We start from the raw sequence: 88,856 nt of genomic DNA on the forward strand, positions 1-88,856 counted from the left end.
ACAAGTGTTGCTTGAACAGCGAAAAGAGGCCCGCTACGGCTTGGTTCGACTGGCCTCTGCGGAAACCATTTTCCGGCTCAAAACTCTTCTGCTTCCCCGCCGTCGAACATGGAGAGATCTTTTCGACCTGTGGTGGCTTGTTCGAAGCGAAAAATATCCGAAGCTAACCTACCAAGAAATAATTCGAACTCTCCGGTCTTATTACTCCGATGCGACGGTGGATTCGGTTCTGTTGCGCCTCAGAAATTTGCGTCTTGAGCACCTAGGCGACCAAGGGTTTTGTTTGGTCGATGGCACCGCGCCAGACTGGGCGCGGCTATTCGAAACCGTAAAGCAAGATCTGCTGACGGGGTTGACTCAAGTATGGCTTGAAGAAGCTAAACGAATAAAACCACTCCCAATGTCCCCTTCCGGCACAACACCGGAAATTTGACACGCCTCGCTGTCGCCATGGCCGGGGCTGAGGCCCTGACGAGGCTGTTTTTCGGTTGACTGCCGCAGGAGAAGCGCCGTGAGCGCTAAAAAGAACAGGCTTGATATCGAGGAACTTCTCACTACCCTTGACTTCGAAGATCGCAAGCGTCTCATGAAGGCCATGCGGGACCTCAACCGTGACCGGACGCTTCTCGCCGCAGGCGACACTACCCCGGTGGGAGACGACGGGCTTTTCCTCTGGTTTGTCCTTGACCGGAGACGGGCAAGGTTCATCCTGATGCGGATCGAACGAACCGAGACCGGAGGTCGTTGCGTTCCCTTGAGGGAAACCTCCGTCTCTCTTAAGAAACTCGGTGCAATTATGGGCTCATAGTGTGTCTGTAAGCCCAGAGCCTTTATGCCTTCTCAAACCGAATTCTCGCATGTACCGGAAGTAAATCCATACATGGAAAACCCGACAAAAATCTGTACGGGAAGATTCTTCAAGAACTTCGGGCTAATTTCTTTTTAAAGCGAAATGATCAAAAAAGCTTGGGAAAACAGAAAAAGGAGAGATGATCGCAAGCAAGCTGAATTCTTAATAAGGGGGCACAAAAATGAAAATTTGTGTTTGCGGCAGTCGTTCCATCACCGATCGGGATGAGGTTTTTTCCCGGCTTGATCGCCTTGTTGCGGACTTAGACCTCGCACAAGTAACCATTATCGCTGGCGGAGCGAAGGGTGTGGATCATCTGGCAAAGGAATGGGCGAAAAGCCGAAGAATTTCGTTTAAGGAGTTTCCCGCGGATTGGGATCGGGATTGGGATCGGTATAGCAAGCGAGCGGACAAGGTTCGCAACCGCAGAATGGCGGAAGTCGCTGATCTCGTAATCGCTCTCTGGGACGGGGTGTCCACGGGCACGGCCCACATGGTGGTCACCGCGCACGAGCTCGGCAAGCCGGTTCGGGTGGAGTTCATTCCGGCGGATCACTTTTCCATCTGGTTCATGCTGGGCGAGTTTGACGCCATTTGCGTGACCACCAACGGCTTTGTGGTTCGGGACAGGAAGACCGGCAAACCCCGTGGAGTCATGGGGCGGGGTGTCGCTTACCAGACGAAGGTGTGGCTCCCCGATGTGGAGTATCGACTCGGAGATCATTTGCTCAAACACGGGAATGTGCCGGGCGTGCTCGGCGAGGTAAGAGGAACGGCCATTGTGTCGTTCCCTGTGAAGGAAACGAAGGGGAAGTATCCGTGCGAAGTGGTGTCGCATGCTAAGGGTTGTTTCAAGCGTTAAGGTGACCGGGCCAAAAATTATAAACCCAGCCCCTTGAAGATGAGGGGCAAAGCCTTCCCCGCAGGAATCTTCCCGCGGGGAGTTTCAACATAATAGTCGACCGCCCCTTCTTGGATCTCTATCCGAGAGGGGCGGTTTTGAATGGCTCCGAACTTTTCTCGGAGCCATTTCTTCGCCTCCGGGAGGGTCATCCAATCTTCTTCCTCCCTCCCGGAATAGCGCCGGAGAATATACTTCCCTTGGCGCTTAAGACAAATTGAACCATAAAACTTATTTCCCTCATAATCAATTGTTACCATCTCCCCTCCTGCCCCGCAAATTTTCCCAGCCCGGACCGCGGGGTCACCTGCCCGAGCCATTTTTTTACTCCTATTCTCCTATTCTATCACCCCTTTTTGTGTTTATAAAAAAGGTCTTGATCCGGACCTTTCGAAGACGATTTTTGTGTTCAAGTTAACATACCTAGTTCCAAAACAGGCAAATGTTTTCTTTTGCAACTGGCAATCGGTTCCGCGGATAGCTTTATATTTGACACTAATATTAATTACAGAAGCATCGACCCTTCACAAACCTAGAACTCGGCCGGTCCGCTGGCGTTAATTTTGTTTGTGAAAACAGGAATCGATCCGAGCGAAGGGAGGGCTGTATGGTGAAAGGGAAGCATAAAGGACTTTTAGGACTTTTCCAAGCGGTAAATCTCACTCCGCATCCTATTACAGTACTCCGCGAAGATGGGACGCAAATAGAACTTCCTTCCCTAGGCGGACTGAGGCTGAAAGAAGAGACGGAAACTGTTCCCTGGAGCGAAAGCCTTGCGGTGCCCGTGGTGGACAAAAGGTTCACAGAATTGGAAGTACAGGTAAAAGGCGCGGAGGAACTGGAAACACTACAGCGAATTTTGACGGATCCCACCCGGCATGTAGCGCTCATAGTCAGCTTGCCGGTAATACAGGTCCTGAGTTCTCTGGACAATCAAAAGCTGGCGGAGGTTTTGCGGGAAGCACTCGGGAAAGCAATCGGCCGGGAGGTACTGGCCGGCCTTTTACCGCTGGCTCCAGACACCGGACCGGCATCTGCGGTGAGAGATCGGGACGGCCGCATCATAGGCGTCAGGCGGTTCGTGAGAAGTGTGAAATATGCTATGGCCCCTGTCTCCACTTCCTCTCCTGTTAGAAGGCGAAAGGTGGACTTTTCGCCGTAACCATCCACGAACCATCCACAATCGCCACCGCAATCATCACCGCAGACCAAATCCCCAAATCCGTCGCCCGCCCCGGTCTGAGGAGCGGAGCCCGCAAGTGGACCCGAGCGGTCCTTTATGTTTATGTTGGGTCGAGGCGGACAACATCGCACCTCTCTTGGCGGTTCCCCCTTTGTTTTTCGAGGGCCGGCATGGTCGCCTCAATGATTCTCGAAAGTCCGAGTCCTATGGCGGAAAAAATGTGGATGCGTTTGCTGGGAGAATAGCCCGCCGCTTCTGGAAAGAGCATGAGCAAATTTTCCTCGATTTTTTTCGCAAGTCGCCTTTCATCGTCTGGGAAGGAACAGAGGTCCGCGGGCAATTCCTTCAAGGCTTTGGCCAGAATGCTCTTCCACCGGACGGGATGCACCACGGTGGTGGGAATTAGGTGCGCATTAAAAAACCCGTGCAAATATCCGATAAACTCCTTCATACGGCTTACTACAAGGATACTCCCTTTGCCGGTTTTACCGCCTTTTTTTCGTCCCTTCGTTTTTTTTTCAATTTCCGATTCTTCCTTTTCCGTCCAGAAAAAGAAGTCTTCAATCAGCACCTCGGTCACGCCGTGCGCGCGAGCCGTGCGGAGAAAAAAGGAGGCAAGCACATACCGAGGGAGCTTCCCGGAGTCCTCCACGCCACAGGCAAGGAGTTTGGTCTTCCGAGCCCAGAGAACGGGAGGGTCGCCCTGAAAAACATTGGAAGGGTAGGAGAGCACCGCCCAGCCACAGCTCTTCCGCAATCCAGGGTCTATGGCAAGAATGACCATTTCATTCGCCTGCCGTTTCGCCGGCTCAAACCCGTATGAGATGCCATCCCATGTCGTCGTGCTTCGCCCGATACATGGCTTGATCCGCCCGCTCAAGCACCGACTCCATGGAGTCGCTTCCTATCACATTGGTAGCGCCTATCGCGAAGGACACCACAATGGTGTTTTCCTCACCGGGCACGCGTATTTCAAAAGAGGGGTGCTTGCCGAACCATGCAATCAGCCGACCGCGGGTCTCGCCCACCGTCAGGTCCGGCACCACGGCGACGAACTCGTCCCCGTACACTCGAGCTATGAAGCTCGTAAGAGGCAATGCTTCGACAAGCCTTTTCGCGAAGGCCTGAAGACACCGATCGCCTGTAAGGTGCCCGTAATGGTCATTGATTTTCTTAAATCCGTTGAGGTCGAAAAAGAACACCATGTAGTCCTTGGTGAAAATGTTCGGGAAGACCACCTCATTGAAGTAAAGACGCAGGCCCCTCCGGTTCCAGAGACCGGTAAGGTCATCTCGGAGAAAACACATCCGAAGAAACTCGAGCTTGCGCTCCATGCATTGCAGTCGCTCGGCGAACTCAGCGGCGCGATGTCTGGCCCTGATAAGCTTCTCAAGGCAAGCGGAGAGGCTCTGGGGTACATTGCCGTCCTGCGAGAACTTCTGGAAGTACTTCCTGAGCTCGCCGAGCAGGACGAGCAGGTCAGCTCCCTTTTCCCTGTCAGGCAGGTGTGCGATGCGAGCATACCGCTCGCGGTAAACTTCCGGGGTGGGCACGCGCCCTTCCTGCAGAAGGGAGAGGAATGCCACCCAAGCCGTAAGGAGCTCTCTCTGCCTTTCCTGGAGTTTCGCGGCGAAATCAAACGGTCCGCCCTTACACAACGGTTGTTGTTGCGGTGTTTGCACCTGCGACATGAGAGAACCTTCTCCCGCATGGTTTCTCGAGTTCGCGTCTCATCGGACCTTAATATAACCCCACATAAGGTAGTGTTTGTTCCTGCCGTCGTTCGTATTCCGCTCTCAGGAAGACGCACCAATACTTGGCGCATGCGACGCTAGGACGCCTTTTTTCAAGAATTGCCTAGCGGTCCTGTCGCTTCGGGTGACCTTCACGCCTTCGGGCAGAGACCCCAAGAATTCCTTCCCGTACCAAGAGGTGAGCACGCGCGGATCCAGAATGGTAACGATCCCGGTGTCGGTCTCGGTACGGATGAGACGCCCCACTCCCTGACGGAAGAGGAGCAGGGCCCGAGCGAGAGAGAGGTCCTTGAAGGCCTTGCGATCGGCGATTCGTACGGCGCGGTGGGCATCGAGATCGGTCTTGCGCAGGAGGTAGTTCAAAATGCGGTTGCGCTCATTTTCGTAGAGACTGCGCAAAACAGGATCGTTGGGCTCATCAAAGGGCAGACGCACGAGTATGAGGTGGTTAAGGAGCTCGCCCGGCGCATCCAGCCCCTGCCAGAAAGATTGTAGTCCGAAAAGTACCATGCGGTTTTTTCGGGCCTCCTCGCCGGTAAAAAGTCGCCGGATGTCCCGTATGGGATGCACAGTCTGGGCAAGGAGGCGGAGACCCTTTTTTTCAAAGTCTTCCTGCAGAGCATCATAGGCGTCGCGCAAAAGTTTGCGCGAGGTGAAAAGCACCAGGATGCCACCGCGGTCGGAGTAGGGTAGGGCGCGGAGTCTCTCGATTACTGCGGATTGCCATTCTTCCGGGCTTTCTACGGGATCGGGCATTTCAGGCACATGGATGAGCATTTGTTGCTCGAACCGAAAGGGAGACTGCGCCACAAAAGTGACCGTTTCCCGACGGTCGAGCCCCGTAGAACGGACGAAGTAATCGAAGTTCCGGTCGCGTCCCACCGCGATGGTGGCCGAAGTGAAAATCTTGGGAAGTTTCCTCCAGAGGGCAAACCGTTGCAAAATTTCGCGCATTCCTACGGGGTGAACGACAAGGTCGGTACCGTCTATCGCGGTCCCAAAGGTGAAGTCTATGCGAATGCGAGCATCTTCTTCCGCTTCAAGACGCCGATTGCGGTTGGAATAAGCCACATCGTAAGCGCGACGGAACACCTTGGCGAGTTCTTCCAAGGAGCGCAAGCGTCCCCTAGGGGCCTGGCGGGCAAGGGCGAGTACGCCCGGCGTGAAGGCGCCACCCTGCTGGAACTCGATGAGTACCGTTTGACAGGCCTCGCGGAACCCATTCGCAATCCCTTCGCTCATGGTGAGGAGCCACTCCACGGCCTTGATCCGGTCGTAAACGGCCTCATCATAAACGGTGCCGTAAAGAGAGGAGTTGCGTTCGAGCAGGGCGGTGAAGTCGTCCGCTTTTCCCATCTCGATTAGTTTTTCGAGAGTCGTCCTCACCCAGCGCTCGGTGAGTTCCTCAATTGCGGTCCGGCTTAGGGATAACACGGCCTTATCATCATCGTCATCGTCTCCGACAGACAGGTATTCAGGCAAAAAGGGGTTGTCCTTGAGCCCCTTTTTTCGCGGGAGGGCGAGCAAGCCCTGCATGAGGGCTTCCCTCACATCCTCACGCAGACGCTCATTTTCGCGGAGAAGTCGTCCCAGGTGCCAACCGAGGATCAGAGCGGCTTCCTCGAAAGTGGGGGAGGCATCGCGCTTTTTGAGCTCCTCAAGGAGAGTGGAAAGTCCTTTTTCCACAAAGGAAGCCGCTTCTTTTGCACAGATACCTAAGGTGAAGATGTTCGTCGCATCGCTTCCGACGAGGAAGCCTTGCTTGTCAAGGCGTTCCATGCGGTTGACAAAGTGTCGAAGGTTGCGGGTCGTTTCGAGGAGGTCAATGGATCGAGTGAATGCTGAGCTTACGAACTTTTCGAAGTTGTGCGCTTCATCGAAGATGAGGAAAATTCGGGGACGCTCTTCGCGCACATCCCAGAAAACACCGATTAGCTTGCTCAGGCCCTGAAGTTTCTGGAAGTCCTCCTGAGAGAGGTCCTCGCCGCGCTCGATTTTTTTCTGTACTTCTTCATAAGCGCGCAGGGCTCGCATCAGGGGAGCGAGCACATTGTGGGCAAAGGCATGGTAGTTGGCCACAATGATGCGGGCCTCTTGGAGGTGGCGAGTGTTTTCCCGAAAGCGGCAGGGCTCCTCGCACTGCGAGCACAGATCGGGCAGGGTGCGCCAGCTTCCGTTCCGATCCTGCGGAGGAGAGATGGACACTTCAAATTCCTCAAGCAGGGTCTCAAGGTATTCGACCTCCCTTTTAGGGAAAAGCCGCTTAATTTCGTCGTGCTCCATCACCTCGGCATCGTAAATGCGCTCGAGCATCCGCAGAAGACTTTCGGCATCTTCATCGGGCGCGCTTGCTTTAGCATCGTCTTTTTTTGCGTGTTTGGCGTCGGCTTCGAGCAGGGTTCGAAGGGACTCTATGGCGCGGTGCACCCGCAGACGACAGATATAGTGCGTGCGTCCCACAAGGAGGCCGTAGGAGAGGGTTTCCGGCGTGAGAGACGGCAAAACCTTTGAAGCGGCTTGAGCCAAAAAGGGAAGGTCCTTTTTCAAAAGCTGGTCCTGAAGGAGCTTGCTTGCGGTTACGATCATCACCCGCTGGATGTCCGCGCGGGGTGTCGCCAAGGAAACCGCTTCGGTGGGAGCATCTCCGTTCTTCACGAAGTAGTCCTCCAGAGCTTTGTCGAGATCGGTTGCACCGGCCGCATAGGAGCCCTCCGTGACCACGAACTTGGGTACCGAAGGCAACAGGCCGGCGAGGTAAAGCACAAAAGGCGTAAGGTAAGCATAGGTCTTGCCAAGCCCGGTCTGCCCTTCGCCGACAACCGTATTTCGTTCGCCGTAAAGGGGCAGGGTGAATACGGAAGCGGCTTTAACCTGCCCCTCGCGCTCGGTGAGTCCGTATCGCCGAGCGAGCTCTTTGAAAAACCACTCCACGGCCTGCCTGGGGGTTTCAAAATGCGGCACGGCGGTGTGTTCCATTCCGCACACCTCCATTTCGGTTTTGAACACCCTTGGAAAAGTAGCGAGCGGCAGGTCCCTGAGAGCGTGTTTGGCGAGCAACGCTCGCCAGATGTTCCTCCCGAAAGGGGAGAACCAATCGATAAGTTTTTGCCGAATTTTTATCGATAAGAGTTTTCTCAAAACTTATCGATTGAGGCGGGAAACGGGGGAGGAGGAAACGGTCAAATTGGAATGCACTCCGAAAGGTTGCGGGAAGGTTCCCGACGGGAGGTGAGAGAGCGGTGAAGGGCTGTATAGCGGAGCGTTTTCTCAAAATCGGTGTACTGGCCGGGGTGCTGGGAATGCTTTGCGCCTGTGCGGCGCCGATGGATCCGGCATTGCAAGCTCGGCTTGATCGCATAGCTTGGCGCCAAGCGGAGCTCGAACGGGTTTGTGTCAAGCGGGAGGATCTCCGTCGGATGGAAGGGGTGGTGGACAGGCAGGGCTGGCTCATACGCGAGCTGGACCGGAACCTCTTCGCCACTCAGCGCGTGGTGAGCGCCCTTGAGAAGAGGGTGGACGATCTCGAGGACGACCTGCGACGGATGAAACATTCGGAGTCCTCCGTTAACCCCAAAACCGCGAAGCGCACCGCGGACCTCCTCGCGGAAGTGGAGCTTCTGCGAGGGATGATCCGGGACCTCAAGAGCGAAGTCCAAGTTCTCAGGGAGAAAACCGCAACCGAACGCCGCACGAGGAAGAAGCCCGGTCCCTCTCCACAGGAAACACCCCCGAAAGCTTCCTCTGCATCGTTGAAAGACGATCTGGTGACGCAGTTAGCTGAACAGGTATCCTCGTACGGGGCGAAGGAATCCAGAGCATCCGAACGGAAGATGCTTTCCGCGGGAAAAGCGAAGGACGGCACGAGCGGGAAGGCGGACGACCTCTATGCGGTGCAACTCGCTTCCTTCAGGCGAAGTCTTCCCGCCCTTCGGTTCTGGGCCAAGCTGCCCGACGCCCTGAGGAAGAAAGCGTTCCTCTACAGAGCGGACGAATACCGCACGGTGCGGTGCGGCCCCTTCGAGACGAGGGATGAGGCGGAGCGTTTTCTCGCCCGGGTGCGGGCGGTGGGGTATGAAGCGACCGTGGTGCCCGTGGACAGGAGAAAGTATGAGGAGCGTCGGTGGCTTCAGGTCGGCATTTTCGGCAAGCGTCATTTGGCCACGAAGTGGACGGAGATCTGGCGCTTGAGGGGGTATGAAGCGAAGCTCATACCTCTCCAGACTTCGAGCGGTGACTACTGGCGGGTGCTGGTGCATGTGAGCAATGCGGAAGAAGCCGCTCGGATCGAGCGAATGGTCCCGGGGGCCGTTCCGATCGTGGGAATTTGAGGGAAACGGCCACCGGGCGGCCTCCCTTCAGAGTGTTTCCGTCACTTGGCCGAACGAACGCGGGCCCAAACCCTTGAGCAGGGCGAAAGCCCTGAAGCTAATTTGCCCTTCTGACCGGAGAAGAGGGAGCACATGATCATGTCGGCGATGAGTGAGACCAAAGATGTTAGGGAAGTACGCCGTCGCACCCATCAGCGCATCGCCTTCATCAGAAGAGGGCTCGCCGAGGCGCGTCGTTTGACGGGAGCACCTGAAGATGTACCGCCGCTCGTCCTTTTGAGGGAAGCCAGAAGAAAGGGAGGACGCGCGGCGACGGTGGCCAAGCGGGTGCTTTCGCTCGCCTGGCGAGTGGCGCTGGACAACCGGTCGCTCGCAGCGAGTTACATACGGAAGCGTCTCGAACGCAATTGGGTGGCGCATGATCTGGTGTGGGACGATCTCGAGCAGGTGGCGCTCCTCGCGCTGATGGAAGCGGCGCTTCATGCGGACCCCGGGAAGGGCACCTTCACCACTATCGCCTGGCACTACCTGCGCCAAAAGTTCGATCGAGAAGTGCTCCGCGCGGGGTTGCTCCTGAAGTTGCCTCCCCAAGCGCTTGAAAAGCGAAATGGTGCGAACGGATTCGTCCATTGGCTGAAACAAAGATCTCCCGATCTCATTCTCAGGGTGGAAAATGTGCTGACCGGCCGCGGCATTTTGCGCTTGAGCCAGCCTCTGTACGAAGACGACCAGGCACCTTTTGAGACGGTTTTCACGGGCAATGGCGTTTCCGGCGGGAACGGAGCAAGCGGTTTCGATTTCGGCAACAACGAAAGCGATGTTTCGGAATTACTTTCCGACCTGCGAAGCGATCCCGAAGAGGAAGCGGCCGCACGGGAAAAGCGCAGGATAGTGGCGCTTGCGTTGAGGGAATTGCCGCCTCGCTGGCGGGAGGTTATCCTGTTGCGCCTCGAAGGGTGCACCCTCGCCGAAATAGGACGGAAAATGGGCATCTCCCGGGAGCGGGTGCGTCAGATCGAAAAGCGCGCGGTGCAAAGGATTCGTGCCAAGCTCAGACGCACAGCGGTGCGATGTCTTGAACGCCCGAGCGCTTAAACGGAGAGCGTCATCGTCGGACCGCGCCGCATCATTGTTTGTTGCACTCCGCGCAGATCTGCGGGCGAAGGGGGATGCTTCGGGTCGCGAAGAACCTTCTCCACGAAAGCGCAGAAAGTGCGTTTCAGAAAGTCCTCCACCTGGCGCAGGTCGCTCCCGGCTATCCGCACATGGAATTTCGCCAGGCTTTCCGCGAGGATGGAACGGATGAGATCTCCGGCTGTTTCGTTTGTCTCCTCGGGGAAAAGGTAGGCTCCCACCGTGAGGGTGCGGTTCTCCTTAATTTCCCCGATAAGGGCCTCGCATTCTTTGGCTACGAACTGGCCATCCGTGACCACGAAGAGAATGAGCGGCCGGTTCTGTTCATAGCACTCCCGGTAGGCGGAAAACCCCTCATTGGCGAGGGTGCGAATGCGGGCCAGCCTTTCGAGCAACCGTTCCCGCCCTCCCTCCGCGAGGGGCAGAATTAGAGCTTTCTCACCGTGTCCTTCGAAAGTTGTTCCCGTTGCGTACAGGTTGAAGCGGACGGGTATGCGCTGTTTGGCCAATCCCTCGGCGAACCCCTGGAGGAACGCCATGAGCTCCGCACCCTTTTCGAGGGGATAACCGTCCATGGATCCGCTTGCGTCGAGCACCGCATCGACTGTGAAGGGAGGTGGGGCGCCTCCTCCGCGGGGTGTTTCCACCCTGAAGACTCTGGGATCACGCCGGGATGTCCCCGCGCTTACGGCGCGCACATACCGCCGCACATCGAACCGCCTGCCTCGCTCATCGAAGTCGTAATCCTCATTCAGGGAGAGCTCGCGTTCGGTTGTGAGAGCTACTCGCCGTCCGGCGACCACTCCGCGCCGGTAAGCTTCCTCTACGGCCTTGTGCCGTTCTTTGAGCTGATGTGGAGGCATCTTCCCTCGGAGAAAGTAATGTTCCTCCGCAAGCTTTCTCTCATAATGCCTATCTTTCGCCCTCCACCTGAGAAAAAGATGAGCCTCTCGCGAGGAAGATTGTCTTTCGTCTCGAGCGTCGCTTTCCGCGGCCTCATCGATGATACGCAACCGAGTTTCGTCGAGATCCTGCTCGAGCGCTTCGAGATCAGCAGATTCATCGGGTTCGGAGGGGAGGGTCTCATCATCGCTCACGAGTGTTCTCTGCGGCGGAGTAGCGCCGTGTGGCTTGAGGAACGACTCGTCGGATTGTGCGGCTTCGGGGGTGAGCATTCCCTCCGCCTCGAGAAACCGCCTTACCAGCTCATGAACCTCGCGCACATCGTCGCGTTCAACCGCTTCGCATACCACCTTGGCGAACCCGAGCGCAAACCTTTCCTCTCTGGAAGAGGGAGTCACTCCCGCGGCCCGGAGCACTTCCACAGGATCATCGGGCAACTCGCTCCCGATCCGATAGCGGTCTTTTACGGCAACAACGGACAGGGGATAGCCGAGCATTGCCAAGATGAGGCGGCGGCGGTCCCGCTCGGGAAATCCGTCCAGATCCTCCACCTTGATCCTTGGGCCAAAGCGCCTGTGAAAAAACTCGATGAGAGCGACGGAATTCTCGATTGCATGGCGCTTTAAGGGGGCGGCGCACACCACAAAGCGCTTTGCCATGCGCGTCTCGATGCGCCGGTCCTCTACCAGATTGAGAACTCCTCCCTCCGGGAGTGAAAGCAGTTTCTCTATCGCTTGCGCGGCCTTTTCGTGGGATTTGTCGAGGGCCCGCACGACAGGGAGATAGGTGTAAAGGTAGTGCGCGAGCTCATGGGCGGCCACGGCGAAAGCGCTGTGGCGTCCGGTGTGCATTTCGGGGGCGAGACGATTCAGGGAGATGAGCATAAACCGCGGCGAAAAAGCGCCCCCGGAAAGCGCGGGAACATCCTCATACCCGAAACGCACTTCGAGACCCGTTTTCCGCTCGAGGAGGAATCCCAGGGCGCGTACATAACCCTGCAGTTCGCCCGTGCTCACCAGCAATGCGAAGTGAGCCTTCAGGATGTTGTGTACCGCTTTCGAAGCGCTGGGAAGCTCCCCGCGCTTGTCTGCCGGCACTTCAAGCAATGCTTGAACAATGCTCTCCAGTTTGCGAAAAACACGCCAAAAACGCGGGGAACTCCTCTGGGTAGCGGCCTTTTGAGCGGAAGCGAAAAGAGCGCGCAAAACGGCATCGAAAAGCACAAAGGATTCGAAAGAGGAATAATCCACGAATTCGAAGAGTTTTTTGCGCACCATATCGGGGAAGGGTTTTAGCTCATCGGATACGGTTTCAAGGACGGCGAGTGGGTCAGGGGTAGTGAGGTTTGTGCTAACCATATTCGACATATTCGATTCCCTCCTTTAAGTTTTCGGGGCGCTCAAAATGCGTTTAAAATGTGAGATCCGGTCCGCGCCGGGCGCGTTTTCTGGCGGTTCTCCCGGGGGAGCGTTTTGCATCGCTGGCTCGCGTGACATCGGTTGTATCATGCTTGGACCGTTCATGGCTCGGTTTCCCGCGGGGAGCTTCCTTGGGTGTTTGGAGTTCGGCGAGCATGGTGAGCATCATCTGGCGCAGGGCCTCCGTTCGTTCGGACCACTCGGGGTTGCCCGCGGTGCCGCCCGCAAGATAGGGGAAGATGCCCTCAAGGAACTTGCAGATGGCGCTGATGCGCTTCGAGGGGGAAAAGCCCTCGCTTTTGCCGGAGCGCTTCGCTTCCTCTTCCCAGGTGGCCAGCCCCTGCGCCACGCGCACCAGCATACGGGTGGAGAGTGGAAAGTCGAGATCGCCTTTGGCATACAGTTCCCGGGTGGCCAGCGCGAAGTCCACTAGGAACTTGGCTTCGTGTTCCTCAAGGCCCCAATCGGCGAGAATTTTTCGTTCTTCCTCCGGGGCGGGGTAGGGGACATGCAGGTGGATGACGAATCGGTCGAGCAGGGCCTCAGGGAGATCGCTCGTTCCGATCTGGCCGATGTTCGCCGCGGCGACGAACTTGAGGTTGCCCTTAGGGGCCTGGAGGGTTTCGCCGGTGAGGTGATTGTAAAGCACGAAGTGCTCGTCGTCGTAGTCGTTGATGGCCTCGATGAGGATGTTGAGCTGTTTCGGAGGCATTCGGTTCACCTCATCGAGGAAGAGAATCACCTTTTCGCCTTCGGCCGCTCCCCGGAAGGCCTGTGCGAGAGGACCGTCCACCCAGCGGGTGGATCCCCCGTCGAGAAGAAGCACCCCGAGAAAGTCCTCATCGCGCATGGATTCCTTGCAGGTCACCATTCGGATACGCCATCCGTGCTGGCGGGCGAGGTGTCGCACAAGGAAGGTTTTCCCCGAACCCGGCGGTCCGAAGAGGAGCATCGTTGGTGCCCCGAGGAAGTAAAGCGAAGCATCCCTGAGGATGCTTTCGTTGCGGTACTGCTTGAGTTCGGCCATAACCCGCGACCTCCTCTCTGGGATGCATTTGTTTCTCAGAAGGTAACCCTTTGAAACGGGTGTTCAGGCGGTTTTGTGCTGACTTGCGTACCCTCATGTACCCTCATTCCGCTCCTTTCGAATCCTACGGTGTAGGGCATGGTGCATGGAAGTGGATTCCCGACTCGCGCTCTTCCTCAGGTTTTTGCTTCTGAGGCGTGAGAATGGGCGAAGGCTCCGGCTGGTCCTTTTCTTCGACCTCGAATTTTATCACTATGCCCGAAAGGTCCGCATAACCCTCGGGTACAGACTCATCCGCGGAAAACCCGGCATTCATCCATAGACCGCCCGGGAGCACATCGGGATGACATTTGCGGTCAAACTCGCTGAAAAGCTTGGTCAAGCGGTAGTGATCTTTAGGGTTCACCCGGGGCCAACCTATGATTGTTTTGGCCCGGTCGAAATCCACACCGAACACCTCGCGATAAAGGGTTTCAAGTGCTTCGCGCTGATGAAGTGCCTGTTCGAAAATGGGTTCAATGTGAGTTTCCCACCGCAGGGGCACCAGTCGCTTAATGAATTCCTTGCGCCCGGTCTCGGAGAGAATGGCCACATCCCGCCAGTAGAGAAGCGGCAAACGACACCGCGCGAAGTAGTCCGCCTCAAACTGATTGGGAAAAACCAAGTAGTTCCCCCAAGGGAAGTCTTCTTCCCACGGGTTGCGGTAGAGAGGAAACATGTATGGTCTGACTTTGTTCTCGCCCGGGCGCTCCTCATTCCACTTGCGGTGGGGTACAACTCGGCTTATGGCGTCCCCATTAATGAGCACCAAGTGGCGTTCCCTTTCGTTAAAAACGCGTCGAAAGCCCTCAAAAATGGCGGGCATTTGCTCCGTGAGGTACTCAATGGCTTCCTCCTGGTGATCGCGCTTTTCGAGGTCTAAGTGGCGCAGGTTCAGGTCTTCCTTTCCCCACCACTCGAACACGAAGTGGCGCAATTTGTCCAGCTTGCTTCCCGCCAGAAACACATCGCCGTCAGCCATGGTGTGTACCAAGAGAGTGGCGAGAACAGCACTCTTGCCTTTTTCGCGCAGGATTTTGGTGTAGAGAGGGGATTCGAACTTGGCGTATGCAATGGGGCGTACATTGCTTTCGGCGGTGGTGAGGTAAACCTTACCGTCCCTGATGGACACGGCACGGATAATGGTGTAAGACATCGCATCCCTCCCTCCCATCCAGTATTTTGATCCTCGCATGCAAACTCTGTTGAAAAGAATAGCGCTTCACCCGCAACCACACCGGTTTTTGTAATGCGAAAGGCATCCTTGTCTTATCGGCGAAAGATTGTTAACATAAGTATTAACAAACTTACGCCAATAAAGGGAGGAGTGATGGTGATGAGGCGAGGGCATGATTCGGAGGGCGTGCAGGTTCGGATTCAAAGGGTGATTTTGTGGGCGCTTGCGGCCAGGGGGTTTTTCTCGCGGTATGTCTTCCATGGTGGATCGTGCCTCTACTTCTTCTATGAGAATGTGCGCTGGTCGGAGGACCTCGATTTCGTAAAGCATCGGGGTAATCCCGATCATCCGACAAAAGATCTCGCCGCGATAGAGGAGGCGCTGAGGGAAGCGGTGCGACTAATCCCTGTTTTCATCGAGGAAGTGGAATCCGCTGAAGTCAAGTGCCAGAAAAGGACGGGAGATGTCCTGCGGTTCATCGTGAAGGTCTCGGTGAGGGGCGAACGACGCAAAACCCGCGTCAATGTCGAGATCGCAGATGTCGCCGCCTACCGCATCATGGTGAAGCCTTTCGAGCAGGCTCTCATTGCGGTGGAAGATCCCCTCGAGATCCTTGCCGACAAGATGGTGGCGCTTGCGGCCCGGGCACATTCCTGGGGGGAACCTAAAGTACGCGATGTACTCGATCTCTACTTCCTGGGAGAAGGCAGGGGACTCCTGCGCCCGGAAACCCTCTCTGAAACCCTTGACATTCTTGTCGAACTCATCGTCCGCAAACTCAGGGACTATCGCCTGAGCGCGAGCGAATTTCAAAAGGGGACGGAACACCTCAAGAGGTGGCTCGACCGTCCTGAGACCCTTGAGGACCTCCGGGTAACCTTCATGAGGTATGCGCTTCCGTCGCATCGCGCAGGCGAGCTCGCAATGTATGTCTATTGCGAGCAGACTCTCCGTTTCGCAAAGAAAGCGCTTTCGGGAGGAGGACTGTTCGAGATCCTGCTCGAGAGGATGCGCACCATGGAAGCTGAATCCAGTAAACACTCGCGGAAGGTATCGTTTTCGCCGGGTTCTGCGCCCGTTCCTGGGTCCTGAAAAGAACACCGAAAAAGCGGAGAAACGGAGGAAAGATGCGATACAGGGAATGGATGGAGTTCGAAAAGATCCTCGGCGGCCGCCGGGTGTTTTCTTTCCGGGATCTCACCACATATTTCGGTGTAACCGGGCGGGCGAACCCGCGATCCCTGCGGGTGATTGCACATCGAGCGGTAAAGGATGGAATCCTGTGGCGCCTTTGCAAGGGGTGGTACGCCTTCGCGGACGACCTGCCGGATCCAGAGGAAGCCGCAGTCACCATTGCCTGGCCGGCCTATGTGAGCATGGAGCGGGCACTCTCTCTTGAGGGTGTTCTTTCGCAGGGAATCCACACCGTCACCATTATGACTCCGCGGGCGTGGCGTTCAAAAAGGTCTTTCACGCTCGAGTATCCCGACGGGACGAGATACCCGGTGGAGGTGCGCTTCCTCGGCAAAGCGCCGGCCGATCTCTTCGGCAAGGTGGCCCCGCCCGAAACGGCTCTTGCGGACCTCCTTTGCGTGCGCGGAGGGATTGAGGGAAGGTGGAGCTACCTGAGACAGATTGCGGGCGATATTTACTGGGATGAGGTGGACCTCGAGGAGCTCTTCCGGCGTCTCCGCAGTCATCCTTCCGGACGCGGGGGAAGCGTCCTGCACTTTCTGAAAACGCTGAACATCCCCGCAAAGGCGACGGAGAAGCGAACTTTTCCGTCCGAACGGCACAATCGAACCGCCGGTACTTCGCCATCGTTTTGACGCATTTGACGCGCCGGGACCCCCGAAAGTTTCTCATGTGCCGTTTTCTCGCCGTTATTTTTGCGATGAAGAGGAGCGATGCGCCACTTGGACCTCTTTTCGGGCATAGGCGGGTTCGCTCTGGCCGCCCGGTGGGTGTGGGGCAAGGCCCACCGGGTGCTGGCTTTCGTGGAGATTGATCCCTTCTGCCAAGAGGTTCTGCGAAAACACTTCCCGGGGGTGCCCATCCATGACGACATCCGAACCTTTAAGGCAACCCACCTTGTGGGACGGGTTGACCTTCTCACGGGAGGCTGGCCCTGTCAGCCATTCAGTCACGCCGGGAAGCGAAGAGGCAAGGCGGATGACCGCTACCTCTGGCCGGAAATGCGCCGCATTATTGAAGAATGTCGGCCCCGCTGGGTTGTTGGTGAAAATGTTGCTGGAATCATCAACCTGGCGCTCGACGATGTGCTATCTGACTTGGAAGCCCTCGGTTACGAAGCATGGCCGATTGTTGTTCCGGCTTGTGCCGTCAATGCCCCGCACCGGCGAGATCGAGTGTGGATTGTCGCCTACAATGTGGCGGACTCCGCAGGCTTGGAATGCACACCAAGGGCCGAAGAGCAGGGAACTTTACGAGGAATGCCTCAAAACCGGGAAAAGCGCCATCACGCTTGTGGATCAGGCGAGGCACTTCTGGCCGACGCCGAGGGGTGGCGGGATGGTGAACGGTCCAAGCCTTGCGGATCTGAGGCGGGGCAAAGCAAAGGGTCGCCTAGAAGCGGAAGTCATGCTGAGAAGCAAAATGTGGCCGACGCCGACCTGGGCGGATGCGAACAACCGCAAGAGGCATGTGGGAGGCAATCTTTCTCTGGCCGGGGCGGCCTTTCTCTGGCCGACGCCGAGAGCGCAAGACAGTTACGATCGGTGCAACATGAAAACCATGGAACGGATTTACAATCAGGGGGGCGATCTTACGCTTTCCCGAAAAGTACGGGTGGAGGCCAAATGGGGCCTTTGGCCAACCCCGACCGGAAGGGACTGGAAGGACGGTTCGAACACGACCGTCCCGACGAACTCCCTTCTTGGGCGGGAGGCGGTCTCCCGATGCCATGGCCAGTCACGGAGTGGATTGAAGGCGAAGAAGGAGAGGATCGGGAGGTTGAGCGTGTCTTTCGTGGAGTGGCTGATGGGGTTCCCCTTGGGCTGGACGGATGTGGAGTAGAGTGCAGGCCGCACCGCAACCGCAGACCGAGGCTTCAGGCTCTGGGGAATGCCATCGTGCCACAGGTGGCGGCTGTGATATTCGAAGGGATCAAGAAAATCGAGACTGAAACAGCCAAAGGAGGCTTATCGTGAAAATTTTTCTTGTCGGCGGTTATGTGCGGGATCTGTTGCTTGGTCGCAAGCCATCCGATCGCGACTGGCTCGTGGTCGGGGCCACGGAAGAAGAGTTTCTGGCTAGGTTCCCCGGCGCTCAAAAAGTGGGGGGCCACTTTCCTGTTTTTCTAGTAAACGGCGAGGAATACGCATTCGCCCGCATGGAACGCAAGGTGGCTCTTGGGCACAGAGGCTTCGAGTTCGAGTTCGGTCCTCATGTCACCCTAGAAGATGACCTGCTACGCCGTGACCTCACCATCAACGCCGTAGCCATGGATCTGGAGACTGGGGTCATCTTCATGGCCCCCGGCGCTTATGAGGACTTTCGGCTTAAACGGCTTCGTCATGTATCTGAGCACTTCGCGGAGGATCCTCTGCGCGTGTATCGCGTAGCGAGGTTCGCGGCTCAGTTACCGGACTTTTCGATTGCATCCGAAACCATTGCGCTTATGCGCAAACTGAAGAGAGAACTTCACACTTTGTCCGCCGAAAGGGTCTTCATGGAGCTAAAGAAAGCCCTGGCCGCTCCAGCTCCGCGCCGGTTCTTTGAAGTGCTTCTCGAAGCTGATGTTCTTGATGTTCACTTCCCGGAAGTGCAAGCTCTCGTTGGAGTTCCCGCCGGGAAAAACAAACATAAGGACGAAAAAGACGCATTCGAGCACACCATGAATGTGCTTTCGTACCTGAAGGAACCATTGCTCAGGTTCGCCGCTCTTTGCCATGATCTCGGCAAAGCTCTTACCGACCCTGACCTCTGGCCGTCCCATCATGGTCATGACAAACTGGGCGAAGGACCTGCTCGGACTCTTTGCGACCGCTTGCGAACCCCTGCAAGGTGGAAGAAAACGGCGCTTATGGCTACCACACTTCACATGAAAGCTCATCGTCTTCCTGAGATGCGAGCCGGTAAAGCGGTAAAACTGATCGAGGTGCTTGCCCGTTTCCCGGGTGGGGGTGTGCGCGGTTTTTTAGATCTCTGCGTGGCTGATGGTATGGATGCTGATGTTGCTGAAAATCTGGTGCAACGGTCTCAAAAAGTTCTGGCCATTCGATTGCCAGAAAGATATCACGGTCTTGGGCCAAAGTGCGGTGAGATACTTCTCAATCTGCGAGCGCAGGCGTGGAAGCGTTTCGATTTGAAAGGAACTTTAGTAACGACATGGCGAGTTTCATTCACTTTTTAAACGAGCTTGAAAGAAAAGGGCAAGTCCGCATGGCTTATCAGAGCGATAATTGTATACTCTTGCACGGTGACTCGCTGGAGATACTACCGCTTTTGCCTTCCGAAGCATTTGACGCCATAGTAACCGACCCACCCTACGGAGTGAACTATGCGCCTTATGACGACGCCGAAGTGTTTTTCGAGCTCGAAGACGAGTTCCATCGCCTTCTGAAAAACTCGGGGTGGTTCGTTTTCTGGTGGTCCACCAAGAAAATGCCGGCGATAGGGCGCATAAAAAGGTTCGACTATGTTTGGATGCTCTCCGTGGTTTTCGCGCGCACCGTTTCGAGGTGTGTGCTCGGCTGGCGCACCTTCACGCCGGTGCTTGTTTTCTCAAAAGGCAAGCCCACCGTCTTCGCAAAGCGCCAAGACGCCATCCCCGCGGTGGAACTTCCGCAGTTTTTGGCGGATCCCATCAGGCAGGGAGACTTCAAGCCCACCTACGCTCAAGCCTGCCTGCTCGAGATGTTCGGCAAGAACGGAGTGGTCTTGGATCCTTTCGCGGGTTTCGGTTCGTTGTTGGTGGCCAATGAAGAGACCAGAATAGCCCGGTTGGTGGTGGGGATCGAAAAAGACGATAGCAGGGTCGAAAAGGCCCTTGAGATTCTCAAAAAGCGGGATCTCAGCGTTTTGGGTAAGGGTGAATCCGGTTCCGTCGACCAAGGACTTGAGTCTTTGCCGCTCTTCGGGGCGCTTCAGCTTCAGTAAAAGTCCGGTCGTTTGGGTCTGAGTGTTACTGTGTATAATGGGAACACGAGGTGTATAAAGACAACAGAAGATGATGTGGAAAGCATGGAAGAAAAACGCCGGCTTGAACAAAGCTGGATAGCATTTTTTTACGAGCCGCAGACACTTAAAGTTTTATTAGCGTGGGATTGTGACATATCCCCCGAGGAGCTTGTCAAAGCGGTTCGGCGAGGACAATCCCCTTACTTTGAAAGGGCATTACAGAAATTAGGATGGTTTTCTCTACTTGCCATCGTTGGTGACATTGCGGTTTTGCATGCCATGTTGAGGCAAAAGGAGAGATTCCTTCGCCGAGTTGCTGATCGCCGCTTACGGAGACATTTGAGTGACTATCTGGCGCTCGCTGAACATCTTTTGGGACAGAAAAGCGATGGGAGAGTTGGCAGAAGTAACCGCCATGGTAATGGATAGGCGTATACAGCAACACATCAAAGCTCTCGGGCAAATCCTCAAAAAAGCTCGAGAGGTGCAACAGCTTTATCCACGAACATTTTTCGTGCTAACTGGTGAAACATTGTTATCGTTTTTCTACTTACATCATCGCTTTTCTCAAGATCCTGATTTTGTAATTTCTGGCGCACCCGAGAGGGAAGAATACCAGATCATTCAAACTTTTTCGCGAGCTTTGCGCGAAATGGGACGATTAGAAGCAATCGACATAAACCCCGAGTTTGGGCATTACGAATGGGTGTTACATCATCCCACATCCGTCTCGAAAGTCGAAGTAACGCGCAAATTCAATCGTGAGGAGTTGCCCTGCAAGTGCGTAGAGGGCTTAAAGGTAGAAAGCTTAAAAGGGGCTCTGTTAGGCAAAGTAGAGGCTTTTATGTGGCGTTCCGATCCGAAGGACTTGGTAGATCTGCTTGTGGCGTATCAACATTACCCGCTTACTGTTATACAAACACTAGAGCATGCTCAAACATGGATTTCCGATTTTCGATATATTGATTTTCTGATTCGTTTGGAGAATGCTGAGCTTAATTTGCAAGGTTTGATATTGTGGAATGTTCGAGAAGAAGAGCTCTTGCATATACGCCATGCTCTTATTGCTCATTTCACAGATCCGCAAGCCCTAATGCGGTTTGCAAGGCAAATCAGTCGCAATATGATCGATCCTTCACCGCATCCTCTTGAGCTTATACAGCAAGAATTATCTTCTATTAATGGGGTCGTCAAACAGGCGACATTTTCAGCCTCTAAAACCTTGGAATCGTGAGGTCTGAGTGTCACTAAATCACGCCTAGGCATTCCTCCAATCATTGAGAACATCTGGAGAGCTGGGGGGTCCGCAGGTGCGAAGCTATCGGAAACTTAATTTTACATAAGATTTATTATCGGACATCGCGGTCGCATCCAGAGAAACGGAGAAATGTCGAACGCTTGGAGCTTGCTCTGGAATTGACGGAGGTGGCCCAAGAACTCAAGCGGGCACGGGAAATGGCCCCACAGAAGAAGACAAGACCCGTGCGTCTGGTGCGGACCTTCTTATTGCGCATGATCCGGCGAAGCGGTACCTGAGTCTGCCGAACCGCATGTCGATTTTCAACGACAAATGGTGCTAGGAAACCCACAACTTTTTAAAGGTTGACCGGATCGGCTTTTGCCTTTCGCCTGTTGTTCTGGTTGTCTAAAAGTTGTCTTCAAGAATATTCCGTGAAGTTCAGGATGGAGCACAAATTTTAGTCCCAGCTCTTTGCAAACCTCTCTGGCTTCTTTCTCATCAAAACCACACCAGTAATCAGGTTTTGCAACAACTACACATTGCTTCAAAGACTCAATAATTTTGTCTCTGTAGTTTTCAACGATATATTGAGCCAAGGGAGTTCCATAGCATCTTCGGTAATACTTTAGATGAACAATGGCCTGCCATCCGACCTTAGCAAGTGCTAAGACAGGAGGATCACCCTCACTCAAGTAATGTTCAATTTGCTTTTTAAAAGCATGTCTAAAAGATTCCTGAGCAAGTGCCGGTTCAACCCAGTAAACAACAGCATTACCCATTCCTCTCTCCACCACCTTTGGATTTTGATAGATGCGCAGGTAGTCCAAACCGCCCGGCAGATCAAACAGATTGTCATATTCCTTCACTTTCTTTCCAAACCTGACTGGAACGGTTGTGCAGAGATATACCAATCCCTGGGTCTCTCTTTCTAGGATTTTCTTAGCTCTCTCTTCCTTGGTCCTTCGTGCGATTTGTTTTCTTTCTATACTTCTTCTGCTTCTTTCCTTTTCTCTCCTTAACTCTTCCCTTGTTACGACCTCTACCTCTAGTCCCTCCTTTTTCAGGATTTCGGGAACATTCCCAAAAAATCGCCATCCCGGTGGAAGAAAAAACAAGTCTGCTTCTTCAAGGAACTCCTCATCCCAATAGGCGGTTTTTAGTTTCTTCAAGACTTCCTCTGGAATTTCTGCAGACTGCGGAGCAAGCCGGTATCTTGCCTCAAACGGAGGAGGACAATTCCATGGTGTCTCGGCTTCCTGCTCTGGAATGACTTCCTCAGGGCTTACTTCTTCTATGAGAATTATCTTTTTCATAGGAAGAACCTCCTCTTTCCGCCTCTGCCGGTAATTCTAACGATACTCCACCGACTACCCAAAGGCTACTCAAGCCACAAAAGGAAGAGCCCGGAAAAGTAATCTCTTCTTTGCCGTTTTCCTCTCCTTCTCTTCCAATGATTCTAACAACACACGACTTCCACTCCGAAACCCTTGAAGAACTCTTTGAAAGCTTCAAAACCGAACCTGGTCAATCTGTCCGGACAGGTGACGGCGATGGCTCTTGTTCCTTTTCGGCTTGCCGTCTTCCTCAATTACCGCAAAAATTTCGCTCTCATGTTCGGTCACCACATCATTTATTGCGACCCAAAGGTTGTCGGCCGTGCCCTCCGCAAGCCAGCTACCGTAGTCTTTCTCCGCAAGCTCAAGTGTTCTCTGAGCGAGTCGGCGGGCCTCTTCATCAGAGAAATTTTCACGATAGTAGTCCGCCACATGAGCCGCAGTCAACCAGTTCGGCACCAAGCTGACCAGTTTCCCATTCTTACGGATGACCACCGTCTCAAAACGGGTCCCGTCCGCAAGCTCAAGTTCAAGCGTGCCCGCATCCAGATCGAAATCGATAACGGCGACCGTCGCCTTCTCCGCCTTCGATGAGGGAAGAAAGCTTGCAACCCGATTCAAAGGGATCACCTTGCCGCGCTCAATTCTGTAGCCCCACTCTTCTCCATCCTCACCACGCTGGTAAAACTCGACGACTTCGCCGGGCTTGATGGTCCTTGCGACGAACTCCGCTAGGAGATCGTCCTCATAAAATTTGCCGTACGCTTCATCGGGCCGAAAGGCCACATGACCGTCCTCATAGCGCAACTCCTCAAGGTAGTATTGCGCCCACCTCGCCCGATCGGGATGCTCGCGACTCACCTCTTCTAAGAACTTGCGCTTTTCCTCCTCGAACTCTTCTTCGCTGAGGTCTGTGGGGTACTCAAAGAGCGTGATCTCGGAGTAATATCCCATGGCTCTGTCCTCCCTCCTTTTTTTCGCCTTGCTTTTCGAGCAACAATTTAGCGCACCTTCCCCCTGGAAAGCGAAAAAAAATGCCGCAACATCGGCGCTACTTTTCCTCCTGCCGTGACTTGGCGAGCGCACAAAACCATCACTTTCTCAATGATCTACCTCATCACGCACTCCTTCCCCGCCGCCTTTATTGCCGCGCTGGGAAGTGTTTTCCCCGACTTCGTCGAGTTCGTGTTCTGGGGCGGGTATGTTCCGCGTTACGCGCATCGCAAGGCGAGCCATTGGCCTTTGCCCTACCTTGTCCTCGCCGCTCTGACCTTTTACTACACGGCGAACCCATTCGCCTTCGCAATGTCGTGGTTCTCCGTAGGGTGCCTGCTTCACATTGCCGAAGACGCTCTAACCGGAAAGGTCCCCCTGCTCTCCCCCCGGCGCCGCTCCTTCGGTGTGCGTCTTTTTCGCACGGGGTCAATGCCGGAAATGATCCTTGCGGTCATCCTTGTCGCCCTCGCGATCAAAACCCTCTTCGCCACACATTATCGATTCACGACGATGCGCCTCGATGCGCTCCTGCATACGACGGGCTTGCCGTAGACAGGTCTCCTTCTTCCCTTGCAGGATGCGGGGCGGGCGAACTTGGTCGGCGAAGCAGGGTTCGCTATCCTTGGAAAACGGAAACACCGAGCAAAAATTTTCGCCAAAAGGAGGAAGAAATGAAAATGGCGAAGTTTGCGAGGACATCGGATCCGCTCGAAAAGGATGTGGATCCCCCTTTCGAAAGTGGCTACTACCTTCCCGGCGACATTCTCGAGCGAGTCGCTTCCGCCGGCGCAGGCGGCCTGGTGCGGGTACGGGGGTTCCTTGAGCGGTGCGAGCGGACGAACTACGACTGTTTGGCGTACGCGCATGGCGATGAGGAAGCGCGAGTCACTCTTACGGGGGAAGCCCTCCGAGAAGCGCCGGAGGGAGCCTATCTCGAGGTGGTGGGTTTCCTCAGAGTATACCCTTACGGGAAGGGCGGGGCCCTCTACCCCCGCATAGAGGTGCGCGACTTGCGGGTGCTTGACCCGCCTTCGAGCTCGGAGGAAACCCGGCGTCGGACGGAACTGTTCGAGCTCGCACGAAACCGGTCCTTCCGCCCTCTCCAGCACATGGTGCGGGAGAGCTTCGAACGACTAGGTGCGCTCACCGTGGGAATAATTCACGGCCGGGGCGCTCAAACTCACAGGGATTTCGAGAGCGGATTTTACGCCACGGCCAGAGGGGCGTTTGCGGAGCGTGTGGCCTTCCTTTACCGGGAGGTTGTGCTCGCCAGCGATGAGGAGCTGGCCCGAGCCATTCGGGAAATGGCCGACCGCGTGGAAGCAATTTTCATCGTGCGCGGGGGCGGCGGCACCGAGGATCTTGCCCGGGTCGGCGGATATGCTTCCGCAAAGGCGGCGCTTGAAGCTCGGTGCCCGGTTTATGTAGCTCTGGGGCACTCGCTCGATCGGGGAGTGTCCCTGCTCGAAAAGGTGTGCGACGGAACATTTCATACGCCGTCGCTTGCCGGCGCCGAGCTGGGACTTGCTGTAGCCAGCCACGAAGAGCGGACGGCGTTCAATGAACTTCAGGAGAAAACGCGCCTCCAGCACGGCGAAATAGAATCCCTTAAGGAGGCTCTGAGGCGACTCGAGGTCGACCTCAAGCGCTCTCGACGGCTCAACCGGGTGCTGGAGATCCTGCTCGCTCTGGGTGCCGTGGTAGCCATCGCGCTTTTCCATTCAGCGCGGATTTTCTGAAAGAACATCAGGAGCGCTATCGATAAAACTTTGCGTAAGTCTTATCGATAAGGTTTTTCTTAAAACTTATCGATAGAGGGGGTCGGAAATGATGGGGCTTGAAGTGCTCACGCGGTTCCAGGTATGGTTTCCGGCGCGGCTGGTAAGGCGCAGGGAGAAAGGGAAGAATGTGGACCGCCACATTGTGCAGGGCGTGGTGAATCGAAACTTCCTGCCCCCCGAAGTGTCGGCCTTCCTGCACTCGAGCGGAAACGGTAACGGGCGCACATACCGTCCTTTGGTGGTGAGCGACATCAGATTCCCGCGAGAGGGAGTGGGCACCCTCGTCTTCGGACTTTTTGCGGACGCTCCGGTCCAGCGGGACATCGAACTCTGGCTCAAGGCGCGGGAAGTGCCCTATCGGCGCTTCGATGTGAGCATGGAGCTTCTCGCGAAGCGCGATCGGTTCGCCCTGCTCTCTCCTGTCCTTTCGCGTACCGCCGACGGGCGCTATCCTCACCCCGCAAGGGAGAAGGAAGCCTTTGAAGAGGCGCTTACGGTCAACCTGCGGGGTAAGCTCGTTCGCTACGGCTTCGTCGAGGATGCCCCCCAAGATGTGTGCGTGGAGCTTCTCAAAGGACGCATTGCTCGGCGCGATTTCAACGGAAAAGCATACCGGGGGTTCCTGGGCTTTTTGCGCATAAAAGGCGCCTGCGGTTTAGCCGCCATCGCCGCTTATGCGCTGGGCGTGGGCGTGCGCAACGCACAGGGGTTCGGTATGCCGGCATTGCCTGAGGAACTGAGGAGGTTTCTGGAGCCGCTGGAAATGGCAAGGCGACATATATCAACTTCTTTTATTGCCCTCTAAGTATAAGGACTTAGCGCAACCAAGAGTGGTACTGCCTTTTCTCATGCTCACCACAAGGAGATCATTTCTGTATTTCTTTATATTTTACTGTCTGTAAACGCAGACTCGATCATAAATTGTCCGTTGCGCACAAGACCCTTCAGAAATATACAAAAGCTGGTCGCTACTTATTTCTATGTATCCATTACAATTGACATCAAAATGCACAATAAAACCGGGTAAGCTCCAACTAGAAAAAGCACAACTACCAGTTCTATTAGCAAAACATGTTTTGGGATTACGCCAGAGTACTGGAGCTTGCCAGACCGCTTTACATTTTCCTTGAATATCAACATTACTTCCTATATAAGAGGGCTGACTCGAAAGAGCATTTTTTGTGGCGAAGAAAATGCCTGCATCCAGAGTGGCATCAGTTTCCCCCAATGCCCAACAGGAAGGAAGGAAGGAAGGAAGGAAGGAAAATGCCCAAACTAAAAGAAAAAGTTTAAGCCACTTATCTAGTCTTCGTGTACGCATACCAACCTCCTTTATTGTTTTCTATTCGATGGACGATCTAGTTGCCATGAAAGCATACCCCTTTGCTCGTGACTCCCGTTCCAGATGCATGAGCCGACAGACAGATGGTTTTTGAAGCGCGCGATACTTGCAAATAAATATCATAGGGGCAGGGCCAGCCTCCACACGCTATATGAGCTATTCGCCCGTTATAATCTCGCCAAGTAGCAGGTTTGTCTAAGTTGTAAGTTGCTTCAAATTGTCCTGATCTTATTCGTACTACAACATCATTGCGGTTTTTCTCGAAAGCGAAAGAAGCCCCTGGTGTTCCATAGCAGCCACCCCAACTACAAGAATATGGAACATATAGTGTAATGAATTGACCAAACCTCTGCGGATTCGCCACCCCTGGATGGTATGCAGTACCAAGACGCAACCAAAGAATCTGTTCTCCATTAACCATCCAAAGAGAACTTTGGGAATCACTTCCCCAAGGCCAGAAAGGAGGAGAAAACCAAGAACCCGTATAAATTTTTAGAGCATTGTTGCCACCCGTAGCTAGGCCGCTTCCCTGCGCAAATTGTATGCTCGCCCCTCCGATTCTCGCGTCCGTTTCCCCTAATGCGTGGCAGAGGGGAGGGGAAAGATGAGCTAGAAGAAACACCATTAAAAGCACTTTTGAAACACATTTACGAACACCCATGACTGATCACCTCCCACGAAAGGTGTCGAGCGATTAAGGGAGGTCAGGTAGGGTTGACCGTCGGCGCCGAGGAGCATGACGCAGATGCGGTAATTGGTACCCACCACTTCAACGCGCACATCAATAGCGTTTACAGGGACGGCCCCTGCTCCTGAGGTGTTCACTATGGCGAACCGGTAGGGTTGCACATACACCTTCGGGGCACCGGCGCCGCAAGTGATGATCGGCACAACGGCGCATCGGTAGTAAAGACTATTGCTCCCCACAGTATAGCGCTGGACCGAGAAGGGCGAAGTGTTGTCGATCACAAAGGTCGAAGTGACCCGCACGCTAGTGCGAACATCATCGTAATCAGGAGGCACCAAAAGAACAGCCGCGCACGCCGACGAAAAACGAAACGCAATTACGAAAAGACTCAAAAGAGCGATCATCGTTAGGGCCAGAGGCATTACCAACTTGCCACGCCCCGGCCTACACATACCCACCTCGATTTTCTCTGGATTTTTCTGGAATTTCCTTCTTTGGAGCTAAAATAGCCTGCGCAAGACCGATGCTCCCGCAAAACCCCAAGAGGGCCAAAAGGTGTCCCCTACCCTACTCCGCTACTCCGCTCCGCCCCGCTCCGGTTCACCATCCTTCGGGGCTTTCCAAGCGCCGTCGAAGGTGATATGCTTCCAGCATGGAAGTCGTCGCAAAGCCATCGCACAGAGTCAGAGTGCCTGCACAGCAAAGCTGTCCTTTCTGCGGTGCGCGAGCCGTTTTAAGAACAATCAGGCGCCGGATCGGGCTTTACCCTCGCGTGATCGCCGAAGAAGAAAAGCGTCTCTACGAATGTCCCGCCTGCGCGCAACAGTTCTGGACCCTCACCCGGAAACTCGCACCCTCTCTCAAGGTGCGCTCCAAACGAATGCGTCGCAGGTGAGCCCTAAACCTCTTTATTGCGGACTCACCCCTAGCCCGGTCTGTTTGGATCTCCCAGACTCTGGATTGGGCGCCTTTCTGCAAGCGGAAAGCCTCTTGTATGCCAATTCCTCCACTTCGCCCGAATCTACATTCCGCAACATTTTGTCAAGCGAGAGCTCACTCCACGCTAAACGGTACTTCCCGGCTTTTAACGAAGCCCACGCCGCTTCCCAGATCCGCGCGGCGATACCGGGATCCGCCATGTCCTCTACAGTATAGCCGTTCTCTTCAAGAAGATTCTCCACCGCATCCGCAAGATCTCGAACAAGGTCCGGGCTAATCTTGACGACCTGAAAGTTTTCAAAGCCGTAAAACTCCCAGCTCGCCTGGTCTGGATCGTCCGGCTCCCCGTTCCAGGCAACCCAGAAGGTTCCCTCCACAACTGAACCGTGCGGAACACCCAGAGCCTCTGCGAACTCATTCATCACGACGGCCCGGGCTTCGGCCTCGTAGTAGTGCTCGCACCCCACGACCTCCTTTTTCCTCCACTCTCCATAGACCGTCACATCTCCTTGTTCGAGCAGGTCGTAAGTTTTCATCTTGGCCCTCCTTTTTCTAAATTCTCCTCCCAATTGTAGCACCGAGCCACCTCGAATCGGGCTACTTCACAAAAAATCCGCACGCCGCGAAATCCGCCGTCCTCCACGATCCGTTCCACGCGAAATCCGGCACAGAGCGAATTGCAGGGCAACTCCCCGTACGGACAGATGAGCGGCACGCAAAACTCCCCCGCGGGGCCCTCGCTCCTCTTCTCAAGCGCCCAGATCACTCCTCTTTCGTCTTTGCGAACCACCCGCTCGGGAACCTCCTCCACAGGGCGCCACCTGCGAGAAAGCATCCCCTCCTCGGGGGGCACCCTGCGCTCTCCACGCTTGGCGCACCGGTGACCACTCGGCCCCACAAATCGACCGCACTCTGGACACCGAGGATTCTTCTTCGCGAAAGGCCGGGGCTTCCGCGTAAAACCCGTCTCCCTCTTAACTTCCTCTGGAAGCCCTATTCCCTCACGAAGAGCCCTGCTGAAGGCCTGGAGCATCGCTTCCACATTCAGCTCTCCCCAGTCCACTCCGCTTCCCCCGCGGCCGAACAATGTCAACATTCGCGCCGTTTTACCCGCCAAGCGCCACCCCCTCAACGCCGACGAATATTCCGGGATCGCTCACCACATACTCACACTCGTTATGCCCCACGATGCGAAGATAGGGCCCCCACACCGAACGCGGCAAACGGTGCATCACATTGGTCACCTTGCAGGCCTCCGCGATGCTCACCGGCTCCCCGGGACGCACCATTCGGCCGAGAAGACCGCGACACACCCGCAATTGCATTCGCAAAAAAGGCATTTTCCCGGCAAACACCTCCCTCCACGGGAAACATCGCACGGCCTCCTCGAAGCGCGTCGCCGCGTTCTCCTGCACCACCACCGGCAGGTAAAACCCCTCCGGTCCCCTGAGGCTCTCCCCGGAAGCGCCACGGAAAGAAAACCCCACCTTCCCCATCCACACCAGCCCGTCGCTGAGCACCGCGAGCAGAAAGGGCGTCTTCCCTTGGTTGTCGTAGAAGGTGAACCGCACGAACAGCTCATTGCGCCGGCCTCGCACGGCCGGGTCCGCTCCAGCGAGCACAGCCTCGGGCAATCCCTCCGCGGGAAACTGCAAGGGGTTAACCGCCTTCTTCAAGGCGTGCGCTTGGAGGCAAGCCGGACACACCGCATAGTCCGCATCGGCGTGGGCTTTCGGGATCTCCCAGAAAGAGAGAAATGCATCCGAAAAGATCTTCTTGCCCGGGACGAAACACAATGCATCGGACCAGCATCCGCAGAGATCGCACACTCCGCTGGCGAGTTTGCTTCGGTGCGTCCACCTCTCAATGAGATGCTCCATGTCGCCTTGAAGTGTTTTTTCTCCAGAAGGTATGCGCGTCAGAATTGCCGCCCGCCCTTCATTCTCAACGCAAAGAAGATAGAGCCGAAACGCTCCCCCCGCGACCAGCCGCTCATAAGGACAAAGCGTTGCGGCGACAAAATCGGTTTTCGCCGTTTTCTCTCGCGCGGGAAAAGCACACTTCGGCGGCCTTCCGCTCTCTTTCGTCACGACACCGCACTCTTCCCGTACCGAGGAGGCATAATCCTTAAAGAGACTTAGCTGTTCCCCCCACGCTTCCATGGCCGTCCACCCCTTCATTTTTAGTTCCCTCTCGCTTTTCCCCTCACTCCTTTTTCCTAGTGTCGTCGGAACCCCTTTCAGTTTCCTCGGTTCGCTTTTTCAGATTCGCCACCACCGCTCGCGCGGCCTCGACCAGAGAACGGTGCGGTTCGGTGTTCACCCAGCGAATTGCCTTCTCGGGATCGCTCAGGCTCGCCCGACACCGTTCGTAAGCCTCCCGCAAGACCCGCGCTCCTCCACTTTCATCGGTCCACACAATTCCGAATCGCCCCTGCAACCCGTTCCACACGAAGTAACCCGCAGGTTCGAAAAACCCGTCGTCCTTTCGCACGGCCAGCTCGAACACCCCGGCGGTCAAACCGCCGACAAGCGCGTTGCCACCGCCGAATCGGGGATCCCGCCCGAAGGCCTCAAGGGTCATGAGAACAAGCCCCACCTGTTCGGGGAGAGCGCCCACCACGCGCAACATCCCGTAGAAAGGCATCCCGGGCGGGAGAAACCGACGACTGATGATGTTCGGGGAGAGCGCCCCGTACAGCACCTTGAGAGCGCCTTTGAGCGACGGATCCACCTCCTTCTCAACCTCGGAAAGCTTCCTGCCCCAGCCGCGCTCGATCAGCTCGCGCACCTCGGGCTCGATACCCTCCCAGAGTTGAGGCATTTGCCTCAACAGGTCGGTCACCACCCCGCGCAGAATGGCTCCGTTTTTCGTGACCGGGGACGCTCCACCCTCCTCGTCTCCAAAGGTGAGATCCTCAAAGTCCACAACCTGCTCGATGCTTCGCAGGGCGGGAGGAGCGCTGATGTACCCTTCCACGGCCCGAACCGTCGCCCTCATCCATCCGGCGGCACCATCACTCAGCAACACCCGCCGCACTCCCTCCCATGACTCTTGATCCGGTTCCAGCGCCAGCACCCGGGTCTCCTGAAGATACGGAAGCACCTGCGTCCGCACCCGGGAAGCCACCATGGCGTAGCGCTCCCGACCCGTTCCGCCTCCCCAGAGGTCAAGGAAGAGGTCCCGTCCCGCATCGAAGTCACCGACGCAAGTGTTCACAACAGCGGAATCCCTCCTGGAATTGCTTCCCCTTTTCCCGTCATTTTTTCTCGCATCGCCATCCTTGGCCTCAAGCGGCACCCCTCCCTGGAAAAGCACCTTCGCCACGAAAAAACCCCGCCGTTCCCGCGGAAGCGCATTCCACACCAGCTCCCCCGCCAGATCGCGAAACCGCCCGCGGAAGGTGCCCGGAGAAATGGTGGGCGCCAGAATCACCCTGCTCTCTCCCTCATGCCCTTCGTCCTGCACCACCACCGGCAGGTAGTAGATCAGAGTCTCCTTTTTCTCCCTCTCGGAAGCACCCTCCCGGGGAGGCCGGTAGTTCATGGCCGGCGTCTGGAGGAAGAAAAACCCGCTTATCTCGACATCCATCCTTTGCTCGGACATACGCCACCTCCTTCCCTTTTGTTTTTCCGACACCGGGCGCATTTCCCTAAAGGGACGAAAACTCCTCGGGAATGCGCCCGTCCTCGTCAAGGGAAAGCGGACGCCCGCCCAAAGTGAGGAAAAGCAGGGTCCGCCTGACGCCCTTGAGCGATGAGGAATGCACCCGATCGTCCAAAATGGACACCACGCCCCGATCCTCAGCCCTGCGGCGCAAACGCCCGATGCCCTGCCTCAGGGTGAAAAACATTCGCTCGCCCTGAAGCTGAAAGAGCGCGCCTCTCATCTTTTCGAAAGTCCTTTCAGGATCCATACGGTATGCTCCTGTGCGGGCAAGCCAGCTCTCCACCGCCAGGAAGAAGGGGTCGTACGGGAAGAGGTACGGCAACCGGGTCACCACCACGCCCTGAAGCGCGCGGCCGGGCACATCGAGCCCCTGCCATGCCCAGGATGTCGCGAGCAACAATCCGTTGCCCGCCTCCACGAAGCGGTCCTTCACCTGCCGGTGAGAAAGCCGCGGGCCGCAGAGATCGAGCTCCCCTTGATCGTTAAATGCGTAAAGCTTGCCGCCGCGGCCCACCGCGAGCACCGTGCGCTCGCCGTCGGGCGTACGCACACGCAACACTTCGTCGCCCGGTTCCACCGGGGGAAGCAGGCGCAGAAGCTCCCGCAAAACCTTTTCCAGAAAGGCGTAGGAGGTGAAGAGCACCAGCACGCCCCCGAGCGGCCTTCCGTCCACCCGCACGCGCAAAAGGCTCTCCACATGACCGGCCACCCGCCGCGCCATCTCCTCCTCACATTGCTCCTTTTCCTGGGGAGAAAGGCCGGGATCACTTACAAACGACCAGTCAAAGACGCCTTTCTCGGAAACGGGTGGCAGAAACACTCCGACCTTGCGATCGTACGCCCAGGGCGAGAGAACCGCGATCCCCTGAGCGACGAGGTCGTACTTGGCGCTTCGCAGGAGCCGGGGCAAAGCCATGGTCCGGCTGAGATACCGCGCTTTGTTCGCGGCCCCGTTGCCGTCGTAAACTACAATGTTCGCTCCCTCTTCGCCTCTCTTTCTGCGGCGAGAACGCCTGCGCCGCGCAAGAACACCCTGCTCATCGCTTTTTCCGGCCTCTTCGTATTTTTTCACGAATTCGCGGGACGGTTGCTCATAGAGGGTGGCGGAAATGAGCAAGAACTTGGGCTTGACTCCGTGCTGGACGGCCCGATCGAGGAAGCGTTGCAAGCGGTTGGCGTAGCGCGACCGACAGATGCTCGGCGCCGCATAAATAGGGGAGAAAGAGGCGTAAGGCGGCGTCTCGGTATCGCCAGCGAACGCCGACAACGCCAAAAAGTCCTGCGATCCTAAAAGCTTGGCCCGCTCATAAACCTGCCAGAGATTGACGAGCATGTTCCAGCGTTCCAGCATGTCGTGAAGCAGGTAAAACATCTCCTGCGCATCATCGTCGTCGCCCGGGGAGGTAACGGCCAGCATGCCGGCCACGGAAAGATCCCCTCTGGATGCGAACAGAAAGTGCAGGTGCGCCATGAGGAGCTTCCAGAGCTCAATGAGCTTCTCCCGGAGCACGCCTTCGAGGTTTCGCAAACGGGGCTCAGCGAAGGATCCCCGGGCGATGTCCCCTCCCTCGATGAGAACGAGTCTCGTGTCCGGCGTCATGTCGAGGTACTCGCGCCCGAGCCTTTGCACCTCGTCAAGCATCTGGCGCAACTGCTCAAAGCGGTCCGAATGAAGAACAGGCGCTATCCCGCGCGCCACCCAGACCGCCCCCTCGGGTTTGCCCTTGCGGAGCACCCGGTCCACGACCTTCCGCAACACGCCCAGCAACCGCACCGTCTCCGCTAGGGAAATGCTCCCCCCTTCAAGAGTGAAGAACACCTCCGGGAGGAGATGCGCCTCATCCAGGACGATGAACGGATGCGCCGAAGCCAAGAAGGGGTTGCGACTTCTCTCGGGCGCCTGCCCAAGGGAGAAAAGCGAATAATGATTGGTCACCACCACTCTGTAGAACTTGTCCCTGAGCTGTCCCCTGAGCGGAGAATCCTGCGCGGCCTCGCGTGCGCGCCGGTAGAACTCGAAGTGTCCGCCGCTTTTATCGCCCTTCACGGAGGCCGGCGCACACACGGCCGCGGCGGGAATCATACCCCGCACGCGGTCGCGTTCCTCCTCCGGAACGCCGTGCGCTTCGAGCACCGCTTCGAGAGTGAGATCGAACACCCCCCAGGTTTTGAACTTCACCCTGCGGTCATCGACGGTAACTTCCACCCCCTCCTCGCTGGCTTTGATCCACAGGTCGTAGGGCGGAAAGAGCTCCCGGGCTTCCTCGCTAAGGGCCTCATAGAACCGCACAAGGCGTATCGGCGAAATGTAGTTGGTCTGCCCGTAAAGGAGTACCGGATCGCCAAAGACGGCCGCGGCTTTTTTGCGGTCTTCCCCGGTAAGGTGTTCGTGCGGAAATCTGCGCATTTCCTCCACGATCTGAGCCTGAAGCACCCGGGTCGGTGCGGAAACGATGATGCGGTCCGCCTTCCCCATGCGATAAAGCTCCCATCCCACGGCAAGGTAGGCGCGGGTTTTGCCCGTGCCCGTGCCCGCTTCTACCATGGCGAAGTTCCAGTTGGGTTGACGGGTGAGTTCCTCAACAAGCCGCTTCTGCAACGGGTAAAGGTTGACAAACATCGCACCACCTCCTAATGCTCACTTGCGTTTCGGCGGAATGTCCTTGCCCCTTTCTTCAAGTTGAAGGCACTTCACCGCGGCGTACATGCGGAAGCGCTCGCCCAGCACGGCACCGTTCGGCAGGTAGCAAAGCTCGCTCCGCGCCCCGTACCAGTACGGGGGAAGCCAGCCCGCCGCATTAACCACGCTACGGGGCTGACCCCATTCCTTTCGCCAGAGACGCACCGGGTAAGGACGCAACACATAACCGTCTTCCCCCAGCGGCCACCTCGGGGGATGTTCCAGGGGCAGGGCAAGCACATCGAGGAATGCGCCGTAGCCGAGGCGAGTGAGCTTCCCCAGCGCGCCGACCTCATAGTAGAGAAGGTCCTCAAAGTCCGCGAGCAACTCCTCGTCCGAGCGCCCAAAGCGTCTCTTCAGGCCCACCACGAACTCGAGTCGCGACACGAACACTCGGTAAGGCACCACAAAGCAAAAATCGCGGTTGACCCCCGACTGCTTGTTCCAGAAGATGTCGGCCCTCACTCCCCGCGACACCTCTTTAAGAGCCTCCTCCCGCGCCGCGCGGGGCAACACTATGCCCTTCAAAATGACCTCGCTCAGGTTGGGAGAGGTCAGAACCGCTCCCACCAGCGCCCCGCCCGTCTCCTCCACAACCTCAAGCGCCCGTCCCCTGGAGAGCGCCGGGAGAAAGGCGCCGGTTCCCGTCCCCTCTTTCACCGCCGCGTCCGCAACGGACGCGGCCACCGGCGAGGAAGCCAGGGGGATGCCGTTGACATCCGTCGCGATGGGGCTCGCCTCAAGCAATTGCTCGAGGTCAAACGAACCGGTTTCTTCGTCGTGAAATCGCCGCGCTACCGCCCAGAGCACAGGGGCATCCAGAGTGATAAAAGGATAATTCAGCAGGGGCGGCACCTTGAACTCAAGCACCACTCGCGCCCAAAGCACCCCTCTTTTCATCGCGCCTCCTGAACGCCGTTCTTCCGCAAACCAGTATAGGACAAGGGACCCAAGCGCCCCAACCCCGGCAAACCCTTGTCCCCCAAAGGAAAGCGGGGATGTCTTGCACGATCCGGTGGCGGACCTTTTCCGAAAAACAAAAAGGGCCCCCGCCAAGCCTAGGGCGCTACTTTGGAAGACAAAATACTGAAAGGATAAAAACATGGGGGGACGCATCATGAAGCAAACGGCCAAATATCGGCGTTGGGCGGAGAAAGCAATGGGAAACTCCGTATTAACGGACCTAGTGGAACAGGAGCATTTCGCGAAGCTCAAAATGAGGAAGCAACACCGACGCACGGGCATCGGAGCGGCAGGCCCCAGGGTGGTGGTGGATCTTGAACCGGTTGACTTCCAACCCGTTCCCGAGGAAGAGGAACGGGAACGGAGAGAGGTGCTCGACCTGGTCGCTTTTCCTCTGGCGAGGGCGACTTTCGAAACCGGCCTCGACGAGCATCCCCTCCGCTTGCGGGGCGGGCGTTTCTATCGGGTGCGAGTTTACTTGGTAAATGAGAAGGGGGAGCGCCGACCTTTGGTCACCAAAACCATACACATTCCGGGCTCTCCGCAGGAGATCCTTGCGGGGTTCGTAGGGCTCCGCCTTAAGGACGGAAAGCCGGTACTCTACCTCGGGTTCGATAAGGGTTCTCCCCTGGCGCGGGCCGTCGCCGTGCAACTCTCTGACAAGGAGCGCGGAGCCATTCTTCGGATCCTACCCGACATTCCGCCGCTTGCTCCGAGCGAGGCACGCGCCCTTAAAAACGGCGAGGAGGCTCAGACGGAAACAGCGGAAGCGGGAGCGGAAGTGCGGGAAGCGCACCGCAATACTCTTGGCGTCTCTGGGGAAGCGATTCCCGGCACAATTGAAGAAACTGCTGCCGGGGAAGAAACGCTTAAAAGCGAGGGGACTGAACCGGAGTGGACGCCTAGATCGGACCCCGAAAAGGAAATGCGGACACAACAAAACAGCGCTCCAGAAGAAAATCGCCCCGCAACGCGCTACACGCTCTCTCTAGCGCTTTAATCCGCTTCAATCCTCCACCCAAGCGCGAGCCTCGAGCTCGTAATGACCCTCTCCGAAAAGGGTGGAGAGCACCCGTTCCATGAGCTCGCGCTCGATCTTCCGGCAGGAAGACACCTCAAGCCGGAGGAGTCCTCTTTCCGGCCAAGTGCTCGCATTGATGTGACTCTCCATCAGGATGAGCGAGGCCGAGGCCGCAAGGTATCCCTCCTTCACAGGGAAGGTAACCACGCGCAGGGTTTCGGGAAAAGGGGTAAGCCCCAGCGCCCTGGCTATACGCAAAAGCGCATTCCCCACCTGCCAAGGGTCCATCTCCGCCGGACGGTAACGCACATTGATGAGAAAGGTCACCCCGCGGTAGGGTACGCTTTCCATGGCGGAACGCTCGTGCAACTCTCTCTCTCCGAAAAGGTCGACCTCCTCGGCCACGCGCATGGCGACCTCCACGGGATTGCTCCCCGCGCCGGAAGTCTCCCCGCCGGCATTGTCCGCATAGGTATCCTCAAAGAGATCCTCAAACTCGCCACGACGACCCCTCGAGGCATTCCCCGGTTCTCGCCGGTCCCGACGAGCCGCCGTTTCTTTCGCCATCTCGCACCCTCCCGGTCAAAAAGGTTTGGGCCTTGTTAATCAAAGTAAAGCGCGGTTCCCCTTTCCCTCGAAAGAGAAATCGTGTCCAAGCGGAAGAGCCCCGAGTCGAGCACGCGTCTTACCACCCCCAGCGTGACGGCGTTCAACCCGAGACCGACAGCCTTTTCCCAAGCCTCCTCACCGGAAAGATGCACATCCACCTGCTCGCGCTCACCGCGCTCGCCACGAGCCCGCACGAACCGCTTCTCCTCCTTGCGGTACACCTTGCGCTCCACAAGCGTCCCGTTCCAAGAAAAGGTCCAGCCGCAAAGCACATAGGCGGACCAGTCCCGATCATCCTCCCGCCCGCTTCCGCCTTCCCCGCGAAGAAGCACATAAACCCTCTTTTCACCGGCCATCACATCCACACCAAGCCCAAGCCCCCTCACCGCGGCGATGAGAACCTCATCCTCCGCCCGGCGCTCCTTCCCGGAAGACGGGACACCGCCTGAGATCTGGCGCAAGGCCCGTATTGCGTCCGCGGCGAGCAGAGCCATCACTTCCTCCTCATCCATCCCCAGAAAAGCCTCAAGCATTTCTCCGAAAAACTCCACATCTTCGCGCGAACTTTTGGTGAAAAAGCCCGCATAGAAGCGTGAAGGGTCGGTGAAGCCCCCGGGCGTTTCGAGCACCGAGAAGGTGGCCTGCGAGAAGTTGCTTATCACCGAAAACGGCTCGTCCGAGCCGAACTCCCGCACCATGCGCGGCAGGCTGTAGTCCACCCATTCCTCAAGAACCCCGTCCACCATGACCGGGTATATCTCCGCATTCCAGAACCGTAACTGATCCACCAAGAACTCGTCTCCCCGAGCCACTCTCTCACCTCCCCGGTTTTAACTTCGTTCGCCGCCAACCGCGCTTTTCACTATCCATTACCGGCCGTCCCGGAGGCGAACGGCCGCTCCTGCAAAGCTACGGAGCACCCAACCCCGAACCTGCCGGGCTCGCTCACGGCCATTCTGCGCACCCTAAGGTCGTATCCCACGACGCCCCAGATGGGGATGCGCGCAAGCTCCTCATCAGGCAAAGTGGGAAGTTCGTCGGCGAGAAAGGCGGTAAGCGCCGCAAAACGCGCGCCCTCCCTTACGAAGGTCCCGGTCGGTTCGGCCGCAAAAACAAACCGTTCGCCGGTCTCCGATGCGTAAATGATTCCCACATCGCCCATGCTCGGCATGGGAAGCCTCAAGGGTAAAAGAAGGCCGAACCCCGCCTCCTGCAGGGTGAGCATGACCTTCCGGAAGACATTGGGTGAGTGCCAGACCGAAGTGGCCTGCACGCTCACTATGCCACCCGGCGCCAGACGCGCCCGCACCATCCGGTAGTGCTCGACGGTGAAGAGCCGGTTCACCTGATCGGAGGGTTCCAGGCTCGGGTCCGGGTAGTCGAGCACAATGAGATCGAATCTCTCTCCCTTGGAAGCGAGGTAAGCGTGGGCATCGCCCACCTCAACCCTCACTAGGGGATGTCGCAGGCTTTCTCCGTTCAGGGCACGCATAACCGGGTGCGTGCTTGCGAAAAAGAGCATATACTCGGATATGTCCACCAAGGTGATCCCCGCAAGCGAAATCATTCCCCTGCGCTCGAGCTCGAGCAGGGTTCGAACACCGAGGCCGTCTCCGCCCCCGCAAACGAGCACCTGAAGCGGACGGTCCTTCGGCTTTGCCCGAACGGGGCCCTCACCCTGAACCGGCTCCAGCAGAGCGGGTAAACCGAAAAGCGCTTCATGGTAGCGACGCTCATCCAGCGTGGAAAACTGCAACCCGCCGTTTATGGTCAGGTAGAGATTCCCGTCCGCTCCTCTAAAGAACACATACTCCCCAAGGGGGTCCCGCCAGTAAGCTAGCACCTCCTCAGGGGCATTCCCCCTGAAAGAAGCGACCGTTCCGCTGAGAATTTCTCTTACCTCGGGAATGAGGGGCATGCCTTTCTCCTCCGCGCTTACTCATAACTCACATCCCAATAGATAGCCCAGCGAGCATTCAGCGCATCGTACACCCCTATGCGGCTCTTCGGTAACACCAAGCCGGCCACGGGATAGTTTGGTTGCGGACGAGGTGGGGGGCACCCTACAGGATTTCCGTTCGCGTCAGCCAAGGGCACAAAGGTGATGGCGTTGCCGAACCCGTCCACCCGGTAGGCGGTTCCAAGTCCCAGGGCACTAAGCACCCTTTGCATCTCGATCGCTTGGTCGACCGTACAGTAGTTCGGGGAAACCTCCCAAGCGGCGAGGGAAGTGTGGTTCAGGCACCCGCACCCGGATGCAGTATCCTCAACGCCGGAACAGAGCCGGGTCGGATTGAGGGAGACCACCTTCCACACCCAGGGCACGACCGCATCATCCCACGACCCGAGCCCTCCGGGAGGGTCGTTTGCGGAAGTGGCCGCGGTGCCGCACACATTGGCGAGCTCCGCATTGCGCCGCAGGCGCACGAAGGACTGGAGAGCTCTTCCCCATTCGGTGAGCTTTGACCGCGAAAGCGCTAGGAAGTGACGCACCACATCGTCATAGGTGAAAATCACATGAAACCCACCCGAGGCCCACACCTCAAGGGTGGGTATCCGTCCGTAGTAGGGAGCGAGGTAGGGTGTGCCTCGCTGATGGCCGTTCGTGACCGCATAGGTCATCAGGCGTCCGAACCCGTCGTAACAGCGCACCTGGAAGTCAGGAGGGGAACCCCGCACCTCGCATCCCACGGCGGCAAGAGCATTTAAAGCGTCCGCATCGAAGGTGTGGAAGACCAGCACCGTACCCGAGGATCCGGTCACCTCTGGAGTAAGGGCGAGCACCGAACAGGTGGGGTCTCCCGCCTCGCCCCATCCGTAGCAATTGTCTTCGGCGTACTTCTGGTTCGCGAACATCACCGAGCGGACCGCCTCGCCGATGGCCTTGATGCGCTCCTGCGTAATTCGGAACCGGCGGTTCCGCTCCTGCGTGTCCACGGCGAGCTTGACGATCGGCACAAGCGCGGCAAGAAAAAACATTGCGAGCATGATCTCGTAGACCGAAAACCCCAGTCTGCGTTGCTTCTCGTCCTCCGCGCACCGTACCTTCATCACCTGGTCACCACCCCGTCGACCGCGCAGGGGTCGGCGCCAGTATTGCCGGGTCGCACATAACGCAATCCGGTCCAGTCCGCCTGCGCCACCTGCGTGCGGATCCAGTACCGTCCCACCAAAGGAAGCTGACTCACATTAGTGAGCGCAGACGGAGCAAGCGCCCCTCCCTGCGTGAACACCTCGGAAAGGGAACCGGAAGCGTTGGGCAGAAACGCCCAGTAAAGAGGACTCGAAAGCGAGAAACCCCGCGCCGAAGAACAAAAGGCATCAGTCGGGTACGGGCAGAAGGTGCGTCCGGTGGCATAGCATTCCTGACACTTGATCACCAACGCCCGTAACATCTCGCAGACCCTGATCAGAGTGCGTTCCGCCTCCTCCACTACGATGGGACGGCTCTCCGCGGGCATCGGAATCGGCGTTTCCCTGCGAAAGGCCTCCGCCGCAAGATGCGCCTTGAGCGGGTACCACCGCTGGGACACCGCGAACACGGTGAGGAGCATGGCGCCCACGAGGAGAAGCAAGACGGTTACAACGAACCCCTTCTCGCGGCGTCTGCGCATTTCGTGTTGCCACTCCCTCTCACCGCCCATAACCGCATGCGGTGTTTACCGGCAAGGACGGTCGTTTAACTGGCAAACAAGGCTCGTTCCGCTCTGGAAGACCGCGTCGCAGGGACGCTGAAACTCCGCGGCAAGCGCCGTGCGAGCCTTGGCGCTGGTGATGGGCGGTGTGGTAATCACCATGGTGTTCGCCGCACACTGGTATTGCCACCCTTTGTTGATCACATCCTGCGGCACATAAGCCTCATTCACATTCCATCCCCAACCGTTGCCCGCAGGGTACGCATAGTTGGACTGGTAGTAGTTCTCGAGACCCGCCATAATGGCGGAGAACTCCGAGCTGATGGTGCTTTTGATCTTCCACGCCTGCACCCGGGGCCACACCACATTGAAAATAATCGCCACAAACGAAGCCACGAGAAAGATCCACACCAGAATGTCGAACACGCTAAACCCGCAACAACGCTTTCGTCCACGCTTTCGTCCGTCCCTGCACTTTGCGGTCAGCATAGGTCACACCTCCCCGAGGAATCGTTTTTTTCTCCGGGAGTTGAAACTTAGCCTTCCTCGGGGATGGCTTTTCGAGAAGCCAAACAGTTCGGTCAGGACATCTCAGGCCGGCAAAGGTGTTGCGGAAACGGAAACCTTCCTGCGTTTAGATGCACGGGTGCGGCGATGTGCGGTTTTGCGCAGGCAGACATCCGCGACCACGCTGTCCGCAAAGCGTTCGGCGATAAGCGAAGTAATGCGCTCGGCTTCCTCGGGAGACGCGTCTCTGGCGGAGGCAATGGTCCGCAGGAGCCAGTCCCGGGAGATGTACTTGCTTAGAAAAGGTATCCGATCGCAGAGATCAGCAATGAGGTAGTCGCTCGCAAGACGCGAAAATTCGTCCGAAAAGTCAAGGCGGTCATTCGAAAGCCGCCCCCACTCCCAAAGATACACCACTTTTCGACCCTGCCCGTTGCGAAACCAGAGAATCTCCTCCACCATGGGGAGCAACGCCTCGCATAGACGCCGCTCATAAAGAGAACGGGTTTTCTCGGTAAGGGTGCCTTTCATCACCTTTTGCTGAAGCCCCCAGGCCGCGCTCCGGAAAGCCCCTTTCCCGGCGTCGAAAGTGCGATAAGCATCCCGTACCGCCTCGAGGTAAACGCGGAAAAAGAGCCTTTGCTCGGGTCTCGGGGGTCCCTCCGCATGAGCTCGACGCTCCTCCCAGGAAAGTTTTTCGACCTGTTCCTCCGAATACCGATCCGTGAGTCGATAAAGCCCGAGAATGCGACCGAAGAAACGAAGCAATTGTTCGGTGCGATTGGGACCGGACACCTGCAAAAGAACGGCGGGGTGCGCGCTGGTGTGCATAGACTCCCTCCCTTCGGTGGTATTTTTCGGGGAATAGAACCTCCCCGATGCTTCCCACGGCTATCTTTTTGCAGGGGTCGGATAAGGGAGGTCGCGTATGCCCGAACCCGAGGGTTACCTCGAGCTGGGTACGGTTTACGGGATTGCGGTCGCCGGAGAGGTGTGGGCCCTCATGCGCGGGGCGGCTTCCTTCGAAGCAATTACGCGCTCCATGGTCTGGAAGTACCTCATGCTCTTCCGAGAAATGATGCGCCACCACCCTTACCCCGTGTACCGAATAGTCATACGCACGGATGCTTCCCCCCGGCTCGAAGTGCGAGGTGACGGTCAAGCGGTGGTGTACCTGCCGGAAAAACCAAGCATGCATCACTCCGGCTCGACGGCGGGAACGATAGAGAGAGTGCGCCCCCTCTTTCACGAACTGGGGCACCTCACGCAATACATCCTCCTCGCCCCTCCTGACGAAAAGAGCGCTTGGCTTTTTGAGGAAAGTTCTCTCAGGGCCTCCTTCAAGGTCCTTGCCGGCATTCATCGGGAGCGTCACCCGTCGCATCGGTTGCAAACGCCTCCCACCGAACACCGGGCACACCCAAAACCGTCAGAACCGCATTCCGATGCGCACACCGACGGCTTCCTCACGACTCTTCGGTTGCCAGATCTCCACGGGCATGCCGCCGACGAAAACGGTTTCTCCGTCCGAAGCGCTCCACTCGCGCGCCCGCCAGAAAACCGACGCCTCGAAAAACCCCACCTTCCAGAAAAGCTCCGCACCCCAGCACCGGGGACCATCCGGTTCGAGGTCGGCGTTCCCTGAACCGGGCGCGACCTCTGAAAGCCTCGCTTCGAGGTCGGTATCCCCTTCCCCGTAAAAGACCTCGAAACCCAGCCGCCCGAGCGAAAAAGCACGCCCCACCACGCGGAAACCTGCGAGCAAGGTGCGCGTGATCCACACTTCCTCATATCCCCCCGGTTCGTCCGAAAGATCGCGGCGCCAACGCTCGAACTCCGCTCCGATGAAAGCCGCAAGTCGCATTGCTCCGAGATTCACGCCACGCTCGAGGGAAACTCGGATGCGCCAGCCGCTGTGATCTCCCGTGCCGGAAACAGGTTGTCCGCTCCAGTATTGTCCGTCGTAGTCGCTTTGTCCGGCATAAGCTTCCCCTCTGAGGTTCAGTCCCAACCCGAAAGGCAACCCTGTCACCAAATCGGCATAAACGCCTCCGCGCAGGCTCCGTTCGTCCACATCGCCACCTCCCTCCTCCCACCGGACATAGCTCCCGTAAACACCCACGCCGAACTCGGAAGCATACGCCGTCTGACTCCAAGCGAATGCGAGGGAGAGAAGAGCAAAAAGGATCGAGCAGGCGATCAAATGATGGAAACCCGAGACCGGCTTCTCGCTTCGCATATCCCCCTCCCCTCTCGCGTCCCGAAGGACGCATCGTTTTCTCCATACTAGAAGAAGGAAATCCTGTCAAGGCGTCCTTGAGGACGCCCTAGTGCCTCCTCGTGCATTCCTTTTCCGGCTAAAAGAGCTGAAAGAACCGCGTCATGAGGAATGCAAGCGGCGCGAGAGCTACAGCCAGACACACCGCCACCCCGATGTAAGCGAAGAGCGGAGCCACTTCGGCCATGGTGCGGCTCTTCATGAGAGATCGTTCGCGGTAAACCTCCTGGAGGTAGCGCCATCCCCGGGAGTCTTCCCCGCGGGAGAGGTAATCCCGCAGGATGAGAGCCTCAGAGACTCCGAGCAATTCGTAAAAGGAGGAAAGGGCCTGGCCAATGGCCTGGAACCGGGCCTCCTCGGCCACCGTCTCGAGGATCTCTCGCATACGCCCCTTCTCCTCCGCGGCGAGCAGAGTGAAGATTTCCTGATAAGAAGCGTTGCTTTCGGCGAGGGAAGCCACCAGCGAGGCAATCCGATACACCGCGAAGTCCAGAGCGCCGACCTTTCTGAAAAGTCCCCAGAGAGAAATCCCGAGCAAAGCGCCCGAAACGCCGAGCAACAGGAGGAAGAAGACCGGCGTGGAAGCGCTGAGCCTCAGGTAGAGGTCCACATACCAGGGCCGTCCGGTTTCGTAAAACCCCAGAATCACCTCGCGCACCTGACCGGCCATGAAAACCGCCGCCCCGGCCGCGAAAACCATCAGGGTGAAGGGCATGACCAGCGTCGGTATGAGACCGGACACAATGCGCTTTCTTTCCCGCAGATCGCTCAAAAACCGTTCCACCATTTCCGCGGTGAGAGCGTTACGCTCCTCAATCACCTTGAGGGGACGGTAGACCTTTTCCGAGAGAAACCCCGCATAATAAAAGGCGTCGCAAAGGGTGTGCCCTCCCCCAATCAAAACAGCCACCTGCGAAAGCATTTCCGCGAGACGCCGCTTGCCCCGACGGTAGGCCATTTCGGTGGCCTCCTCGAGCACGCGCGCCCCGCGTCGGGTCTTGAGCGCCGAGACCATCAGCTCGAGGGCTATTTCCTCATAGCGGGCGCGGTTCAGCATGACGGCGGCTTAAAGGAGGACCGCAAAGGCACTCCCGAGGTCTATCTCCCCGGCCTCAAGTTTTTTCAAGGCCACATCCACAAAAGAACGGGCGCAGGCCGCTCTGCGCAAAAGGTGTTCCTCGAACTTGAGGGCGCTTGTGGTCTCGAGCACCAGCTCGCGCTCCTCCTTCTGAAATTCGAGGTACTCATAGATCACCGTGCGCCCGGCGAACCCGGCGCTCATCACCCGCCCCGTTTCGGGATGAACAATTCGACACTCCGCGCACCCCTCCCGGTTGGGGAAAGCGAGGGCCCTGCCTTCGAGGTCGCGCAGGCGCTCCCTGTCCATGAAACGCAGGTGGTCTACAAAAACGAGGTCCTCCGCGGTCACCTTGCGCTCCACGGCGCAGTTCGGACAAACTCGCTTTAAAAGCCGCTGATTCAGAACAAGAATGATGCCGTTCGCTAGGTCCTCGGGAGCGAGCCGATACTGGCGGATGAGAAGGTTCGGAACCGTCACCACCCGAGAGGCATGAAGCGTGGTGAGCACAAGGTGTCCGGTCTCAACCGCGTAAAGCATGGCTTCGGTGAGCTCGGGATGCTTTCGCCACTCACCGACGAAGATCACATCCGGATCCTGCCGCATGAACTCCCGCACATAGTCGAGGAAGTCCACCCGAACGAACTCGTTTTCCTTGCGGAACTCGAACACCTGGTGCTGAACGGCGTTCTCCACCTGGTACTCCACCGGGTCCTCCACGGTGAGCACCTTGCGCGTGGAGGGAACAAGAGCGAGCAAAGTGTTCAATGTGCGACTTTTACCAGAACCCGTGGCCCCGGATACGATCACGAATCCCTCGCGCCGTCCGATCGCCCTGAGGAGCACCTCCACATCTTCCGGCATGAAGCCCAAAGCCTCGATCGACTCGGGCCCTTTCACGCGCGAGGTCTCCCGGTAGAGGATGCGGATGACCAGGTTCTGGTATCCGTCCACCAGAGATGGAGTGAAGGCAAGGCGCAGGTCGAGCCCGAGATCGGAAAGCACAATGCGAGCGTCCTGCGTGAGACGCCACTCCTCCACATTCAGGTTGGGAGTGTCCTTTTGAGCCATGTTCTTTACGACTTGTTGCAGGACACGCCCCTCGGCAAGGCTCAGGGTTTCCGCCTTGACCATATCGCCGAGAATCCGGTAGCGAAGCTCCACTCCGTAATCGCGCACTTCGAAGTGGATATCCGTGGCCCCCATGGCGAGGGCCGCCTTCACAATGCGAATGAAACGACCGACATACCCTTCCTTCTCTTCGCCGCCTCCCGCGAAAAAGTAGTACGGCACAATGTAGATCTCCGCTCCCGGGAAAACGCGTCTGGCGTCATCGGCCATTTCCGGGTCGAAGATCCCCACCGCTCCGTCCGAAAACCGCACATACCAGTACGACCGTTCGGCCACGATACCGCTTTTGCGCAAAGGAATCCCGCTTCGCCGACTGATGTACTCGGCCACCTCGGCGTAATCCGTCACCTTCTCCACCCGCACCAGCACCTCGAGCGGGGGCGCACCGATGCGAGCGGCTTCCTCCACCACGCGGTCGTAGTCGAGCCCTTTTTCCTCGGAAAACTCCCTCAGGAGCATCGCAAGGCTCATGCGCACCCTCCTTTGTCCTTTGCTCCCGACGCCCCGTCTTCCTTCGTCACTCCTGAACGACGGACCCCGCACCCGCAACCGCGGCTGTCGCGGCCACGGTATTTTCCCTGGGAGCCGCTTCAGGCAACGCCAGCACGGCTTTGATCCGCTCCTCTTTGCCGTTCGGAAACCGCACCGTAAACCCACCGCGGTCGACCGCAACGACGCGTCCTTCGCCGTAAGGCGCCCCTTCAAAGATGAACGATCCGTCGTCGAGCACCAATGTCACCTGACCGGCGTCTTCCAGAATGCCCCGTATCACCACCGCCGAAGGCACGCGGTAATGGTGGTTCTCCTCCTTGGTCTTCTTCTGTTTTTTCCCCTTCTCTTTGTCGCCCACATTGACACCAATGTGGACACGCCCCTCCGCCTCAGAAGAGACCCTTCCCCGCACTTCCTCACGCAACCTGCGCCGCTCCTCGGCAAGCTTCTCCGCCACTATGCGGTCCACAGCCCGCTCAAGCACCCTGCGCAAGTCCTCGGAGAGAAAGGGATTGGCCCGAAGCAACCTTTCGGCCTCGCTGACTTCCGGTTGTCTTGCCGATGCGAATGCCGATGCGGATGCGGAAGCGCTAGAGGAAGAAGCACGCCTTCCCCCTTTTTCCCGAAAGGCAACCCCCGCATGCGAAAGCGGAACCTCTCCTCCCCTTCCCCGCGGAACGATCCCCGAGGAAGCTGATGGACGAAGGGATGTCTTAGTCCCGTTCCCCGTCGTCGCGGAAACGCTTTGCGCGGACCGATGCGTTATAAGAGACGATGTTTTGGTTTCGGAAGGGAAGCGGACTTTTGCGGAAGAACCAGAAGGCGCCGGAAGAGGCGTATGCTCCCGGGCAAATTGAGAAGTCGCAGGAGCATGCGTCAGGGTGCGCATTGCCTGCGGGACATTGCTCTTTTCGGAGCCACCCGCTAAAAAGGCGTAAAACGCCCCCCCAACAACGGAAAGCCCCATGATCCCGGCGAAAAGACCGAGCACCAGCTTTTTTCCACCCGGGAAGGCATCGAGCACTCCAAGAAGGCCCCCGAAACCGGCTTTCTTCGCGGGAGCGGAATGAGTCTCTTCGACTTCGCCTTCTTCATCGTAAAGTCCCTCATCGGCCTCTTCCGTCTCCTCTTCCTCCTCCGCAACCTCTCTGAGGAGCTGTTCCTGTTCCACATCCATGAGTTTTTTTTCGCTCATGTCCCCTACCCTCCTCTTGAGAATTCGCAATGCACCTCCTTCCTTCTGGCAAACTAGCCCGTCCACAGGAGACATTTTTCCGCGTGATGCGCTTCCGAAACGACTTAAGCGTCAATCCTTTGTATCGCAAGGCGTTTGCGGTCTTGGTGCGCGGGTGACCGTTCCGCTACAATAAGCACGGACGAACACGAAAAACAAAAAGACGGAGGTGATGGCCATGAGAAAAGCGAGCATGTGGAGAGTATGGGGAATGGCCCTGGTTGTGATGCTTGCGGCCGCCGGGTGCGTGTCCGTCGGCGTCGGGCGCACCGGTACCAAGGGAGAGATTACGACCGCCAGCCGCGGTTTGCCGGGTGCGCCCGCGCCGGATTGGCTCCCTGGGGTGCTGAATGTGGCCTTTAGCGTGAGAGGCCCCGGGGAGTACTGGATTGAGGGGCGTTTGCGGACCGATTGCCACCCGCTTTGCCGGATCATGGTGGGACCCTTCAACAGAGACCTGCAAACATTTGTAGAGCGCTACCGCAGGGCGGGGGTTGCGATAAAAGCCGGACCTTACAAACGCACCGGCAATCCCCGCTTCATCGAGGCGACCTTTCAATGGAAGGTGCCCCCCGATCTGATCAAGCGCAAGGACGGCGTACTCCATGTGGAGCTGTTTCAGGTGTGCCCCTTCGACATCTGCGCCGTAAAAGTGCCCGGGGAAGTGGTGGAGTCCTCCACTAGGGGCTATGTGCCGGCCGGAGACCCCTCGGTGGTGATTTTTCGTAAAAAGACCCCCATGGGCTTCGATTTCAAACCCAAAGGGACACACCCCGACGGCATCGTGAACTGGAAGCTCATCGAGGAGCTTTAGTCCTATCGATAAGTTTTAGGGCAAAACTTATCGATAAGAGTTTGCTTAAAACTTATCGATAAGACACGCAGAGGGCAAAGGCCGGGCTGATCGGCCCGGCCTTTGCCTGTTTCCCGCTTCCGCAAACGAGTGAAGCAGAATCAGTACGAAGGAGAGGAACCGGTCCGGACGATAACATGTTCGCCGGGAATGTCGTAGCTCTGAAACTGCGTTCTGGCTTCGCAAACCTCGCGCACCCGCTCGGTTACCATGCGTCCGTTTTCGTAGACCCGCGTGAGCACCTTGCGACAGGCGCCTACGCCGCGTCTCGCGCCGGTAGAAGTGTTCGCACCGGCAGGCGACAGAATGTCCTCGGCCACCTGTCCGACGGCGGCTCCGATGAAAGCGGCCAATCCCTTTTCAAAGTCGCTCGCATCTTTTTTGGTAAGCATCGCCCCAGCGGCCGCGCCCACGGCCGGTCCGATGTGGGCCTGCTTGATCTTGTTGAACAGCTCCTCAAAGGTCATGGCCGAAGCCGGTTTGGCGCCGCCCACGGCAGTCCCCACCGCGAGCATCGCCCCGGTGAGAGCCGCAATCACGCCGCGCCTCACCCGCCGCAAAGCTTCCCTGCGAGCCTCATCGGGTGCCTTCCCCTCCCTTTGCATCCGCTCCGCCTCCCTCTCCACCACCCCGTTAAAGGAGATTCTCCCGATGAACATATCGCCCTCCTTTTCCCGCTTTTTTGCTGGAAAGTAGCCTGCCCCTTCCCCTCTCCCCGTAGAAATCCCAGACCTACCCCCCACTACCCACCTGCCTCAGCTCGACAATGCGCAATCCCCACGGGTTCTCCTCGGTGCGCTCGGTTTTGCGTATGCGGAAGACGAAAGCGCGTACGCTACGGGCCACGCCGACCGGACTGCGCTCGCTCCACGCAAGCCGTGCCAAAATGAGAAAGTCCCCGGTTTTCTGATCCTTGGTCACCTCAACGGGCGGCACCACTTCAGCCGCAATCACCACACGCCGCCGCACCATCTCCCGGGCGAGACCCGCCTGAAGTCCCCGCAGAAAAACATTCAGGTACTTCCGATCGAAAAACGGCGCAATCCGCATCGCATACTGTCGCCAACCCTCCTGCGTCAGAAACTCGTCATAGGAAACCGAAAAAGCCCTCTCCACCGCCTCGCGCACGAAAGCCTTAATCTCCGTCTGATACACCCGATCGCGATAGCTCGCCACCGGAATGGGGAACCCCGACGGTGAAAGCGCGAAAAGTTGCGGCTTGCGTTCAAGCGTCCAGAGACGCACCAGCCCGACCGCGCCGACCATCCCGAGCACCAGAAAGGCCACCCCCACCACCGCCAGCGCCAAGTAAGCACGCCTGAGCGACCGCTCGAGCGAACGCACCACATCGGGTATCACCGCTTCGGGCCCCCTCAGGTCCACATTCTTCCGCTTAGCCATTGCCGTTCTCCTCAAGCATGATCCTCACCGGCAACCCCTCATCCACTTCCACCACATAAGCGGGCTTCTTGCTCAGCTCCCTCTCAGGCAACCCCGAAACCACATCGAAGAAAGTCGCCCCCCCTTCTTTCAAGGCCTCCTTCAGACGATCCTCGGACTTCTGCTTAACCGTAACCGAACCCCACTCATAGCCGGTCACCGTTTCGGTGTCCTCCCGGCTCGCCCGAAGCCCGGCGGAGAATGCTCTCTCCAAAGCCCTCACCAGAAAAAGCGCCCGGTCGTACCGTTTCACCCGCGAGGCGATCCCCTCGACGCCGTCCACTCCGTAGACCCTTCCTCGTACGGGAATAACTTTGCCCGAAGGCGTGATCAACCGTGTGAGGCGCACAATGGCCCTCATCCGTGCGGGATTGACCGTGGCTTCACCGACCACCACGCTTCCCACGGGTACGCCGGCACAGTTGTTCGGCTCGATCACTCTGAAACGAAGAAGGCTCTTCTGTCCCTGTATGACCAGAGCATTTTGCATTACCTCGCCCCCGAAAAGACAGTACGGTCTGAACCGCATTCGCCTGCCGCCGGAGACGATACGCCCGGAACCCCCGCTCGCAATGCGCCTCACGGGAACACCGCTGGAAGCGCTCTTTTCCTTTGTGTTTTCCTTTGGAAACGGCATTTGCACGGCAAACCCGCCGAAAAGAACCGGCTTGCGCCATTCGACGCGTTGTCCCCGCTCCCAGTACATCCGCCACCAAAACGCCCGCTCCGCCTGCGCCAACCGCTCCGCGGGACTCATTATCGTCTCTTCTTTCGCCGCTCCCTCCCGGATCGGTATGAGCAATGCCTGCGTCGCTTTCTCCGCTTTCTTAGTGCCCTCCCCTCCCCCGCGCTTGGCGGTCTCCTTCTCGCCCGCTTGAAGCAGGTTGAGCAACACTCCTTCCTTCTTGAGGAGCTCCTTCTCCCTCCTTTGTGCCTCGGCAAGCGCAGGACTTTCCGTGTGCGGATTGGGCGCACCCCCCGGCACATCCACCCGCCGGGGCATCGCCACACGCGCTTCACGCCCCCCATGCAGAAGAAGCGCGAGTACCGCAAGCATTACGCACACCACCAAGCCAATCACCCCGAAAAGCGCAATCTCTCTTTTAAAACGGCCGAGACTCATGGTCCGTCCTCCGAATGCTTCTCCTTCGAGCCTTTCTCCGAGGTTAGCGCTTCATCTTTCCCCCGCATCGCAACCCGAGCCCGCTCGCTAACCAGCGTGGTCCCGAGCACCAAGTCCTGATCGTCGAAAAATGCCACTCCACCTGCGGTGCGTTCAATTACCTGTATGATTTCCTTGACTCGATACATTTCCCTAGCGTAGCGTCTGCGCGACATCCCGCGTAGCCTGCCCGCCATCGCTAACGCCCCCTGCGCCCGACCCGCCCGGATTCGGTCGCAATGAGGTCAAGCAAACTCGCTAAACGAGCAAGGTTGCGCTCATGCTCAAGGAACCGCACAAGCACCTCCTCCACATAAGAAAGCCTCCTGCAATGCCTGTCGCCGTGGTACTCGCAAAGCCCACGCACCAGCCCCTTGCGTTTGATCGAATCAAGCAACACTCCTGTTCCGAAAAGCACATTGTGGTAGGGGCGATAAAGGGTTTCTACCGAAAGCGTCCGATAGCGCTTCCGCCAGTAGGGGTAGTTCACCTGCATAAGCCCCACCGCTCCCCGGCGCGATGTTGCCGTAGGACAGAAGTCGCTCTCCTTCTCCGCGACCGCGAGCACCAGAGCAAGCAAACTTTCCGGACGCTCCACCGGTTTGATCGGCCCCGCATAGGTAAACACCTCCCAAACCGCTCGCACTATGTCCCGGGCCAGCCGGTCGATCTTGGCCTCTTTGGTCCTTCCTGGAGTCGCCCGCAAACACCGGGCCGGAAGGTATCGGTGCGCAATCACTCCCCGCACATAGCGCACCTCCGTCTCGAACCGCAAACGATCCGCTTCGCCCTGCGCAAAAACCGCTCCGCAATGAAGAAATAAGCCGCAAAGGACCAGCGCCACGCCTGCAAACAGGGACACTACGGTCGGCAACAGGGACGAAAACCGCACAAACACCAACAACAAAACGGCTTTGCGCGATGCTTTGCTTTTTTCAGCGGCGTTCGTCTGACAGGCGGCGTCCGCCGTTGCTATCGCGTCCTTCGCCGGTGGAAAAAACAGATGCCCGCCGCGAGTATGCCCTCCGCGCGGGCATCTTTGGTTCTTTCGTCCGCACGGTACCGCGAGCGACCTTCCTGCGCCGCACACGGCCCATCGCCACGGATGCCGCACCCTTCCCGCTCGCCTTTGAAAGTGCGTACTCCTCCACACGACGGCGCAAAAAGTAGCAGGCCTTGGCGAGCACGCGCAGCATCCTTTGATCCACCGACATCTCCCTCATCTCAGAAAACCGGTGCAAAAGACACTCGGGCCGCGGTCTCTTTCATTCGTTTTTTGACCTCCGCCGCGGCGGAAACCGGCACATCCAGTTCCTCACGGTCGCCGGCCTTTGCCCGCTTGAGCACCTCGTCCCGATAAAGCTCCACCGCCGCTTCGGGACGAACCCGTCCGCCGGCCACTTCGTCGAGAACCCGCTCAAGCCTCGAGGAAAAGTCCGCCGAAAGAAACGGATACTCATTCCTGACCCACTCGAACACCTCTCGACCGGTCTCGGTGACTTCAACCGTATCATCCCGGGAGATGAGTCCCTGATCGGAGAGCCCCTCCACCGTCCGCACATAAGTGGAAGGTTGTCCCACCAAGCGGTCCTCCATCAAGCGGAAGAGCCTCTCCGCAGGGGTCTCCACCCGCCCCTCGAGGTAGACCACATCCCCTACCCGGGGGAACCGCAGGTCCTCTCCGGGCACATATCCCCGCCACACCTCCTTAAGAAACCCCTCCCGCCCCGCCTCCGGCCGGAAGCAGGTGAACACCCCCCGGCCGCCGTCGGCGAATTCCACCTCGGCCACGCACTTCTCGCCTCTGGCCGGACGCATCCTAGAAGCTACGAAACGACCGAGCACATCGCGAAACACCTCCTTTTCCTCGCCACGAAACTCGTCCAGCTCGGCCGCGCGGGGAATGCGTACCGGACGAATGGCTTCATGCGCCTCGGCCCGCGTTGTGTCACCGGGGTGGTACTCCCCGGGGTAAAGAGTCTCCACCAAGCGCGCCGCGAATTCCTCGCCGGTCTCGGAATAAGCGGTCGCCCGCGTGCGTATGTAGGAAAGGAACCCCCGATCGTAAAGCGCTTGAAGGGCCCCCATCACGGCCCGGGCGCCCAGCACTCCAGGATAAGAACGCCGCACCCCTCCGGCAAGCGCCCTTCCGGTGGAGAGCCCTTTCGGAGGAGCGAGTTCACCGCGGCTCACGGCCACTTGGCGCACTACGCCGTACCCGCGCCCGACAAACCCTTCCACCTTGCCCTTCACCGGCCAGCCGTACCTCCGGCCGAATCCGAAAGCCACATGTAGCGTCCCGGTGAAGCGAAAATCCCTCGTGCGCGCAAGTTCCTCAGCCAGATCGAGAACCCCCACCTTGACTCGCCCGAGACTCCTCACCGAGGGAAATTGCTCCCGCACCCTCATCGAAAGCACCCGCCCCAGCCGCCAGTCGAGCACCTTGCGCAGGTAAGCGGCCAGAAGCAGGTTGCCGTCGAGCGCCCCGTCGCTTTCGAGAAACGCCCGGGCGACTTCCTCCTCCACCAAGGCCCTGAGGCGCACCCGAAAGGCCTTCTCCGCCACGCCGGGGAAGGCTTCCAGCACGAAGTGCGACATCAGCTCGCCCTCCCGATCGGCGTCAAACGCAAGGTAAACCCGCTCCGCCCGCTTGATGAGCTCGCCAAGCCGCTCATAAATCTTCCGTCTGAGGTCGATCACCACGAGCCCGGGCACCGGCAAAGTGCTGGTTCGGTCAAAGTCGAATACATGCCCCCTAGTGGCGAACACATACACGCTTCCCCCGAGCAAACGCCGGGCAAGGGAGCGCATTACCTCCACCTTCCCGGGGCTTTCCACCACCACCAGCTTCATAGATCCTCCCAGAGGGATCGCATCGGGACAGCCTCCTCGGTGTTCCGCTCGGGGTCTTTTACGGAAAACATAGCTTCCTCGCTGAAGTCCTCGGTAGATTCTGTGCGCGAAAGGTCTTCGCCTTCCGCCGCTTCCTCTTTCAGCCCGAGAAGCATGTTGAGGCGTTTTTCCACAAGAAGGCGCGATGTGACATATATGGTGTCCCCGCGAACCTTTTTTGAGCGGTAAACCGCCCGGTTGCGGTGGAGAACCTCCCCGATGGCGCTTTTCGGAAGACCTCCCTCCCAGAATCGGGCCACCCGCTCATGCACGGCCGTAAGCCGCACCTCCACCGGGTCCTCGGGCGCAACGCCGGGCCACTCTTCCTCAATGACCACCAGCACGGCTTCGAGCACCGCTTGGTCACGACCGTACACGATGGGCATGGTCTCCCGAAGGTCTTTCTGGAAGAGCTCATAGATGGATCCGACCTCGTCCTCCGTGAACCCCACATAAGTGAAAATCGCCTCCATGGCCCGAAAGATCTCCCCCGCCCGCCCGGGACGCTCCGGCACCTGCCGGTAGATCTCCTCCATTTCCGCCGCATCCGTGAGGTAAAGCGCGTAAAGGCTCCCCCTGAGGGAGCGCCAATCTTCGCTGGTCGCGGTGGGGTCGGGATAGAAGCGGTCGGTCTTCACGAAGGGAATGATTATGCATCGGTCGCGCAGGTCGAAGTGAAGCTGGCTCGTTGCGGCGAACACCTTCGGCCCGTACAGATCGAAGGATTGAAGCTTGCGCCGACTGCGTTCCACGGAAAGGATGGAGCGCCGCGCCGTGTCCTGCGTGTAGGAGCCCGCAAGAAAGTTGGCCAGCGCCTCGTATCCCTTGTAACCCAAGAACTCCGCCTGATCCACAATGATCGTCCCTCGAAAGCCGTCCGCAAAGTCGCCCAACGCCGCCTCCGAAATGCGGTTGTGGAACTGCGCATTGAAGCAAACCCGCATCAGAAACTTGGCCGCGTGCGACTTGCCGCACTCCTTGTTTCCGTAAAGGAAGAGGAAGGGAATGGCGGGAAAGACCCGATGGAAGTAGGTGAGGAAAACATAACCCACGATGAGGTGGTAGTACTCCTCCCTCTCCAGGTAGACATACTTCTTGAGGCAGTCGAGAAGCTCCCGAAAGACCACCCGCGGCGAAGGAGGTACGCGCTCGCCCCGGAGAAGGGCCCGCACCTCATCCAGCCCCCACTTCTCCTCGAGACTCGGCAACTCGTGAAGCGGCGTGTTGAAGACGAAGACCCGCTCCCTGCCGTTGGGCCCCTCCTCGCGCCACTCGGGTTTAACCCGGGTGATGCGCCCGCGTTCGCCCTGAAGGTACACATTGAAGACCTCCTTGTGCCCGAGAAAGAGCTTCTCCACCCGAAAGCCGAGGAAAGCCCGTCCGGCCTGATAGTCGATGGCCGGGTGAATAAAGAAGGTTTCCTTGGGATCGTCGAGGGCGAGGTCCTGCGCCACCTCCCGCAGAACCGCCACCAGCTCGTCCACCTTGCGGTAACCCTTCGCCTGCGCCACCCTGCGCAGGTAGTCCAAGCGCTCACGGCCGGTGAGCCGGTTGGCCTCCTCAAGCACCTCCTCGAGGGGAAGATCCGCCAGCACCGCGTCCTCAGCCCGCTCGGCGGCCTCCTTCACATGCAGGTCGCGCACCCTGGCCTCAGGGGAACATTTCGCTTCCCTGATGGTTTTTACATACTCGTCGAAACGAAGGACGCGCATATCGGACACCTTCACCTTATCACGAAGGAGCACCTCATCCACATCTTTACCCTCGGGAAGGTCGCAAACATACACATTCTCACGACCCCACTCGGCAATGAGCTCCTCCGCCCGCTTGAGCACGCCTCCCTGACCGGCGGGATCGGGATCCGGCACCAGCACAACCGTGTCCGGGGGACGCCGCGGAAACATGTCTCGGCGCACCTTTGAGGGTATGCCCCCCACGGCGATGGCCTGCTCGCCCTTGAGGCAAAGGGCCAGCGCATCCCAGGGCCCCTCACAGACCCAAACCGGAGCCTTCCGTTCCGGGTTGTAACGGTCCAGAAATACCGGCAGGACCTTCTCGGAGAAGCGAATGTAAAGGTTTTTCACATCGGGTTTGGCCGCCTCCTCGGGGAAAAGCACCCGTCCCCAGAAACCGTAAACCCGCCCCTCATAGACAACCGGTATGAGCAGGCGCCCCGTGAGGGCGCGGAGCTTTTTCTCCGTCAAACCCACCTTGCCCGCGACCCGGTGCACCTCCTCAAGCGGGAGAAACCCCATCTTGAACCGCAAAAGGTCCTGCGCCGAGAGCACATAACCCTTCTCCCGGTGAAAGGCCTCCATGATGCGATCGTAGTGCGACTGCGCATAGCTCACCAGCTCCCGCGCAAGCCGCCAGGCCAAGTCCTCCACGGTGCGGCGCCGAAGGCGCGTTTCCACATCCTCCGGTATCGCAATCCCGTAACGCCGGATCATCTCCCGCACCGCCTCGCTCAGAGAAGAAATGCCCGAAAAGTGCATGAACACATCGAGGCTCGAGTACGACCGCCCGCAACCGAAACAGTACGCCCCCGTGTCGCCGGCCTTGATCTTGAATGAGGGGTTACGCTCCTCGTGGAAAGGACACAGGAACTCGTAATAGTTGCCGGACCTGCGCTCGGGCCGCACCCCGAAGGACGACAGCACCTCCATGACCGGCACTTGCTCGCGCAGGTACCGGCAAATCGAGGCCAAATCGCTTCCAACGGAAGTCTTGGCCGCGACCGCTTCGCTCATGGCTTACCCCCTCCCTTCGACGCTCGCATGCTTATCCCCGACTATCCCCGACGCCTCCCCAAGGTAGAGCACATCCCTCCGAAAGGGGATGTCTTTTCGCAGGAAGGCCGGCAAGCTTACGCATCCGAAACGGGCGCGCGGTGCTCCCGCAGGCGTTGCACCCATCCCTCGAGGAACACCCGAAGCCTCTCTTGGGTATAGCGTCCTCGGCGTTCGGCCTCCCAGAGCATACCGATCAGGGTGCCCAGCATCTCGAGGATCCGGTCGCGCCCCTCCACCAGAACATCCCGATCCTTCTCCCTGCCCGCCTGGAGCACGAAAGCATGGAAGGCTTCCCCCAGGCGCCAGATCGCATACTGGGCCGTAGCAAGGTGGAAACCCAGGGTGCGTTGCTGGCTTCGAGCGCGCACCGCCCGCAGAGTCTCCTGAAAGACATTCCAGCCGAACCGGCTGGCCCGCTCGAGGCGCACCAGATCGCTTTCCGTGAAAAAGATCAGCTCGAGATACACCTCGGGGAACACCCGCACGAGAAAAAGCGGGTTGATCCTGAGAAGAAGCTCCACATGCCTCTCCCCCACTATGCCCTTACGAGCGAGCCTCTGGAGATAACGCTCGATGCGCTGGTACATCCGCTCGTAACGCTTGGCCTGCTCCCGCACCGCCGCGGTAGTCTCCGTGCCGGATGATACGGCGCACTCACAACCGTCCGTCACATTCTCCTTCAACACATCCGCCGAAGCGGCGTCCGTTTGGGACGCCGTTTTTTCAGCGACACAGACGGTGCCGGTTTTCTTCATCGCATCCGTCCTCCCTGCCAAATGAGTCGTCCTCAAATTCAAATAAACTCGACAAGCTCGGGTATGGAGTAAGCCAGCGACCGAATACGAGCTATCTCATCCCGGGTGAAGCGCCGAAAAAGCCCCGGGATCCCATCCGACCACTCCGCCTCCTCGAGGAAGCGATCTATTTTCTCCGCCGTGTCCGCCGAGCCCATCTGCCGCAACCGCTCCTTCAAACGCTTAATGCCCCGGCGCAGACGCTCATAGTCCATGCTCCGGTCCACCTCTCCGGCAACTCCGCGCACCGCTTCCTCGGAAAGCACCTCCTGCGCCGCAAGCTCGTCAAGGCGCTCCTCCGTAATCATGTTCAGGTTGAAGGTCCCATCCTCAGGGCGCTCCCCTCCCCTGCCCTCCGTGAACGGCACAAAAATGGGCCTCGCGGCGGAAAAGGTGTCGTCCACGAAAGCGCTCCTCCGCGCCTCCGCTTCGCCCCCTTCGGCAAACAAATCGACCTCCGCACCCTCGAGAACATCTCCGCGAGTCGCTCCTTGGTCGGAAAGAGCGGCGCCCTTGCCGGGTGACCTGCGACCAAGCCCCCTCGCGACGCCCTGCCGGATCCAGCGCGCCACATAAGCGGGATTCACGCAATTCAGGTGGTCCAACGCCTGCCAGAGAGCAATGCGGGCCCGCTCACGAGCCGCCTCGGCGAGGTCCTCCTCCTCGCGGGGCAACAGCCGCTCGAGCAAGGGTTGCCAGCACTCCACGACTAGGTGCTTAAAACTGATGAGCTTGCGAACCTCCTCCTCGAGGTCAGGACACCGCTTCTGACAGAACTCGAGCATCTGGTCCACAATGGATTTAAAGGGAAGCGACTGCGCCCGGAATCCCCGCGCCTCGAGGAGGGTCAGGAGGTGGTTTTTCTGCTCGATGAAGAGCTGAGTCAGAGGATACCCCTTTCTTCCCACCAACCGCTTCACCTCTTCGGGGCTGAGCTCCCGCTCGGGGTCCCAGAGAGAGGCGACATCCCCTCCGTCCGCCTTTCCGTCGTTCAGCGCTTCGTCGACAACCTCATCGGCGAACGAATGATTCACGCTCCACCGCATCGTTCGCCTCCGCACTAAGCGTCCTGAGCGGACGCATGGTTTTCGCTGTGCCTGTCGTTTCCGCCGTTGGGAATGCCGAGACGCCGCCTCAGCCTCTGGTATTCCGTTTGGGCATCTTTGAGGTAATACAGAAGGTTGTTAATGCTACGCCCCACCTCCTCCACCGCCTGCACCACCATGTCCCTAGGCAACACCTCGAGCATCTCTTCGATGTGCTGTGAAACCCGTGCCACCTCGGCAAATATCTGCCCGGAGGTGCTTTGCAATTGTTTCACCTGAGCGGAAGCGATCCAAAGAGACTGGAGCAAATCCTTCGCCCGTCCGAGGAAGACCTTTTTCTTGAACTCCTCAATCTCCTGCCGGGCCTTTTCCTGCGCCTGGCGCTCGATCCTGCTTTTTTCCTCCCTTAGCTGACGGTGCACCTCGTCGCGGACCTTCCTCTTGATTTCCTCCTCCTGCTTGCGCAGGCGCTCCTCAAGGACCTCTTTCTCCCGCACCAGATCGCGCACCTGGTTAAGCGCCTTCCGCAAACGCTCCTGAGCGGCGTCGAGCTGACGCTTGAGTTCGTCCACCTCCTCGGCGGCTTGCGCCCTCTCATCCATTTCGTTGAGCCGTCCCTCGAGCTCCCGCACATAGTTTTCGTACTGCTCAACCTGGTCCTGCAAGTCCTCAATCCTCCGGCGATACTCCTCGATCTGCTCCTGCAACTTTTCCGAGTCCTGAGTCAAACGCTGAATCTCGGTGCTCCGACTAATCTCCCGAAGGGTCTTTTCCACTCCCTCCTTCACCTTCTGTGCCTGAGGATTTTCCTCATCTTCACCCTGCGTAATCTCCTCAAGGAAGGACTCGAGGCGGTCTTCATCGCTTTTCTCGAGAGATCCCAGCACGCAGGCGCAAACGGAGGAAATCACCTCCACTTTCACGATCGGCGGGAGGTCGTCGAAGAGCATCCGCACTTCGGGCGGCAACTTCTCGATCAGGTTCTCCACTTGGCGCAGTCGCTCCTCGAAGCTGGGCTCGTCCGCCTCGGAGGAGCCTCCCCCTTCCCTCTCCAAGAGAAGCGCCAGGCGAGCCCTCTCCCGCACCCGGGAAAGTGAGGCGATCTCCGAGGCATCAAGGGGCCGCACATCCAGGTTCTCCGCAAGGATGGCCAGCATCCGCTCATAGTCGTTCCGAAACTTCCGGATAAAAACCGGGAACTTTTGCCACCCGAGCTCCCGGCAGGCCCGCAAACGGTTTCGTCCGCAGAGAAGCCAGTAGCCACCGCCTTCCTTTGGCTCCGCCACACCGGCCTGAAGAAGACCCGATTCCCTAATGGACGCCTTGAGCGACTGAAAAGCGGGCTCCGGCATATCGTGAAAGAACTTCAGGTTGAGCGGGTGCACTTCAATTTCGTCGATGGGTACCCATTCGTAAGCTTCGGGAAAATCCTCCTCGCCCTCCGGGGACGGCCCGTAATGCGCGAAGGAATAATCCCTTCCTTCCGTGAAAACATCCTGCATCTCCATGCCTCACCTCCGTGGTGTTTTTTAGCGGCTCTCCTTCAAGGAGCCGCGTTTAGCGCCGTCGGCTTGCATACCTCCTCGAGGGAGAACATCCCGAGGGGTAAAATTCGCTTCTGAAAGCTCCCGGCAGAAAAACCGAATTCCGGCAGACCCCTTCCGTAAAACCTGCCCCGCTCGAAGGCTTCCCGCAGGGCCTCCTCAAAGGGGTGCGGGCGCTTGGACCGCCCCACCACCTTGACGAGCGAGAGCACCTCGTCGCGCGAAAGCACCGCCACCCTGTTCATTTGCAAGAGATCGCGATAGTGAAATTCTCTCCTTCCGCAAAGCCCCTTCCGCCGTAGCCCCCGCAACCCGATGGAGAGGTGCGGATCCCCCATACGCGCATAACACTTGATCCCCTCCCGAACTTCGCTTCCGAGAGGAACGACTTCTCGGACGGACTCTTCCGCAATGAGACACAATGCGAGAAAGACCCTCGCCTCCCGCCCGGAGAGCGAATGGAAAACCAGCGGTACCCGTACCGAGCTCGGCATCGTTTGCGGACGGTACACCTTCCGCTTGCGTTTCCGGCGCACCACTCGAACCGCGTACCCGAGCTCCCGCGCCACCCGCAAGCCTTCCCGCGTGAGACGACTTGCTCCGCTCATCCTCGCCTCCCTAATGATGCCGAACCTCCAAAGCAGGCTAACTTGAAAACCGGAGCGGGACGCCCGCTCCAATCTTTAAAATATCCGGTGCGCCTGGAGGAACGAACAGTCTGAAACCCGCTTGGGACAAGGGTTTCACGACTTGAACATTCGACGGCGTCCCACGGCTCGCCGTCGCAAAGAAGGAAGCGAAAAAACCGAAAAAAACCAGGGGGTAGTTGTTAGGCGTGATGAGCGGGCTTGAGGAAATTTTTCTCGGCGCGGAGAAGGGTGCGGCTTCGTCAACGCTGGAAAAATTGCTTTCCGTTTTCGATCGGGGCGCCTCGGACCTGCACCTGGCGCAGGACCAGCCGCCGTACGCCAGGATTGAGGGACGATTGGAAGCGCTTGGCGATCCTCTCGGAAAGGCGGAGATGGAGGAAGTGGTGAGCAAGCTGATGGGCGAGGACGCGCTTGCGAGCCTCTACGCTTCGCGGGCGGAGGTGGACCGCACCGCGGAAGTGCGGCGTCCTGATGGGACGCGGCTTCGCTTGCGTTTGAACCTCGCTCTCTATCAGGGACGCCCCTTTCTGGTGGCCCGACGCCTGAGGGAGGTCGAAGGCGATCCGCGCGGCCTGGGAGTGCCGGAGGAGTTCCTGCGGTTGCTCGAAGCGCCGCACGGTCTCGTGCTCGTGGTGGGCGCCACGGGTTCGGGCAAGTCCACCACGCTCGCCCACTCCTTGGCGTACCTTCTGCGGAACCGTCCCAAGCGGGTGATCACCATAGAGGACCCCATTGAGTACCTTATTCCGCCGGGGAGGGGGCTCATCACCCAGCGCGAGGTGGGCATGGACACCGAGAGCTTCGCTACCGCTCTGAAAGCGGCCATGCGCGAGGATCCCGATGTGATCATGGTCGGCGAGATGCGGGATGCGGAAACGGCGCTCGCGGCGCTCGCGGCGGCTGAAACCGGACACCTCGTGCTTACCACGCTTCACGCTCGCTCCATCACCGAAGCCGCCGACCGCCTGACGGGTATGTTCCCCCCGGAAGCAATGCCCGCGGTGCGCTACCGCTTCAGCCGCACCTTCCTTGGAGGCCTGGCGCAGACCCTTCCGCGCGACCGAAACGGACGCAGAGTGCTCGCCTGGGAGTTCCTGCGGGTGGAAAATGATGAAGAGCGCGAAGCCCTCCTGCGCCCGGACGGCGAAAGCGTCCTGCGGACTCTCATGGCCGAACGAGGCTGGCGCATGGCGGATGTCCTCGCTCGCCTCGTCCGCTCCGGACGCCTCGCCCCTGAGGAGGCCCTTCGCCACCTGAATTGCCCCTCCGAAAGAGAAGCCCTGTCCTTCTGACCTTCACCTTTTTCTCGGTACCTTTGATCTTCCTTCTCTCTGATGTCGATTGAGAGAGAGTCGAGAGAGAAAGAATAATGTGAGTTTACCTGTCAGGATAAGCGTTCGGTTTGCGGAGAAAAATGCGAGGAGACCGCGAACGCCTCTTGACATCCGCATTTCGGGTTTGCTATCCTCGAACCACGGGAAGGGGGAGCTTTCGGAAGGAAGGAGGCGAGGGTCTTGGGAGAGGAGGTCCGCGTCAACCTGGGGAGCCTGCACCCCATGCTGATCGGGGCCAAGGTGGAAGTGGAGGACGCCTGCGCGGTGGTGCGGGTGCCGGGTGCCTTCGTGCTGGAAATCCTGCAGGATCACCCCGAGGTCTCGACCGGCGTGGAGAGGCTTCTTCGAGCGGAGGGGTACCGAGTGCGAAATGTGGTTTTCCTGCCGGGAGAAGCGGCACCGCCGCCTCCTCCCGACGACCTCCGCCTTGAAGAGGAGCCTTCTTCCCTCCGGCCCACGGGGAGAGTGTTCACCTTCCGCAACCAAACCCTTCCCGTGGGATACACCTGGGACCGGTATGTGGTTTCGGAGTTCAACCGGGATGCTTTTGAAGCGGTGGTCGATGTGACCCGCACGGTGGTGAAACGGGGACGCGCCGACCGGCTGAGCAGTTACACCGTTTACTCCGAGAGCGGCATGGGCAAGACCCACCTCGTCATCGCCGCGGCATGGGAAGCGCTCCTCAGCGGACGCAATGTGGCCTACTTCCCCGGGGACCGCTTGCGGGCCTTCCTCATCGAAGAGGTGCTCGCCGGGAAAACCCGCCTGAACCGTCTCCTCGACCCCTCGCCGAACATCCATCTGGTCATCATCGACGACCTTCAGGCCCTTATGTACCATGTCTCGCGGCGGATGACGGGAGTGCTTTGCAACATGCTTTTCAGCATCATCGATACCTACCTCAATCGCGGCATACCCGTGCTGGTCACCACCGATACACCCTTCGAACATCCTCTTTACCGAGAGGTGCCCCTCCGGGTGCTCGACCGAATGCGTCTGCGCGGGTTCTATGAGATCAAGAACCGTCTTGATCCTCCCTTTGTGGATGCCTATCTGGACACGGTTTCCGAAACGGAAGGAGTGATTTTCGAGGAAGACCTGAGGGAGTTCCTCCGGGAGAACCTGAACATCCGGTTCCGCAATGTGCGCCAAGTGGTTTCCTTCGTGGAGATGCTGGTGGCCCGCGCTTCGAGCAACGCCCGGGAAAGAACCGTCACCCTCGCGGACGCCCGCAACCTCTGTAGCCACTACAGCGGACAGGACGCTCTGGAGGCGCTTTTCCGTCAAACCCTCGCCTTTCTGGGCCTTTCCGATGAGGACGGCCGAACCATCCTCGGAAGCCAGCGGGTAAAACGGCGAGACTACAACCGGGCCCTGAACCTTTTCTGTGCGGCAGCGCACCTTCGGGGACACTCCCTCTCCGAGATCGCCTCTTTCCTCGGCAAGAGCAGGGAAAGCGTGCACGCCCGTGTCCGCAAGGGACGCAATGAGCGTCTCCTTCGTTTTCTGACCGGTGAAAACCGCGGAGGGGAATGACGACGCCATGAAAAGCACGCCCGAAATCAGCGACACCGTGATCCTCACCTTCTGCAACAACAAGGGAGGAGTGGGGAAGACCTCGCTCGCAATCCTTACCGTCCTCTACGCCCTCAAGCGAAATGTAAGGACCCTCCTCATCGACCTCGATCCGCAGGGGAATGCCACCCGGGCCCTCCTGCCGGATGCGGTGAGCTTCGAGCAGGAGGGATTCTTCGGAATACCTCAGCTCGCCCGGCTGGTACTCGATCGCGTACCCACGGAGGATCTCATCCGGGCCTTTCGCGAGAACATCGTGGTCGCCGACGGCATCCCTTTTGTGCCGAACGACATCCGATCGGCCATCATGGAGAAGGAGCTCAATTCCCTCGAGGCGGTGCTCTTTCTGAGAAAGATGCGCGGGGCCCTTGAGGATTACCGCCTCGTGGTGGTGGACACCCCTCCGCACCTCGGCGGGTTTCTCTGGAGCGCCCTTTGCGCTTCAACGCATGTGATCATCCCGGTGGACCTGCACTTCTTTTCGTTCTGGGGCCTGCGCAATGTGCTTCAGACCATAGAGGACGCCCGGGCGGTGAATCCTGAGCTTAAGCTCGCCGGCATACTCATCAACCGCTACCGCAAGCGTCTGCGCAACGCCCACGAGTACCTGGCCCGCTATGAGGAGACCTTCGGACCGAAGCTCCTCAAAAACCGTATGCCCGACGCCGCGGGCGTGGAGGTTTGCATCAGGCGCAGGGACATCCGGCAATCCTATCTCGGCAAGCTTTATGAGCGGACCATGCGCGTGTTGCAGGAAATCCTAGAAAGGACGGGCGTGCTATGAGAGACAGGGAAGAAAACCGCGAGAGCCCGGTGGACTTTTTCGACCCGGAGGACTTGGTGGCGGGAGAAAGCCCGCCTTCGGGGAAGGACTTGGGCGATCCCTTAATGCGGGTGCGGCGGGCGGGTTCGCCGTCGGATCCGGATCCGCGGGACGAAGATCTGGCGTCCGAAAAGGACGCCGCCCCGAAGAAGACAAAAACAACTTCGAAGGAAACCGTTTCCGGCGCCGGGCACGGTGAGCGGAAACGCGGGCGCCGCGGGAAAAGGGTAGGGGATGTCATCGAGAGCCTTCTTCGGGCATCCATAGACCTTCCCTCCTTTCTCGTGAAAGGAGAAGCGTCCGTTCCGGACGCGCAACGAGGGAAGGGAATGGTGCTCATGGAACTTCCCATCGAAAGCATCGAGGTCAGCGAGCAACCCCGAAAAAAGTTCACCGACATCGAGCGCCTCGCCGAAAACATCAGGCGGTGCGGCATTCTTCAGCCCGTAGTGGTGGAACGCATTGCTTCGGAAAAAGGCGTTTCCTATCGGTTGCTTGCCGGGGAAAGGCGCCTGCGAGCGGCCAAGCTCGCCGAGATCGAGACGGTACCGGCGGTGGTGTTCTGCGGTCCTCTTTCTAGGGAGACCCGCACCATACTTCAGTTGGTGGAGAACCTGCAAAGGGTCGACCTGCGCCCCTCGGAGCTGGGGCGGGGGTTGATCGCGGTGTGCCGACGGGTGGCCGAGTCGCTTCCCGAGGAGGAGGTTCCGGAAGCGGTCCTGCGGGACGAACGCGAGTTCGCGCGCTGGGCCGAAACCTTGCTTAAGAATGCTCTCGATCGCAGACGAAAACTCTCGCCGGCCGGCGAGGCCTTCCTTAATGTTCTTCAGGAGGTGGGGCTCACCCCCAAGCAGGGGGTGTATGCGTTTCGGCTAATGCGTTTCCCGGAGTGGGTGCGGGAGCTCGTGGATGAGGGGAAGGTGTCCATCAGCAAACTGGAGAACTACCTGCGCTTCCTGGACGATGAAGAGGCTTTGCGAAGAGCGATTCTGGAGAAGAAAGCTTTTCCTCCCGACGCCAACCGCGCCGCAACGGTTGTCGAGCGTTTAAAGCGCGCGCAATCCGTTTTGCGCCGTTTGACCCGCCGCGGGATGGACCTCGACCTTTCGTCAAAGGAAGAGAAGCGCCTCATGCGATTGCTCAACGAGCTCGAGTGGCTGGAAAGGGTGCTCGAAAAGGCACTAAAGAAAAAAGAGAAGCGGAAGAAACCTTAGCTTCGGAGCGAAAAAAGAATTCTCTCCCATCGCGAAAGGCGACTCGTCCAAGGGGAATCCAGAACCGCTTACCAAAAAACTAAAAATCCTCCCGTAAAAAGCAGGGGTTCAGGCGATCCGAGGTTATCTTATCTGGGTAAAAAACGGGAGGCAGGCGTCCATGTTGCGTATGCGGAAGGTGTTCGGCCCTGTGGTGGTGATAAAGGACCGAAATCTGGTGCTCGAGGTGGCCCGCAGGGCCCGGGAGGAGGGTTTCTTTGTGGTGGAGCTCACCAAGTTTGATCTTCCCGCAAGAGGCGCTTCAGTCGCGGTGGGATTCGCTTCGCTCGCGGTCCGGTCCGGGCATTCCGAAGATGTGCTTGAAGAAAAGGCCCGCCGGTTGGCCGAGGCCCTCAACCGCGACTATGAGAATCGAGTCTACCTCGTGAACCGGTCCGCCGAGGAGTATGTGCTTACCGTGAGCCGCACCGCCGAAAACGGCGTTCGCACTTCGCCCAGAGCGCCACTCGTTACCGCACCAAGTGTTTAAGTTTGCGCCGCTCTTCGGCATGGCTCCTTACCATTGGAAGGCGCTAAACGCCTCCTCGGGGTAAGGGTCATTTTCACTTTGAATACCGGGAAAGGCTTTTGCGATTCCTTCCGCAATACATACGGAGGTGAACACCATGACCGAAAGAAAGGTGAGGCTTGACGAGGTGCACGCCCTCGGGGTGGACTTCGGGCGCCTTTTTACCAAGGTGGCCACTCCGGTAGGGGTGGACCTTTTCCGTTCCACCGTGCTCCGGGGCGACTTCGCCTCGCTGGGTATGCGCACGCCGGCCGTCGCCCCGAGGAAAGGCGCGCCGATTTTCTTTCGGTACGAGGGACACGGCTACCTCGTGGGTAGCAACCTCTCGGACGATTCCCTCCCCCCGATCACCAAGGCGGCCTCCAAGGCCGTGCCGCTCACTCTGGCGGCGGTGTTGAAGGTCTTCCACGACAGGATCGTGGAAAACGGCGGCGGCACCATCGATGTGGCCGTGGGGGTGGCGGTGCCTCTTTCGGAGGTGCAGAGCGGAGCCGAAACCATCAGGGAGATGCTCGAGGGCGACTTCTCTCTCGAGTACATGGAGCATCCCGTACGGGTGCGCATCGTGCGCGTGGCGGTGACCGCCGAAGGGGTGGCCAGCTACTTCGACCGGCTCTACTCGAACGGATACATGGATCGGGAGCTCTGGGGACAGACCGTTCTCATCGCGGATCTGGGAAGCAGAACCACCGATGTTGCGCTCATTCGCCCGGGTGCGGTGCTCGACTGGGATCGCTCCGTCTCCGTGCCGCAGGGCATCTGGGATGTGCTGGAGATACTTCTGCGGAAACTCTCCCGCAGGCTGGGGATGCTCACGGCGAGCGAAGCCGCTCGGGTGCGTGAAGCCGTAACCGCGGGACACACCCGGGCCAAGATCAGGGGAGAGGAGGTGAGTTTCGGCGAGGAGCTCGTCGAAGCCCGCAAGCAGGTTGCTGAGGCCCTGCTTCACGATCTGGAAACCATCGTCAGGGAGGCCTCGCCGGACCGGGTTTTGTTGGCCGGGGGAGGAGTGGACTTTTTCAAGGAGGAGATACGAGCTGTTTTCGGCGACAGAGCGGAGGTCATCAAGGATCCAATCTTCTCCTGCGCGCGGGGGCTCCTCGTGGTCCTGCGCGCCTCATGCTAACCGGCCGGTTCCCCCGCGCATCATGCGGTCACACCCCCTCCTCCCTCCCATGCGCGATCCTATCGATAAATTTTACGAAAACTTTTATCGATAAAATTTCTTTCAAAACTTATCGATAGAGGGCAACGGAAAGGGTGTGGAAGAGTCTAAGGTTTGTTGTGGAACAGTAAGAAGAAATGCGAGTGTTTGTAACCTCTTGACATTCGTAGGGTAGCGTGGCGTCCCTGATCCTTTGATCGTCAAACATAAGCGCCGGATTGTGAGCCGCTGGACCCCGTATGGTTTTCATTTAATTCGGGGTTTAGCGGCTGACCACAGCGAAAGCGATCAACCGCCCCCCGATCCATGAGGACCGGTTCTGCCGGATGAGATGGCTCTGCCTGATAGGACAACCCCGGAATGCGTTGATAGCCCGAGGTTTTCAGGGGTTGGAGTAGAGTATGCGGGGAGGGTATAGAGAGGGTAGGGGTTGATCTTTGACAACGGGTGCCGCCGGATACCCCGGGGATCTTGCAGGATTCGGGGTCCGACGGCGAAACGGGTTGAGCGAAGGGAGTTATGTTGCTCGAGAAGAAAGAAATCTCAAGGGGTTGAAGAGTACCCCCTGCATGGGTTTGTAGTTCCCCTATAAGGGTTGAGAAGCCGGCGGAACCGGCCAGGATGAACAGTTTCGAGGAGGGTTTGTAGTTCCCCCTATAAGGGTTGAGAAGTGGTCTTCCCGCACCGGGCGCAGCTCGCCCGGGGTCGTTTGTAGTTCCCCCTATAAGGGTTGAGAAGGAGAGCTATGGGAGTGTACGGAATGCTCTCCGCGCTGTTTGTAGTTCCCCCTATAAGGGTTGAGAAGAGGAGGGCGCGCATGGGGCGCACGGCCCGCAAACTTTTGTAGTTCCCCCTATAAGGGTTGAGAAGCGGACAAAACTTGCGGGCAAAAAGGGGGTGCGATCAGGTTTGTAGTTTCCCTATAAGGGTTGAGAAGGTTTGAAACGGGCGAGCCGGACACGCTCCCTCCGGGGCCGTTTGTAGTTCCCCCTATAAGGGTTGAGAAGGGGGCGCACCAAGTCACACCGGACACGCCGCCCGGGTAGTTTGTAGTTCCCCCTATAAGGGTTGAGAAGAAGACGCCTCCTGCAAGCTCGTCAGTTACTACCCCTTGGTTTGTAGTTCCCCTATAAGGGTTGAGAAAGGGATTTTTTTTGATCGTCTGGGATTGGGGAGGAGAAGTTTGTAGTTCCCCTATAAGGGTTGAGAAAGGGATTTTTTTTGATCGTCTGGGATTGGGGAGGAGAAGTTTGTAGTTCCCCTATAAGGGTTGAGAAGTTGGATTTCTCCTGTCTGAGGATCCACAAAGTCTTTCGGTTTGTAGTTCCCCTATAAGGGTTGAGAAGGTTCTGTAAGAAGACGGGGCATATCCCTTGTTGCCTGAGTTTGTAGTTCCCCTATAAGGGTTGAGAAGCAACCGGGGGCCGGGTGGAAGTTTGGCATCACCTACCGCCTTGTTTGTAGTTTCCCTATAAGGGTTGAGAAGCATGGCCCGCGGGTGGGCGCGGATCGTTTTTGCGGGTTTGTAGTTTCCCTATAAGGGTTGAGAAGCCTCGACCTCGCCGGGCGAAAACCCGTGCCGGACTAGGTTTGTAGTTTCCCTATGAGGGTTGAGAAGTGGCCTGAAGCTCCGCTTTTAGTTTTTCTATGGTCTGTTTGTAGTTTCCCTATAAGGGTTGAGAAGGAACCTAGGGAGGATGGAGATCGAACCGCTAGTTTGTAGTTTCCCTATAAGGGCTGAGAAATCTATCCATCCTGACTTGTTCGGTTTGTAGTAGGAAAAGCGGCAAAAAGCACCCGTTCCGCATCGAACGACTGACGCCACAGGTAATCAGGAGCGAAGCTTTCCGTTAAGTTGCGCAAAACCGGACGGTGAGCCCGATGCGTGAACCTGCGCCGCACGCGCAGAACCTCGATGACGATGCGGACAATGCCCGCCAGAAAAATCGCCACTCCCGCTGGAGCCAGAGGTAGGCCGGTGAGGGCCTGGACCAGCACCATCAAACTGAAGATCACCGACAAGATAATGCCCGCTCCGAGAAGGATGATGGCGTCCTCGAAGGGGATGTCGAGAATGGGCAGGACCGTGGGATAATTTATCCTTCCGTGCGCTCGAAAGCCCCGGCGCACCTCAATCGCCTCGGCTTTGGTTGCACCGGGGCTCCGCGGCGCGCCGGACTGCGACATGGGGCTCCGTGGCACTTACTGAATGGTGCTCAGACTTTCAGGACCGCTTTCGAGAAAGCCGGGCACCACCGAAGCCTGCTCGTTCTTCAGAACATATATCTTGAAGAGGATGATGAGAGTGGGAATGATGATCCCCAGCGCACCCCAAATCAGCTTCTTCCAAGCGCCGCGTCCCTCCCCGTACTGCCCGGAGGACAGGACCAACTCCTTGAGCCCGGCGGCCACTCCGACGAAGCTGATCGTGTAAATAAAACCCAAAGCGCTCCAGAGCACGAACTTGAAGATGGTCCTCGCCACATCGACGGCGGTTACGGCGTAAGCCGGACCGGCGCCGTAAAGGGCCAGAAATACTGCGGCGCCGGCGGCATCCCACAGGCGCCCGAAAACATCGGTCACCCTGCGCATGGTTTACACCCCCTCGGGCACGAGTTTTACCTCAAGAAGGTAGCCGTTAAGACGCAGGCGTTTGCGGCCACCCCGCGTTGCAAAGAGGAAAGTCTGAGGAGGTATCTCCGCAAGCGTTCGAAGGACCCGGTTCTTCGCGAGAGGGTCCCTTTTCGGAAAAACAAGCGTTACCGGCATACGCCCCGCCACGGGCAACCCCACGGAAAGCACCCCGCCGCTGGCAAAGCGGAAAGGAGTCGCAGGTGAAACCTCGCCCACGGCTTGAAAGATCGCTTTCCCTTTGGCGTCGAGTATTCGAATGCCCGCGCGAAAGACTCGCAGGTAACGCTTTTCCAGACGCTCGAGGAAAAGCCGTATGCGCCGATGTCCCCGCGGCGAATCGCACACGATGGCTTCACCGGTTTCGGGGTGCAGGATTATGTAGGCCTTCGGGTTGACCAGCAACTCCCTGAGGAAGGCCTTCGCCTCATCCGGCGAGCGGGAGAGCTTGAGAAGAAGGGTTACATCGTAAGTGCGCTCCGCGGTCGGAAGCACTTCGGCGTTCTTCCCCCGGAGAAACACGAAGACATCGCGGGTTTGCTCCACATAGCGAACGAGATCTTCCGGCGAGGAGAAGGATGCATCCTCTCGGAAAACAATTCCCGCGGCCTTCTCGGAAGCGACCCGGTACCCCGCTCGACGAAGGACATCGGCCAGAGTGTCTCCCGCATGCACCTTAACATGTCCGAAGGCGGGTTCCCCCATACGGAAAAAGCGCGAAGAGAGAAGCTCATCTTCTCTGGAAAAGGAATCCCCCTGGAAGCGATGGGGCTCCATCTGGTCCTGGTGCTCCGCATACCCCGCGTGCCGCTCCCTCGCTTCGTCGGCGAGCACCTCCGCCCGTAAGGCGGAAAAGAAGTCTCTGATGTCGCGCTTAAGTTCGGTTATCTCGGAAGAGGAGGGCGTCAGCGTCGTATCCCCTTCATTTTCACTACCCGCACTTCGCTCTTCGGATGTCGAAGGATTCGCATGTGCGGACGGTGTTGCGGTGTCGACTTCATCCTTCCAGAAAAGGTCCGCGTCCGTTCGGGACGCAAACATTTTTTTCCGACCCGGCTCGTCCTGCGTGCCGGATGCCGGGACACGAATGTTCGCCGCGCCAGGGGGTTTCGCGGTGGAAGCGCATCCCGTAATGAGCCCGGCGCAGATCACGCTTCCCGCAATGCCCCCGATTAAACGGCGAAGCGTTCCGTCCATCATGGCGACCTCCCTCGCTTTTTAGCGGTGTTTTCCTCCGTGGTTCAAGGAACTTCGGGCAAATCCGCGGGCACAAGCACCCAGCGCCCGTCGATCCGGTTCAAGGTGTAGCCTCTTTCCGTACCGTCGTTTCGCAACACGAGGGCCGGTTCTTCAAGCGGGCTGAAGCCGATAGCCGTCCGGTCGCTCGCGGGGAAGTATGCCCTGAAGGTGCATCCCCGCCGGCACTCGAACCGCCCGTCAAGAAGCACGACGACATAATCTGGATGCCTGAGACGGCAGGTGCGCAACACGCGTCCACCCAGGTGATCTGAGCAAACAAGCTCCCGCAGGGAAGCCACGGCCGGCGGTAGCCAGCCCTCAAGGGCGAGCCTGGCGAGGTCGCGCGGGGTGAGGCGCCCCTTTTCAGGCGGCAACACCTTGACCACATAATCCGCCCCTTTTCGGTCCTGCGCCTCCTCGAGGTAGAACGACGCCGGCTCAAGGGAGGGATCTTCCGGCACGAGAATGAGGTTGGAAGCGGCAAAGTATCGTTTCGGGAAGATGACCACTCTTTTGCGGTCGGGTAGCGTGAAAACCTCAAAGGCTGAACGATCGCCCACCACGGCGATGCTGTCCTTGCTTGCGGCGATGCGAAAGGGCACCTGCACGAGAGTGGCGTATCCCACCGCGAGACGCAGGCGTTGCGGGTACGGCGTGTAGGGCACCACCCTGAACCGACCGGGGTGCGGGGGAAGAGGCTCCTTGGCCGCTCGCTCGTAAGCGAGCGCTTTCTTGCGGATCGCGCGCACTTCATCGGGAGAGAGCACTCCGTAAGGGTAGGTCTGCTCATTCTCGCCTTCCTTGCCGGAGGAGACCGCGCCCGTGCCCGTCACGCCTGATGCTGAAACAACCCTCTCCCCTCTTCCCTCTCGTTCCAGAATACGCAAAGCTTCCCCCGTCGGAGAGGGCGAAAGGCGTCTCTTCGCGATTGCGGGGTTCCGTGGAGGAACGGTGTCCACCGAGGCAATGTTTACGAGGTTTTTCGTCGCAGGCGAAACAGTTGCCGTGGCTGTGGCGTTGCCATCCGGTTTCGCTCCAGAGTAGTCGGGAAGAGCGAGAGGGCTTGTGAAGGACCGCTCCACGATGCGCAAATCTTCGGGGCTCATTCTTTTCAGCTCCTTGTAGAGGTCGTAAGCCTCGACTTCGGTCAGCCCCTCGAAAAGAGGCTTCAGCTTGGGGTGCTCCCTGAGGAAGGAGCGCACCTCGGCGGGAAGCGCCTTTTCCGGCTTTTCCGAGGTGGTATTCGCTAGCGCCGTCGGATCGCCGTCGGCGTAACCCTTTGCAAGCAATATGCTCACTCCGAACAAACACGCCGCAAGAACAACCATTGCGAACAATCTCATGCCCATCTCCTCACGCGGTCTTCATGATTTTGTTCGCGTGCGAATAAGGGAACACTCGATGTTGAAGTCGTTTTCAGGGCGGCCTTTTGCGGTCACTCCGTGGTGGGCAGGTTCCCCTCGAGAGAAATGAGGGTGAGGAGGCGGGTCATTTTCCTGTAGTCGCACACGAAATCATCCGAGCGAGGAGGCTTTGTCCCATGCAAAGAAGAATGCGCAGGTTTGTGGCCGGGCTTGTCGGTGTCGTATTGCTCGGCATCACGACGGGATGCGCCACGACGGAAACGGTAAGCCCCGACGCCAAATTGCTGAAGGAACGCTACCGAGCCGGATACGAGGCGGGTTTTCAGGAGGGGTACCGGAAGGGCGTGAACAAAGGCAAAGAGATGTGTTTCGAGGAGGTAAAGCGGGCCCTCCGGAACGACGCCGAGGTGGTGCGCAACATGGCTCTCTGGCGGCGCATGGTGCGGGACGGTTTGCTCGTACCGCCGGAGGTGGCCATCATTGAGGAAACACCGGGAGTTTCGCCCGACGGGCGGTCCTTCAGCCCACCGCGTTACACCCTGGTGGTCACCGCACCGGCTCGATTTAAGGCTGGCACTTGGGAGGACTTCCTCGAGGGGAGGGGCGGTACGCTCTATGTGCTCGGGTTCTACAATGACTATGAGGAAGCGGTCAAGGCCAAGCTTGAACAGATGGAAAAGGCGCCCCTGGCGGATCACTTCTATGTGGTGCCCGTGAAAGGTGCTCGGTACCGGTATGCCCTCATCGTGTGGTCCAGAAGCGGACGGGACTACCGGCGTGAAGGTGGGACACCCCTGGTCGCTTCGGGTCCCGCCCGATACTGATGGGAAAGCGGGGTAGGGCGGCACAAGGGCGACGGGCATGAATTACCGGGGCCACTCGCAGGACGATCCGGTCCACGACACTATCCTGATTCTGATCTTCTCCGTAGCTTTCATCATTCTCCTTGTGCTCGCTTTTGCGCTCATTCCTCCTCTGCGGTGCGTTCTCTATGCAAGTGTGCTCCTAGTCAAAGGTGTCGAGGCGGTGCTCGCTTTTGAACCGGATGTCGCGCGCACCTTCCTGGAAGCAACCTGGTATTACCTGACGCATCCATCGGCGGCCATGCGGATGCCCGTCACGCAATTTTTCCGAGCGGTCTGGGAAGCGCAGGCCTCACCTTTGCGAACGGCAGTCGCCGGTGCGGGCTTTTGCGCTGTAGGGTGGCTTGTGCTGAGGCGGCGCTTGCGGCGGATCCCCTCGGAGAAAAAGCTCCTTCAGCGCATCAAAAACACGCCTCCCGAAAAGGTGCTCGAGGAGGACTTTGGCGTGAGGGAACGCCTCAACCTTTCCGATCCGCGCAAAGCGGCGGAGAGCTTCGCCCGGATACGGATGCGCGCCAATGTGCCTCCCGCGGTGGTGGCCCGGACCGTCAGGGATCGGCGCGTGCGTCTGGCTCTGCTCTACTATCGAGACTTTCTTGAGAAGGGCAGGGTGCTCTGGCCCGTGAGCGATCCGGAGAAGCTCAAGCGGTTGCGCGAACGCGAGCTGAAACGCAGACAGCAGGCCGAAGAAGAGTAGGGCGAGGCGGCGAGAGGCCCTATCGATAAAACTTAAGCGATCTTTTATCGATAAGCCTTTCGTTAAAACTTATCGATAGCGCCGCTTGCGCCGGGGGTAGCCGAGTCGCTCGAGCACGAAGCGGAGCCCCTGCAGGTGAGCGTAAAAGGCTTTGGGGAGGGTTGTTTCGCCTTCCCTGGCGCGGCGCAGAATGTAGGCGGGATGAACGAAAAAGGCGATGTAAAGGCGCTCGCCGTTATGCTCGAGGGTGTAAGCCTGACCGTTCACCCGGGTGATTCCGGGGAAGGGCTTGTCGAAGACCTCGTGCAAAAACTTCTCCCACACATATCCTGCCGAGAAACGCCCCAGCGCGAGGATAATGTGAGGACGCGCCGCTTCAATTTGACGATCGAGGAACGGCGCACAGGCGACGATTTCCTCCGGTTGAGGATCGCGGTTCTGCGGCGGACGGCACTTAACCAGGTTGGTGATGTAAGTCAGATGCGCGAGGTCGGCCCGCTGGAGCATTTTCCGCAGGAACTTGCCCGCCCATCCGACGAAAGGCGCCCCCTGAAGGTCCTCCTCTCGGCCCGGGGCTTCACCGACGATCAAGAGGGGTGCCCGCTCCAAGTCGGGAATCTCGGCGATTTTGGACCCGGGCACCGGAAGCCGCGCTCCACCGCGCAGGTTGCAGGCGTGGCAGGAAACAATTTCGTCGTGCACCCTTCGCAGGGCCTCCCGCACATTAACCCGCTTTGTTTGTTTGTTTTGCGCTTCCATGGTTTCTTCCTCGCACCCGCTTCCATTTTAGCGCTTTCGTCTTCTCAGAAGGAAGCCCTCGAACACCGCGTCGTTTCACGCTTTAGAGAAACCCCACTAAGCCGCTTTCGATTCGACGGATCCGAATGCCGCGTAGCGTAAGCGATTCATTTCTGTTATGCTAACTTCGAACGCAAAAAACGGAAGGAGGGATTGCGCATGACATACACCGAAATCGTGCAGACCATTGCGAGGCGGGAAGGGGTGTCCAAGGATGTGGTGAAGCGGGTGCTTGGAGGATTTTTTGAGGAGCTTGCCGGCATGGAGAAAGACGAATCGCTGGTCTTGCGGGGATTCGGCACCTTCACCGTGCGGGAGCGTGCCTCGCGCAAGGGGCGCAACCCGCGCACCGGCGAGGAGATTACCATACCCAAGCGGAAGGTGCTCGCTTTCAAGCCTGCAAGGGGATTGCTAAAGCGCCTGAATGCCCAAAGCAGGCGCCGGAGGAAGAAGTGACCGAACACGCGGGCGGGCGCATTCTCCATCCAGACCGAAAGGTCGGGTGGAGTCAGCCCGCCCGGTCTTCAGCTATGCAATAGCACTTCGCCAAATGCTCCGCAGATTCTTTTCGCAACCTTCTGGAACCCGCCGCCCTACACCCCTTTGCAAATTGCGCTTTCGGTTCGGGTATTCGACTTAGTCATGCCCGCTGGAAGCGCGCCCCGCAAGTTTTTCGAGGTAATGCAGGGCTCTCATGAGGAGTTTCTCCGCCTCCTGCGGTGCGAAGACTTCGTTCTCAAGTAAGCGGTCGATGTCGGTTGCGAGCGCATTCGCTCCGTTGCCGGTTACCACGGCGAGAATGCGGAACAGAGTCGTCAGGCGCGCAAGGGTCATATTGAGAACGAACCCGAGGTGACGGCGTTCCTCGGGTTCATCGGTTTCTTTGAAGCGCCGATACTGGTCCATTCCGCGGCGAATGAGGCGCTCGGCCTGCCGAATGGCGTCGGTATAGAGTTCGGCTTTTACCTCCTCAGGGGAGAGTTCGCGCTCCATTTTGTTTGCCTCCTTCTGCTGGTGTCTCCGAAACGGCTTTAGGGTGAAAAGTTAGCTTGCCTTCGGAGTATCGTAAAGCCATACCTTCGGAGGGGCACAATGGGTGAGAGGTCACCGCTTCATGTCTATCGCGGAAGGGTATCAGGAGGAGTGCTTTACATAGAAAAACGCACCGAGATGCTCGAAGCGTATGTGATCAAGGGATCTTTTCTGCCGCATGAGGAAGGATTTCTGCTCCTCTGGGACGGAGGGGACCTCATCTGGCGTCCCTTAGCGCCGGGGGAGCGGTTTCACACCGTGCGTAGCCTGAACGAAGCGACGCAGGTGGTGACCGTTCCTCTGGACCGGTTGCTGGCCGATGAGCGGGTAGTCGCCAGCGTAAGGGCCATGATGCAGACGGCCGAGGAGGCCTTCGAGGAAGAAGATGCACGGAGCGAATGAGAGAGGCTGGAAGCATAGGGGAGGTGGCGCGTGGCGAGGAACGAGCTCATCAGGGCGCAGATTCTCCCCCTGATAGGGGACCAGCACACTCTCGCGCACATTTTGCGGATGTCTCTTAAGGAGAGTGACTTCCTTTTCACCTACCGCTTCCCGCATCGAATTCGGGACGAACGGGTGCGTCTTGAGCGGATCTTCGACCTTTTTGAGCTCGGCGAAAGCGAGCGGCGCCTTGAGGTGGTGAAGCACATCGCAGGGGTGGTGCTCGAGAGCTGGCGGGTGTGGACGGTGGAAGCGGAGCAGAGCCTCTCGCAGGGGCGTCCCCCGGAGCGAGTGGTGTACGACATAGTGCTGGAGTATCCCGATCCCGACGGGAGCCGCGTTCATGTGGCGCTGGAGGTGTTCGGAGCGCTTATTAGCTGGCATGAGGCTTTCAAAGACACGCGCGGAATGGGGCGATTGGTGCGGAGTGGCTTCGTGCAAAGGGCGGATCTCTTTGTGCTCGCAGTGCGTCAGGACCGGGGGAGCTACCTCACCTTGCCGCGAAGTGAGTGGGAGAGGGTGCTGGCTTTTCTCGAGGAGGCCGCGCGGGAGGCCGTTTTCGGTTCCGGGAGGCGGTAGGGCGGTCGCGACATGTTTGTGCTGGATGAGAGCATTTTTCGCTACGATCTCGGCGGCATTTTGCGATTGCTTTCGCGGGTGGACTCGTTTGTGGCGCACACGCCGGGACATTGTTTGCGTTTTGCGGCGTTTGGACTTGCGTTGATGAGCGAGTGCGGCGATTTCGAGCTATGGGGGCGTGTACCCGCAGGAGCGCTCTGGCTGGCTTTTCAGTTGCATGATGTGGGCAAGATCGCTGTTCCCTGGGTGTTCTTAGCGGAGAAACGCCGTCTTACGGAAGAAGAACGCGAAATGGTTGAGCGCCACACCGAGTTCGGCGAGGCAGTATTGCGCTTTTTGAGGGAACGCGAGCATTTCGGACATCTTGCGAGTCCGCTTGGTGGCCTTGAAACCCGAATCGGCCTTCGTTTGGCGCAGGAGGTGGCCCTTTACCATCATGAGAACTGGGATGGAAGCGGTTACCCCCGGGGCTTGCGGGAGCGCTCGATTCCGTTTTTGGCGAGAGTGGCTCGGGTGGCGGATGTGGTGGACGCTTTGCTTTTCCCGCGGGGTTATCGCGGTGGCGGCTGGCGTCCGGAAAAAGTGCTGATTTTTTTACAGCGGGGAAGGGGAAAGCTTTTCGATCCGGAAGTGGCGCAGACGGCTCAGCGCTTGCTTGCGCCGATCCTCGCCGCGGCCTGTCCCGAATGCCCCTCATCCGCCTGCCCGCTTGTCTCAACCCGCGCCCAGTCTTAACCCTCATCCTCACCTATACAGTAACGCAAACCCCTGTGGCTTTCGGAAATCTTCGGACTCATTCGGAGAAATTCTGAAAATTTCTGGAGAAGCGCGCGGGGAATCCGCTTGATCATCTCGAAGTTTTCCGAAGAATTCTGGGAAGTTGTGAACAATGCTGAAATTTTCCGAAGCCTTCAGAGAGTTTCAGAGAAGGTATGGAATGCGGAAACTCGGGGAAACTTCCGGTGGGAAGCCGAGGGATGGAGAGAGCTAGCGCGATGGTTTAGCGATGGGAGTTGTCATCACAGTCACGCGGAGGGAGAGGTCGCGTTCGAAGGGGTTGCGGAAGACGACATTGCCGTGGACTTCAGCGGGGCAATCGGCGAGGGTGGCGAGCAGGCGGGCTGTTTTTTCGGTGGTGTAGGTGCCGGTGAAGCGCAAAATGAACCCGGCGGCGGATTGTCCTTCTATGTCGGGGTGATAGCGGACGAGCCGGGCGAGGCATTCTGTGGGGGAAAGCCTGCCCGGATTGCAGGTGGCGGGAGCGGTTGCGGTTGGTGTAACGGTGATGGTGCGCACATAAAAGTCGTTTGCGCGTCTGGTGTGGGTGAGGGGCAGGAGGTAGTAAAGGCCCAGGCGTCCTCCGCCGTCAAAACCGATGTCACCGAGAAACCCCATGTCCCGCTGAGCCCGCAGACCTTCCCTGAAGGCGCGAAGGATGATGGTTTTCGTGCGGCATACAGCGATCAATCGCGGATCGATGGCAGGCTGATGCGTGGTTTGCGTGCCGGGCGGTGGGGGAGGGGGCAGGTTGGGCGTCTCCTCACCGCCGCCTCCGAGGAGGAAGGAGAGGCAGAGGATGAACCCGGCTATTGCGGCGACGATGAGCGGTTTGCGGGTGCGTGGCTGGACGAGGGTGATGGCTTTTTCGAGGGGGATGACGGCGTATTGGACGCCCTGATAGAAGTTGGAAGCGAAGCGGTCGAGGGCTTCCCTGGCCTCGGCGGGATCGCGAGGCAGGTGCACCACTTCATAGCGGTGTCCCAGGCAGGCGATGGCCATGGCCGGCGTGGTGAAGAGCACGGCGCTGATCTGACGGTGGTCGGTCACGGCGTCGCGCAGGAAGGGCAGGGTGAGGGTGGAGGCCATCATGTAGCGACCGTCCCGGGTGCGGTAGGTGTACGGGAAACGCCCCGCGGGGCGGTCGCGCACCACATGGGAACGGACGGAAGTGACATGAAGGATGCGATAGCGTCCAGCTTCGGTGGGGGGGATGCGCTCGCCGGTTTCCGCGCTGTAAAGGACGCCTTCGTGGTCGATGGCGAGGGGTTTGGCAAAGATGTTTTTCAGGGAGAAGCGCTTCCCGCGTTTCAGAGGTTTGAGAGAAATGCTTTTCAGCATTTGCACCTCCCCGTCAGGCGAGTCGATTCAGGGCAGGCTGGTGTAAACCTCCCTGTGTAGCTTTTCGTTCACCTTCGCGCCTTCGGTGATGGCGACGGCGGTGTTGAGCCGGGTCAGCTCATCGAGGATGCGCGCCTCGAGGATCATGCGCACATAGTTGATTTTCAGGATGTCCTTAATGGCTTGGGTGAAGTAGTAGTCCTTGTCGACGCGCTTGAGGTAGTCTTGCATCGCTTTTGGGTCACCGAAGTTTTTCAGGATCTGGTGCGCGGCCAGAGCGTTTTGAAGGGAAAGGTCCACGGACTTTCCGAGGTAGTCGTTCTGGATGTTGGCGACATTGACTTCGTGGATGATGTGGCCCAGAGTGGCGTCGTCGGCGTGTTCCAGCAGGTCCTTCATGTCGGCGGGCGAGATGGGGTCTCCCTTGAAGATAACGGCCAGAGCGCGGTTGGTGCGGTCGAGCTTTTTCCGAAGCTCCTCCTTAGACCGAAGGCTGGACAATTCGGCCCCCGTGGGGATGGTGGGTGTGTTGGCGGTGACGGCCTTGAGGGCGGTTTGGGGGCCTTTTTCCACGGCGATCCTTCGCACATTGTGCGCCACTTCCTGGTAGGTGTTGCCCCAGGCGGGATTTCCGGTGACCTGGTAACCCGCCTTGGCGATGGCGGCGGTTTGGTCCTCATTTTTCGTGGTGTAGACCAGGGGGGAATCCTTGAGCATGCCGGTGACCTGTGCATAGCGGTTGCGGATGGTGGCGAAGACTTGGCCGAGCGAGGTGTGCTGGAGGAGAGAAGAGCGGCCGAGGGCCGCGAGGTAGGCGGTGGGGTTGTGCAGGAAGTCGGTCCCCCGCTTGTAGATGTTCAGGATGCGGTTGTAGACGCTTTTCACCCAGGAGAAGTATGTGTTGAACACATTGTTGATGGCACTAAGCGTGCCGAAGATGTGCCGAAGGGTGACGAACAGTTTCCCCAGTCCGACCCAGTTGCCCCACCAGTTGGTGATGGTGCATGTAACATGTTCGCCGCGGGCCTCTTTGGGGACCAGCTTTACGGCGGGTATGCGATCGGTGTTAGAGGGAAGGCACACGGGCGCTCCGCCGGGAGCGACAATGGTCGTCGTCGGTTTGCGGGAGACCTGGAGGGCGTAAGGGGTCAGCACCAGCATTAGTGCAAGCGTGATGATGAGGCCTGCGGTTTTCTTGCGACGGAATATGCGTGAGAGAAGGTTTCTTTTCGGTTTAGGGCCGATCCAGATCTCGATTTTTTTGCGGCGTCGCTTGAAAGGAAACCGCATAGCTTGCCCTCCCTTCGGTCTTCTAAAAGAATTTTAGCAAGGCGGATGAGAGGATTCCCCCGAGGAGTCCGCCGATCACCCCGGCGATGAGCGATCCGAGCAGAATGAGGGTGTAGTTTACCCTGGAGGCGGCGGGCGTCTTAGAGGTGGCGGTTTGCTTGCGGAGGAGCTTTTTGATCTCGGCGAGGTCGCCTGAGAGGTCCGGGGTCTTGCGCATCGCGTCGAACAGGGTGCACACGCTCACAAAGAGTTGCCGCGTGGCGAACCCGAGGTTGGCGAGTCCTTCTTCGAGGGAGGCGAGCTGGTCGAGTTCTTCGGCGCTTTTGCGGCGCGGGGCCGTCTCTCGGGAGGCGATCGGGCGCCCTGTGGGGCCGGGCATGCGGCGTCCCGTGTCGTGTTTAGGGGGGTGCAACCTTTTAGACTCCTCCGCGGGCTCGGCGGGGGAGTCTTCCTCGAGAAAGACGACCTCCTCGGAGCGGAGCATTTCCTCGATGTAGCGGTCGAATTCCTCCTCGATGTTCGGGGGATTCCCGCCCGATGTTTCTTTGGTTTCCTTCTCCTCAGGCATGACGGCCTCCTTAGCTTTTCGCCCTCAAGGGAGCAATTGCTTCTGTGATGAAAGGTAGCCGGCAGAGTTCGATGTTTTGCAATGCGGAGGAACGGATCGAGGCAACCCCGGAAGGGGTTGGTGCTCAAGGGTTTTCAGGGGTTGGCGTGGGTATTGTAGGGAGGGTATAGAAAGGGTAGGGGTTGATCTTTGACAACAGGTGCCGCCGGATACCCTAGGGATCTTGCAGGATTCGGGGTCCGGCGGCGAAACGGGTTGAGCGAAGGGAGTTATGTTGCTCGAGAAGAAAGAAATTTCAAGGGATTGAAGAGTACCCCCTGCATGGGTTTGTAGTTCCCCTATAAGGGTTGAGAAGAATCTCTGTTAAATCCGGGGGCTGTTCCTGATTTTCGTTTGTAGTTCCCCTATAAGGGTTGAGAAGATCCCCCTCGGGATAACCGCGCCGGAACTCCTCAATGTTTGTAGTTCCCCTATAAGGGTTGAGAAGAGCAACCACCTCTCCCAGCTAAGCCACCACAAACGCGTTTGTAGTTCCCCTATAAGGGTTGAGAAGTGGAAACAAACGAACACGACCCTCTTTCTCCGCACGGGGGAAAAGTTTGTAGTTCCCCTATAAGGGTTGAGAAGCCGGGCGCGTAATCAGCGAGGGGCGCCGATCCTCAGTTTGTAGTTCCCCTATAAGGGTTGAGAAGCTGTCCACCCCCAGCGCGGCCGAGACCTGGGCGGTCGTTTGTAGTTTCCCTATAAGGGTTGAGAAGAAAGCTGGGGTTTTCCTCCTGACGAAAGGGGGAATAAGTTTGTAGTTTCCCTATAAGGGTTGAGAAGTGAACCTCATCTCCGTTTGGTGTTCCCCTATAAGGGTTGAAAAGAGAAGGGAAACAAGGAAGGGAAGGACGGGTTTGGCGCCCCCCTATAAGGGTTGAGAATGGAAGGCTAGTTTCCAGCTTGGGGAAGGATTGAGAATGGCTCGCGGGAAATCTATCCGCAAGGTGAGCTTTGTCCTCTATCTTCCAGAGGATGAGGAAGTCTGGCGTATGCTGGAGGCGCAGAGCAATCGCTCGGAATTCCTGCGGACGGTTTTGCATCTCTTCGCCGACTTCCTCAAGCGAGAGGCCGCGAAGGGTGAGGGGGTGCTATGGTACACGCCGAGCGACTCGGACGGCCGCATTCGTTTTATTCCTGTTCGAAACCCTTTTGTTGCGAGCGGGGGTGTTTCGTCTCCCGAGACGACAACGGATACATCGTTTTGCAGGGATGAAATAGGGGCGGATGCGGAGCGTGGAGAGGAGGAGCGGGAAACGGAGCGGGTTGAAAGCGATGAAATGCTGATGAGTTTGCGTAGGCTAATTTTTTGAGAGCGATGAGGGCGGTATTCCGCGCGCCGACGCGGTTTGACCGGTTTGAGCCCCGGGATTGGCGGACGCTTGCGGAGTACTCTTCTCTTTTCGGTCTCGGGTGTCTTGTGGGGTGGCCGATTTCGGCGGCGCTGGGGTTTCCCGTGCCCGAGGTGTTCGGACTGGGCGCGGTGCTCGGCGCGGGGTTCTGGGCCCTAGGGGTGAAGAAGGGACCCGGGCCTTTCTTCCGGGTCGATCCCAAAGCGAAAGATCCCCAGGAACGGCGTTTCCTCGAGCTGGGGACGGACGAATTCGGGTGGCCTCTTCAGGTGCCCCTTTCGGAGCTCACCCGTCATGTGCTCCTCATCGGAACCACGGGAGCGGGAAAGACCACGGGCATACGGAAGCTCCTCTTTTCGCACATGCTCTGGGGCGGCGGATGCACCTTCGTGGACGGGAAGTCCGACACCCGGGACACCTTTTACATCTTTGCGAGCATGGTGGCCGAGGCGGGGCGTCAGGAGGACTTCCTGGTGTTGAACTTTCTCAATCCCGCCCAGTCAAACACCTTCAATCCCTTTTTGCACGGCGACGGCGACTTTCTGGTGGAGTTGCTGGCGAACTTTCTTCCAGAAACGAGTGGCGACGGCAATGCGGACTACTTCAAGGGCCGCGGTTTGGTGCTCATGCGGTCGGTGATGGCCATTCTGGTGTGGATGAGGGATGAGCTGGGGAAGGTGTTTGATGTGCGCGATGTTCAGCGGGCCCTTTCGCTCAAAAATGTGGTCGAGTGGGGCATGAAGATAAAGAGCGGCGAAATTCCCCTCTATGTGACCCGCGGGGGAGCGCGGGTACCGGTGGGCGAGCGTCTTATGGCTTACCTTTCGAATCTGGGGCCGTGGGAGCAGGTGTACGCGATGTATCAGGGGCAACAGGTGGACACGATGCTGATCGAGCAGGTGGTCAAGCAACACCAGTTTGCGGTTCAGCAGTGGGACGAGGCGCTTGACCTCCTCGGCGGAACCTATGCGCCGATTTTCTGCACGCATGAGCCCGAGATAGACATGGTGGATGTGATTCAGAATTCGCGCATCCTTTATGTGCTCTTGCCCTCGCTGGAGAAGTCCGAGACCACCCTTCAGCGCATGGGGAAGATGATTCTCGGCGTGATCAAAACGGCGCTTTCGACGCTTCTCGGGCGTGATGTGGTGGGAAGTGCGGACGAGATCACGGAGAGGGTCGAACGGAACCGTCCGGCGCTGTCGCACATAGCGGTGCTTGACGAGTACGGTAGCTATGCGGTGCCGGGTTTCTCAACGGTGCTCGCGCAGGCGCGCTCGCTGGGCTATGCGGTGATTATTTCGGTGCAGGATCTGGGGCGTTTGTACCGGGCCTCGGAGGCGGAAGCCGGAGCGCTCATAGGCAACACGAACATCAAGATCCTGATGAAGATCGAGGACCCGGAGAAGACGGGGAAGATCGTGCTCGAGCGGGTGGGAAAGAGCTACATGCTGGTGCCTTCGACGGTGATGGCGAAGAAGGGGGTGTTACCGGGGTACGATGTGCGGGCGGAAAGTTTTACGGTGCAGGAGCGCGAGCGCATTCAGCTTCTCGACCTCTATGCTCTGAAAAAGGGCGAGGCGTATTTCATCTATGAGGACCGGATTCGCAAGTTCCGTTTCCGGTATGAGAAAGGGAAAAAGGTCAAGCGGCTGGCACTTCTGGTATGGCGGAAGGTGGCGCAGGGGAAGGAGGATGAAGATCTTGTGGTTGAGGTGAGGGGCAGGAAGTTCCTGCGGCTCACGCGGGATGTGGTGTTGCGGGTGCTGGATGAGATTCGGGCGAGGCTCAAGGAAGATGAGCGGAACCGCTCGCCCTTTGAGGCGGCTTTCGGGCGTCTGGTGAGGGTGGATGAGGAGCTGGTGCGGGGGTTGCTCATCCGTTTGGGTCCCACGGGAACGGCGCTTCTTTTCGGGTTCGATGTGGGAGGAGGCGAACCCAGCCGGGTGCTCGAGCGCGAACTCGAGGAGAAGGTGGAGGACATGTATCAGAAGCAGTTCCCGTTGCTCGAGATATACGCGCCAGAGCTGATCCGCCCGACCGACACCTACATGGAGCTCCTTGAGGAGATTCGCCGGGACCCCTCCGAGTGGCCTCCCGAGGAGGACCCCCTCCTCGAAATCGCCAAGCGCGTAGGGGGCGCCGCCGATTCCGCCCGCGCCGCCTGACCCTGCTTGATCCTATCGATAAGTTTTTGGAAAAATTTTATCGATAAGATTTTTCTTAGGATTTATCGATAGGAGAGGATGGGGAGAGGGGCTGAGGAGTTTTGTGCGGGGGGATTGCGAAGAAGGTGTTCAGAGTGCGCAGACGGTGAAGCGCGCCGATGTAGTCGAGGAGGATGCGTCCGAGGAGATAGAGGGGTTCCTTGATGCGGGTGGCGAGTTTCAGGACGATATTGCCTGCGGGCTCGACGAACTGAGGAATGCGGTCCGGGGGCGCGATGTTCCAGTAGTTGATGAGGCTCCAGAAGACGAAGCGGTTGATGAGGAGCACCTCGCCGCGTTCGGTGGCGAGGCGCTTGAGCTCTTCTCGCCAGGCTTTTTCATTCTGGCCGGTGGCCAGCCAGAGCACGAAGGCGGCAAGCGAAGCCGACCGGGAGACGCCGGCTTCGCAGGCGAAAAGCAGGCGTAGAGGGCGGCGTCCCTCCACGAATCGGTCGGTGAGGAGGGAGGCCAGAAACCTCTTGAGGGCGAGGATGTGTTCGTGCTCGAAGGCCTTTCCGTTGCCTTCGGGCCGCTCCGTGTCGGGGAAAACCAGCCTGAGCACCTTCGGAGCTCGGCTGAGTGTTTCCTTCAAAGCGGGGCGTTCGAAGACGCTCGGATCTGAGGCCACGACCACCATGGCCGGTGGAGAAACGGCGCCATCGGCGTAGGGGGCGGAAGCGAGCCAGCGCAGGGAGTGCACTTCCACCCGCAGTCTACCCGCTCGATAAAGCGTTTCGAGCCGCTTGGCGATTTGCTTCTTACCGAGGGTTCGGGAGGCGGGTTTTCTTGCCATGCATCCTTCCTCACCGGAGAGTTCGAACGAATCGGGGGTGTTTTCAAAACTAGCCGGGTACTCTCATTTGCGAACTTTTTAACCGATCCGGAGTGCGGACATCCTCCCGAAGCCTTGGCTTTCAAGGAAAACGAGCATTCAGGAGTCCCGATGGCGCTCTGCTAACCTTTTTTACGGAAGCGGGAAGGGCGCGGGAGGGAAAGATGAAGGGAATCCGATCGCGCTTCATTGCCGTTGGGGTTGTGCTGGCTCTGGTGGGTCTGGTGGGCGCGACGCGGGCCCTGGAGGCTCTGGATGTGCCGCGCATCGTGGTGATGAAAAGCGAGGCGGGAAGGGTGCGCTTCCACCACCTGAAGCATGCGGCCGCAATGGGGTGCGATCGGTGTCATCATGCGGGGCGCGGGGTTTCCCTAGTGCGACTCCTCGAAAGTGAGGAAGACAAGCGACACCTGAGTCGTTATTTCCGGTGTCGTGAGTGTCACTATCGGGATCCAGAGCGGGTGCGCAGGGGGTGTTTAAAATGCCACCGGGAGAGGTGGAAGGAGATATGGAAAAGAGAGCGTCGACGCGGTCTCGACGCGGAAACGGCGCGGGAATTCGCCGAGGAGCGGGTGCCCGTCACCTGCACCGGGTGCCACCGCGGTGCGAGGGCGCAGGCGAGGTTGTTAATGGAGGTTCTTCCTTAGAGAGGGCGCTTGCAGCGTTTCCGGCGCTGGAGGTGAAGGGCACCCGGTGCTGGCTGGTCGGCGCGGCGGGGCTTTCCTTCAGGGAGGCTCTTTTTCGCCTTCGAACGGGGCGGGACTTCCGGGGCGAGGAGCGGGCCTTCCTTTTCGTGCCTCCCTTTCCCGGGGGGATACTCAGGCGGGACGAGCGGGGGTGGACAGAGGTTATCACCTTTCAGAGCTATGCGGAGGCGGAGAAGGCTTTGAGGCGGTATACTGCCGACCCGGGCTACCGGGAGTGGCGGGAGAAGGGCGATCTCGAGGAGGAGGAGCTTTTGCGGGAGATCTTTGCCGGCGGGGTGATGCGGGAAGAAGAGGAGCGCCTGAGAGAGCTCGAGGCGAGGGTAGAGGGACTGGCGAAGGAGCTCGAAGCGCTCAAGCGAGAGGTATGTGAGCTGCGCAAGGGTATGCGTGAGGAAGGGGAAGCGGAATTGAAGGGTACGATGAGATTGCGTCCTCGTCCCGAGGCCGCTTTTGATGTTTGGACCATCGTGGGGAAGAAGCGTTCTTAAGTTGCGCCTTCTTCCTTCCTGCAAAACGAACGGTTGGACGGCGTCTCCAGGGTTACCTTCACCTGTGCCATGGATGTGGTCACCTGGGATCCGAAGCGGCGGAGCTTTTCTTTTAGTGCGAGCTTCGGAGGCGAAGAATTGCGGCGGTTTGTGCTGGAGCATTTCCCGGTGAGGCGGTACTTCAACATGGGGGGCGTACGGTTCTGGACCGTTTACATTCGCAACCCCGGACACGCGAGGAGCGCCGTTGAATTGCTCGAGCGGTTTTTCCCCGGGGCACCCGTTGAAGTATGGCGGAGGGAAAGGGGCGAGAACGGGATCGAGCGGTCCGTAAGCGTGCAGGTGGATCGGCGCAGGGTGCTCGAAGCTTTGCGCCGCATGGAGAGGTGGCCGTATCGACCGGCGTGGGACCTTCGTCAGGGTGATCTCATTGTTGTCGAAGGGGAGCGTCGCGGCCTGATGGAGGAGATTTTCGGTCCCTGGGAGAGGGAAGGGGAGGGGGAAAGGTTCGCGCAGGGTGAGGCGTTGCGGGTGAAAGTCAGGCGTGGCGGAAGGTCCCTAGTGAAAGCGATCCTTGTCCTTTCCAGAGTCGCTCCTGAGGAGATCTTGGCCGATCCCTCCGAGGACTTCGCATTTTTCCTCTCGCGCATCTATCCGCAGTTCACCCGCACGACGGCCCTTTTGGGGCAGTCTCGGAGGGTGCTTCTCGAGCCGGCCGTATATGTGCTGGCGGCAAAGGGTGAGGCCGAGGAAGTAGCTGAACGGTTGCGGAAGGTGTTCGAGCCCTTTGCGGGACAGGTTGAGGGGGAGCGCTTCATTTACACCTCGAAGCGTTTCGTGCGGGCTTTGCGGGTGGTGGAGCCCGGGCGGGAGCCGCTTCGGGTGTTTGGAGAACTCGAAAAGAGGGTGAACGCCGCTTTCGTTCGTGGCCGAGTACCCGGACGGATTGTGTCCTCTGTGGCAAATGCCCATGCGGTTTCGCCTTAATCCGTGCTCGAAAAAAGGAGTGGCGCATACGGTTAATTAGCTATCTTGGCAGAAAAAAAGGAGGTGTCTGATCATGGCTAGGGTGATGGAGAAAGCGTACATGAGTCAAAAGACCCTGCTTTCCTTTGAGCTGGACGATCGGTTCGGGGCGCAGGTGCGGATGTGCTCCCTGGTGCGTGGGAAAGACGGGAGCGTCAGGCGCGGCGACGACACGGTGCGTTTCAACATGAAGTCCGATGAGTTGCGGGTCCTCACCAATGCGCTTGATGCGTATGTGCGCGGCGGCAAGGAGGAATTCGACGCCTATGCTCAGTTCGTGATGCGGGAGCACTTTGACAAGAAGCCTCCCAAGACTCCCTTCGTGGCGCTCATTCACCAGCGGCAGGACGGACGGCAAAGCGTGTTGCGGGTGATGCCTAATGAGAAGGAGTACGGGGTGATGTTTCGGTTGAGCCTCTATGAGGAGGTGAACGGCAAGCGGCAGGAGGTGCAGGCGCACGCTTTCTTCGTGCCCAATGCTCAGATTGAGGGATTGCTCGATGTGCTTGATCGAATCCGCGAGGCCCAGCTTGTTCGGGAGATGGAGCCGTGGAAAGGCGAGGAGGAGGCTCCTGAAACATCCGAAGAGGTCTCCGAGGAGATCGCGCATGAGGCCGAGGAGTCCCGGGAGGAAGCCGTTCATGAGGAGCCCGTGATGGAGCCGGAGGACGCTCTCGGTTTCGAGGAGGAGGATGCGCCGGTCGGTGGGGAGGAAAGTGAAGAGGAGCAGGCGGTTGAGCAAAGGCGGACGCAAACGGCTTCCCCCCGCAGGAGCGCTGGTACCGGAGGCAGGCGGAGTTATGGCGAGAGACGCCGAGTGGCTCCGGCGCGATGAGGCCGTGAGCAGGGAACGGTAGGAAAGGCGGATTTTCGCGAAAAGTTGCCCCCCTTTCCGCGGAGGGGCGGAAAGGGGGGCTTTTTTTGATCTCGGAAGAGGTCTTGGAGAGAGGCCATCATCCTTTTTCACGCATCGCACCGCACATGCAACCGCAACACCGGCTGTCGTTCATCTCGGCCTGAGACCGGCAGTAAACGGATGATGCCTAGATCAAGCTGAAGCCGGTCCGGCTAGACCGAAGGCTAGACCGAAGGAAGCCGGACTGGAGAACCGAAAGGAGGGGCAACTCTTGATCCGTCACGACAAAATCACGGCAAAAAACAGCGCTAGGAAGCGCGGATGAGGAAAAATGCGGGAAATGGCCTGAGAGCATTTTTTTTTTTTTTTTTTTTTTTTTTTTTTTTTTTTTTTTTTTCTCC

Annotated in this window: 87 protein-coding genes, 1 pseudogene and 2 CRISPR repeat arrays (1 of these 90 cut by a window edge); of the genes and pseudogenes, 38 read left to right on the forward strand and 50 right to left on the reverse strand. The window is 58.4% G+C overall.

Annotated features, from left to right (window positions below):
* From K3767_RS11260 to K3767_RS11270, 3 genes are all read left to right on the forward strand, one after another.
* Nucleotides 1–433 carry the 3' portion of a nucleotidyl transferase AbiEii/AbiGii toxin family protein gene (locus K3767_RS11260; protein ID WP_221173692.1) on the forward strand. The gene continues 413 nt to the left of window position 1, outside the view, so only the last 433 of its 846 coding nucleotides appear in the window; its start codon lies beyond the left edge, outside the window; it ends in the stop codon at nt 431–433.
* A 78-nt stretch (nt 434–511) separates the two neighbouring features.
* Entirely contained in the window at nt 512–808 is a 297-nt protein-coding gene (locus K3767_RS11265) for a hypothetical protein (RefSeq protein ID WP_221173693.1), read from the forward strand.
* Nucleotides 809–1,031: 223 nt separating this feature from the next.
* Nucleotides 1,032–1,712: a DUF2493 domain-containing protein gene (locus K3767_RS11270; RefSeq protein WP_221173694.1), complete on the forward strand. Its 681-nt coding sequence runs from the start codon at nt 1,032–1,034 to the stop codon at nt 1,710–1,712.
* A gap of 17 nt (nt 1,713–1,729) precedes the next feature.
* On the opposite strand, the gene K3767_RS11275 is transcribed toward K3767_RS11270, so the two are convergent.
* Nucleotides 1,730–2,071, reverse strand: coding sequence for a hypothetical protein (locus K3767_RS11275; protein ID WP_221173695.1), 342 nt, complete (start codon nt 2,069–2,071; stop codon nt 1,730–1,732).
* Between the two features lie 287 nt (nt 2,072–2,358).
* Here K3767_RS11275 and K3767_RS11280 point away from each other — a divergent pair, with 287 nt between their 5' ends.
* Nucleotides 2,359–2,913: a hypothetical protein gene (locus K3767_RS11280; RefSeq protein ID WP_221173696.1), complete on the forward strand. Its 555-nt coding sequence runs from the start codon at nt 2,359–2,361 to the stop codon at nt 2,911–2,913.
* 121 nt (nt 2,914–3,034) lie between these two features.
* On the opposite strand, the gene K3767_RS11285 is transcribed toward K3767_RS11280, so the two are convergent.
* From K3767_RS11285 to K3767_RS11295, 3 genes are all read right to left on the reverse strand, one after another.
* Complete coding sequence (locus K3767_RS11285; RefSeq protein ID WP_221173697.1) at nt 3,035–3,814, reverse strand: hypothetical protein; 780 nt, start codon at nt 3,812–3,814, stop codon at nt 3,035–3,037.
* On the reverse strand, nt 3,744–4,487 hold the full coding sequence (locus tag K3767_RS11290) for a GGDEF domain-containing protein (protein WP_221173698.1): 744 nt from the start codon (nt 4,485–4,487) through the stop codon (nt 3,744–3,746). The genes K3767_RS11285 and K3767_RS11290 overlap by 71 nt, the downstream gene beginning before the upstream one ends.
* A 243-nt stretch (nt 4,488–4,730) precedes the next feature.
* Nucleotides 4,731–7,664 carry an ATP-dependent DNA helicase gene (locus K3767_RS11295; protein WP_221173699.1) on the reverse strand — a complete coding sequence of 978 codons (2,934 nt, stop codon included), beginning with the start codon at nt 7,662–7,664 and terminating at the stop codon, nt 4,731–4,733.
* Between the two features lie 263 nt (nt 7,665–7,927).
* Here K3767_RS11295 and K3767_RS11300 point away from each other — a divergent pair, with 263 nt between their 5' ends.
* Together K3767_RS11300 and K3767_RS11305 are read left to right on the forward strand one after the other, a co-directional pair.
* On the forward strand, nt 7,928–9,016 hold the full coding sequence (locus K3767_RS11300; protein WP_221173700.1) for an SPOR domain-containing protein: 1,089 nt from the start codon (nt 7,928–7,930) through the stop codon (nt 9,014–9,016).
* A gap of 138 nt (nt 9,017–9,154) precedes the next feature.
* Nucleotides 9,155–10,111 (forward strand): sigma-70 family RNA polymerase sigma factor, encoded by a 957-nt coding sequence (locus K3767_RS11305; RefSeq protein WP_221173701.1) that lies wholly within the window; start codon nt 9,155–9,157, stop codon nt 10,109–10,111.
* Here the strand turns inward: K3767_RS11305 and K3767_RS11310 are convergent.
* From K3767_RS11310 to K3767_RS11320, 3 genes are all read right to left on the reverse strand, one after another.
* Entirely contained in the window at nt 10,108–12,420 is a 2,313-nt protein-coding gene (locus tag K3767_RS11310; RefSeq protein WP_221173702.1) for a vWA domain-containing protein, read from the reverse strand. The two genes, K3767_RS11305 and K3767_RS11310, sit on opposite strands and share 4 nt — an antisense overlap.
* Nucleotides 12,421–12,463: 43 nt before the next feature.
* The gene (locus tag K3767_RS11315; RefSeq protein ID WP_221173703.1) at nt 12,464–13,498 is read right to left on the reverse strand and encodes an AAA family ATPase; all 1,035 of its coding nucleotides are present in this window, start codon (nt 13,496–13,498) and stop codon (nt 12,464–12,466) included.
* A gap of 124 nt (nt 13,499–13,622) precedes the next feature.
* Nucleotides 13,623–14,693 carry a hypothetical protein gene (locus K3767_RS11320; protein WP_221173704.1) on the reverse strand — a complete coding sequence of 357 codons (1,071 nt, stop codon included), beginning with the start codon at nt 14,691–14,693 and terminating at the stop codon, nt 13,623–13,625.
* 180 nt (nt 14,694–14,873) lie between these two features.
* Between K3767_RS11320 and K3767_RS11325 the strand changes: the two genes are divergently transcribed.
* The 8 genes and pseudogenes from K3767_RS11325 (at nt 14,874) to K3767_RS11355 (ending at nt 21,392) form a co-directional block, all read left to right on the forward strand.
* Nucleotides 14,874–15,806, forward strand: coding sequence for a nucleotidyl transferase AbiEii/AbiGii toxin family protein (locus K3767_RS11325; RefSeq protein WP_221173705.1), 933 nt, complete (start codon nt 14,874–14,876; stop codon nt 15,804–15,806).
* 35 nt (nt 15,807–15,841) lie between these two features.
* Nucleotides 15,842–16,543, forward strand: coding sequence for a hypothetical protein (locus K3767_RS11330; RefSeq protein ID WP_221173706.1), 702 nt, complete (start codon nt 15,842–15,844; stop codon nt 16,541–16,543).
* Nucleotides 16,544–16,621: 78 nt separating this feature from the next.
* Nucleotides 16,622–17,101, forward strand: a pseudogene (locus K3767_RS12180) (DNA cytosine methyltransferase); the annotation flags it as partial.
* Between the two features lie 214 nt (nt 17,102–17,315).
* Complete coding sequence (locus K3767_RS12185; RefSeq protein WP_255592418.1) at nt 17,316–17,750, forward strand: hypothetical protein; 435 nt, start codon at nt 17,316–17,318, stop codon at nt 17,748–17,750.
* Nucleotides 17,751–17,880: 130 nt separating this feature from the next.
* Nucleotides 17,881–19,089 (forward strand): HD domain-containing protein, encoded by a 1,209-nt coding sequence (locus K3767_RS11340; protein ID WP_221173708.1) that lies wholly within the window; start codon nt 17,881–17,883, stop codon nt 19,087–19,089.
* A 92-nt stretch (nt 19,090–19,181) separates the two neighbouring features.
* Nucleotides 19,182–19,835 (forward strand): site-specific DNA-methyltransferase, encoded by a 654-nt coding sequence (locus tag K3767_RS11345; protein WP_221173709.1) that lies wholly within the window; start codon nt 19,182–19,184, stop codon nt 19,833–19,835.
* A gap of 364 nt (nt 19,836–20,199) precedes the next feature.
* Complete coding sequence (locus tag K3767_RS11350; RefSeq protein ID WP_221173710.1) at nt 20,200–21,090, forward strand: nucleotidyl transferase AbiEii/AbiGii toxin family protein; 891 nt, start codon at nt 20,200–20,202, stop codon at nt 21,088–21,090.
* A 164-nt stretch (nt 21,091–21,254) separates the two neighbouring features.
* The gene (locus tag K3767_RS11355; protein WP_221173711.1) at nt 21,255–21,392 is read left to right on the forward strand and encodes a hypothetical protein; all 138 of its coding nucleotides are present in this window, start codon (nt 21,255–21,257) and stop codon (nt 21,390–21,392) included.
* A 24-nt stretch (nt 21,393–21,416) separates the two neighbouring features.
* Here the strand turns inward: K3767_RS11355 and K3767_RS11360 are convergent, their stop codons facing one another.
* On the reverse strand, nt 21,417–22,409 hold the full coding sequence (locus tag K3767_RS11360; protein WP_221173712.1) for a hypothetical protein: 993 nt from the start codon (nt 22,407–22,409) through the stop codon (nt 21,417–21,419).
* A gap of 195 nt (nt 22,410–22,604) precedes the next feature.
* Nucleotides 22,605–23,384 carry a hypothetical protein gene (locus K3767_RS11365; protein WP_221173713.1) on the reverse strand — a complete coding sequence of 260 codons (780 nt, stop codon included), beginning with the start codon at nt 23,382–23,384 and terminating at the stop codon, nt 22,605–22,607.
* Between the two features lie 150 nt (nt 23,385–23,534).
* On the opposite strand from K3767_RS11365, the gene K3767_RS11370 reads away from it, so the two are divergent.
* The 3 genes from K3767_RS11370 to K3767_RS11380 all read left to right on the forward strand — a co-directional run bounded on the left by K3767_RS11370 (nt 23,535) and on the right by K3767_RS11380 (nt 26,012).
* Entirely contained in the window at nt 23,535–23,978 is a 444-nt protein-coding gene (locus tag K3767_RS11370) for a metal-dependent hydrolase (RefSeq protein WP_221173714.1), read from the forward strand.
* Nucleotides 23,979–24,097: 119 nt separating this feature from the next.
* On the forward strand, nt 24,098–25,165 hold the full coding sequence (locus tag K3767_RS11375; protein WP_221173715.1) for an exodeoxyribonuclease VII large subunit: 1,068 nt from the start codon (nt 24,098–24,100) through the stop codon (nt 25,163–25,165).
* A gap of 88 nt (nt 25,166–25,253) precedes the next feature.
* Complete coding sequence (locus tag K3767_RS11380; protein ID WP_221173716.1) at nt 25,254–26,012, forward strand: CRISPR-associated endoribonuclease Cas6; 759 nt, start codon at nt 25,254–25,256, stop codon at nt 26,010–26,012.
* An 84-nt stretch (nt 26,013–26,096) separates the two neighbouring features.
* Here the strand turns inward: K3767_RS11380 and K3767_RS11385 are convergent, their stop codons facing one another.
* Genes K3767_RS11385 through K3767_RS11395 form a run of 3 tightly spaced genes read right to left on the reverse strand, consistent with a single transcriptional unit; the run spans nt 26,097 to nt 27,440 of the window.
* Nucleotides 26,097–26,528 (reverse strand): hypothetical protein, encoded by a 432-nt coding sequence (locus tag K3767_RS11385; protein WP_221173717.1) that lies wholly within the window; start codon nt 26,526–26,528, stop codon nt 26,097–26,099.
* Between the two features lie 37 nt (nt 26,529–26,565).
* Complete coding sequence (locus K3767_RS11390) at nt 26,566–27,210, reverse strand: hypothetical protein (RefSeq protein ID WP_221173718.1); 645 nt, start codon at nt 27,208–27,210, stop codon at nt 26,566–26,568.
* Nucleotides 27,174–27,440, reverse strand: coding sequence for a hypothetical protein (locus K3767_RS11395; RefSeq protein WP_221173719.1), 267 nt, complete (start codon nt 27,438–27,440; stop codon nt 27,174–27,176). The genes K3767_RS11390 and K3767_RS11395 overlap by 37 nt, the downstream gene beginning before the upstream one ends.
* Nucleotides 27,441–27,889: 449 nt before the next feature.
* On the opposite strand from K3767_RS11395, the gene K3767_RS11400 reads away from it, so the two are divergent.
* Nucleotides 27,890–28,132 (forward strand): hypothetical protein, encoded by a 243-nt coding sequence (locus K3767_RS11400; protein WP_221173720.1) that lies wholly within the window; start codon nt 27,890–27,892, stop codon nt 28,130–28,132.
* 13 nt (nt 28,133–28,145) lie between these two features.
* Here K3767_RS11400 and K3767_RS11405 read toward each other — a convergent pair whose 3' ends face one another.
* The 6 genes from K3767_RS11405 to K3767_RS11430 all read right to left on the reverse strand — a co-directional run bounded on the left by K3767_RS11405 (nt 28,146) and on the right by K3767_RS11430 (nt 35,425).
* Nucleotides 28,146–28,712: a hypothetical protein gene (locus tag K3767_RS11405; protein ID WP_221173721.1), complete on the reverse strand. Its 567-nt coding sequence runs from the start codon at nt 28,710–28,712 to the stop codon at nt 28,146–28,148.
* A complete protein-coding gene (locus tag K3767_RS11410) occupies nt 28,709–29,293 on the reverse strand; it encodes an NUDIX hydrolase (RefSeq protein ID WP_221173722.1) in 585 nt (194 codons plus the stop codon). The genes K3767_RS11405 and K3767_RS11410 overlap by 4 nt, the downstream gene beginning before the upstream one ends.
* Nucleotides 29,283–30,056, reverse strand: coding sequence for a hypothetical protein (locus tag K3767_RS11415; protein WP_221173723.1), 774 nt, complete (start codon nt 30,054–30,056; stop codon nt 29,283–29,285). Before K3767_RS11415 ends, K3767_RS11410 begins: the two co-directional genes overlap by 11 nt.
* A 325-nt stretch (nt 30,057–30,381) precedes the next feature.
* Entirely contained in the window at nt 30,382–31,782 is a 1,401-nt protein-coding gene (locus K3767_RS11420) for a hypothetical protein (RefSeq protein ID WP_221173724.1), read from the reverse strand.
* A gap of 46 nt (nt 31,783–31,828) precedes the next feature.
* Nucleotides 31,829–34,465, reverse strand: a complete 2,637-nt coding sequence (locus K3767_RS11425) for a helicase C-terminal domain-containing protein (RefSeq protein ID WP_221173725.1) — start codon at nt 34,463–34,465, stop codon at nt 31,829–31,831.
* Between the two features lie 18 nt (nt 34,466–34,483).
* Nucleotides 34,484–35,425 (reverse strand): hypothetical protein, encoded by a 942-nt coding sequence (locus K3767_RS11430; protein ID WP_221173726.1) that lies wholly within the window; start codon nt 35,423–35,425, stop codon nt 34,484–34,486.
* A gap of 316 nt (nt 35,426–35,741) precedes the next feature.
* Between K3767_RS11430 and K3767_RS11435 the strand changes: the two genes are divergently transcribed.
* Nucleotides 35,742–36,488: a hypothetical protein gene (locus K3767_RS11435; RefSeq protein ID WP_221173727.1), complete on the forward strand. Its 747-nt coding sequence runs from the start codon at nt 35,742–35,744 to the stop codon at nt 36,486–36,488.
* A gap of 6 nt (nt 36,489–36,494) precedes the next feature.
* On the opposite strand, the gene K3767_RS11440 is transcribed toward K3767_RS11435, so the two are convergent.
* The 11 genes from K3767_RS11440 to K3767_RS11490 form a co-directional block, all read right to left on the reverse strand.
* Entirely contained in the window at nt 36,495–37,076 is a 582-nt protein-coding gene (locus K3767_RS11440; RefSeq protein ID WP_221173728.1) for an S-adenosylmethionine decarboxylase, read from the reverse strand.
* 35 nt (nt 37,077–37,111) lie between these two features.
* Entirely contained in the window at nt 37,112–37,930 is an 819-nt protein-coding gene (locus K3767_RS11445) for a hypothetical protein (protein WP_221173729.1), read from the reverse strand.
* 50 nt (nt 37,931–37,980) lie between these two features.
* Nucleotides 37,981–39,036 (reverse strand): spermidine synthase, encoded by a 1,056-nt coding sequence (locus K3767_RS11450; protein WP_221173730.1) that lies wholly within the window; start codon nt 39,034–39,036, stop codon nt 37,981–37,983.
* A gap of 17 nt (nt 39,037–39,053) precedes the next feature.
* A complete protein-coding gene (locus tag K3767_RS11455) occupies nt 39,054–40,169 on the reverse strand; it encodes a hypothetical protein (protein WP_221173731.1) in 1,116 nt (371 codons plus the stop codon).
* Nucleotides 40,169–40,732, reverse strand: coding sequence for a hypothetical protein (locus tag K3767_RS11460; protein ID WP_221173732.1), 564 nt, complete (start codon nt 40,730–40,732; stop codon nt 40,169–40,171). The genes K3767_RS11455 and K3767_RS11460 overlap by 1 nt, the downstream gene beginning before the upstream one ends.
* Before the next feature lie 45 nt (nt 40,733–40,777).
* Nucleotides 40,778–41,242, reverse strand: a complete 465-nt coding sequence (locus K3767_RS11465) for a hypothetical protein (RefSeq protein ID WP_221173733.1) — start codon at nt 41,240–41,242, stop codon at nt 40,778–40,780.
* A 102-nt stretch (nt 41,243–41,344) separates the two neighbouring features.
* A complete protein-coding gene (locus tag K3767_RS11470) occupies nt 41,345–42,091 on the reverse strand; it encodes a hypothetical protein (RefSeq protein ID WP_221173734.1) in 747 nt (248 codons plus the stop codon).
* 598 nt (nt 42,092–42,689) lie between these two features.
* Nucleotides 42,690–43,499: a hypothetical protein gene (locus K3767_RS11475; RefSeq protein ID WP_221173735.1), complete on the reverse strand. Its 810-nt coding sequence runs from the start codon at nt 43,497–43,499 to the stop codon at nt 42,690–42,692.
* 118 nt (nt 43,500–43,617) lie between these two features.
* Nucleotides 43,618–44,595 carry a hypothetical protein gene (locus K3767_RS11480; protein ID WP_221173736.1) on the reverse strand — a complete coding sequence of 326 codons (978 nt, stop codon included), beginning with the start codon at nt 44,593–44,595 and terminating at the stop codon, nt 43,618–43,620.
* A gap of 9 nt (nt 44,596–44,604) precedes the next feature.
* Nucleotides 44,605–46,218, reverse strand: a complete 1,614-nt coding sequence (locus K3767_RS11485) for a GspE/PulE family protein (protein WP_221173737.1) — start codon at nt 46,216–46,218, stop codon at nt 44,605–44,607.
* A 46-nt stretch (nt 46,219–46,264) separates the two neighbouring features.
* Nucleotides 46,265–47,434 carry a hypothetical protein gene (locus tag K3767_RS11490; RefSeq protein ID WP_221173738.1) on the reverse strand — a complete coding sequence of 390 codons (1,170 nt, stop codon included), beginning with the start codon at nt 47,432–47,434 and terminating at the stop codon, nt 46,265–46,267.
* Between the two features lie 217 nt (nt 47,435–47,651).
* Between K3767_RS11490 and K3767_RS11495 the strand changes: the two genes are divergently transcribed.
* Nucleotides 47,652–48,287, forward strand: a complete 636-nt coding sequence (locus tag K3767_RS11495) for a hypothetical protein (protein WP_221173739.1) — start codon at nt 47,652–47,654, stop codon at nt 48,285–48,287.
* A 140-nt stretch (nt 48,288–48,427) separates the two neighbouring features.
* On the opposite strand, the gene K3767_RS11500 is transcribed toward K3767_RS11495, so the two are convergent.
* The 11 genes from K3767_RS11500 to K3767_RS11550 form a co-directional block, all read right to left on the reverse strand.
* Nucleotides 48,428–48,985, reverse strand: coding sequence for a hypothetical protein (locus K3767_RS11500; protein ID WP_221173740.1), 558 nt, complete (start codon nt 48,983–48,985; stop codon nt 48,428–48,430).
* A gap of 73 nt (nt 48,986–49,058) precedes the next feature.
* Nucleotides 49,059–49,727, reverse strand: coding sequence for a hypothetical protein (locus K3767_RS11505; RefSeq protein ID WP_221173741.1), 669 nt, complete (start codon nt 49,725–49,727; stop codon nt 49,059–49,061).
* Entirely contained in the window at nt 49,720–50,889 is a 1,170-nt protein-coding gene (locus K3767_RS11510) for a conjugative transposon protein TraM (RefSeq protein ID WP_221173742.1), read from the reverse strand. The genes K3767_RS11505 and K3767_RS11510 overlap by 8 nt, the downstream gene beginning before the upstream one ends.
* Nucleotides 50,886–51,125: a hypothetical protein gene (locus tag K3767_RS11515; protein WP_221173743.1), complete on the reverse strand. Its 240-nt coding sequence runs from the start codon at nt 51,123–51,125 to the stop codon at nt 50,886–50,888. Before K3767_RS11515 ends, K3767_RS11510 begins: the two co-directional genes overlap by 4 nt.
* Nucleotides 51,126–51,127: 2 nt before the next feature.
* Nucleotides 51,128–51,802, reverse strand: a complete 675-nt coding sequence (locus K3767_RS11520; RefSeq protein ID WP_221173744.1) for a transglycosylase SLT domain-containing protein — start codon at nt 51,800–51,802, stop codon at nt 51,128–51,130.
* Nucleotides 51,803–52,152: 350 nt separating this feature from the next.
* On the reverse strand, nt 52,153–53,781 hold the full coding sequence (locus K3767_RS11525; RefSeq protein WP_221173745.1) for a DNA topoisomerase: 1,629 nt from the start codon (nt 53,779–53,781) through the stop codon (nt 52,153–52,155).
* Complete coding sequence (locus tag K3767_RS11530; RefSeq protein WP_221173746.1) at nt 53,778–56,570, reverse strand: CHC2 zinc finger domain-containing protein; 2,793 nt, start codon at nt 56,568–56,570, stop codon at nt 53,778–53,780. Before K3767_RS11530 ends, K3767_RS11525 begins: the two co-directional genes overlap by 4 nt.
* A gap of 116 nt (nt 56,571–56,686) precedes the next feature.
* Entirely contained in the window at nt 56,687–57,367 is a 681-nt protein-coding gene (locus tag K3767_RS11535) for a hypothetical protein (protein WP_221173747.1), read from the reverse strand.
* 38 nt (nt 57,368–57,405) lie between these two features.
* Nucleotides 57,406–58,452 (reverse strand): hypothetical protein, encoded by a 1,047-nt coding sequence (locus tag K3767_RS11540; RefSeq protein WP_221173748.1) that lies wholly within the window; start codon nt 58,450–58,452, stop codon nt 57,406–57,408.
* A 14-nt stretch (nt 58,453–58,466) separates the two neighbouring features.
* Nucleotides 58,467–59,960 (reverse strand): ParB N-terminal domain-containing protein, encoded by a 1,494-nt coding sequence (locus K3767_RS11545; RefSeq protein ID WP_221173749.1) that lies wholly within the window; start codon nt 59,958–59,960, stop codon nt 58,467–58,469.
* A gap of 35 nt (nt 59,961–59,995) precedes the next feature.
* Nucleotides 59,996–60,604: a hypothetical protein gene (locus tag K3767_RS11550; protein WP_221173750.1), complete on the reverse strand. Its 609-nt coding sequence runs from the start codon at nt 60,602–60,604 to the stop codon at nt 59,996–59,998.
* Nucleotides 60,605–60,834: 230 nt separating this feature from the next.
* Between K3767_RS11550 and K3767_RS11555 the strand changes: the two genes are divergently transcribed.
* The 6 genes from K3767_RS11555 to K3767_RS11580 all read left to right on the forward strand — a co-directional run bounded on the left by K3767_RS11555 (nt 60,835) and on the right by K3767_RS11580 (nt 67,286).
* Nucleotides 60,835–61,938, forward strand: coding sequence for a type IV pilus twitching motility protein PilT (locus K3767_RS11555; RefSeq protein ID WP_221173751.1), 1,104 nt, complete (start codon nt 60,835–60,837; stop codon nt 61,936–61,938).
* A gap of 222 nt (nt 61,939–62,160) precedes the next feature.
* A complete protein-coding gene (locus K3767_RS11560; protein ID WP_221173752.1) occupies nt 62,161–63,516 on the forward strand; it encodes a DnaA ATPase domain-containing protein in 1,356 nt (451 codons plus the stop codon).
* A gap of 7 nt (nt 63,517–63,523) precedes the next feature.
* Nucleotides 63,524–64,339 carry a ParA family protein gene (locus K3767_RS11565; protein ID WP_221173753.1) on the forward strand — a complete coding sequence of 272 codons (816 nt, stop codon included), beginning with the start codon at nt 63,524–63,526 and terminating at the stop codon, nt 64,337–64,339.
* The gene (locus K3767_RS11570; RefSeq protein ID WP_221173754.1) at nt 64,336–65,592 is read left to right on the forward strand and encodes a ParB/RepB/Spo0J family partition protein; all 1,257 of its coding nucleotides are present in this window, start codon (nt 64,336–64,338) and stop codon (nt 65,590–65,592) included. The genes K3767_RS11565 and K3767_RS11570 overlap by 4 nt, the downstream gene beginning before the upstream one ends.
* A 160-nt stretch (nt 65,593–65,752) precedes the next feature.
* The gene (locus K3767_RS11575; RefSeq protein WP_221173755.1) at nt 65,753–66,121 is read left to right on the forward strand and encodes a hypothetical protein; all 369 of its coding nucleotides are present in this window, start codon (nt 65,753–65,755) and stop codon (nt 66,119–66,121) included.
* 136 nt (nt 66,122–66,257) lie between these two features.
* Nucleotides 66,258–67,286 carry a ParM/StbA family protein gene (locus K3767_RS11580; protein WP_221173756.1) on the forward strand — a complete coding sequence of 343 codons (1,029 nt, stop codon included), beginning with the start codon at nt 66,258–66,260 and terminating at the stop codon, nt 67,284–67,286.
* A 614-nt stretch (nt 67,287–67,900) separates the two neighbouring features.
* Nucleotides 67,901–69,070: a CRISPR direct-repeat array (repeat unit 18 nt; unit sequence CCCTATAAGGGTTGAGAA).
* A gap of 1 nt (nt 69,071) precedes the next feature.
* On the opposite strand, the gene K3767_RS11585 is transcribed toward K3767_RS11580, so the two are convergent.
* The 4 genes from K3767_RS11585 to K3767_RS11600 are packed head-to-tail and all read right to left on the reverse strand — an operon-like array spanning nt 69,072 to nt 72,538.
* On the reverse strand, nt 69,072–69,512 hold the full coding sequence (locus K3767_RS11585) for a hypothetical protein (RefSeq protein ID WP_221173757.1): 441 nt from the start codon (nt 69,510–69,512) through the stop codon (nt 69,072–69,074).
* Nucleotides 69,513–69,527: 15 nt separating this feature from the next.
* A complete protein-coding gene (locus K3767_RS11590; protein ID WP_221173758.1) occupies nt 69,528–69,917 on the reverse strand; it encodes a hypothetical protein in 390 nt (129 codons plus the stop codon).
* A 3-nt stretch (nt 69,918–69,920) separates the two neighbouring features.
* Entirely contained in the window at nt 69,921–71,156 is a 1,236-nt protein-coding gene (locus tag K3767_RS11595; protein ID WP_221173759.1) for a hypothetical protein, read from the reverse strand.
* Between the two features lie 41 nt (nt 71,157–71,197).
* Nucleotides 71,198–72,538 carry a hypothetical protein gene (locus K3767_RS11600; protein ID WP_221173760.1) on the reverse strand — a complete coding sequence of 447 codons (1,341 nt, stop codon included), beginning with the start codon at nt 72,536–72,538 and terminating at the stop codon, nt 71,198–71,200.
* 197 nt (nt 72,539–72,735) lie between these two features.
* Between K3767_RS11600 and K3767_RS11605 the strand changes: the two genes are divergently transcribed.
* Nucleotides 72,736–73,383 (forward strand): hypothetical protein, encoded by a 648-nt coding sequence (locus tag K3767_RS11605; RefSeq protein ID WP_221173761.1) that lies wholly within the window; start codon nt 72,736–72,738, stop codon nt 73,381–73,383.
* Nucleotides 73,384–73,420: 37 nt separating this feature from the next.
* Nucleotides 73,421–74,119 (forward strand): hypothetical protein, encoded by a 699-nt coding sequence (locus K3767_RS11610; RefSeq protein ID WP_221173762.1) that lies wholly within the window; start codon nt 73,421–73,423, stop codon nt 74,117–74,119.
* Nucleotides 74,120–74,188: 69 nt separating this feature from the next.
* On the opposite strand, the gene K3767_RS11615 is transcribed toward K3767_RS11610, so the two are convergent.
* Nucleotides 74,189–74,878 carry a uracil-DNA glycosylase gene (locus K3767_RS11615; RefSeq protein ID WP_221173763.1) on the reverse strand — a complete coding sequence of 230 codons (690 nt, stop codon included), beginning with the start codon at nt 74,876–74,878 and terminating at the stop codon, nt 74,189–74,191.
* Between the two features lie 198 nt (nt 74,879–75,076).
* On the opposite strand from K3767_RS11615, the gene K3767_RS11620 reads away from it, so the two are divergent.
* Nucleotides 75,077–75,373, forward strand: a complete 297-nt coding sequence (locus tag K3767_RS11620; protein WP_221173764.1) for an HU family DNA-binding protein — start codon at nt 75,077–75,079, stop codon at nt 75,371–75,373.
* A 180-nt stretch (nt 75,374–75,553) separates the two neighbouring features.
* On the opposite strand, the gene K3767_RS11625 is transcribed toward K3767_RS11620, so the two are convergent.
* Entirely contained in the window at nt 75,554–75,910 is a 357-nt protein-coding gene (locus K3767_RS11625; RefSeq protein ID WP_221173765.1) for a hypothetical protein, read from the reverse strand.
* A 99-nt stretch (nt 75,911–76,009) separates the two neighbouring features.
* On the opposite strand from K3767_RS11625, the gene K3767_RS11630 reads away from it, so the two are divergent.
* From K3767_RS11630 to K3767_RS11640, 3 genes are read left to right on the forward strand one after another with little or no spacing between them, the layout of a single operon-like run.
* Complete coding sequence (locus tag K3767_RS11630; RefSeq protein ID WP_221173766.1) at nt 76,010–76,351, forward strand: hypothetical protein; 342 nt, start codon at nt 76,010–76,012, stop codon at nt 76,349–76,351.
* A 30-nt stretch (nt 76,352–76,381) separates the two neighbouring features.
* Entirely contained in the window at nt 76,382–76,969 is a 588-nt protein-coding gene (locus tag K3767_RS11635) for a hypothetical protein (protein WP_221173767.1), read from the forward strand.
* Between the two features lie 12 nt (nt 76,970–76,981).
* Entirely contained in the window at nt 76,982–77,704 is a 723-nt protein-coding gene (locus K3767_RS11640) for an HD-GYP domain-containing protein (protein ID WP_221173768.1), read from the forward strand.
* A gap of 252 nt (nt 77,705–77,956) precedes the next feature.
* Here the strand turns inward: K3767_RS11640 and K3767_RS11645 are convergent, their stop codons facing one another.
* From K3767_RS11645 to K3767_RS11655, 3 genes are read right to left on the reverse strand one after another with little or no spacing between them, the layout of a single operon-like run.
* A complete protein-coding gene (locus tag K3767_RS11645) occupies nt 77,957–79,087 on the reverse strand; it encodes a hypothetical protein (RefSeq protein ID WP_221173769.1) in 1,131 nt (376 codons plus the stop codon).
* Nucleotides 79,088–79,114: 27 nt separating this feature from the next.
* Nucleotides 79,115–80,377 (reverse strand): hypothetical protein, encoded by a 1,263-nt coding sequence (locus tag K3767_RS11650; RefSeq protein ID WP_221173770.1) that lies wholly within the window; start codon nt 80,375–80,377, stop codon nt 79,115–79,117.
* 22 nt (nt 80,378–80,399) lie between these two features.
* Nucleotides 80,400–80,945: a hypothetical protein gene (locus tag K3767_RS11655; protein ID WP_221173771.1), complete on the reverse strand. Its 546-nt coding sequence runs from the start codon at nt 80,943–80,945 to the stop codon at nt 80,400–80,402.
* 325 nt (nt 80,946–81,270) lie between these two features.
* Nucleotides 81,271–81,770: direct repeats of the CRISPR family, unit length 30 nt; unit sequence GTTTGTAGTTCCCCTATAAGGGTTGAGAAG.
* A gap of 209 nt (nt 81,771–81,979) precedes the next feature.
* On the opposite strand from K3767_RS11655, the gene K3767_RS11660 reads away from it, so the two are divergent.
* Together K3767_RS11660 and K3767_RS11665 are read left to right on the forward strand one after the other, a co-directional pair.
* A complete protein-coding gene (locus tag K3767_RS11660; RefSeq protein ID WP_221173772.1) occupies nt 81,980–82,300 on the forward strand; it encodes a hypothetical protein in 321 nt (106 codons plus the stop codon).
* A gap of 5 nt (nt 82,301–82,305) precedes the next feature.
* Nucleotides 82,306–84,507, forward strand: coding sequence for a TraM recognition domain-containing protein (locus tag K3767_RS11665; protein WP_221173773.1), 2,202 nt, complete (start codon nt 82,306–82,308; stop codon nt 84,505–84,507).
* Nucleotides 84,508–84,562: 55 nt separating this feature from the next.
* Here K3767_RS11665 and K3767_RS11670 read toward each other — a convergent pair whose 3' ends face one another.
* Entirely contained in the window at nt 84,563–85,339 is a 777-nt protein-coding gene (locus K3767_RS11670; RefSeq protein WP_221173774.1) for a hypothetical protein, read from the reverse strand.
* Nucleotides 85,340–85,542: 203 nt separating this feature from the next.
* Here K3767_RS11670 and K3767_RS11675 point away from each other — a divergent pair, with 203 nt between their 5' ends.
* The 4 genes from K3767_RS11675 (at nt 85,543) to K3767_RS11690 (ending at nt 88,434) form a co-directional block, all read left to right on the forward strand.
* Entirely contained in the window at nt 85,543–86,025 is a 483-nt protein-coding gene (locus K3767_RS11675; RefSeq protein WP_221173775.1) for a cytochrome c3 family protein, read from the forward strand.
* Nucleotides 86,026–86,057: 32 nt separating this feature from the next.
* The gene (locus K3767_RS11680; RefSeq protein WP_221173776.1) at nt 86,058–86,573 is read left to right on the forward strand and encodes a hypothetical protein; all 516 of its coding nucleotides are present in this window, start codon (nt 86,058–86,060) and stop codon (nt 86,571–86,573) included.
* Nucleotides 86,574–86,711: 138 nt separating this feature from the next.
* On the forward strand, nt 86,712–87,560 hold the full coding sequence (locus tag K3767_RS11685) for a hypothetical protein (RefSeq protein WP_221173777.1): 849 nt from the start codon (nt 86,712–86,714) through the stop codon (nt 87,558–87,560).
* Between the two features lie 73 nt (nt 87,561–87,633).
* Nucleotides 87,634–88,434, forward strand: coding sequence for a hypothetical protein (locus K3767_RS11690; RefSeq protein WP_221173778.1), 801 nt, complete (start codon nt 87,634–87,636; stop codon nt 88,432–88,434).
* Nucleotides 88,435–88,856: the final 422 nt, after the last annotated feature.

This window comes from Thermosulfurimonas sp. F29 (genome assembly GCF_019688735.1).
Classification (GTDB): Bacteria; Desulfobacterota; Thermodesulfobacteria; order Thermodesulfobacteriales; family Thermodesulfobacteriaceae; genus Thermosulfurimonas_A.

Coding starts and splice junctions, on each gene's coding strand:
- K3767_RS11360 (WP_221173712.1), bottom strand. CDS start 22,409: ATGAAAAAGATAATTCTCATAGAAGAAGTAAGCCCTGAGGAAGTCATT.
- K3767_RS11525 (WP_221173745.1), bottom strand. CDS start 53,781: ATGAAGCTGGTGGTGGTGGAAAGCCCCGGGAAGGTGGAGGTAATGCGC.
- K3767_RS11650 (WP_221173770.1), bottom strand. CDS start 80,377: ATGCGGTTTCCTTTCAAGCGACGCCGCAAAAAAATCGAGATCTGGATC.
- K3767_RS12185 (WP_255592418.1), top strand. CDS start 17,316: ATGCTGAGAAGCAAAATGTGGCCGACGCCGACCTGGGCGGATGCGAAC.
- K3767_RS11615 (WP_221173763.1), bottom strand. CDS start 74,878: ATGGAAGCGCAAAACAAACAAACAAAGCGGGTTAATGTGCGGGAGGCC.
- K3767_RS11400 (WP_221173720.1), top strand. CDS start 27,890: ATGGAAGTCGTCGCAAAGCCATCGCACAGAGTCAGAGTGCCTGCACAG.
- K3767_RS11460 (WP_221173732.1), bottom strand. CDS start 40,732: ATGCGCAGACGCCGCGAGAAGGGGTTCGTTGTAACCGTCTTGCTTCTC.
- K3767_RS11565 (WP_221173753.1), top strand. CDS start 63,524: ATGAAAAGCACGCCCGAAATCAGCGACACCGTGATCCTCACCTTCTGC.
- K3767_RS11580 (WP_221173756.1), top strand. CDS start 66,258: ATGACCGAAAGAAAGGTGAGGCTTGACGAGGTGCACGCCCTCGGGGTG.
- K3767_RS11370 (WP_221173714.1), top strand. CDS start 23,535: ATGATCTACCTCATCACGCACTCCTTCCCCGCCGCCTTTATTGCCGCG.
- K3767_RS11280 (WP_221173696.1), top strand. CDS start 2,359: ATGGTGAAAGGGAAGCATAAAGGACTTTTAGGACTTTTCCAAGCGGTA.
- K3767_RS11570 (WP_221173754.1), top strand. CDS start 64,336: ATGAGAGACAGGGAAGAAAACCGCGAGAGCCCGGTGGACTTTTTCGAC.
- K3767_RS11330 (WP_221173706.1), top strand. CDS start 15,842: ATGCGATACAGGGAATGGATGGAGTTCGAAAAGATCCTCGGCGGCCGC.
- K3767_RS11420 (WP_221173724.1), bottom strand. CDS start 31,782: ATGTCCGAGCAAAGGATGGATGTCGAGATAAGCGGGTTTTTCTTCCTC.
- K3767_RS11575 (WP_221173755.1), top strand. CDS start 65,753: ATGTTGCGTATGCGGAAGGTGTTCGGCCCTGTGGTGGTGATAAAGGAC.
- K3767_RS11435 (WP_221173727.1), top strand. CDS start 35,742: ATGAGGAAGCAACACCGACGCACGGGCATCGGAGCGGCAGGCCCCAGG.
- K3767_RS11640 (WP_221173768.1), top strand. CDS start 76,982: ATGTTTGTGCTGGATGAGAGCATTTTTCGCTACGATCTCGGCGGCATT.
- K3767_RS11320 (WP_221173704.1), bottom strand. CDS start 14,693: ATGTCTTACACCATTATCCGTGCCGTGTCCATCAGGGACGGTAAGGTT.
- K3767_RS11555 (WP_221173751.1), top strand. CDS start 60,835: ATGAGCGGGCTTGAGGAAATTTTTCTCGGCGCGGAGAAGGGTGCGGCT.
- K3767_RS11275 (WP_221173695.1), bottom strand. CDS start 2,071: ATGGCTCGGGCAGGTGACCCCGCGGTCCGGGCTGGGAAAATTTGCGGG.
- K3767_RS11490 (WP_221173738.1), bottom strand. CDS start 47,434: ATGAGCGAAAAAAAACTCATGGATGTGGAACAGGAACAGCTCCTCAGA.
- K3767_RS11585 (WP_221173757.1), bottom strand. CDS start 69,512: ATGTCGCAGTCCGGCGCGCCGCGGAGCCCCGGTGCAACCAAAGCCGAG.
- K3767_RS11480 (WP_221173736.1), bottom strand. CDS start 44,595: ATGCTGAACCGCGCCCGCTATGAGGAAATAGCCCTCGAGCTGATGGTC.
- K3767_RS11550 (WP_221173750.1), bottom strand. CDS start 60,604: ATGAGCGGAGCAAGTCGTCTCACGCGGGAAGGCTTGCGGGTGGCGCGG.
- K3767_RS11295 (WP_221173699.1), bottom strand. CDS start 7,664: ATGGAACACACCGCCGTGCCGCATTTTGAAACCCCCAGGCAGGCCGTG.
- K3767_RS11655 (WP_221173771.1), bottom strand. CDS start 80,945: ATGCCTGAGGAGAAGGAAACCAAAGAAACATCGGGCGGGAATCCCCCG.
- K3767_RS11625 (WP_221173765.1), bottom strand. CDS start 75,910: ATGGAGCGCGAACTCTCCCCTGAGGAGGTAAAAGCCGAACTCTATACC.
- K3767_RS11390 (WP_221173718.1), bottom strand. CDS start 27,210: ATGGGTGTTCGTAAATGTGTTTCAAAAGTGCTTTTAATGGTGTTTCTT.
- K3767_RS11270 (WP_221173694.1), top strand. CDS start 1,032: ATGAAAATTTGTGTTTGCGGCAGTCGTTCCATCACCGATCGGGATGAG.
- K3767_RS11535 (WP_221173747.1), bottom strand. CDS start 57,367: ATGAAGAAAACCGGCACCGTCTGTGTCGCTGAAAAAACGGCGTCCCAA.
- K3767_RS11430 (WP_221173726.1), bottom strand. CDS start 35,425: ATGAAAAGAGGGGTGCTTTGGGCGCGAGTGGTGCTTGAGTTCAAGGTG.
- K3767_RS11540 (WP_221173748.1), bottom strand. CDS start 58,452: ATGCGGTGGAGCGTGAATCATTCGTTCGCCGATGAGGTTGTCGACGAA.
- K3767_RS11670 (WP_221173774.1), bottom strand. CDS start 85,339: ATGGCAAGAAAACCCGCCTCCCGAACCCTCGGTAAGAAGCAAATCGCC.
- K3767_RS11405 (WP_221173721.1), bottom strand. CDS start 28,712: ATGAAAACTTACGACCTGCTCGAACAAGGAGATGTGACGGTCTATGGA.
- K3767_RS11645 (WP_221173769.1), bottom strand. CDS start 79,087: ATGCTGAAAAGCATTTCTCTCAAACCTCTGAAACGCGGGAAGCGCTTC.
- K3767_RS11665 (WP_221173773.1), top strand. CDS start 82,306: ATGAGGGCGGTATTCCGCGCGCCGACGCGGTTTGACCGGTTTGAGCCC.
- K3767_RS11415 (WP_221173723.1), bottom strand. CDS start 30,056: ATGGAGCATCTCATTGAGAGGTGGACGCACCGAAGCAAACTCGCCAGC.
- K3767_RS11630 (WP_221173766.1), top strand. CDS start 76,010: ATGGGTGAGAGGTCACCGCTTCATGTCTATCGCGGAAGGGTATCAGGA.
- K3767_RS11325 (WP_221173705.1), top strand. CDS start 14,874: ATGAGGCGAGGGCATGATTCGGAGGGCGTGCAGGTTCGGATTCAAAGG.
- K3767_RS11385 (WP_221173717.1), bottom strand. CDS start 26,528: ATGCGTACACGAAGACTAGATAAGTGGCTTAAACTTTTTCTTTTAGTT.
- K3767_RS11455 (WP_221173731.1), bottom strand. CDS start 40,169: ATGAAGGTACGGTGCGCGGAGGACGAGAAGCAACGCAGACTGGGGTTT.
- K3767_RS11500 (WP_221173740.1), bottom strand. CDS start 48,985: ATGTTCATCGGGAGAATCTCCTTTAACGGGGTGGTGGAGAGGGAGGCG.
- K3767_RS11450 (WP_221173730.1), bottom strand. CDS start 39,036: ATGCCCCTCATTCCCGAGGTAAGAGAAATTCTCAGCGGAACGGTCGCT.
- K3767_RS11530 (WP_221173746.1), bottom strand. CDS start 56,570: ATGAGCGAAGCGGTCGCGGCCAAGACTTCCGTTGGAAGCGATTTGGCC.
- K3767_RS11610 (WP_221173762.1), top strand. CDS start 73,421: ATGAATTACCGGGGCCACTCGCAGGACGATCCGGTCCACGACACTATC.
- K3767_RS11600 (WP_221173760.1), bottom strand. CDS start 72,538: ATGAGATTGTTCGCAATGGTTGTTCTTGCGGCGTGTTTGTTCGGAGTG.
- K3767_RS11365 (WP_221173713.1), bottom strand. CDS start 23,384: ATGGGATATTACTCCGAGATCACGCTCTTTGAGTACCCCACAGACCTC.
- K3767_RS11465 (WP_221173733.1), bottom strand. CDS start 41,242: ATGCTGACCGCAAAGTGCAGGGACGGACGAAAGCGTGGACGAAAGCGT.
- K3767_RS11620 (WP_221173764.1), top strand. CDS start 75,077: ATGACATACACCGAAATCGTGCAGACCATTGCGAGGCGGGAAGGGGTG.
- K3767_RS11485 (WP_221173737.1), bottom strand. CDS start 46,218: ATGAGCCTTGCGATGCTCCTGAGGGAGTTTTCCGAGGAAAAAGGGCTC.
- K3767_RS11510 (WP_221173742.1), bottom strand. CDS start 50,889: ATGAGTCTCGGCCGTTTTAAAAGAGAGATTGCGCTTTTCGGGGTGATT.
- K3767_RS11545 (WP_221173749.1), bottom strand. CDS start 59,960: ATGGAGATGCAGGATGTTTTCACGGAAGGAAGGGATTATTCCTTCGCG.
- K3767_RS11495 (WP_221173739.1), top strand. CDS start 47,652: ATGAGAAAAGCGAGCATGTGGAGAGTATGGGGAATGGCCCTGGTTGTG.
- K3767_RS11515 (WP_221173743.1), bottom strand. CDS start 51,125: ATGGCGGGCAGGCTACGCGGGATGTCGCGCAGACGCTACGCTAGGGAA.
- K3767_RS11305 (WP_221173701.1), top strand. CDS start 9,155: ATGTCGGCGATGAGTGAGACCAAAGATGTTAGGGAAGTACGCCGTCGC.
- K3767_RS11440 (WP_221173728.1), bottom strand. CDS start 37,076: ATGGCGAAAGAAACGGCGGCTCGTCGGGACCGGCGAGAACCGGGGAAT.
- K3767_RS11310 (WP_221173702.1), bottom strand. CDS start 12,420: ATGTCGAATATGGTTAGCACAAACCTCACTACCCCTGACCCACTCGCC.
- K3767_RS11470 (WP_221173734.1), bottom strand. CDS start 42,091: ATGCACACCAGCGCGCACCCCGCCGTTCTTTTGCAGGTGTCCGGTCCC.
- K3767_RS11660 (WP_221173772.1), top strand. CDS start 81,980: ATGCTGGAGGCGCAGAGCAATCGCTCGGAATTCCTGCGGACGGTTTTG.
- K3767_RS11675 (WP_221173775.1), top strand. CDS start 85,543: ATGAAGGGAATCCGATCGCGCTTCATTGCCGTTGGGGTTGTGCTGGCT.
- K3767_RS11315 (WP_221173703.1), bottom strand. CDS start 13,498: ATGGCCGAACTCAAGCAGTACCGCAACGAAAGCATCCTCAGGGATGCT.
- K3767_RS11380 (WP_221173716.1), top strand. CDS start 25,254: ATGATGGGGCTTGAAGTGCTCACGCGGTTCCAGGTATGGTTTCCGGCG.
- K3767_RS11375 (WP_221173715.1), top strand. CDS start 24,098: ATGAAAATGGCGAAGTTTGCGAGGACATCGGATCCGCTCGAAAAGGAT.
- K3767_RS11690 (WP_221173778.1), top strand. CDS start 87,634: ATGGCTAGGGTGATGGAGAAAGCGTACATGAGTCAAAAGACCCTGCTT.
- K3767_RS11595 (WP_221173759.1), bottom strand. CDS start 71,156: ATGATGGACGGAACGCTTCGCCGTTTAATCGGGGGCATTGCGGGAAGC.
- K3767_RS11590 (WP_221173758.1), bottom strand. CDS start 69,917: ATGCGCAGGGTGACCGATGTTTTCGGGCGCCTGTGGGATGCCGCCGGC.
- K3767_RS11475 (WP_221173735.1), bottom strand. CDS start 43,499: ATGCGAAGCGAGAAGCCGGTCTCGGGTTTCCATCATTTGATCGCCTGC.
- K3767_RS11505 (WP_221173741.1), bottom strand. CDS start 49,727: ATGGCTAAGCGGAAGAATGTGGACCTGAGGGGGCCCGAAGCGGTGATA.
- K3767_RS11605 (WP_221173761.1), top strand. CDS start 72,736: ATGCAAAGAAGAATGCGCAGGTTTGTGGCCGGGCTTGTCGGTGTCGTA.
- K3767_RS11425 (WP_221173725.1), bottom strand. CDS start 34,465: ATGTTTGTCAACCTTTACCCGTTGCAGAAGCGGCTTGTTGAGGAACTC.